Genomic DNA, 101,388 nt, shown 5'->3' with positions numbered 1-101,388 from the left:
GATTGCATCTGTGCAACCACACTCTCGCAGAGCGCCGGGCGCGGTTCACGCCTCATGGAATCTTAACATCGCATTCGCCAGGAGCAGACAATCCGCCTTCATGCACTCAGGCGAGTTCCATGCGTTCAGATACTGTCTACCGCCTTAGAAAGGCGATCTCGCACCTCTCCGGCCACCCGCTTTAGCTCGTCGTTTTCTATCGCCATCATAGATGAGACAGGATCGATCGCGCTAACCTCGACCGCATTGCCCACCTGGCGCAAGATCACGTTGCAGGGCAACATTGCCCCGACCCGGGGTTCCATCCCGATTGCTTGGTGGGCCATCTTGGGATTGCAGGCGCCCAAGATCAAATAGGGCTCCATCTCGATGTCCAGCTTCTTCTTCATGGTCGCTTTCGCATCGATCTCCGTCAGGACCCCGAAACCCTGGTCAGCAAGGGCTCGGCGAGTCCGCTCGACCGCGTCTTCGAAGCTCACTCCCTCGATTTTCCGATCTATCGTGTAGGTCATTCTGGGTGCTCCTATTGATTGCTGCACGACCACCTTCCGCAGCCAGGACATACTTCCTCATGCCAAAGATCCCGAAGGCGAACGGGCACGCACTCCTTGTCGACGCTGGTCCGGGCTCTGGTCGTCGGAACGAGTTCACTGGGTCCTCGTTCCAAAGTTCCCTCGGTGCTGGTCCATTGGCTCAGCTTCGTGCAGCAGCAATCGCGTCGCGGAGCGCCTGCTTGTCCATCGCAGCATGGTGGATCCGTGTGTTGACGAGGAAAGCGGGAGTGCCGCCGAACCCGAATGCGTTCGCCTGACCCATATTGCGGGCGAGAATGCCATCGATGCGGTCCTGATCTTTCTTGAAGGCGGCGAGAAGGCGCTGCGGATCCAGCCCCGCCTTCTTCAAGACGGCGTCCACATCTTCCTCGCCAAGGCGGCCCTTGGTCGCCGCCATCAGTGCATGAAGCGCCTTCTCGTAGTCGTGGCCCGCAGCGAGCACGAAGCTGGCGGCGTGAACGGACGCGACGCCGAAATCGGCCAGTCCTTCATCACCAGTCTGACGTTCCCGTCCCCACGCACGACGTCGATGAGGTCTTGATGGCCGCGCTTGCAGAACGGGCATTGATAGTAGAAATACTCGGCGATCGTCACGTCGCCGTCAGGTTTTCCCAATACCGGGATTTGCGGATCGAACAGGACCTCCTCGACGGTCAGTTCAACTTGGGCAAGGACAGGCGATGGCAGCGCCGCGGCGGCGGCGGTTGCCTTCAGCAGGTGTCTTCTGTTCGGCATTCAATTGTCTCCTTGTTCAGTGTTGTCGGATCGCAGCTCGCCAAGCCGCGACTGCAATGTCTCGCGCGAGATCTCACCGAGATGCGCGTGTTTGAGGACGCCGCGCTTGTCTATGAAGAGAGTCGCTGGCAGCCTGCCCGTACTGCAAGGTCCTTCACCCGCACCTGAAGCAGATCCTGGAGGAGGATGGCGGTATCCGGCTCGTGATGAAGGACTGGCCGATCAATGGCGACCTGGTCAGCTATGCATCGCGAATGGTGCTGGCAGCCGACCGACTTGGCCGTTACGCAGCAGCGCACACGGCCGTCATGGAGATCACCGTGCCCTTGTCACACGGACGCATTGACAACGCGATGCGCGACAGGGGCGTCGACGTGGCTGAGGTTCGAGATGCGCTGGACGTCCATTTGGAGGATGTTGATGCTCTACTGCTTCGCAACCAGCGCCAGGCGCGTGCGCTTTCCTTGCTTGGGACGCCGGCCTTCGTGATCGGTAAAAGGCTCCATAGGGGTGCCTTAAAGCCTGACCAGATCCGCAAGGCAATTGCCGACATTCGCAAGTGGAGCTAGAAGGTCGTCGCACTGATTGCAGATTATCTATTGCATTTTAATGCAACCGACCCACATGGGCGTCATCCGGTCTGAACTTCCTGCATCAGGCCACAAGGAGTCGACGCATGAAACAGATATCCGAGAGGCTCCACGTCGGGCCGCAGCTCACCGCAAAAGACATTAGCCGTGCGAAGTCTCAGGGTTTCGCGGCGATCATCAACAACCGCCCTGATGGCGAGGAGCCGGGTCAGCCCAGTGCCGCCGAAAACCGTTCGGTCGCGGAAGGCGAGGAGCTTGCCTACACCAATATTCCCGTGACTGCGGGAGAGATCAGTGAAAGCCAGGTTCGGGCGTTTCAGGTGGCTCTCACCCAAGCCGACGGCCCGGTGCTGGCGCACTGCAAGACTGGCACCCGCTCCGCAACTCTCTACGCCATTGGCGAGGTCCTGGATGGACGCTTGAGCAAGGACCGGGTGATTCCGTTTGGTCAGTCCGTCGGCCTCGACCTTTCCGGCGCCGTCAAATGGCTCGATGCGCACGGCCGCTAAACGACAGAATTCTTCCAGGAGTTATGCAATGAGCACGATCAAGCCACTCGTGAAGGGGTTCTTCGACGAGCGTACCTACTCCGTCCAGTATGTCGTCGCCGATCCGGAAACCCGCAAATGCGCGATCGTCGATCCGGTCCTAGACTTCGACGAGAAGTCAGGGGCGACCGCGACCAGGAATGCGAATGCCATCCTGTCCTACGTGAATGAGCAGGGATTCGAGGTCGAGTGGATCCTCGACACGCATCCGCATGCTGACCACCTCTCGGCGGCGCGGTACCTCAAGGAAAAGACAGGCGCTCCAACGGCGATCGGCGAGAAGGTCATCGAGGTGCAGAAGCTCTGGAAGGGCATCTACAACTGGCCTGACTTCCGGGCCGACGGCTCTCAATGGGACAAGCTCTTTGCCGAAGGCGAGACCTTCCAAGTGGGAAACATCCCGGCTCGGGTCCTGTTCTCGCCCGGACACACGCTGGCATCCATCACCTATGTGATTGGCGACGCCGCCTTCGTGCACGACACGCTCTTCATGCCGGATTCGGGAACCGCACGGGCCGACTTTCCCGGCGGCAGCGCGTCGCGCCTCTACAGGTCGATCATGGAAATCCTGTCGCTGCCGGACGAGACCCGCATCTTCACGGGACATGATTACCAGCCCGGCGACCGCGAGCCGCTGTGGGAGTCCACGGTCGGCGAGCAGAAGGCAAAGAACACGCACATGTCGACGTGCAGGACGGAAGCAGAGTTCGTGAAGGTGCGCGAGGCTCGCGACAAGACCTTGTCGATGCCGAAACTGATCCTTCATGCGCTGCAGGTGAACATGAACGGAGGACGGCTGCCCGAGGCGGAGGCGAACGGAAGGCGTTACCTGAAGTTCCCGCTCGACGCACTCGAGGGCGCTGCATGGGATGACCAATGAAGCTCGACTTAGCGCCGCAGACCGCAGATCTGGTGGCGAGCGCCGGTGAGGCGGCCGAGTTCCTCAAAAAGTTCGCACATCCATCGCGGCTGATGATCGTGTGTGCGCTCGTGGATGGCGAGCGGTCCGTCCGCGATCTCGAGGACACGCTCGGTATTCGGCAGCCTGGCCTCTCCCAGCAGATCGCCGAACTGCGAGAAGCAAGACTCATCGTCGGCCGCAAGGAATCGAAGAACATGTTCTACCGGCTCGCGGACGGACGGGTCACCGAGTTCATCGGCCTAATGTACCGGATGTTCTGCGAGCTTCCGGAGAAAGCTCAGCAAGGAAACGATCAATGACAGAGTTTACGCCAATCGCCTCCCTGATAGGAGGCACGATGATCGGCCTCTCCGCGGTCCTGCTCATGCTATTGGAAGGACGCATTGCAGGGATCTCCGGCATCGCCGGACGGCTCCTGCCGCCTTACCGGGACGGCGCGTTCCTTTCACGGTTCGGCTTCGTTATCGGCCTCATCGCCGCGCCGCTCGCCATTGCCGTGACGACGGGCGAAGCCGTCCAGCAGACCGTCTCCTCAAACGTTCCGCTGATGATTGCCGCAGGGCTCCTCGTCGGGTTCGGCTCGGTCTGGGGCAATGGCTGCACCTCCGGGCACGGCGTCTGCGGCCTGTCGCGGCTTTCTGCTCGCTCTATCGTCGCCACCGGTGTCTTCATGGCGACCGCTTTCGCGACCGTCTTCCTCGTCCGTCACGTGATCGGAGGCTGAACAGGTGTCTTTCCTCGTCAATCTCGCCCTCGGCCTGCTCTTCGGGGTCGGCCTCGTGATCTCGGGCATGGCGGACCCAGCCAAGGTGCTCAACTTCCTGGACCTCTTCGGTACCTGGGATCCTTCGCTGGCGTTCGTCATGGGAGGCGCGGTAATCGTCGCCTTCATCGGCTATCGACAGGTGCTGACACGCGACAAGCCGGTCATCGGCGGCAGCTTTCACCTCCCGACCAGGAACGACATCGACGTGCGGGTAATCGCCGGCCCGGCGATTTTCGGCATCGGCTGGGGCCTCGGAGGGTTCTGTCCCGGACCAGCGCTGACCGCGCTGGGGCTGGGCGCAACCGGAACCCTCGCCTTCGTCCCGGCCATGTTCGTCGGCATGTGGGTCGCGCGTCTGCTTGCTGACAATCGGATGCAGGTCCGCACAGCCTGAGATCTCAGAGGCTACACGATGACCAGGCTTTTACGCCATCTGCCGATCCTGGAATGGGGTCGGCAGTATGAGCGCTCGACCCTCACCAACGATGTCCTCGCGGCAGTAATCGTTACGATCATGCTGATCCCGCAGTCGCTGGCCTATGCGATGCTGGCTGGTCTGCCACCGGAGGTGGGACTATACGCGTCGATCCTGCCGCTCGTTGCCTACGCGATCTTCGGCACCAGCAGGACGCTTGCCGTTGGACCCGTGGCGGTCGTCTCCCTTATGACGGCGACCGCCGTCGGAGAGATCGCGGCGCAAGGGAGCGAATCCTACCTGGTCGCTGCGACGCTGCTCGCCCTGATCTCGGGAGCGATGCTCGTCGCGATGGGCCTCTTCAGGCTCGGATTCGTGGCCAATTTCCTGAGCCATCCTGTGATCTCCGGCTTCATCACCGCATCGGGGCTTCTGATTGCTGCCGGACAGGTGAGGCACCTGCTCGGCGTTCCCTCCGGGGGCCATACCCTGCCGGAGATCGTGACAAGCCTGCTCGCGAACCTTCGTGCCACCAACCTCGCGACACTGGTCATAGGGGCCGGCGTGCTCGCCTTCCTCTACTTCGTTCGCCTCAAGCTGAAGTCGGTGCTTGTGGGACTCGGGACAAACGCTCGCATCGCCGACATAGCCACGAAAGCAGGTCCGGTCCTTGCCGTCGCTGTCACGATCATGGCCGCGACTGCTCTGAACCTTGATGAGGCGGGCGTGCCTCTGGTCGGCGCAGTCCCGCAGGGGCTGCCAATGCCCGCCCTGCCGATCGTCGATCTGGAGATGATCAGGGCGCTCGCTGCCCCGGCGCTCCTGATCAGCCTGATAGGATTCGTCGAATCCGTCTCTGTCGCACAGACGCTTGCCGCGAAGCGCCGCCAGCGCATCATCCCCGACCAGGAGCTGATCGGGCTCGGCGCTGCAAACATCGCTTCGGGCATATCAGCAGGCTATCCGGTCACGGGCGGCTTCGCACGGTCCGTCGTCAATTTCGACGCGGGCGCAAAAACGCCCGCCGCAGGGATTTACACGGCCGTCGGCATCGCCCTGGCCACGCTGTTCCTGACGCCTTTGCTGGCACACCTGCCGCAGGCGACCTTGGCCGCGACCATCATCGTGGCGGTGCTTTCGCTGGTCGATTTCGCCGCCGTGCGTCGGGTGTGGGCTTATTCGAAGGCCGATTTCTCGGCGATGGCCGCTACAATACTCGGCACGCTATTCCTCGGTGTGGAGATCGGTGTCGTGATGGGTGTACTCCTGTCCCTGCTCTTACATCTTTACCGCACCTCCCGCCCTCACATGGCAGTCGTCGGGCAAGTGCCTGGGACCGAGCATTTCCGGAACGTCGATCGGCATCAGGTGATCACCTCGCCAGATATCCTTTCGCTGCGCGTCGACGAGAGCCTCTACTTCGCCAACACCCGCTACCTGGAGGATCGCATTGCGGAGCTGGTGGCCGATCGGCCGGCGCTGAAGCATGTCATCTTGATGTGCTCCGCCGTGAACGCCATCGATGCCTCGGCACTTGAAAGCCTTGAGGAGATAAACCACCGCCTGCATGATGCTGGCATCACCCTGCACCTTTCCGAAGTGAAGGGGCCTGTCATGGATCGCCTGAACCGCTCCCACTTCCTAAACGATCTCACCGGAAGAGTCTTCCTCAGCCAGTACGAGGCGATCGCCGAGCTGGATGCAGGTAGCTGAAGGCGCAGAGTCCATCAGCAAGAAGGCTGCCACATTGCTGCTCAGCTCGCTTCAGTAGCGTGCGGTCGGAACATTCCCTTGAAGGTGCACGTTAGGCACATGTCTCTATCCAGGTGATCGCCATGGTGCCATCCAGCGCAGAACGAGTCCCGACGCATACCGCAGAGGAGGTCAATCGCCGAATTCGGCAGGAGACGGAAAGCCGGATCGCCTACTACGCGGATCATCCCGAGCAGATCGACCGCCGTCTCGGGGAGTTGGACCGGGAATGGGATATTGAGAGAGCGATCGAGGCGAACGCTTCCACGCTGGCACTTGCAGGCGTCGCACTCGGCGTCACTTCCGACCGCAGATGGCTCGCCCTTCCGGCACTTGTCAGCGGCTTCCTCCTCCAGCACGCCATTCAGGGATGGTGCCCGCCAGTGCCGATCTTGCGGCGTCTCGGTTTCCGGACAGCAAGGGAGATCGAACAGGAACGCTATGCGCTAATGGCGCTTCGCGGTGATTTTGACGAACTCGAGAAGGGTGCAAGCAGGCTCGATCGAGTCGTGCAGGTTGTCGGACTACGGAAGTTGTTTCGGCCGTCGGGGTCGGCACAAGCAGGAGAAGGTTAAGCACGGACCAAGCGGCCAAACAGTGGTGCGACAGGTATCTCAGATGCAGGAACGCCAACGAATCTCCGCCGCCTACATCTGGGCAGGCTATCTGCTGGGCTTCGCGCTTGGAGGCTTCTTCGATGGGATCCTCCTCCATCAGATCCTTCAGTGGCATCATCTTTTGAGTCTGGTCGACGGCGTTGGGGACATCAGCAATCAGGTCCTGTTCGATGGCCTGTTCCATGCACTCATGTATGTCATTGCGGCAGTGGGATGTGATTTTTCGTGGAATGAGGACCCTGTTTTGGAGTGCGCCCCTGAGGGTGGACAATGATCAGGCTGCTGTTTTGCCAGTCTGCCGGATGTGTTGATCCTCGAACTGCTGCGGGCTCAGATAGCCGAGCGCCGAATGGAGCCTGCGGTTATTGTAGACATCCTCAATGAAGCGGGGAAGGTGTTCAATGACGTCGTCGAAGGTTTCGAAAGCCATCGGGTAAACAGCTTCGACCTTCAGCGTCTTCATGAAGCTCTCGGCCTGCGGGGTCTCCTTCGTCGCAGAGGATTTTTTCGTCGTGCACGGAAATCAGCCGTCTGGCCGATCCGGCGAACACAGCCATCAGCACCTCCGGCTGCGGACAGAACCGATTGAGAAAGCGCTCGATGCCGTCAGGTGTCTTCGTCTCAGTGTCTATCGTCGGAGCGTGCATTCCATCGATCTCGGTTTGTTCCTAGGATCACTTCCGGGCGCCGCGGCGCCCGGATGTTGTGTTGCTGACCTAATGTGTCTGGTGAGCAGGCTTCGTGTGTCGAACGAGCAATCTACCTTGACGTTGAGCGAGATTCAGTGACGCGTCAGGAGTCCAGACCTGTGGAGCTGCTCAGCTGCAGCCGCTGGTGGCTCCGCAGGTATCGCACTTTTCGCAGGTGCCGTTGCGGACCATGGTGAAGTTCTGGCACTCCGAACAGGAATTGCCCGTATAGCCCTGCAGCATCGACTTCATGCGGCGGTCGGCCGCGATTGCCTTGGCATCCGCTGCCTCTGCGGCGGCGGCCTCGGTGAAGATCGAGTGTGCGCCTGCCTCGTCAGGTTGTTCCTGAGCGACCTCTTCAAATTCGCGCTTGAAGGCGGTCGCGCCCTCGGCAAAAGCGGGCGCGACCTGAAGCGCGGCAGCACCAGCGGCCGAGACGATGGAGCGCACATTGGAGCCTGAGAATGCCGTCGGCGTCGTGACCTTCGGGCTTGCGCCGGGCGTGCCGGCAAAGCCCTTAGGATCGGTGGTTCCAACACCCGACACCACCTTGAGCGGCGAGGCACCGCGCGTCAGACCTTTGGAGAAGGGCAGGGCCTTGCCTTCATTGATGCCGCGGCCCAGTGCGGTGTTGGAGAAGTCCGTGTCGACATGGGCGAGATCTGTGCGGCCGAGATAGGAAACGGCGAGTTCGCGGAACACATAGTCGATGATCGACGTGGCGCTCTTGATCGCATCATTACCCTGGACGATGCCCGCCGGCTCGAATTTGACGAAGGTGAAGGCCTCGACATACTCGTCCAGCGGCACGCCATATTGGAGACCGAGCGAGATCGCGATGGCGAAATTGTTCATCATGGCGCGGAAGGCCGCGCCTTCCTTGTGCATGTCGATGAAAATCTCGCCGAGACGGCCATCATCGAATTCGCCGGTCCGCAGATAAACCTTGTGGCCGCCGACGATGGCCTTCTGCGTGTAGCCCTTGCGCCGGTTCGGCAGTTTCTCGCGGTCGCGGTAGAGCCGCTCGACCACGCGCTCGACGATCTTTTCCGTGACGGTCGCGGCCCGCGCCGCCGCCGGCTGCGCAATCAGTTCCTCGATCAGATCGTCTTCGTCCTCATCATCATCCGCAAGCAGCGAGGCGTTGAGCGGCTGTGAGAGTTTGGAGCCGTCGCGGTAGAGCGCATTGGCCTTCAGCGCCAGCTTCCAGGAAAGCATATAGGCTTCCTTGCAATCCTCGACCGTCGCCTCGTTAGGCATATTGATGGTCTTGGAGATCGCACCGGAAATGAAGGGCTGCGCGGCCGCCATCATGCGGATATGGGATTCAACCGACAGGTAACGCTTGCCGATCTTGCCGCACGGATTGGCGCAGTCGAATACGGGCAGGTGCTCGTCCTTGAGGAAGGGTGCGCCCTCGAGCGTCATCGCTCCGCAGGCGTGGATGTTTGCGGCTTCGATGTCCTTCTTGGAGAAGCCGAGCGCCGGCAGGATCTCGAAAGAGAAATCGTTAAGCTGCTCATCTGTGAAGCCGAAAGTTTCCTTGATCCAGTCGGCGCCGAGCGTCCACTGGTTGAAGACGAACTTGATGTCGAAGGCCTGCTTCAACGCCGCGTTGACGGCTGCAATCTTCTCATCGGTGAAGCCCTTTGCCTTGAGCGTTGAAGGGTTTACGCCCGGAGCCTGATTGAGATTGCCATGCCCGACGGCATAGGCCTCGATCTCGGCGATCTCGCTTTCTGAATAGCCGAGCGTGCGCAGCGCTTCGGGCACGGCGCGGTTGATGATCTTGAAATAACCGCCGCCGGCAAGCTTCTTGAACTTCACCAGCGCGAAATCGGGTTCGATGCCGGTGGTATCGCAATCCATGACAAGGCCGATCGTGCCGGTCGGCGCGATCACGGTCGCCTGCGCGTTGCGGAAGCCATGCTCCTCGCCAAGCTCGATGGCGCGGTCCCAGGCGGCCCGTGCATGGGTGACGAGGTCCTTCTGCCAGACGTGGTCAGCGTTGAGCGGCACGGGTGCTACAGACAGCTTCTCATAGCCATCACGGTCGCCATAGGCGGCGCGGCGATGATTGCGCATGACACGCAGCATGCTGTTGGCATTGCGGTCATAATCGGGGAAGGCGCCGAGCTCGGACGCCATTTCGGCCGAAGTGGCGTAAGCGATGCCGGTCATCAATGCGGTGAGCACGCCGCCCAGCGCGCGGCCCTCATCCGAATCATAGGGGATGCCGGCCGTCATCAACAGGCCGCCAATATTGGCGTAGCCGAGACCGAGCGTGCGGTATTCGTAGGAAAGCTTGGCGATCTCCTTCGAAGGGAATTGCGCCATCATCACCGAGATTTCGAGCACGATGGTCCAGAGACGAACCGTATGCTCATAGGCTGCGATGTCGATGGTGCCGTCGGCATTGCGGTAGGGCAAAAGGTTGATCGAGGCGAGATTGCAGGCCGTATCGTCGAGGAACATATATTCGGAGCACGGGTTCGAGGCGCGGATCGGACCTGCTGCCGGCGAAGTGTGCCAGTCGTTCATCGTCGTGTTGAAATGCAGGCCCGGATCGGCCGAGGCCCACGCCGCATGGCCGATCTTCTCCCACAGGTCGCGCGCCTTCAGCGTCTTCATGACCTTGCCGTCCTTGCGGGCGGTCAGGTTCCAGTCGCCATCAGCCTCGACAGCGCGCAGGAAGTCGTCCTTCAGCGACACGGAATTGTTGGAGTTCTGGCCGGAAACGGTGAGATAGGCTTCCGAATCCCAATCAGTATCGTAGGTCTTGAAGTCGATCGAGGTATAACCCTGCCTGGCGAACTGAATGACCCGCTTGATGTAGTTTTCCGGCACCGCGTTCTTCTTGGCCGCCTTGATCTCGCGCTTCAGCGCCGGGTTCTTCTGCGGATCGAAGCAATCGCCGCGCGTGTCTTCGGAGCCGGCCTCGCAATTCACGCAAGCCTTCATGATCGCCGTCAGATGGTTCCTGACGATCTTGGAACCGGTGACGAGCGAGGCGACCTTCTGCTCCTCCTTCACCTTCCAGTCGATATAGTCCTCGATGTCGGGGTGATCGATGTCCACCACCACCATCTTGGCGGCGCGGCGCGTGGTGCCGCCCGACTTGATGGCGCCGGCGGCGCGATCGCCGATCTTGAGGAAGCTCATCAGCCCAGACGAGCGGCCGCCGCCCGAAAGTTTCTCGCCTTCTCCGCGCAGATAGGAAAAATTGGAGCCGGTGCCCGAACCGTATTTGAACAGGCGCGCCTCGCGCACCCACAGATCCATGATGCCGCCCTCGTTGACGAGGTCGTCGGCAACCGACTGGATGAAGCAGGCGTGCGGCTGCGGATGCTCGTAGGCGGACTTCGACTTGGTCAGCTTGCCGGTGAACGGATCGACGTAGAAATGGCCCTGGCCCGGGCCGTCGATGCCATAGGCCCAATGCAGGCCAGTGTTGAACCATTGCGGGCTGTTCGGCGCGACGCGCTGCGTGGCGAGCATGTAGGCGAGTTCATCCCGGAAGGCGAGGGCGTCGGCCTCGGATTTGAAATAACCGCCCTTCCAGCCCCAATAGGTCCAGGTGCCGGCGAGCCGGTCGAAAACCTGGCGAGCATCGGTTTCCGAGCCATAGCGCTGGTCTTCCGGCAACTTGGCAAGCTCGACCTCATCGGGCACGGAACGCCACAGGAAGGAGGGAACCCCGTTCTCCTCGACCTTCTTGAGGCGGGCGGGCACGCCGGCCTTGCGGAAATATTTCTGGGCAAGGATATCGGCCGCAACCTGGCTGAACTGCGCCGGCACATCGATATCGTCAAGCCGGAACACCACCGAACCGTCCGGATTCTTGATCTCACTCAGCGCCTTGCGGAATTCGACCTCCGCATATGCCGACTGTCCGTCCCTGGTGAAACGACGTTCGATGCGCATTTGTCCGTCCTCGGTCCCTACATATAGCACCTATCCACAGGAAACCCTCGCAGTTTCCGCATGAAGGCGCGCGCCATTCAAATACCGGCTTTCCCCCGGAAAGCCGGCGCCCCGATCTTCGGTTCCGCCGCGTCGCCCGCCTTCGCCGCTTGCCGCGGCCGACGGCCCTCTCCGGTCGAACCGAAAACCCCTTCCAACACTCGGTCGTGATTCCCTCTGGCGAGGGAGGATCACATTACCTAGCGATGGAGCCTCCTCGCAAACACCAAATATAGTGTTAACAACAAATTTATTCCAGTGTCACACAGTCGTGCCACGCGACGAAATCACCCGCGAAAACCCGTGCGTTCGCCAGCCGCAAGAACGGCCGAGCTCGCCAAAACACTTGATAATCCGGGAGAAAGACCGATCCGGAAACCCGCCGGCCACGCCCTAAACAAGAGCACGTGATCCATATGAGGCGACTCGGTTTTCGCCGTCAAGGATTCGTTTCCGGAAGTTTTATGACCTCAATATCTTGTGTGCCACATGTGTGGATAACGGGGAGAACGAGCGCCGGGCTCGGTAGCTGTTGCCGTCAGGCGAGCGCACCGAAAACCGCAAACAGAAGCGCTGCCAAAATGGCCGCCGCCGGTACGGTCGTGGCCCAGGCGGTAACGATCGTGGTGAAATGGGCACGGCGAACCAGCCGCCGACGCCTGATTTCCTCACGGGACGGCAGCTTGCGCGGCCGATCGTTCTCCGCGTCTTCCTCCGTCTCGGGTTCAGATTGTGCCGCCGCTCGGAGCTTTCGCCTCCTTTGCATATAGGCACGTCGATGTGCGGAATGGGTATTGTACCATTCCCGGAAGAAGCCGACGCCGAAAACCGCGCCGACAGCGATGTGGGTCGAACTGACCGGCATGCCGAACCAGGATGCGACAATCACCACGATGGCGACCGCCAGCGCCACGCAGAAGGCGCGCATGGGATTGAGCTTGGTGATTTCGCTGCCGACAATGCGGATGAGCTTGGGGCCGTAGAGCAGAAGCCCGCAGGAGATGCCGAACGCCCCAATCACCATCACCCACAGCGGAATGTCGACGACATCCGCCACTTCGCTCCGCGAGGCGGCATGCACGATCGCCGCCAGCGGCCCAACCGCGTTGGCAACGTCGTTGGCGCCGTGGGCAAAGGAGAGGAGCGCGGCCGAGCCTATCAAGGGCAATCGAAACAGGCGCCGCAGCGAGCGGTTGCGGTTCTCCATGCCTCGCGACTGCCGGCCGACAGAGCTTTTCGAGGCGACCCAGGTGAGGGCGAAGCAGGCAAGCCCGATCGCTGTGGCCACCTGCCAACCGGAATCGGCGAAAAGCCTGGTTACGAGGTAGGCGGCGAAGGACCCGGCCATCAATGCAGTCAGCACAGGTATCCATCGTCGCGCCGCAGCAATCTTGTCGTCCTGGTAAATGATCGCCGTTTTGACGAAGGCCAGAAAGGCGATGGCCACAAGCGCGCCCAGCAGCGGCGCGAGAATCCAGACCGTCGCAATTATTATGACGGAGGGCCAATCGACGGCGCCGAGGCCGGCCGCTGCAGCTCCGGCGCCTACCACGCCGCCGACAATCGAATGCGTCGTCGAAACCGGCGCGCCAATCCACGTGGCGAAATTGATCCAGAGCGCGGAGGCGACGAGGCCCGCCAGCATCAACCTGATCAGCACCGCCGGATCGGAGATGGCAGAGGACCGAATAAGCCCGGTCGAAATCGTGGCCACCACGGCATCGCCGGCAATCAGCGCACCGGCGATTTCGAAGATTGCGGCAATGCCGAGCGCGCCGACCATGGTCATCGCCCCGGCTCCGACCGCAGGGCCGACATTGTTGGCGACGTCATTGGCGCCGATGTTCATCGCCAGATAGGCGGCGATCGCGGCTGCGATGATGACGATCACCGCGCGTGGTTCGCCAAACACATAGATCGAAGCGGCAGACGCCGCGAGCATCAGGAAAAGCAGCCCGAGGCCCGGCGCGATCAGCCCGCGCGCAACGACGCCGGTTGCCTCCTCGATTTCCGAAAGTCGGGCAAGGTCCTTGTCGAGCGTGTGCTTGGAGCGGACGCCGTCACTCATCCTGGAAACCATCGGCCATGACAGTCACCAGACAGCGAGACCGAGAGTTCAGGTCGTCAGGTAGCGGTCTTGTTTCGGCTCGCGCCGAATTGGGCGATAAGTTCGCCAAGATCCTGCTCCCTGACGCACCGGGATGCCTCAGCCGCCGGAAACCATTCGCGGTGGCGCTCGTCCTTTTCCGGCCAGTCGTCGGCGGCGTGGTCGACCTCCATTGGAAATACAAGCACCTCGCAGCGCCGCTCCATGCCCGAATCGAGGACTTTGCCATAGAAATAGCGTCCGGCTTCGATGTGGGCCATCTCACCGGAGATGCCGGCTTCTTCCGCCGCCTCGCGTGCAGCGGACTCGAAAAGCTGCTCGCCTGCTTCCGGCCAGCCCTTCGGGAGAACCCAACGTCCGGTATCGCGGCTGGTGATCAGCATGATCTCGATGCCGCCTTCCCGCTGGCGCCAGGGCAGGGCCGCAACCTGAACGCGAGGAGGCGTCCCGCCGAAAAGGCGTCGTATCTGCTCCGTAATGCAATTTCGTGTGGCGTGGCTGATAAGCATCGAGGCTCGTCTTTCTGTCTCCGATTCGTTTGCCGCCTCACGAATTTTACGGTTAATTATTGGCAATAATAGTAAAAATTCTATCAACTACGAACGATTCCGGCCGCGGCTGCTACGCAGTTGCGTCAATCAAGGCAGCACACGGCCGCCTGCCTGATATAGGAAGCGAACTGCCGATTGCCAGCGGAACGGAGGGGATCAGCCGCCCCGGTCGTCGGAAATCGGCTTCTGGTAGGTGAAGCCCATATCCCATGGAAAATAGATCCATGTGTCCTGGGAAACTTCGGTGACGAAAGTGTCGACCAGCGGGCGGCCTTTCGGCTTGGCGTAGATGGTCGCAAAATGGGCCTTGGGCATCATCGCCCGCACGATCGCCGCCGTCTTGCCGGTGTCGGTCAGGTCATCGACGATGAGAACATCCTGCCCGTCTCCTTCAAGCAATGAGGGCGTGATTTCCTTCAGCACCTGCAACTGCCCCTGCGACGCGTAGTCGTGATAAGAGGCGACACAGACCGTTTCGATCAGCCTTATCCCCAACTCGCGCGATATGACCGCCGCCGGCACCAATCCGCCGCGCGTGATGCAGACGATCGCCTTCCATTGGCCGTTGACCCCGGCGAGCCTCCAGGCGAGTGCCCGCGCATCGCGGTGAAATTGGTCCCAGGAAACGGGAAAAGCCTTATCGGGAAGGGACATGGCGCTCGGCACTCCAGTGGCGCATCAGGGTTGCGCGAAAATTGCGGAATGCGGGCGCAATTAGCCGGAAAGGCAGGCATATGGCAAGCCTTTCCGCAGAAATCGGGTTTAGCGCGACATGAAAGTCGCTATCGGCATCGATTGCAGGACGGAGCGCGTGAGGCCGCCGAACAGGAGCTGGCGTAGCCAGGAATGGCTGTAGGCGCCGAGAACGAGAAGGTCGCTGCCGGTGGCGGTAATGCGGGCCTGCAACACCTGGTCGGCCGAACGGCCGCTCGACGTTTCGGATGCAACCGTCACATCGGCACCGTGACGGGCAAGTGCGGCGGCGATTTCGGTGCCGGAGGCCTCGGGGTCGTGCTCGCTGTCTTCCGGAGGATCGATTACGAACACCTCCGTATGTTCGGCCTCCTGGATCAGCGGCAGCGCATCGAAGGCAGCGCGGGCGGATTGGCGGCTGCCGTTCCAGGCAACGACAATGCGGCGATAGCTGCTGTGCGAGGGACCGTCATGCGGCACGACTAGCACCGGCCGTCCCGATTCATAGAGCAGCGCATCGAGATCGGCGGTCTCGGTCGAGTCCGCGTGAGGGTTGCGCTGGGCGGCGATGACGAGATCGGCGCAGCGCGCGCTTGCGATTCCCGAATGGACGCTGTCGCTGGTGGCGTTTTCGAGATTGCGCCATTCGAAGGACTGCCCGGCATCCCTCATGCGCTTTCTGAAGGCGGCCTCGATCTTCTCGGCCCTCTCCTTGTTCATCTCGGCAGCGGCTTGCAGGAAGTCAGTGTCGGGAAAGCCGATGGCCGATGTGTACGCAACCGGCAGCACCTCCGCATGCACACCGACCAGATGGCTGCGAAAGCGCTTTCCAAATGAGAGGGCGCAATCGACGACGCGCTCGGCGTCTTCCATTCCCTGAATGATCGCAACGATGGTCTTGAACGGCATGTCAGCCTCCCTGATGCGAAATCAGTCGTCGCAGGAGGCATTTCTATCACGTTTTTCGTGGTTTCGCACGAAATGCTCCCGTGGGTCAGCTCACCTTGACGAAACCCGCAACCATAGTCTCCACGTCGCTGCGTGCCGCCTCCAGCGCCGCCACGGAGCGTGAGCGCACAACGAGCTCGGTGGAAAAGGTTCCGTCACGGTATTGCGGATAGGAGCCGATGATGGTGTCGGGATGGCGCTTCTGGATTTCGCCGAGCGGGCCGCCGATCGTGCCTTCGCCGAACGGACAATGCACGGTCACGGACAAGAGTTTCGCGCCGGTCTTCAGCGTCGGCACCACATTGTCGAGCATGGCCTGGAAGATCGACGGCACGCCAGCCATCACATGAACATTGCCGATGCGGAAACCGGGAGCCAGCGAAACCGGATTGGCGATATGGTCAGAGCCGCGGGGCATGCGGGCCATGCGCATGCGCGCCTCGGTGAACTCCAGGCCGCGCGCCGCGTAGCTCGCCCGCATCATGTCCAAGGCCTGAGGGTCATATTCGCACGGCACATTGAACGCCTTGGCGACTGAATCCGCGGTGATGTCGTCATGCGTCGGGCCAATGCCGCCGGTGGTGAAGACATAGGTATAGCGGCTACGCAGGGCGTTGATCGCCGCGACGATCTCGTCCTCCTCGTCGGGAACGACGCGCACTTCCTTCAGGTCGATGCCGATGGCGGTCATGATATCGGCGAGGTGGCCGATATTGCGGTCCTTCGTTCGGCCTGACAGAATCTCATCGCCGATCACGATCATTGCGGCGGTGACGATTTCGGTCATGGCATGCTCCGAACGAACAGGATTTCCGTGAAATAGCCTGACGCGAAGCCTCGGGCAATGGTCGTCAAACTGTGAACGATCTGTCGGCAATTTAGCCATATCCAATGAACGACACGCCTCTTACATAGCTTTGCGAGTTGCGAGGCTTGCTCCCCGCCTTCGAATTTCTTCTCAAGGAGACGTGTAAATGGCAAAAGTTCTGGTGCTTTATTATTCGAGTTGGGGTCACATGGAGCAGATGGCTAAGGCTGCCGCCGAAGGTGCGCGCGAAGCCGGTGCCGATGTGACAATCAAGCGGGTTCCCGAACTGGTTCCCGAGGCTGTCGCCAAGGCTGCCTTCTACAAACTCGACCAGGAAGCACCAATCGCCGATCCGCTCGAGCTGGAAAACTACGACGCCATCATCATCGGCACCGCCACGCGCTATGGCACGATGGCTGCGCAGATGAAGAACTTCCTCGATCAGACCGGTCCGCTCTGGGCCAAGGGCGCTCTGCTCAACAAGGTCGGCTCGGTGATGGTCTCCACCGCCACCCAGCACGGCGGAGCGGAATTGGCGCTGATCAACGCGCAGATTCATCTCCAGCACCACGGCATGGTCATCGTGCCGCTGTCCTATGCCTATCAGGGGCAGATGGGCAACGATGTGGTGCGCGGCGGTGCGCCCTACGGCATGACCACTACGTCCGATGGTGACGGCTCCCGCCAGCCTTCGGCCCAGGAGCTGGAAGGCGCCCACTTCCAGGGCAAGCGCGTGGCCGAGATCGCCATTCGCCTGCATGGCAAAGGGGCCAACGCTGCCAAGGAAGCTGCATAACGGACTGGAAAGACGTGGCCTTGTGAATGGGCGGTCGAAAGGCCGCCCATTTTTGCGACTAGCGCGTGGCTTGCGTCCAGCGCTGCATGAAAGGTGCCGCGCGCGCAAATTGCGGGGCAGGGTGGAACTCCTGGCCGAGCGTGGCCGCCGCACGCCAAGGCCAGCGCGGATCGGCAATCAGAGCGCGCGCCACCGCCACCATGTCCGCCTTGCCTTCGGCGATAATTGCTTCGGCCTGATACGGATCGTCGATCATGCCGACTGCCCGCGTCGGGATTTCCGCGCCTTCGCGGACAGCGGTCGCCAGATGCACCTGATAGCCGGGTCCGGACGGAATTTTCTGGAGTGGCGAGTTGCCGCCGCTCGAACAGCAGATGTAAGCCGCGCCTGCCGCCTTGTAAGCCTTGGCGATGGCGATTCCGTCTTCAACCGCAAAGCCTCCTTCGACCCAATCCGTGACCGAGATGCGAGCCGCCAGCATCAGATCAGGCGCGGCTTTGGCGACCGCTTTCGCAACCTCGATGGGCAGACGCATGCGGTTTTCCAGCGAACCGCCCCATTTGTCGGTGCGCTTGTTGGAAAGCGGCGACAGGAACTGGTGCAGCAAATAGCCATGCGCCGAATGTAGCTCGATAAAATCGAAGCCAGCGCGCGCCGCGCGTTCGGCTGCCGCGGCAAAATGGGCAATAACGCCCTGAATGCCGGCTTCGTCCAATTCCTGCGGCTCCTGCCAGCCCTCCTCGTCGAAGGCGACCGCCGAAGCCGAGACAATCGGCCAAGGGTCTTCGTCGGGGCCGAGCGCGCCGCCACCTTCCCAAGGACGATGCCTTGAAGCCTTGCGGCCGGCATGGGCGAGCTGGACACCGAATTTCGTGCCGGGCAGGGCGACGCGCCTTGCCGCATCGAGGGCTCGCCTGGCGGCGGCTTCGTTGTGATCGGAGTAGAGACCAAGACAGCCATGCGTGATGCGTCCGCGCCGCTCGACGTCGGTCATCTCCACCGTCACCATGCCTGCGCCCGACATGGCAAGATTCATCCAGTGCTGCAGATGCCAGTCGCTCGCCGAGCCGTCATCCGCCGAATATTGGCACATCGGGGCGACGGCGATCCGGTTGGGAAATTCGAGATTGCCGAGTTTGATCGGAGTGAAAAGCTGGGACGTCATGCAAACTCCATCAGGAAGATGCGTGATATGCGAGGACAATAAGCCTCGAATATGGTGCGGACGCCGGGAATCGAACCCGGACGGATTACTCCGAGGGATTTTAAGTCCCTTGCGTCTACCAGTTCCGCCACGTCCGCGTGAGCGCCACTGGTAATGCACGCGCGCCGGATTGCAAGTGCGAACGCGCCAAGCCGGCATATTGGGGATGCTAGATTTCTTCCTGGAAGACCTCTTCGCGCTTCTTGCTGATGCTGGGCAGGAAGACGATGACCAGCACCGCCAGCGAAATCAACAGCAGCGTTGCCGAGATCGGCCGCGTGAAGAAGGTGGTGGGATCGCCGCGTGAAAGAATCATGGCGCGGCGTAAATTCTCCTCCAGCAGCGGCCCGAGCACGAAGCCGAGCAGCAGCGGCGCCGGCTCGCAGCGCAGCTTGACCAGCACATAGCCGATGAAGCCGAAGAAGGCGACCGAGTACAGGTCGAACACATTGGTATTCACGCTGTAAACGCCGATCGAGCAGAACGCCATGATGATCGGAAACAGCACATAATAGGGAATGGTGAGCAGCTTCACCCACAGCCCGATAAGCGGCAGGTTGAGCACCACCAGCATCAGGTTGCCGATCCACATCGAAGCAATGATGCCCCAAAACAGCGCTGGCTGCTCGGTCGCCACGTTCGGGCCGGGAACGATGCCCTGGATGATCATCGCGCCGATCATCAGCGCCATCACCGGATTGGCGGGGATGCCAAGCGTCAGCAGCGGAATGAACGAAGTCTGGGCGCCGGCATTGTTGGCGGATTCCGGACCGGCAACGCCGGCGATCGCGCCATGGCCGAACTCCTCCGGCTTTTTCGAGGCGCGTTTTTCGACCGTGTAGGAGGCGAAGGCCGCGAGGATCGCACCGCCGCCGGGAAGAATGCCAAGCGCTGAGCCAAGGACGGTGCCGCGCAAAACGGGTGCCACCATCTGCTTGAAATCGTCACGAGTCGGGATCAGGCCGCTGACCTTGGCCATGAGAACCGAACGTTCCCTCTCATTCTCCAGATTACGCAATATTTCGGCGATGCCGAAAACGCCGACGGCGACTGCCACGAAATTCAGCCCGTCGGCATATTCCCGGATGCCGAGCGTGAAGCGCGGTGTTCCTGTGTAGATGTCTGTGCCGACAAGGCCTAGAAGCAGGCCGAGCACCACCATTGCCAGCGCCTTCAGCACCGAGCCATGCGCAAGCGCGATCGAGGAGACCAGGCCGACGACCATCAGCGAAAAATACTCTGCTGCGCCGAATTTGAGCGCAATCACCGTTAGCGGCGGCGCGAAGATCGCGACGAGAAAAGTCGACACCGTGCCGGCAAAGAACGAACCGAGCGCGGCAATCGCCAGTGCCACGCCGGCGCGGCCGTTTCGCGCCATCTGATAGCCATCGATCGCGGTGACGGCCGAGGAGGATTCGCCCGGCATGTTGATGAGGATCGCCGTGGTCGAGCCGCCATATTGCGCTCCGTAGTAGATGCCGGCCAGCATGATCAAGGCGGAGACAGGCTCGAGCTGGAAGGTGATCGGCAACAGCATGGCGATGGTTGCCGTGGCGCCGATGCCCGGCAGAACGCCGATCAAAGTGCCGAGCAGCACGCCGACCAGGCAGAACAACAGGTTCCATAGCGAGGTAGCGGTCGAAAATCCAAGCGCGAGATTGTCGAACAGATCCATGGCGGCGACCTAGAGCCATACCCAAGGGCCGAAGCGCTGGAAGGGAAGGCCGAGCGCATAGCTGAAAACGGCAACCGAAAACAGCGTGAGTGCTGCCGCGATGACCAGCGCCGTCAGCGGCTTCATGCGGCTCGATGCGAAGGAAGCGATCAGCGCCGTGCAAAAGAGGCTGGGTACGAAACCCAGGCCGCGTACGGTTAGTCCGAAGAAGATCGGTGCGGCCAGAATGAGCAGTATGCCGCGCCATGCGACCGGCCCGATCGGTTCGCTGCCGACGCGCATCGCCTGCACCAGAATGATCGCTCCAAGCACGGTCAGTATGCCGGCAAGCAGCAGCGGAAAATAGCCCGGCCCCATGCGAAACGCCGTGCCGAGTTCAAGCCCCAGTGACTGCACGGCAAAGAAGAGGCCAAGCGCGATGAACAGGCCACCGCAGAGGCCGTTGGTAGGATCGATGGAGAAAGGTTTCATCAGCGTCGCGTCTCCACAGCCGCTCGGGCCGTCTCATGACGTTCCCGAAAAGACCGGCAGGCCGGAACTCATGCCCGGCCTGCCCGCAGTCTCAGTCGGCGTAGACGCCCGCTGCTTCGATGACCGGCTTCCAGCGCGCGATCTCGCTTTCGAGCTTGCTCTTCAGGCCATCTGGCGTCGCTTCCGCCTCGGTGGAAGGCGCGGTTCCCAGTTCCGCGAAGCGGTCGACGACGTTCTGGTCCTTGAGCGCCAGTTGCAGCGACTTCGACAGGCGTTCGGTGATTTCGGCCGGCGTGCCTTTTGGCGCATAGACGCCATGCCAGATACCCACCTGGAAGCCAGGCAGGCCGGCTTCTTCCGCAGTCGGCACATCGGGCAGCACGTCGAGGCGCTTGGCCGAGGTGACCGCATAGGCCTTGATCGTGCCGGCCTGGATCTGCTTGGTGGTGTTGGTGGTCTGGTCGCACATGATGTCCACCTGGCCGCCGAGCAAGTCGGTCATGGCCGGGCCGGTGCCTTTGTAGGGCACGGTCACCAGCGACGTTTCGATGGCGCTCATGAACATCATGCCGCACAGGTGCGAGGCCGCACCAATCCCGGCATTGGCGACCGTAACCGTATCCTTGTTGGCCTTGGCGTATTCGATCAGGCCTTTGAGATCGGTGGGCTCCAGGTCCTTTCGCGCGACAATGGTCATCGGTACGTCGGTGACCAGCCCGACATATTCGAAGGCGTTCAGCGTGTCGTAGGGAAGTTTGCGGTAGAGGGTGGCGCTTGTTGCCATGCCGATGTGATGAAGAAGCAGCGTGTAACCATCCGGTTCGGCGTTGGCCACGCGGGCAGCACCTAGAGTGCCGCCGGCGCCGCCGACATTCTCGACGAGAACCTGCTGGCCAAGGTCCTTCGACATGGCCTCGGCAACCAGCCTTGTTACCGTGTCGGTGGGGCCGCCGGCGGAGAAGGGCACGACGAAGGTAATGGTGCGCTCCGGATAGTCCGCCGCGCCCGCGCCGGAGGACAGGGCAAATAGGGTAGCGGCGGCCAGTGCCGCCCAAAGCTTCTTCATAATGAATTCCTCCCTTTTGCGGGTGGGCTTATGACCCTCTTCCCAAGCGGCCGCGCCTGCAGTCGCGTTTTTTTGATCTATCCGGTCGGTGTTCGCAAAGACCTGACACAGACATGGAAGGCGACAAGACTTTGTCTGTCAAGCGCAATACATGGATGGGGATTTTGACCAAGAATCCAATGATCTTGCGAGCTAGTTCGCACCGCCGATTACGACGTTAAGCACCTCGAATGGCGTCGTAATGACGATTTCGGCGGCCGAAGTAATCGTCTGGGTTATACCGCCTGCCAGCGAACCGATCCGATTGCCAACCTCGTTCTCGTCTGTGTCGAGATCGTCGTCCTCGCGCAGCTTGTCGCCGAGCAACGTGATGAGCGCCGGATTGTCGGCAAATTTCGAATGATGCAGACGATCGCCCGCCGAAACCTTGGTCAGGTCGACGACGGTGACGCCAAGGCTGGCGATATCGGCGGCATCGTTGTAGCCGCCAAGCCGCGGCTTGTTGCCGGCAATAAAACGCGCCAGTTCCAGCGCGCGGTCATCGCCGGAAAGAAACAGGAAAAACGGCTTGTTCGGCTTCCCGTAGCGGCGCATCTGGCTCTTGAAAACATCGACGTCTATGTCCGGCGAAGCCAGGACGACATCGCCGAGCTTGCCGCCGAGATCGCGGTCGTCGGTGATTGCGAGCTGACGGAAGGCCTCCACCGTGACCCAGTTTCCCATGGAATGGGCGATCACGTCGACGCGTTTGGCGCCCGACTTGGCGACGAGGCGCAGTGTTTCCTCAAGGGCGTCGCGGGCGGCGGTGGCGCTGTTGGTGTCGTAGACATAGTCGGAGATCCTGCCGCCCGAGGCCCAGGAAAACAGCACCGGCGTTCCGGAATATCCGGCGTCGTGCGCGATCTGGGTCAGCCGGTAGACGGCACTGTCGAAGGCCGTGTTGTAGCCATGAACAAAAACCAGCGCCCGCCCGCCTTTGGCGGCGATGTCGGCGCGCAGCGCGTTCGAGAATGCCGGAGCGCTATTGAAAGTGGTAATGGAGTCGGCCGTGAAATACTTCGCTGGATCGACGCGCTGTCCTTTTTTGCGGCGCTCGATGGCGCCGGTTTTGTGGATCGCTGGCACGGTCATTCCCACCCGCGCGAACGTAACGCTTGGCGAACGTTCGCCTGCGTAGACTTCCTTGGGGTTCGAGGCTTTGGCGCGAGTGGTGGCGACGAAGATTTCGTGCCGACCGGCGATCGCGCTCGCGGGCGCTTGCGTTGCCGAATTGCCGAGGAGTTCGTGGGTCGCCTGCCCGGCGCAACCTCCGACAAGGAGGGCGAGTGCGACAATGCCGAACCTGACTGACAAAACTCGAAACATCATCTGCCCGCCGGCTGTCTTCGCTTTTCTACCTCTGATACGGCCTGGCGAACAGAGGGTCCAGCAGGTTGCAGTTCCGACTGACCGATTTGCGCCGGTGTGTTGCCTTAAGATCGCTCTAGCGACCCCAGAAGGTCGGTGTGAAGACTACCAGGACAGCCAGGATCTCCAGGCGTCCGAGCAGCATGGCGGCCGCGCATATCCATTTGGCGGCGTCCGGAACCGACGAGAAATTGCCGACCGGGCCGATGATCGGGCCAAGACCTGGGCCGACATTGGTAAGCGAGGTGAGAGCCCCTGTGACCGCCGTGATGAAATCCAGTCCTGTCGCCCCGAGCAGAACGGTTATCGCCGCCCAGAGAATGAAAAATGACGAGATGAACAGAACGATGGCGCGCTGCATGTCGTCTGGCACCGTGCGTTCGCCGTAGCGAACCGGAAGGACGGTATTGGGATAGATGAGGCGACGCAGGCCGTTCGCCAGAAGTTCGAACACGACCAGAAAGCGATAGGCCTTGATGCCACCGGTGGTCGAGCCTGAGCAACCGCCCAGAAACATCGCGACGAAGATGCAGACGACCGCCAGCGGCCCCCACGCGGTGTAGTCCTGACTGGCGAAACCGGCTGTGGTGATCACCGACGTGAAATTGAAGGCCGACTGCGTCAGCGCCTCGAAAAACGGCACACCAGCCTTGATCCGCAGATAGATCGCGATCGCCAGTGCGAAGGCGACGCAGTAGCCTGCGTAGACCTTGATCTGCGGATCGCGCAGCGCCTCGAAGCGGCCACGGATGGCAAACAGAATCATGATCGAAAACGGCAGGCCGCCGATGAACATGAAGATAGTGCCCGTCCACAGCACGGCCGGATTGTCCGCATAGCGCAGAAACGAGGTGTCATGAGTGGAAAAGCCGCCAGTCGCTACCGTCGCCATTGCGTGATTGATCGCGTGGAAACCCTCCATGCCCGCGGCCGTGTAGCAAATGGCGCAGGCAACGACGAGCGCCGTATAGATGCTGATCAGGCTTACCGTGAATGTCTGAAAGCGTTCGAACGGGCGATCCTCGATATCGGACGACTCGATCTTGAAGTAGGAAATGCCGCCGATATTGAGGAATGGCAGTAAGAATAGGCCGAGCGCGATGACGCCGAGGCCGCCCATGAAGCTCAGTAGCGAGCGCCACATCAGGATGCCAGGAGGGGCGGTGTCGAGCCCGTTGATGACAGTCGAGCCGGTGGTGGTGATACCCGAAACCGATTCGAATACTGCGTCGGCCAGGCTCATATCCAGCGACGACGCAAGGAACGGCACAGTGCCGGCAAGCCCCATGGTGAGCCACAAGAGGTTGACCAGCAGAAAGCCGAAGCGCGTCGTGGCGGGAGGCGGGTTGCCCTGTGTCGCAAGGGCGACCGACATTGCAAGCCCGCCCATGAACATCGCCGAGAACCCGAAAACCTTCCAGTCGTCATTGCCGTAATAAAGATCGACCGCCGCCGGAATCAGCATTGCCGCTGACAGATAGATTGCAAAAATCGAAGCGACGTGGATCGCAGCGCGAACGGCGGCTCTATTCACGGTGAAGTTGCAACCCCTGCTGACGCGGTCCGCCACCGATCATTGGAGACGGAGGCGGCGGACAGTGGCGTCATCCGCTTGAATATGCAATAGGCTGCGCTCGTCTGGCGCGCCCGAAAACGGGCGCCAGACGCCCCGCGCAAGGGCACGAAAGGATTGCAATGACGAGTTTTTCCGATGGCGTGGCACGCGCTGCACAGGCTATCCGCGAGTTGTTTCCGGAAACGCCGTTGCAGGAAAACAGCTATCTGTCGCGCAAGACCGGCGCCCATGTCTTTTTGAAGCGGGAAGATCTGTCGCCGGTCCGTTCCTACAAGATTCGCGGCGCCTTCAATTTCTTTCGCAAGACGCTTGCCGCCGGCAACGCCGCCGAACTGTTCGTCTGCGCCTCCGCCGGCAATCACGCGCAGGGCTTCGCCTTTGTGTGCCGGCACTTCGGCAAGAAGGGCGTGGTCTTCATGCCGGTCACCACGCCGCAGCAGAAGATCAACAAGACGCGTTTGTTTGGCGGCGAATTCGTGGAGATCAGGCTGGTCGGCGATTTCTTCGATGCCTGCTATCGCGCCGCGCAGGAGTTCACCGAATCGGCGGGCGCTCATATGGTGCCGCCCTTCGATCACAAGGACATCATCGAAGGGCAGGCGACCGTCGGCTATGAAATTGCCGGCCAGTTGCCGCAGGGGCGCAGTGCCGACATGATCCTGCTGCCGGTTGGTGGTGGCGGACTGGCCGCTGGCGTGACCCACTATTTCGCCGACCAGGAACGCGATACGCGGTTCATTTTCTGCGAACCTTCAGGCGCCCCGAGCCTCGCTGACAGCTTGCGCGCGGGAAAGCGGGTCAAGCTCGAAGCGGTCGATACCTTCGTCGACGGAGCGGCGGTTGCCGAAATCGGCAGGGAGCCTTTTCGCCATCTCAAGGACTTCACGCCTGACTCGGTTCGGCTCATCCCCGAGAACCGCCTCTGCGCGACGATGATTGAAATGCTGAACATCGAGGGCGTCGTGCTGGAGCCGGCCGGCGCGCTCGCCATCGATGCGCTCAAGGACTTCCCGCGTAAGGAGATCCGGGGCAAGACGATCATTGTCGTGGTCTCCGGCGGCAATTTCGACTTCGAACGGTTGCCGGACGTCAAGGAAAGGGCATTGCGGTTCGAGGGACTGAAGAAATATTTTGTCTTCCGCTTCCCGCAGCGTCCCGGAGCGTTGCGGGATTTCCTCGGGCTGCTTGGCCCTGATGACGATATTGCCCGTTTCGAATACTTGAAGAAGTCGGCCCGCAATTTCGGTTCGGTGCTGATTGGCATCGAAACAAAGGATGCAAAGAATTTCAACGTATTGGCCAAGCGTTTTCATGAAGCAGGTTGGGCCTATCAGGACATCACCGACAATGAGACCATCGCCGGGTTGGTGATCTGACGGGAGGCGCCATGACCGTCTATATCGTTCTGTTTCGCGGCGTGGGAGGCGCAACCCAACTCCCCACCAAGCCGCTTCGCGAGGCGCTGACCACGGCCGGGCTCGAGCATGTCGCCACCTACATCAACAGCGGCAATGCCGTTCTGGCTTCGAACAAGAGCAAGGCCGAGACGGCGGCCGACATAAGGGCGATCTCCAAGCGGGAGTTCGGCTTCGAGAAGGACATCATGCTGGTCAGCCGCGCGGCATGGTCCAAGGTGATCAAGGAGAATCCGTTTCCCGAAGCTGTCGACCGTCCCACCACGTTGCATGTCTTTGTTCTATCCAAGGCGCCGGCAAAGGAAGATATCGATGCGCTTGGCGGCCGGACGACCGGCGAGGAACGCATTTTCGTAAGCGGCCAAATCCTTTATTTCCACGCACCGGAGGGGTTTGGGCGCTCCAAGCTGCCGCCGGTGATTGATCGTACGCTCAAGGTTGTCTCGACGGCACGCAACTGGAACACCGTCCTCAAACTCCAGGAACTGGCGGCGGCCATTTGACTGGTTCGCCCCGATTTTGCGCCGCAACATAAATTTGTTTGCTTTCTCGTCCCAAATCGACCATATGCGCCCCATAGGCGCTTGGGCCGGGTTTCCGGCTCTCCCGAAAGTGGGACAGGTTGCGTCTGTTTCTCCTTCCCGACAAATCGGTCATTGGAGAAAAAGTCCTGCGAGCCTTTGGTTCGCGGCACGACAGCGCAGCCGCGCGGGCACGACACGCCCGCCGCCTTGTCGTTTCCATAATAGATTTCGCCGGTGGGTAAGCGCCCTGCCGCGAGCCTCCTTTGCGGCCGGGGCCGCATGAAAGAAGAATAAATTGACGAACGAAAACACTGCGGAACCGACAGGTTTCGCCAAGCTTGGAATTACCGGAAACCTCCTCAAAGCCACTCATGCCGCGGGTTTCGACACGCCAAAGCCGGTGCAGATGCAGGCTATTCCAGCCCATCTTGCTGGTCGCGACGTCCTGGCTGTTGCCCAGACCGGTTCGGGCAAGACAGCAGCCTTCAGCCTTCCGATCCTAACCAAAATCGTCGGTCTCGGCACCAAACGGTCGCCGAAATCGGCACGCGCGCTGATCCTTGCGCCGACGCGCGAACTGGCTGTGCAGATCGAGGAAACGATCCGGGCCCTTTCAAAGGGTCTTCACGTTTCCACCGCACTGGTGCTGGGCGGCGTCTCGCGCTTCAGCCAGGTCAAGAAAATGGCGCCTGGTGTGGACGTGCTGATCGCCACGCCGGGGCGTCTGACCGACCTTGTGCGCGAGGGCGAGATCAACCTGTCGGAGACGCGCTGGCTGGTGCTGGACGAAGCCGACCGCATGCTCGACATGGGCTTTATCCACGATGTCAGGCGCCTTGCCAAGGCAACACACAAGGACCGTCAGACCGCGCTTTTCTCGGCTACCATGCCGGCTGAAATCGAGACGCTGGCGCGCACCATCATGAAGGACCCGGTGCACATCGAAGTTGCACCGCAGGGCACGACGGCGGCTGAAATCAAGCAAAGCGTGGTGCTCGCCCGCGTCAAGCAGAAGCGCCACGTGCTGTCGGCGATGCTCGCCGACGAGGCAATGCGGCAGGTGATCGTGTTCGCCCGCACCAAGCATGGTGCGGATCGCGTCACCCGCGATCTGGAGCGCGATGGCTTCGACGCAGCGGTCATTCACGGCAACAAGTCGCAGAACGCTCGGCAGAAGGCGCTTAACGGCTTCCGCGACGGCTCGGTGCGTATCCTGGTCGCGACCGATATTGCGGCCCGCGGCATCGACGTTCCCGGTATCAGCCATGTCGTGAACTATGAACTGCCGGACGAAGCCGAAAGCTACGTTCATCGCATCGGCCGCACCGGTCGCAACGGTGCCGATGGCATTGCAATCACGCTTTGCGATCCGGGCGAGAACGCAAAGTTGCGGCAGGTCGAGCGCATCATCCGGATGAAACTGCCGATCGCGGCCGATCATCTCGGCCAGCCGGACCCGAAGCCCGAGCCGAGGACCGCTGAGCGTCGCACGCATGAGCGTGGCCCGAAGGAGCACTCCGAGGGCGCGCGCAACGGTCATCGAAATGGTGGCAACCGGCCGCGCGGTGAGGAAAAGCCACGCGAGCGCACCGCGAAGAAGCCATTCGCCGGCAAGCCGGCAGGTGACCGGCCGGGCAACGGAAAACCGTTCCGCGGCAAGCGCCGGAGCTTCGGTGGCCGCAAACCGGCGCAGGCCGCCTGATCCGGCATCTGGACCCGAGTTCCCGAGGAACATGGTCCAATTGCGAAATATCAAATCGTGCGATAGGGCGGTTGGGGCGATTGCTTCGGCCGCCCTGTTCGTTGGGAGGGCACGCTTTGGCCGGTATCGTGACGCTCGCCTTCGCCTATGTGCTGTCGCAGTTCTACCGTACCTTCCTTGCGGTGCTGACTCCTGTTCTCAGTGCCGAGCTCGACGCCACCAAAGGCGATCTCTCCGCCGCATCAGGCGCGTTTTTTCTCAGCTTTGCACTGGCGCAGTTCGCCATCGGCGTGTGGCTTGATCGATATGGGCCCAAGCGAACGACGGCTGCCATGCTGGCTGCCTGCGGTGGGGGCGGAGCGCTCCTGTTCGCGGCCGCCTCGACCCCATGGATGGTGACGGTTGCCATGGGGCTGATCGGGTTCGGCTGCGCGCCAGTGCTGATGGCAGCGGTGTTCATCTTCGCGCGCATCTATCCGCCGGCGCGGTTTGCGGTGCTGACCTCGTGGATGGTCGCCTTTGGAACCGCAGGCAACGTTATCGGCGCTTCACCACTCGCCAATGCTGCGGAAGCCTTCGGTTGGCGCCTCGTTATGGCGGGGCTGGGTCTGATAACGCTTTTGGCTGCCGTCGCCATTTTCGCCTTGGTGCGCGACCCGGAGAAGCCGGCGGAGATGCAGGCCGGAAGCACCGGCCTGTCCGGCTATGTCGAATTGCTGCGGCTGAAGGTGCTCTGGCCGATCATTCCGCTCGCGGCGATTGCCTATGCTCCTTCGGTCGGCATTCGCGGTCTATGGGCCGGACCATATCTGGCCGATCTCTATGGAGCCGACACCATCCTCATCGGCGAGGTGACGCTGTTCATGGCATTGTCGATGGTGGCGGGCGCGTTTGTCTATGGTCCGCTCGATCAGATCTTCAAAACCCGCAAATGGGTTGCCGTAGGTGGCGGTTTGGTCAGCCTGCTTTCGATTTCGTGGCTTGCGCTCAATCCGGTGACGAGTTTGACACTCGCCACGATAGTCCTGGTGCTGATCGGCATATCCGGCGGCAGCTACGGGCTGATCATGGCCCATGCGCGTGCTTTCCTGCCGGTGCACCTGATCGGCCGCGGCGTTACCCTGATGAACTTCTTCACCATCGGCGGCGTCGGCCTGATGCAGTTCGCCACCGGCGGCGTGGTAACGGCGAGCCACGTGCCGGGCGCGCCGGAAGCGGCTTACGTGATGCTGTTTGCCTTTTACGCGGCGATGTTAGCCTCGGCGCTGTTAATCTATTTGTTCGCCCGCGATGCCCGGCCGGATAAAGGCGTGATTGCCCTTTAAGCCTGTTACCGGCGTGGTTTGCGCGCTTTTGCCAAGGGACGCATTTCCCACCCGGTGAGTTTGCGCACCAGCCGGTAACGGAGTGAAAACGGCAGGATATTCAGGGCCTTCAGTATCAGGGTGAATCGTCTGGGGAAGCTGGACTCGAAACCGCCGGTCCGAAGGCTGCGGGCCATTCGCGCCGATGCGTCGTCCACCGACATCAGGCCCGGCATGTAGAAGCTGTATTTTTCGGTAAGTGGCGTGTCGATAAAGCCGGGATTGAGCACCTGCAGCCTGATATTCATCTTGTCGAAATCGTATTTGAGGGCTTCCGCCATCGTTGCCAGCGCCGCTTTCGATGCACTGTAGGCCGCAGCGGAAGGCCAGCCGAAATAGCTCGAAGCGGAGCCGATGAAGACGATATGACCACGGCCGCGCGCTCGCATGAAATCAACCACCGGCACCAGCCCATAGACCGTGCCGAACAGATTGATGTCGAAGGTGTTCAGAATGTTTAGCGCATCGAGGCGGTCGCCGCGCGTGGGGAAGTAGCAGCCGGCGTTGAAAACCGCCAGAACGATCTTGCCGGCGGCACGTTCGATCTCGGCGACTGTCTTCGCCATCTGCTCCTGATCGGTAACGTCGCAGGGAAAAGAGATTATATTTCTGTTTATTATAGAAGCTTCTTCAGACAGGGATGAAAGCCGTTCCGCGTCGCGCGCGGTTGCCGCGACGGTGTAGCCTTCCGCAGCCAGTCGCAGGGCAAGTGCGCGGCCTATCCCGGTGCTGGCGCCGGTTATCCAGGCGACGCCATCCTTGGGATTGGCCCGGTACAGTTCTGGCATGAAGCGTTCCGTTATCCGTGATTCGAACTGTGGCTCGGAAAGAGACGCCGGTGAATATCCATGCAACGACAGGATGGCAACGCGCCAGTGGCTGGACGGCGCAACAGTGTCTTTGTGCTGGACACGAGAAAATTCTTCTCATTCTGTACCAAGCGCTCGCCGAAATGTCCAAATTGCGTCTGGGCCAGGCCAAATCCAGCCTTGAAAGCGCCGAGCGTGGTTTTTAGTGTCGGAAATCTCACCAGGTAAGGAATTTTTTCATGTACCGCTCGGTTATCGACGCAATCGGCAACACTCCGTTGATCAGGCTCAATCGCGCCTCGGAGGAAACCGGTTGCGAGATTCTCGGCAAGGCCGAATTCATGAATCCCGGCCAGTCGGTCAAGGACCGCGCCGGTCTGTTCATCATTCGCGATGCCGAAGAGAAAGGGCTTTTGCGTCCGGGCGGCGTCATCGTCGAAGGCACCGCCGGCAACACGGGCATTGGGCTTTCGGTGGTTGCCAAGGCGCTGGGCTACCGCACGGTGATCGTCATTCCGGATACACAGAGCCAGGAAAAGAAGGATGCGTTGAGGCTGCTGGGCGCCGAACTGATCGAGGTGCCGGCGGTGCCTTACCGCAACCCCAACAACTATGTGAAAGTCTCCGGACGTCTGGCCGAGCAGCTTGCCAGGACCGAACCCAATGGCGCGATCTGGGCCAACCAGTTCGACAATGTCGCAAACCGCGACGGCCATATCCGCACCACGGCGCAGGAAATCTGGGAGCAGACCGACGGCAAGGTCGATGGTTTCGTCTCCGCCGTCGGGACCGGCGGCACGCTGGCCGGCGTGGCGGCGGGGCTGAAGGACAAGCGCAAGTCCGTCAAGATCGCACTCGCCGACCCGCTGGGTGCTGCGCTTTACAGCTACTACACCAGCGGCGAACTGAAGGCGGAAGGGAGCTCGATAACGGAAGGTATCGGACAGGGGCGTATTACCGATAATCTTCAAGGGTTTACACCGGATTTCTCCTACCAGATTCCAGATGCCGAAGCGCTGCCGATCATCTTCGATCTGGTGCAGGAGGAGGGGCTTTGCATGGGTGGGTCCACCGGCATCAATATCGCCGGCGCAATCCGTCTGGCGCGCGATCTTGGTCCCGGCAAGACCATCGTGACGATCCTGTGTGATTATGGAACACGCTATCAGTCGAAGCTGTTCAATCCGGAATTCCTGCGTGCCAAGGACCTGCCGATCCCTGAATGGATGGATCGCCAGCCCGAGATTTCGGTGCCGTTCGAGGCCGTGGCGTGAGGCCCGCATCAACCCAGGCGCTGTTTCGCGACGACGCATATGCGAAAGAGGCGGCGGCTGCCGTCGTATCGATCAACGAGCGCGGCGGAATCATCCTCGACCGGACGATATTTTACGCCACGTCGGGCGGTCAGCCGGGCGATACCGGCTTCCTGACGCGCTCTGATGGCAGCCGCATTGCGGTTGCCGCGACGATTACCGGCGAGACCAAGGACGAGATCATCCACGTCCCGGCGCCGGATCAAGCGCTGCCGGAAACGGGCGAACAACTGGCACTTGCCATCGACTGGCGGCGGCGTCACTTGTTGATGCGCATGCACACCGCCTGCCATCTGCTGACGGTCGTCTGTCCGTTTCCGATAACCGGTGCCGCGGTCAGCGAAGATGATTCGCGCGTCGATTTCGACCTGCCCGATGCCGGGTTCACCAAGGAGGAGGTCACAAACCGCCTCATGGAATTGGTCGCGGCCGATCATCCAGTGTTCACGCGACTTATCACAGAGGCGGACCTTGCAGCCAACCCGGGATTGGTGAAGTCCAAGAATGTCCGCCCGCCGACTGGAAACGGCAAGATTCGGCTGGTCTGCATTGGCGAGGATGCGGCGGTCGACAGCCAGCCTTGCGGTGGAACGCATGTGCGCAGCACAGGCGAGATCGGCGAGATCCACATCGGCAAGATCGAGAAGAAGGGTCGCGAGAATCGCCGCTTTCGCATCCGTTTCGGGCCGCTGCCGACGTAATGATCGCGGCAGGCGTTCAATTGCCGTCAAGAATGTGCATGATGCGTCACGATTGAATTTGGAGTTCGCAGATGCCTGAAAAGAGCCCGTTCGTGATCGATGCAGACTGGCTCCAGCAGCGCCTCGAGGAGCCGGGCGTATCCATCATCGACGCATCCTGGTATCTGCCGGCGCAGAAGCGCAACGCCCGTGCCGAATACGACGCGGCTCATATTCCGGGGGCGGTGTTTTTCGATCAGGATCTGGTTGTCGATCCGGATTCCGATCTGCCGCACACCTTGCCTTCGCCAGAGGTATTTTCGCAATATGTCGGCTCGATGGGCATTTCGGCCGACGATACGATCGTCGTTTATGACGGGCCGGGCATTTTCTCCGCGCCGCGCGTCTGGTGGATGTTCCGGGTCATGGGCGTCTACCAGGTCTATGTCCTCGATGGCGGCATCGACCGCTGGAAAGCCCAAGGGCGCCCGGTAACCTCGCAGCCCACCAAAATCGCGCCATGCATCTTCCATGCCGCTTTCGACGCGAGCAGGGTCGCTTCGCTCTCAGATATGCGGCGGATCGTCGACAGTGGCGAAAGTCAGATCGCCGACGCTCGGTCGGCCGGCCGTTTCGCCGGCACCGACCCGGAGCCGCGAGCAGGGCTGCGCTCGGGCCATATGCCTGGGGCAAGAAACGTGCCGTCATCCGCACTGTCGAAAGATGGCGAGCTTTTCGGTTTGAAGGAACTTGAAGCAACGCTGCGCGCCGCCGGGCTGGATTTGTCAAAGCCGGTCGTTACCTCCTGCGGCTCCGGCGTTACCGCCGCCATCATCACGCTTGCCTTGGAAAGCCTCGGTCACAAGGACAACAAGCTCTATGACGGTTCCTGGACAGAGTGGGGCGGGCAGGCCGACACTCCGGTCGCCACAGGCAAGAATTGAGCATGGGCGGGGACGACAAATCGCGGACTATTCAGGTCACGGTGACGTTTCTGGAGATGGGCGCGCCACCGGCTCACTATCCGCCGATGCCCATGAACCGGCAGATCGCTTTGTTGAAAGCGCGCGCAATGCCGCTGCACTACTACCGTTATCTGATGGATCGCGTCGGTCGGAAATGGGAGTGGGTCAACGCATTGCGACTTGATGACGAGGAGCTTGCGGCCGGCCTGCATAGGGAAGACCGCGACGTTCGCGTGCTTTATCTCGACGGCGCGCCCGCCGGCTTTTTCGACATCAAGCCGCATCTGCCGCAGGTAGCGGAACTGGCCTATTTCGGCATGATGGAACATGCGGTGGGGCAGGGGCTCGGCCGCTGGTTTCTCGGTGCCGCGATCGAGGCTGCCTGGTCGCACCATCCTAAGCGCGTTGCGGTGCAGACCTGCACGATGGACCACCCCGCAGCACTGCCGCTTTATCAGAAGCTCGGTTTCTCGCCTGTCGGCCAAAAGCAGGAAACCATCCGCACCATGACGTTCGAAGAACGCTCCGCCAGCGTCATGCGCTGACTAAGCCGTCGCTGAACCAGCCTTCGCTCGGTCGGCGGACTTTCGATGCCTTAAGCGGCGAGCGCCGCTTTCGGCTCGATCATCTCATAGCCCAGAGCGTCAGCCACGGCACGGTTGGTGATCTTGCCGTGATGCACGTTGAGGCCGTTGCGAAGATGAGGCTCATCGACCAGCGCCTTCAACCCCTTGTCCGCCAGTTGCAGGCCGTAGTGCAGGGTTGCATTGTTCAGCGCGTGCGCCGAAGTCACCGGCACCGCGCCCGGCATGTTGGCGACGCAGTAGTGGATCACACCGTCGACTTCATAGGTCGGCTCGGCATGGGTCGTGGCGTGCGAGGTTTCGAAGCAGCCGCCCTGATCGATGGCGACATCGACCAGAACCGCGCCGGCCTTCATGCCGGAAAGCATTTCGCGCGTCACCAGCTTTGGCGCGGCTGCCCCGGGGATCAACACTGCGCCGATGATGACATCGGCTGAGAAGCATTCCTCTTCGAGTGCTTCGACAGTCGAAAAGCGGGTATGGACGCGGCCGCCGAAAAGTTCATCGAGGAGGCGCAGGCGCGGAATCGACCGATCGAGGATGGTCACGTCCGCCCCGAGACCCGCCGCCATTCGCGCGGCATGGAGACCCACCACGCCGCCGCCGATGACGGCAACCTTGCCCGGCGGTACTCCGGGCACGCCGCCCAGCAACACTCCACGACCGCCATTGGGCTTCTGCAGGGCGGTTGCGCCGGCCTGGATCGCGAGCCGCCCCGCCACTTCCGACATCGGCGCCAGCAATGGCAGGCCGCCGCGATCGTCGGTGACCGTCTCATAGGCAACGGCCGTCACGCCGGAGTCAAGGAGGCCGCGTGCCTGTTCGGGGTCCGGCGCCAAATGCAGGTAAGTATAGAGAATCTGGTCGCTTCTCAGTTGCACCCATTCTTCGCGTTGTGGTTCCTTGACCTTCACGATCATATCGGATCTGGCAAAGACATCGGCGGCACTGTCGGCAATTGCGGCACCGGCCGCGCGGTAGGCATTGTCGTCGGCACCGATGCCTGCGCCCGCGCCGGTTTGGACCAGGACTTCATGGCCATGAGCCACATATTCGCGCACCGCCGCCGGCGTCAGCCCGACGCGATATTCATGATTCTTGATTTCCTTGGGACATCCGACGCGCATTGCCATTCCTCCATGCGTTCGCGCATTTGGCGTGCGGCTGAATCGTCTGAACGAGCGGAAAGTGCGGGTTCAGACTGCCGGCGCGACCCGAACGCTTCATGCGCCTGATGCGCCAGCGGATTTTCACCAACGCTCGATGAAAACACAGAAGCCGCTCGACGTCCTTGCAAATTTACGGCAGAGCTTGTGCTCGAACGCCGTTCGTTGCACAGAATCGCAAAAATTTCGAAGGAATCACCAAGAATGCCGCTTGATCGGATCGACATCGCCATTCTCGAGGCGCTGCAGAAGGATGGTCGCATGCCCAATGCGGCGCTTGCGGAAAAGGCCGGCCTTTCACAATCGGCCTGTTCGCGCCGCCTCGATAATCTCGAGAAGAGCGGCATCATCCAGGGCTATCATGCGCGCCTGTCGAACGCCGCTCTCGGTCACCAGATGACAGCGGTCGTGCATATTTCACTGTCCGGCCAGTTTGAAAAGACGCTTTCGGACTTCGAAGTGGCCGTCAAACGCTGTCCCAATGTCCTTTCATGCCATCTATTGTCCGGCGAGTATGACTACATATTGCGGGTCACCGCGAAAGACCTTGCGGACTATGAGCGGATTCACAAGGAATGGCTGTCGGCATTGCCCCATGTCACCAAGATCAATTCATCCTTCGCACTGCGTGAGATCGTGGATCGCACGGCGATCGGGATGAAGCCGGAATTGGCGCAATAGGACCAAGCCGCCTATGCGGGCAGCTCGGTGACAATCCGGTCCATCGGAATGTCATGGGTTTGCGGGTGAATGGTCGCGATCCGCGCCATGCTGTACCCGATACCGATGACCATCGGCTTTTTCGGCATCGCAGCCAAAGTACGGTCGAAAAAGCCACCGCCATAGCCGAGGCGATAATTCCTGTCATCGAAGCCGACGATGGGCGAAATCACCACGTCGGGCAACACACGTTCGCCAGCGGCCGGGATTGGGATGTTCCAGACGCCTTTTTCCAGTTGGTCGCCGGGTTTATAGGCGCGAAATTCCAGCGGATGCGCCTTTTCGATGACAACGGGCAGGGCGACGCTGCCACCGCGCTCGATGATCGATCCCATCCATGCGCGCAGGTCGGGTTCGCCGCGAAAGGGCCAGTAAAGGCTGACCCGAATGTTTGCGACGGGGCCGATGGCGGCATCAAGACCCTGCGCAATGCGCTGCGACATGGCGGCGCGTTCTTCGGCCGGTATGGCCAGGCGTTCCTCGATCAGCCGGGCGCGTTCGGCTTTGCGCCAAGCCGCTACCTCGGGCCAGGTTTGCGGATTCCTTCCGGCTTGATCGTCCATGCTTCTCCCTCCATGATCTTCTTGCAAGATAGGACCGACCGAAGAAATTCCGGGCCGACCGGCGACATTCCCTGTTCGCGCTGCCACAGCGCCGAATTTTCACAGCATGAGAAAAAATTTCGTAACATTCAAGGACGGTAAGCCATGCGCTATGTGATCGCCGTTTGTCTCGTCACCGGTTTCCTGATCTGGGATGCCTTTTCCAATGACGGACGTTATCTGGACCAGAGCGTGCGCATGCTGCGTTACGCAGCTAACTATATCGGTCTTGGTTAAGGGTGCGGCGGAAAGACCATAACGAACGCATTGACGTCGAAGCGATGGCAACTCAAAAGACCCCGGCAAAGTTCAGGAGGCTGGGTTGATCCGGCATATCGTTTTTTTCAGCGCAAAACAGCGGCAAGACGTCGAAGCCATTCGCGCCCGATTGCTTGCGCTCGGCACGATTCCTTATTCAAGTCATTTTGAAGTAACCATCAACACCAAGGTCGATCCGCTTTGCGACAGGATCGACATTGTCGTCTATGCCGAGTTCGCCGACGCTGCGGCGCTGGCCGCCTACAAGGCGCATCCGACCTATGACGCGACGACACAGGCGGTCCGTCCCATGCGGGAAATGCGCTTCTCGGCGGATGTCGTTGCAGAACTGGACTGATTGCCGGCGCGCTCGCGATGGTGCGACAGACCTGCTCCTGTCTGATTATCGGACACCACCTGTGCATCTTTGGGCTGCTTCTGCCCAGAATGGATCAGTTCCGGCGTGCCACTTTTCCACGGAAAGGTGAAGAACTTGTACTAACCACTTGAATAGTCTTGCACAGCATCCCTCGCTACCGGCCGCTTTCAGTCCGGCACGTCCATTGCGTCATGTGGAATGTAGGGCGGGACCTCCCGCGCAAGGCAGCTTAGAACTGCCCTCAAGCGGGAGGGCGCTCGGCCGGAGTGTGATGCCAATCACGCCCGGCCGAGCAGCTTTTGGCGCGCCATCTTCACACGTGGACATGTCGCCGCAAAGCGTCGATCATGAGATGTCATGTTGAGGCTGCACAAAATTCCGATCGACCAGATCTATGTTCCGATGGCGCGCCGCAAGACGCTGCACCCCGACACCGTGCGAGTAATCGCGGAGAGCATCGTCGAAAACGGCTTGCAGACGCCAATCCAAGTGCGTCCTGACGGCAAGCGCTATGTACTTGTCGAGGGCTTGCACCGGTTAGAGGCCGCGAAATGGCTGGGCGAAACGACAATCGACGCGTACCTGGTGCACGCAAGACGCCACTAGATCGACGCGCGGCGGTCCCGACGGACGCATATTGTCGATCTATCTCTTTGTTGAAGCATCGGATTTTCAGAAAACCGGATTCACTCCAGCGCCTACTCTCCCGCGTGGCCGCCCCTTGCTGCTTCCTGCGTCAGCGTGGCGATAAAGCGCTTGGTGCGTTCGCGTTGCGGGTTGGTGAAGACGTTGCGCGCAGGACCGGATTCCACGACCACCCCGGCATCCAGAAAGACGACTTCTTTGGCAATGTTGGAGGCCAGTCGCAGATCGTGAGTCGCCATCACCATCGTCGTGCCTTCACGGGCGAGTTGGCTCAGCACCTCGACCACCTCCTCGGCGAGTTCGGGATCGAGCGCCGAGGTCGGCTCATCGCATAGCAGAACCTTGGGCGAGGGCGCCAATGCGCGGGCAATAGCCACGCGCTGCTGCTGGCCGCCGGAAAGTGTCGCGGGCCATGCATCGGCCTTGTGAGCCATGCCGACTTTTTCGAGCAGCGCCAGCGCCCGCTCGCGCGCCTGCTGCTGCGGCCACTTCAACACGGTTGTCAGCCCCTCCATGATGTTTTCTATCGCGGTGCGATGTGGAAACAACTGGAAATTCTGAAACACCATGCCTGTTTGACGGCGCAGTCGCTGGATGGCGCTCGTAGCGACTTTGGCGCCCGGGTGGAAGGTCAGCCTATCGCTACCGATCCTGACAGTGCCGGACGTCGGGATTTCCAGAAGGTTGATGCATCTGAGCAGCGTGCTCTTGCCGCCACCCGAGGGACCGACCAGCGCCGTCACGCTGCCTTCCTCGATGTCGACCGTAACGCCTTTCAGGACGGTGTGATCGCCGAACCGCTTTTCGATGTTCTCCAAGCCGATCATGCGTGCGCCTCGATGTAGCCGCCGTAGCGCCCCAGGCGCTGCTCAAGCCGGCCCTGCAGATGTGAGAGAACCGAACTCATCGCCAGATAGATCAGCGCAGCTTCTATATAGAGGATCAGCGGCTCGTAGGTGGTAGCGACGATGCGTTGCGAGGCCTGAAACAGCTCGGGCACGGTGATTGCCGCCGCAAGCGACGTATCCTTGACCAGCGAAATGAAAGTGTTGGAAAGCGGCGGCACGGCGACGCGCGCCGCCTGCGGCAGAATCGTCCGGCGCATCGCCTGTGGCCAGGTCATGCCGATCGAATAGGCGGCCTCCCACTGGCCTTTCGGTATCGAGCCGATCACCGCGCGGATGATTTCGGACGTATAGGCGCCGACATTCAGCGTGAAGCCGATCAGCGCGGCAGGAAATGCGTCGAGGACAATGCCAATGCTTGGCAGGCCGTAAAAGATAAGGAAAAGCTGAACCAGAAGCGGCGTGCCGCGGATGATCCAGACATAGAAGCGCACCACAGGCACCAGCGGCGCCGGACCGAACAGGCGGATGAGCGCGACGACCAGGCCGACGACTATGCCGAAGGCGAAGGAAAGCAGGGTCAGCGGCGCAGTGAATATCAGCGCTGCCCACAATAAGGGCCCGAGCGAACTCACCATCAATTCAAGCCAATGGGGCAATGCGTGTCCTCCGGTCAGATGGCCGGGCAAGGTTACAAGTGTTCCGGTGCAATTGCAGGCTTGAATCGATTTTTGGAAGGATCATGCGTTGATTCAAAGTGCTACCGGTCACGAAATCCAGGACCGAGTTGCCCGGAGAAATAGAGAGAAGTGTCCTTCAATATAAACGGCGAATCGATCCGAGGACCGATCCGCCACGCTGGAAGAAACAGTTATTTCGAGACGTCCTGGCCGAAATATTTTTCCGAAATCTTCTGATAGGTTCCATCGGCGTGAATTTGCTTCAGCGCATCGTTGATCGCTGCGAGAAGCTCCGGTTCTCCCTTGCGGATGATGACCCCGGAGTAGTCTGCCTTGTCCTCGGTGGCGGCGATCTTCACGTCTGCGTTGGGCTTCTGCTTCTTGAAGTCGAGGAATGACAGGCTGTCATTGATGGTCGCATCGGCCCGACCGTTGAGCACGAGCTGAATCGACTGATCGAAGCCGTCGGTCCCGACCAGCTCCGCACCCGAGGCTTCGGCAAGCTTGGCGAAATTGCTGGTCAACGATTGAGCCGACTTCTTGCCCTTGAGGTCTGCGAACGTCTTGATCTCCTCATTGTCGGCGCGCACGATCAGCGCCGCCTTGGAGGCAATGTAAGGGTCGGAGAAATCGTATTTCTGCTTCCGCTCCTCGGTGATGCCGACCTGATTGATCACCGCGTCATAGCGATTGGCATCGAGGCCGGCGATCAACCCATCCCAACGGCCTTCCAGAAACTCCGCCTTCACGCCGAGGCGCTTGGCGATTTCCTGGCCGATCTCGACGTCGAAGCCGACAAGGGCGCCCGAAGCGTCGTGAAAGGTAAAGGGAGCGTAGGTGCCCTCGGTGCCGATCTTTAAGACGCCGGCCGATTTGACGTTTTCGAGATTGGCGCCGGCGTAGCCCGGCGCCAGCGCCAACAACTGTATGGCGGCGGCAACGAGCAGTGAATTCAGCCATTTCATGGTGTTTGGTCCTGAGGTTTGTCCGGCTTGTGCCGGAGGATGATATGGAGCTGAACGTGTCAGAACCGCCAAGCTTACCGAAGGAACGAAATTTCAAATATTGGCGATTTCAGGAATTTCATACCATATTGCCTCCGGCTGATTTCCCAGCGGCATGCGCGTTCTATTCGTTGATCAGGTTCAGGATATTGCCGTCCGGATCCTTGAACCAGGCAACCTTCATATCTCCGGCGATGTGAAGGTGACCCTGTCGCGTCAGCCCCTCCATGTCATAGTGTTCGAAAGTCACTCCTTTGGCTTCCAACGCCGCCACAATCTTTTCCAGTTCGTCGCCAACGGCCCATGTGACGGCCGTTGCCTTGTTGGTTCCGGCAAACTGCGACCGGTAGACATTGATGGTCGTGTTTCCGCTGCGATAGACGACGAGTTCCTCGCCTTGAGCGCCGACCTTTGTCAGACCGAGGACATCTTCGTAGAATTTGCTGGCGGTTTCGAGATTCTTGACCGCGATATTCGCAGCCGCATTTTTCTGTCCAAGCATGTTTGTCTCCTTTGGTCAGGAGCGTTCGGGTCTTTCCTGGGGGAACAGTCCGAAATAGGGCTGTGCCTCTTCCACAACTCGGGCGAAGGAGGGGCGTTGCATCAGGCGCCCTAAATATCTTGCGACATTCGCATGCGTCTGTTCGAACGGCAGCACCTTGTTGGCATAAAAGAGCGCCGGCGCGGCAGCACAATCGGCAAGCGTGAAGGCTTCGCCCATTGCCCAGCGGTTTGCGCTCATCGTTTCGTCGATCATGCGATAGGCGGTGGCAAGCATCGACTTTGCCTGCTCCACGCCATGCGCGTCGTTGCTCCCGGCCGGACGAATCCTGTCGGTGACGATCTTCTGCATCGGCTGATGGACGTAGTGGTCGTAGAAGCGATCACGCAGGCGGGTCTGCAAGGCAAGATCCGTATCCTGCGGAATGAAGCGCGTTCGGCCGGAATAATGCCGATCGAGATATTCGATGATTATGGTCGTCTCGGGCACCGTTTGATCGCGCGCATCGTCACGCAACACCGGCATCTTGCCGATCGGCCAGAGCTTCAGGAACTGGGCGCGGGACGCTTCATTGCCGAGATCGACGATCACCGGCTGAAACGGCGTGTCGTTTTCGTAAAGCGCGATCAGCGCCTTCCAGCAGAACGAAGCGAGCGGATGATAGTGGAAAGTGAGCGACATGGCGGATCTTACCTTCGTGCCCGTTGAGAGTTTCCTTGATGATATTGTTTAAGTGATGCGGACACCCGGGCTCAAGCGGCCAACATTGACGAGAACTGTGCCGGCCGTGTTACGATTCACGGTGGCCCTGGTGAGTCGGGCCGATCATCCGCGTCAGTCCCGTCGATGGATCGAAGGTTCAGCCCGGCCACAAGGCCCGCGCAAGTAACTGATCCCATATTGATACGCATATTTTCGTTGGTGTTGGTGTTCACGCGATCGGACAAGGGAGGCCGATGAAACACACAATCGACGATTGTTCGAAACCACGTCTCACCGAGCCGGTGGATATTCTGACTGCGGTGAATATCCTGCGGTCGTGGGGCTTGGACCATGAAGAAATGATCTGCGAGATTACCAGATGGTTCTATGTCGACCTCGACGCTTTCAATGAGGTGGTTCGCTCGTCGCATTGACCGCGACGACACTATCGGATGACAGCTCCCTTCAGCGTTACAGCGGGATGTTGTCGTGTTTCTTCCATGGGTTTTCGAGGTTCTTGTTGCGTAGCAGACGCAGCGCCCGCGCCACTCGCCGGCGGGTCGAGTGGGGCATGATGACTTCGTCTATATAGCCGCGCTCGGCCGCAACGAAGGGCGACAAAAAACGATCCTCATACGCCGCGGTGTGCGCGGCGATCTTGTCGGCGTCGCCGATATCCTTTCGATAGATGATCTCGACTGCGCCCTTGGCACCCATCACCGCGATCTGTGCCGTCGGCCAGGCGTAATTCATGTCGCCGCGCAGATGCTTCGAAGCCATCACGTCGTAGGCGCCGCCATAGGCTTTACGGGTGATGACGGTGATCTTGGGAACCGTTGCCTCGGCGTAGGCGAACAAGAGCTTCGCGCCGTGCTTGATCAAACCGCCATATTCCTGCGCCGTGCCTGGCAGGAAGCCGGGAACGTCGACGAAAGTTACGATCGGAATATTGAAGCAATCGCAGAAGCGCACGAAACGCGCCGCCTTGCGCGAAGCGTCCGAATCCAGCACGCCGGCCAGAACCATAGGCTGGTTGGCGACGAAGCCGACGGTGCGACCCTCGATGCGGCCGAAGCCGGTGACGATATTTTTGGCGAAGCTCGGCTGAAGCTCGAAGAAGTCGCCTTCGTCGACCGTCTTCAGGATCAATTCCTTGATGTCATAGGGCTTGTTAGCGTTGTCGGGGACCAGGCGATCGAGCGAAAGATCGTGGTCGGTGACCGACTGGTAGCATTCGATCTCGGGAATTTCGGCGGTGTTGGAGGCCGGCAGGAAGTCGATCAGCCGCCGCATCTGAAGCAGCGTTTCGACATCATTGTCATAGGCGCCATCTGCGATGGAGGATTTGGTCGTGTGGATCGAAGCGCCGCCGAGACTCTCGGCCGTCACCGTCTCGTTGGTGACCGTCTTGACCACATCCGGACCAGTCACGAACATGTAGGAGGTGTCGCGCACCATGAAGATGAAGTCGGTCATGGCCGGCGAATAGACGTCGCCGCCGGCGCATGGACCCATGATGACAGAGATTTGCGGGATGACGCCGGAGGCGAGCACATTTCGCTGGAAGATCTCGGCATAGCCGCCGAGGGCTGCAACGCCTTCCTGGATGCGAGCGCCACCGGCATCGTAGAGCCCGATGATCGGCGCGCGGTTGCGCAACGCCATTTCCTGGACCTTCACCACCTTCTCGGCATGGGCTTCCGACAGCGAGCCCCCGAAAACGGTGAAATCCTTGGCGAAGATGAAAACCGTGCGGCCATTGACCGTGCCCCAGCCGGTTACGACCCCGTCGCCGGCGATTTTCGTCTTTTCCATGCCGAAATCGGTCGAGCGGTGTTCGACATACATGTCGAACTCCTCGAACGAGCCTTCATCAAGGAATATCTCTATGCGCTCGCGGGCGGTGAGTTTCCCCTTGGCGTGTTGCGCTTCTATGCGCGCCGTGCCGCCGCCGGCCCGGGCTGTTTTGCGGCGACGCTCGAGTTCCTTCAGCACGTCCTTCATGGCAAACACATCCCGGCAATTTGGCTTGTCGAGGTGTTAGCACGCCGAAGGACAAGCGCAAACATTGCTGCGCTTCCGGCGACTTTGAAAGTTAAGGAACCCGCTACCAGACGCCGGTGTTGCTCATCGAAGCCCAAGGCTCCGCCTTCTCCTTGGCCGGCCCCTTTTGCAGCAGTTCTATGGAAATCCCGTCCGGCGACCTTATGAATGCCATGTGGCCATCGCGCGGCGGGCGATTGATGGTCACGCCATTGTCCATCAGCCGCTGGCAAGTCACATAGATATCGTCCACTTCGTAGGCGAGATGGCCGAAATTGCGCCCGCCGGTGTAGTCTTCAGGGTCCCAGTTGTACGTCAGCTCGATCAGCGGAGCCCTCTCGGTTATGCCGGCATGTTCATCTTCGGGAGCCGCCAGAAAAATCAGGGTATAACGGCCTTCCTTGCTCTCGAAGCGCCGCACTTCGACCAGCCCGAGCTTGGCGCAGTAGAAGTCGAGCGAAGCGTCTATGTCGGAGACGCGGACCATGGTGTGCAGATAGCGCATCGTGCCGTTCCTTGCGTTTCGATTCCCGGAAACATAGGGCATCGGCGCTGAAAGTGGGAACCTGTTTCGGCATGCCCAAGGCGGTAGGAGAAAGCGTGGCGAGCCAAGAGGAAACAGCCGGTCTGCCGCTTGCCGTCCGCGAAAAGCCCGGTTAGGCATACCACCGGTTGAATCGGGGAAAAAGGCAAAGGGGGTCTTGCACTGTGGCGAACGCGGAGTGTTATTCTAAATCCGAGAATCAAACGCGGGAAAAAGGTACAGTCGCATGGGGGACAGGGCCTCTTTCAAGGGGCGGGGCGTGACTGGAGGCCAAGCCTCGAACCGCGGCGAGGTCGGCGAGACTGCCGATCTGGTCGAGGTTTCGGGAGCCATAAAGTGGTTCGACGTGGCCAAAGGCTATGGCTTCATCCTCCCGGACGATGGCTCTGGGGATGTGCTTCTCCATGTGACCTGCCTGCGACGCGACGGTTTCCAGACTGCGTTGGAGGGTTCGCGCGTCGTTTGCCTTGCCAAGCAGGGCGAGCGCGGCCTGCAGGCTTTCCATATCCTGTCGATGGACAATTCGACCGCGGTAAACCCCGCCGATTCCGCCGAACAGCGGACGCATGTGTCGGTTGTAGCCGAAAGCGGCCTCGAGCGTGCGCTGGTGAAATGGTTCAACCGCACCAAGGGCTTTGGTTTTCTGACGCGCGGCGAGGGGACAGAAGACATTTTCGTGCACATGGAGACGCTTCGCCGCTATGGGCTGACCGAACTGCGGCCGGGCCAGGTGGTGCTTGTGCGCTTCGGGCGCGGTGACAAGGGCCTTATGGCCGCCGAAATTCACCCTGATATCGGAACCTTGCCAGTCTCGCACTGAGACGCCAGGTTCGAACGGGTATTCTCGATGTCACAACAAACATTCGCTGCAATCGGCGCCGCCATCGCAGCGGGTTTTTTCCTTCTCACCGCATCAGCGCCTTCTTGGGCGGATGGCCGGGCGATGGTGCTGGCTGTCGATCCGGCACCCTTGGTGGTCGAGACCGCCACCGGACCCAAATCCTTCACCATCGAGATCGCTGACGATCCGGACGAGCGCTCGGCGGGCCTTATGTTTCGCAAGCAGATGGATGCCGACCACGGCATGCTGTTCGTGTTCGAGGGGACACAGGCCGTCGGCTTCTGGATGAAGAACACGCCGCTGCCGCTGGACCTGCTGTTCATCGGCGAAGATGGCAGGGTCAAGGCGGTCAAGCGCGGCGAGCCGCTGTCGGAAGCACTGATTGCGCCGCAAGAGCCGGTGCGCTACGTGCTCGAGCTCAACGCGGGGACGGCTGAAAAAGCCGGAATAGCGCCCGGTGATCTCAGCCGCCATCCAGTGATGGATGGCACGCGCCCGCAATAGCCACCGAGGGGACACGCCGGTTGACCCAGTTTTTTACGCATGAAGGTTTCGATCTTGCGTTCGAGGACCGCCTGCCGCAGGCGGGCACAGGCGAACCGGTGCTTCTCATCCACGGATTTGCTTCCAGTCATATCGTCAACTGGGTTTCGCCGGGTTGGGTGAAAACCCTGACCGAAGCGGGATACCGCACGATCGCGCTAGACAATCGCGGTCATGGCCTGTCGTCCAAGAGCTACGATCCGGCTGCCTACACGCCAGAGAACATGGCCGGCGACGCAGCCGCCTTGCTCGACCATCTCGGAATCGAGCGAGCCCATGTGATGGGCTATTCGATGGGTGCGAGAATTGCGGCGTTTCTCGCGCTCGAAGCACCTGAAAGGGTGGCCACGCTGGTGTTTGGCGGGCTTGGCTACGGCATGGTTGACGGCGTCGGCGACTGGGATCCGATCGCCGAGGCGCTGCTTGCACCTGATCCGGCCGGCATCACCCATCCTCGCGGCAAGTCGTTTCGTGCCTTCGCCGACCAGACCAGAAGCGACCGGCGGGCACTTGCCGCCTGCATTTCGACCTCTCGCGCGCTTTTGAGCGAGGCCGAAATCAGCCGCATCAACCAGCCGACGCTGGTGGCGGTCGGAACCACGGACGACATTGCCGGGTCAGCTTTCGCGCTTGCCGCCCTCATGCCGAACGCCGAAAGCTTCGACATCGAGGGCAGGGACCATATGCTTTCCGTCGGCGACCGCACGTTCAAGCAAAGGGTTCTCGATTTTTTTGCTGCAAACCCGCTCTAGCGGGGCACGACGGCTTCCGCGGCCTGTCGCAATTGTCGCGATTCTTCTCCGCTCCGGCTTGAAAAGAAGCAGATACACGCCAATTGACGATGCACTAAGGAAAATTGGGTTCAATCATGTTATGGTGTGGCTTATAAAGCCGCAACATCGGAGCATCGGTCATCCGCGTGTAATGAACTCACGTTCCGGGCTTTCGTTTACGGTCTTGCTCGGGATCATGCTCCAGCGGCGGGGTCGGTAATTTGGCAGGATACGGAGACGAGACCATGACTAGCACGAGTACGGTGCGCGCGGGAACGCTTCAGCCAGTAGACCCTATCTGGAGTTCGGTTCGCGACGAGGCGAAGGAAGCGGCATCCGGCGATCCGCTGCTGTCGGCTTTTCTCTATTCCACCATCCTGAACCAGGAGAGCCTTGAGGATGCCGTCATCCACCGGCTCGCGGAACGGCTTGACCATCCTGATCTTGGCGCGGACCTCATCCGCCAGAGCTTCAAGACGATGGTTCGCGAAAATCCTGAATGGACGGCAACGGTGCGCGTCGACATCCAGGCCTATTATGACCGCGATCCCGCCTGCGACCGCTTTCTGATGCCGGTGCTTTATTTCAAGGGCTTTCACGCCATCCAGACGCATCGGCTCGCGCACTGGCTCTGGAACCAGGACCGGCGTGATTTTGCACTCTATCTGCAAAGCCGCTCCTCCTCCGTGTTCCAGACCGATATCCACCCGGCCTCCAGGATGGGTAGGGGCATCTTCATCGATCATGCGACCGGTCTCGTGGTCGGCGAGACGGCAGTCATCGAGGATGACGTCTCCATTCTCCATGGCGTGACGCTTGGCGGTACCGGCAAGGCCGGGGGCGACCGGCATCCCAAGATTCGCCACGGCGTTCTGATCGGTGCTGGCGCTAAAATTCTCGGGAATATCGAAGTCGGACATTGCTCGAAGATCGCGGCCGGGTCGGTCGTGCTGGCCTCGGTGCCGCACAACAAAACGGTTGCCGGAGTGCCAGCCCGCGTGGTCGGGGAAACCGGCTGCGACCAGCCCTCGCGCCAGATGGACCAATTCCTGCCGCAACACGCGCTCGACCAAATCGTCAGCTTCGATATCTGACGATCTGGCGGCTGTCGATCCGACCTCGATGCCGGAGCGGGCGACCGGGGTTCGCATGCCCGACTTTGTACCCGCCTCGCCTTTACATTGTCGCCTCTGCCATGCCAGAAGCGCGTCTCAATCAACGTGGCCTTTGTGGGAGAAGAAGCTTGAAACCCGAAGAAATCAGAAAACTCGACGCCTATTTCAAGCGGACCTTCCAGAACCCGCAGATGCAGGTGAAGGCCCGGCCGCGCAAGGAAGATTCGGCTGAAGTCTATGTCGGCGAGGAATTCCTCGGCATCGTCTTCAAGGACGAAGAGGATGGTGACTACAATTTCTCGATGGCCATTCTGGACATCGACCTCAACTAATTCCGGCCAGCTTCAGCCGCCGGTTTTCAAGAACTGGGCGGCCTTGGCAATCATGGCCGACTCCAAGGCCGGCCATTCGGCCAGCAGCTCTTCAGGAAAACGATAGGTGAGGCTGAGATTGCCGCCGACATCGATGTCGCGTGCGCAGGGCGCCAGTGACTCCCTGGCGTTTTGTCCGGTCAAGCACCGTGCGACGAAAGGCTCTTGTCCGGGGCGGGCGGCAACTGCCAGTATTTCGTTGAGATAACCCGATCCGGCTGTAAAGTCATAAACGGTAACCCCGTTCGGACCCGGCTGGCCGGGCTGCACGATCAGCGAACTGTAGATCGGCTCGAAACGCCCGCTCATGTCTCGCGACATCATCCGTTCCTCGAAGGACAGGAAAAGGATTCGACGCGTGCCGTCCACATTGTCGAAAGCGTCGCGAGCAGCGCGCGTATAGCCGTCCATATCCGGCCAACGCAGATAAAGGTCGAGGCGCGGGGCAACACCGTCGCGCCGCGCATGGGCAAAGCGAATCGTATTGGCGGGCGCTACCATCACATCGTTGCCGATGACGATCTCGTGCAAGGTGGTGTCGTCGCTGTGCCCAGCCATAGCCATTGAGCGACCAAGCCACTTCCCACCGAGATTGAGAGCCACCGACAGCAACGCCAGTACAAGGAAGGCGTAGAAAATCTTCAGCATCGAGGACGTGCCGATCGGGCGAACCAAATCTGCTCCCTCCGGCGTCTCCGTATGCTGCATGATGAGTGTCTCGGATAGTTTCGCACCTTTGTGCCTTGAGGGCACAGAAGGACTGTGCTGCGTTATGGTAAATGGACGGTAAAAATCGACGATTGCAGATTCGAGGTGAGACATGACGCTTTACGCGCTGGACGGAATACGGCCGCAATTCGAGGAGGAGGCGAGCAACTGGATCGCGCCGGACGCTACCGTTATCGGCAACGTGCGGCTCGGCCGTAATGTCGGCATCTGGTTCGGCGCGGTATTGCGAGGCGACAATGAGCCGATAATCATCGGTGCCGACACAAATTTGCAGGAGCACACGGTCGTTCATACCGATCCGGGCTTTCTGGTGACGATAGGCGTCGGCTGCACAATCGGCCACAGAGCGATGCTGCATGGCTGCGCCATTGGCGACAACAGCCTTGTCGGGATGGGTGCGATCGTGCTGAACGGCGCCCGCATCGGCAAGAACAGCCTGATCGGCGCCGGTGCGTTGGTGACCGAACGCAAGGAGTTTCCCGACAATTCGCTGATTGTCGGAGCGCCAGCCAAGCTGGTGCGGGTGCTTGACGAGAGCGCCATCGAAAGGCTTCGCAGGTCAGCCCGCCACTACGTAGACAATGCCCGTCGGTTCAAGGCCGGACTGCAGGCGATCTGACGCCTGCGCCAGAACGGCGGAGCCGGCCCGGGGACTGGGCCGGCTCCTGAACCCGGTCGTTGGGGACGGGGAGGTGGGGGACTCGACCGGGTTTTTCGCTGGAGCGGTTCCGATGACAGGTGAACCGCTCCGATAGTGTTTGGACGCGACGCCAGGAAAAGGGTTCCTGGAACGCTTACTTCACGCTGGCAACGGCGTCGGCACGGCCGTCATTGATCTGGACCCAGACGCCCGAGTGCCGTTCGGACTGCCGCTTCAGATAGGTGTATTCGGTGTCGGCCCAGGCAAGAACGCGTGGCTCAAGATTGTCGAGAATGAACTCGCCGGCCGAAGTGCGGATGGTAAGCACCGCGTGACCGCTGCCATCCGGCTGGCGCACCACGGTGATCAAGAGGCTGCCGGCAGGCACGCCAAGCGCCATCAATTGACGGCGCTTTTCCAGCACATAATCCTCGCAATCGCCAAAGCCTTCCGGATAGGACCAATGCTCCTCCTGACCCCACATCTCCATGTCGGTGCGCGGCTCAACCGAGACATTGACGTTGTTGTTGATGTCGACGATCGCTGCCCAGAGCTTGCGTGTCAGTTGGACCGGCGTCTTGCTGGTGGTCTTCTGACTGCACTCTTCAGGGACGGTCTGGCAGAATTCGTAATGCCCAACCGGCTGCGTGGTGCGGCCGGCAACATGCATGAACGCTTCCGAAGCGTTGGCTGCTCCCGAAAAGCCGCTCAGTCCACATACCGCCGCCAGTAGCAGCGACACCGCGCCCGCTTTGATCATTGTGACGTCTCCCCGTTTGAGGCCACAATGACAGAGGCGAATTTATGTCACGCAAAATCCCGAAGTAGACATTGACTAAATACTAGAAGAAACTGTCGACAAGTTTGAATAGAGTAAGTATAAAATACGAATTAAACTTTTCGAAAAATCGATTAAAATTTGAATGAATGGCCGAGACCCGCAACGCACCGGGACGACGGCTAAAAATAGTCGATTGTATGGGTCAACGCAGACGAATGACGGCGCAGGGATCGCCGGCTGCGGCCTCGGGCGCAAACGGCTCGCGAACGATCAATGCATCGGCATCCGCGAAAGTCTTGACCATCGAAGAATCCTGCACGCCGAATGGCGTGGCGACGAGCCCGTTGGCGCTACTGCTGAGGGTCGCGCGCACATAATCCTGTCGCAGGTCGTTCGCAGGCATATGCGAGCCCAGCGACGCAGCGAGAATGTCGGGCGCGTAGTCTCGTCCGCCAAGCCGCGCCAGCAGCGGCTTCAGGAAAAGATGCGAGCAGACCAGACCGGCGACGGGATTGCCGGGCGTGCCCAGGAAACGCGTGCGGCCGAGCCGGCCGAACATCAGCGGCTTGCCGGGCCGCATCGCGATTTTCCAGAAATCGAGGCGCATTCCCTCGTCCGACAGCACGTCGCGGATGAGGTCGTGATCGCCGACGGAAGCTCCGCCGAGCGTGACGATGACGTCGGCGCCCGCAGCCATCGCCTGCCTGATAGCCGCCGAAATGGCGTCCTCTCGGTCAGGTGCGATGCCCAGATCGAGGACTTGCGCTCCAACCGAGCGGGCAATAGCGGCCACGCCGTAAGCACTGGAGGCGATGATCTGGTCAGGACCGGGTTCGCTGCCGAGCGGAACAAGTTCGTCGCCGGTTGCGATGACGGCCAGCAGCGGCTGCCTGACCACCACAAGGCTGGGCTGGTTCGCCGCGGCGGCAAGCGACAGCGCCGCAGGGTCGAGCAGGCGCCCAGCCTTAAGCAGAACATCGCCTTCGGAAAAATCGAGTCCCTTTCGCCTGATATGACGGCCGGCCGCGGCTGCCGCCAGTATCTCGACCTCGTCGTCTTCAAGCTTGCGGGTGTCCTCCTGAATGACGAGGGCGTCGGCGCCCTCGGGAAGCGGCGCGCCGGTAAAGATGCGCACGGCCTGACCGGGACCGACAGCGCCGGCGAAACGCTTGCCAGCGGGAGCCGTCCCGATCACCTGGAGCCTCACCGGAGCCCGTTCGACGTCCTGGCTGCGCACTGCGTAGCCATCCATGGCCGCTGCGTCGAAAGGCGGTTGTGTTCGTCGCGCCATCACCGGTTCGGCCAGCACCCGCTCGGCGGCATCACGAAGCGCGACGGTCTCGCGGCCATCCGGCCCGGCGCCGTCAAGCAGCCTGTCAAGCGCTTCGCTGACCGGTAAAAGGGCCATCTTATGCGTCCGCGCGGTAGCGGCCCGACTTACCGCCGATCTTTTCGACCAGCCTTATGCCGGAAATGACCATGCCGCGATCGATTGCCTTGGCCATGTCGTAGATGGTGAGGCAGGCCACCGATGCGGCCGTCAGCGCCTCCATCTCGACGCCCGTCTTGCCGCTGACGCGCGCCAGTGCGGTTACCCGTAAGCCGGGCAGATCATCGTCGGCGACGATATCGACGGAAACCTTGCTGAGCAGCAGCGGATGGCAGAGCGGGATCAATTCATGCGTGCGCTTGGCGGCCATGATGCCGGCAATGCGCGCGGTGCCCAGCACGTCGCCTTTCTTGGCATCGCCTTCAAGGATCGTCTTCAACGTCGCCGGCAGCATCGTCACGTGCCCTTCGGCGATCGCGGTCCGTTGCGTTTCGGCTTTATCGCCGACATCGACCATATGGGCCTGGCCTTGCGCGCCGAGATGGGTGAGGGCGGGCTTGCCCATCTAGTTCTTCGCCTCTGCAAGTTCAGCCGACCCCGTGAGCAGGCCGCGTGTCGCATTGGCAACGTCGTCCTGGCGCATCAGGCTTTCACCGACCAGGAAGGTGCCGATGCCGCTGCGTTCGAGCCGCAGGCAGTCATCGTGGGTGAATATGCCGCTTTCGCCGACCAGCAACCGATCGTCCGGCACTAACGCCGACAGCCGCTCCGAAGTCGCAAGGTCTACCTCGAAGGTCCGCAGGTTGCGGTTGTTGATGCCGATGAGCCGCGAGGAAAGCCGCAGCGCCCGTTCGGCTTCAGCCTCGTCATGAACCTCCACCAGCACGTCCAGATCAAGTTCCTGTGCCGTCTCTTCGAGCGCATGCGCCTCCGCGTCGCTCAGGCTTGCCATGATGACCAGGATTGCGTCCGCCCCCCAGGCGCGTGCCTCATAGACCTGATAAGGCTCGAACATGAAGTCCTTGCGCAGCACCGGCAGCTCACAGGCGGCGCGGGCGCCGGTCAGAAATTCCGGCGCACCCTGGAACGACGGCGTATCCGTCAGCACCGACAGGCAAGCCGCGCCGCCGCGCTGATAGGCCTGGGCCAGTTCCGGCGGATCGAAGTCCGGACGGATCAATCCACGCGAAGGGCTGGCTTTCTTGATTTCCGCGATCAACGCGAACTTGCCGGCTGCCCGCTTTGCCTCGAGTGCTGCCAGAAAGCCGCGCGGCGCGTCCGCATCTCGGGCACGCGCCTTGATTTCCGCGAGCGGAATACGAGCCTTGGCGGCGGCAATCTCGTCGCGCTTGTAAGCTTCGATCTTCGCCAGAATGTCGGCCATCACTCTACCCGTTCGATACTTTGACCAGCGCGTCGAGGGCGGTGATCGCCTTTCCGCTATCGATTGCCTCGCCGGCAATCGCAACGCCTTCGGCAAGGTTTGCAGCCTTGCCTGCGACCACAAGCCCCGCGCCGGCATTCATCAGCACCGTATCGCGATAGGCGCCTTGCTTACCTGCCAGCATGTCGCGAAGCGCCGCGGCATTGAATTCGGCGTCGCCGCCGCGCAGGTCCTCCTTGGAGTGGCGTCTGAGGCCGAACTGTTCAGGCGTGAGCACGAAGCTTCTGAGATTGCCGTCTACCAGTTCGGTGACGTGGGTTTCGCCTGTTGTGGTGATCTCGTCGAAGCCGTCACCATGGACGACCCAGGCGTGCTCTGCGCCCAGCGTTTTCAATGTCTCGGCGACCGGCTCGATCCACTCCGGCGAAAATACGCCGACCATCTGGCGGGTGACGCCAGCCGGGTTGGAAAGTGGGCCAAGCAGATTGAAGATGGTGCGCGTGCCGAGTTCCACGCGGGTAGGCCCGACATGGCGCATTGCCGGATGATGCGCTGGCGCGAACATGAAGCCGACACCGGCATCGCGTGTGCAAAGGCCGATCGCCTCCGGTGTAAGGTCGATCTGCACGCCAAGCGCCATCAGAACATCGGCAGCTCCCGTTCGCGACGACAGGCCGCGATTGCCGTGTTTGGCGACAGGAACGCCGCAGCCGGCGATGACGAAGGCCGAGGCGGTGGAGATATTGACGCTGTGCGATCCATCGCCGCCGGTGCCGACGATGTCGATCGCGCCAGCCGGCGCCTCGACGCGCAGCATCTTGTCACGCATGGTGGCGACCGCGCCGGAAATTTCGCTCACGGTTTCGCCGCGCACCCTGAGTGCCATCAAGAATGCGCCGATCTGGCCGGGCGTCGCATCGCCCGACATAATGATGTCGAAAGCCTCTCGCGCTTCCTCGAAGCTGAGCGAGGCGCCGGTGGCGATCTTGGCCAAATGCGGTTTCAGCAGCGCGCTCATCGTCAGAAAGCCAGCGCCTGGGCAATCGCGTCGCGGTTGACGGTAACCTGATACTGGGTCTGCAACTGCGCGACCAACTGATCGAGCAGATCGTTGGCCAACTCCGCCGAGAACTGTTGCCTTGCGTCTTCCGGCACCGCATCCGGGCCGACGCCCGCCGGTTCGAAAACCTCGGCGACCTTGAACAGGATCTGCGCATCGCCGGTTGGAGCAGGGGTCAATCCCACACCACCTTCGCCGACCGCGAACGCGGCCGCCACGCCCTCCTGGCCGAAGTCGGCATCGTCGGTGCCGCGCTTCAGTCCGCGCTTGGTCTGCTTTTCCAACGACAATTCGGTAGCGACGGCGTCCAGGCTGGTCCCGTCCTTGAGGCGCTTCTGCAATTCCTCGCCCTTGGCGGCGAGCCGCTTGGCTGTTTCGGCCTTGGTCCAGTCCGCGATCACCTTGTCGCGTACTTCATCCAGGCTTCGATCCCGGGCGGGGGTGACGCCTTCGACCTCGTAGAAAACATAGCCGTTTGAGCCGATATTGACCGGCGGATTTTCTATTCCCGTCTCGGCCTCGAACGCTGCCTGCAACAGTTCGCGCGATTGCGGAAGTGTGTTCACGACAGTGCCGTCAGGACGCTGGCCAGCGCGGTCGATCGCATCGACGGTCACCATCTTGAGCTTCAGCTTGTCGGCGGCCTCTTTCATCGTTTCGCCGCCTGCCCGAGCGTCCTCGTAGCTGTCATGCGTTTCAAGCAGAATGCGGTTAGCTTCCCGCAGCGCCAAATCCTTGCGAATATCCGCCGACGCATCCGCGAGCGACTTCACCACTTCAGGTTTGATCTCGGTGACACGCAACAGCACCGGTCCGAACGTGCCCTGCACGACGGGGCTTACCTCGTTTGCTGCGAGCGAAAAGGCTGCATCGGCGACTGCCTTGTCTGCGATCTTGTCTTTGCTCAGCGTACCAAGAAGCGTGTCGGCCTGTGTCTTGCCCTCGGCCTTGACGATGTTCTCGAACGTCGCGCCGCCTTTGATGGCGTCGAGTGCCGCCTGTGCTGCGTCCGGGGTTGCAAACACCAATTGCTCGATCGTGCGCATTTCGGGCGTGGTGAAGCTGTCCTTGTTCTTCTCGTAGTCTTCGCGGATCTGCTCGTCGGTAACCGACGTCTCGTCGGCAATATCTTCCGGTTCCAGCTTCACATAGGAAATCTTGCGATACTCGGGCGCGGCATAGTTGGCCTTGTTCTCTTCGAACCAGGCGGAAAGCACGTCGTCGGCGGGCTTTTCGATCGGCTCGACCATCGACTTCGGCAGCACGAGATAGTCGATCGTGCGGTCCTCTCCACGATGCAGCGCGACCGCCCGCAAGAAGGTATCCGGCGCCTTCATGCCGTCGGAGGCCGCCTCGACGATCTGCTGACGAATCGCGACCTGTGCGCGATTGTTGAAATAGTCCTCAGGCCTCATGCCGACCTGATGCAGCACATAGTCGAACTGCTGGCGGTTGAAACGCCCGTCCGGGCCTTGGAACGCCGGGTCTTCCGCCGTCAGCGACGCCAGACGATCCTTGGATAGTCCAAGACCCATGGTGCGCGCCTGCTCGTCGAGCACGGCGCCTGCCACAAGCTGGCCGAGGATCTGATTGTCGATGCCGAACGCCGTTATCTGGTCGCGGGTTAGCCGTTGGCCGAACTGCTGCGACAACATGTTGACCTGGCGGTCGTAGGCGAGCCGGTATTCGTTGACGGACACTTCGGTGCCGCCTGCCGTCACGACGGAATTGCCGCCAGTTCCGCCGACGATCTGATCGGAAATGCCCCACACCGCAAAGCTTAGAACAAGCAGCAGAAGAAGGAGCTTGGCCACCCAGGTTCCCGCGGCATTTCGTAAGCTAGAGAGCATATTCGGTTCCGGCTTTGTCGTACTTCGTGTATCGCAGCATAAACCAACGGCAATAGACTCCCCGCCGCCAAAACTCAATGACGATATGGCCATCCGTCAGTTTGCTTCACGTCGATTGCTTTGCGTTCGTATTTTGGTAGGGAGAGGGCACACCATGATCAGCAGGAACGGGAAAAGCACATGACGCCTGGAATTCGCCCCCTTGTCGCCGGCAACTGGAAGATGAACGGGACGAGCGCCTCGCTCGGCGAACTGCGCGCCATTGGGCACGGCTTCATGCATGGACTGGATGCCGACACCGAGGCGCTGGTCTGCGTGCCTGCGACCCTGATCGCCCGCGCCGCCGAACTCCTGGCAAGCACGCCCGTACGTGTCGGCGGGGAAGATTGCCACGCCAACGAAAGCGGCGCTCACACCGGTGATATTTCGGCCGAGATGATCAAGGACGCCGGCGCAACCTATGTGATCGTCGGGCATTCCGAGCGCCGGACCGACCATGGCGAAGACGATGCGGCCGTCCAGGCCAAGGCGCAGGCCGTGTGGAGAGCCGGGCTCGTCGCGATCATCTGCATCGGCGAAACGAAAGCCCAGCGCGAGTCGGGTGCGACGCTCGATGTCCTGTCGCGACAGATCGCAGGCTCGATCCCGCCGGGCGCCACGGCGACCAATACGATCATCGCCTATGAACCGGTCTGGGCAATCGGCACCGGGCTCACGCCGACCGTGGCGGATGTCGAGGAGGCGCACGCCCATATTCGCGCGCAACTCCTGCAAAAACTCGGCGCAGGCGCTGACGGGATGCGCATCCTGTATGGCGGCTCCGTCAAGCCTTCCAATGCGGTCGAACTGCTGGCTGTAGCCAATGTCGATGGGGCGCTGGTTGGCGGGGCAAGTCTCAAGGCAGCGGACTTCCTGGGTATCGCCGAGGCATATCAGTCGATTTGACGCGATCGATCAGGGGGCATCAATCCGTTGCAATGCGGCTCAAGCTTCCCATATTGCCGGGACGGGCTTGGAAATGCCGGAAAAGCGTTGTATTGAGCCGCCTCCAAAGCAAAGGGCTCATCCGCGCCCGCCTTTCCGCCAGATTTGGGTGAAGTCATGGAAACCGTTGTCATCGTCATCCATCTGATGGTCGTCCTCGCGCTTGTCGGCGTCGTGCTGCTGCAGCGTTCGGAAGGCGGCGGTCTTGGCATTGGCGGCGGTTCCGGCTTCATGACGGCGCGAGGGGCGGCCAATGCGCTGACGCGCGCCACGGCCATTTTGGCTGCGGCATTTTTTGCAACATCGCTGACGCTTTCGATCATGGCTCGATACGGCGAGCGGCCGACCGATATTCTCGACCGTGTTCCGACCACCCAAGGCAGCGGCCAGAATGGCGAAGGTACCGGCGGCAGCGGCGGCGTTCTCGACCAGCTTGGCGGCACGCCTACGCAGACCCCTGCGCCAGCCGCTCCATCGGGCAGCGATGCGGCCCCTTCAGCGCCTGCGCCCGCGCAGCCTGCAGCGCCGCAAGTTCCTGACCAATAAGAGCTTTGATGCCGCGACTGTTGTCGTTTGAACACAGTCGCGGCAAATGACGATTCCGTGCTGCCGGCCGCGCGCGGCGGCAAGCGATCTCACTTGAGATTTCAAGCGTTAATTGCTTATAGATTGCGCGATGGCAGTCTAGGCAATCTCGCCGTGTTTCTACACTGCCGCAGCATCGAATTTCGGAAGTTCCGCCATGCATATTCGCAGCCTTTTTCTCCTGGGTTTCTGCGCCGCCATCGGCATGTCCATGCCTGCCCATGCCGAGGCGCCGGCCAAGACATATCTCTTTCCCTCGAAGGCTAAATCCGAAGAGGGCGACAGCAAGGAGGTGAAAAAGCCAACGGCGAAGGAAAAGGTCCGGCAGAAGTCGCTGGCAAAATCCACGGCCGACACAAAGGCGAAGAAGGCGGCGCAGGCCAAGGAAAAGAAGGAAGCTGAGGCCGCCGCAAAACGCAAGCTCGCAGACCCGGCCTCGATCGTGCTGACCGGCAACAACGGCGAACTTCGCAGCGAAACGCAGAACGGGCCGCAGGGCGGGTTCCTTTCCGTACTGTTCGGCGGAGATCCGTCTTCGCCGCGCCTGCTCCCCGAGACACGCGCGCTCGACGCGGTGCTCGAGCAGAAGCAGTCCAGGAAGCAGTTCAAGGTGAAGTCCGATTTCGAGCCGCAATCGGTTGCGTTCTCAGGTTATCCGCGCGGCACCATCGTCATCGATACGGGCGCCCGCTACCTCTATTTGGTTGAATCGTCATCGAGCGCGCGCCGCTACGCCATTGCGGTCGGTCGCGAAGGGCTTGAGTTCAGGGGCACGGCCACGGTCGGCGACAAACAGGAATGGCCGCGCTGGATTCCGACGCTCGACATGCAGAAGCGCGAACCGAAGAAATATGGCCAGTACAAGGACGGGATGCCGGGCGGCCCAGACAACCCGCTCGGCGCGCGGGCGATCTACCTTTATCAAGGCAAGAAAGACACGCACATCCGCATCCATGGCACCAACCAGCCGCAGACTATCGGCACCAATTCCTCCAATGGCTGCTTTCGGATGGTCAACGACCACGTCATGGATCTCTATCGTCGCGTGAAGATGGGCACCGACGTGGTTGTCCTCTAGCTGAAACTCACCGGCGGCCTTGATCGGCCGTTTCACCACGCAGCCTGAAGCGGCGAAGTCACGGTCCTGCTTGAGGCAGCGGCTCGAGTTTCGGCTTTTGCAGGAATTAGACAGAGCGGCTCGTCCGATCCTCACGAAGTTCCGTTGCTTTCCACCTACTTCTTGTGGGTGGAAAGTTCGTCCAGCAATTTCGTCATCTCGTCGTCAAGGGAGGCGGCGCGGCGCTCCGATCCAGCCGGCTTGTCGTCGAGCGAAATCTCCAACTCCCTTACCAGTTCGTCGTCAATATTCTCCCGCGGTGCTGCGGGAGGGCTCAAGGGAATTGCCGGCGTTTCCCGAGGCGGTGCAGGTGTTGGCTGCGCCGGCGAGGGAGACTGGGGCGCGATTCTTTGCTGAGGCGGGGTTGGTGCAACAGCAGCAGGAGGTGGTGCCGGCGGAGGAGCGGGACGCCGTACCGGCACCGGCGGCGCCTCGCGCGTTTGCCGCTGCGGTGGGGCGGGCGGCTGATCTGCCGGTCGTGGCCTTGCCTGCTGCGATTCGAGCCGGCTTTCGCCGGCAAGCGACGGGCGTTTCTGCTGGCTCAGGCGGATATCGCGTTCGACGACAATGTCGGTCTGCCCGCCGATCAGAATCAGATGCTCGACATCGTCACGGCGAACGAGCACGAGCCGTCGGTTGCTGTCGATCGCGGTTGCGTCCATCACGGCAAGCCGCGTCTTGCGGTTGCGTCCGCCAGCCACGAAAGTGCCGAAGGTCATGCTGCGGATGAGCTTGATGATGATCAGGACAACAACAAGGAAGATCAGCGCCGCAAATGTCCAGAGTAAGGCCGATGTGTATCCCGGACCGGCAATGCTATCCAGCCATTCCATCCTCGAACATCCCCATGCCTCGTTGCCCGGACGCAACACTAGACTGTCGGCGACAATATCTGCAAGCCGGCTTTCGTGGGCGGTGGAGAGAGGAAAAGCACAGCGTGTTGCACTGCCCGGTTTTTCGCCGCGCTTTTTCAAGCTATGCCTATCCGCGCCTGGAAGAATGTGATTCAACCGGGCCGGCGCGCACTGGGCCGGGGCAAAGACAAGAGACGGACGTATGGCTAAGGATACACGGGGGGATTTCTATCCCGTACCGATCGTCGATCAGCACACGCGCCCCGGCGCGGTAACGCGCCTGATTATCTTCATCGTGGTGCTCACCGGAGCCGCGATCGTTTTCGGCATATTCCAGGAACGCCTGGGCGACCCGTTCCTGCTTGGCATGCTCGGCGTTCTGGCAATGATCGGCGTAGGCTATCTGTTCGCCACAGCCATCGGGTTCGTGCAGATCGCCTCGCGCTCGACGACCGATCAACTGTCCAAGGCATTCGTCGATTCGATGTCGCAAGGGCTGATGGTCACCGACACCAAGGGCAGGGTGATCTACGCCAATCGCGCCTATGCCGATATGACGGGGGCCACCACGCCCGTCGATCTGAAAACGGTCGAGAGCCTCCTGTCCGATATCCCCGAAGCGTCCTCGACGATCTATCGCCTGGCCTCCGGCCTGCGCGACGGCCAACCTGGGGATGGCGAGTTTCGCCTGTCGCAAGCGGTGCGCCCCGGTTCCGAGCCGGGTGCGCGCTGGTATCGCGTCAGGGCGCGCGCCTTCAGCGTGCCGGGCCAGCGGCCCCCGTTTTTTTCCTGGCAACTTGCGGATATTTCCAAGGAGCGCGCTGAGCAGGAGCGGTTCTTCCTCGACCTGCAGGAGGCAATCGACCATCTCGATCATGCTCCGGCCGGATTCTTCTCGGCCGATCAGGAAGGGCGGATCACCTACATAAATGCCACCCTGGCGGAGTGGCTGGGCATCGATCTGGCAAGCTTCACACCGGGCGGCATTACCCTGCAGGAGATCGTCGCCGGCGACGGCATGGCGCTGGTGCGCTCTGTCAAGGCCGATCCGGGCGCCACGCGCAACGCGATAATCGATCTCGATCTGGCGACGGTGAACGGCGAGGCGCTGCCGGTGCGGTTCATGCATCGCGTATCGGCAAGCCGCGAAGGCCTGAGCGGCCCCACGCGCACCATCGTCCTTAACCGAACGCAAGGCGAAGATTCGTCAGCCGATCTGCGCGCTTCGGAGGTGCGCTTCACGCGCTTCTTCAACTCCACGCCGATGGCCATCGCGGGCGTCGATCAGGCCGGCCACATCCTGCGCACCAATGCACCCTTCCTGTCGCTGTTTTCGACCGTGGTCGATCGCGATGCGGTCGACCGTCGCGTGCGGCTTGATACTGTCATCCATGAGCGCGACCGCTCGGCACTTGCCGCCGCGCTCGACAAGGCACGGCAGCGGCAAGCCGACATTCCGCCGATCGAGACGGTTCTGCCCGACAACGAAGAGCGCCACATGCGCTTTTATGTCAACGCGATTGCCGATGGCGCTGATGGGGAAGATGCCGAGGAGGCGGCAATCGTCTATGCGGTTGAGACCACGGAGCAGAAGGCGCTCGAAAGCCAGATGGCCCAAAGCCAGAAGATGCAGGCTGTCGGCCAGCTTGCCGGCGGCATCGCACATGATTTCAACAATGTGCTGACGGCCATCATCATGGCCTCCGACCTTCTCTTGACCAATCACCGGCCGTCCGATCCCTCGTTCCCCGACATCATGAACATCAAGCAGAACGCCAACCGCGCCGCCTCGCTGGTGCGGCAATTGCTGGCGTTTTCTCGCAAGCAGACGCTGCGGCCTGAAGTTCTGAACCTGACGGACGTTCTGGCTGATCTGCGCATGCTGCTTGCCCGCCTCGTCGGCACCTCCGTCAAGCTCAGGGTCGACCATGGGCGCGACCTCTGGCCGGTGAAGGTCGATCTCGGCCAGTTCGAGCAGGTCATCGTGAACCTTGCAGTCAATGCACGCGACGCGATGCCTGATGGCGGCGATCTTGTGGTTCGGACCAAGAACGTGGCCGAAGACGAGTGCCGCGCCTACGGATATCGCGAACTGACGCCCGCCGACTATGTCGTGGTTGAGGTCGAGGACACGGGCACCGGCATTCCGCCGGATGTTCTGAAGAAGGTGTTCGAACCGTTCTTCACCACCAAGGAGGTGGGCAAGGGCACCGGCCTCGGCCTGTCGATGGTCTATGGCATCATCAAGCAGACCGGAGGCTTCATCTTCTGCGATTCCGAACCCGGCAAGGGAACCGTATTTCGCATCTTCCTGCCACGCCATGTGGGTGAGGCGAAGCCGGTGGCTGAAGCCGGGCGGCAATCTCCTGCCGTCCAATCCGCCGATGCAGAGGCGGCGGCGCCTAAGGTGGCGGAAGCCGCGCGCGACCTTTCGGGGTCGGCGGTCGTGCTGCTTGTGGAGGACGAGGACGCAGTTCGCATGGGCGGCATGCGTGCGCTGACGTCGCGCGGCTATACGGTGCATGAGGCCTCGTCCGGCGTCGAGGCACTGGAAGTCTATCACGAGCTCGAGGGCAAGGTGGATGTCGTGGTCTCCGACGTCGTGATGCCGGAAATGGACGGTCCGACGCTGCTTGGCGAATTGCGCAAGCTGCAGCCCGACATCAGGTTCATCTTCGTGTCCGGTTATGCCGAGGACGCATTTGCCCGCAATCTGCCGGCCGACGCGCAATTCGGCTTCCTGCCCAAGCCGTTCTCGCTCAAACAGCTTGCGACCGTCGTCAAGGAAGTGCTGGAGCGATAGCCGCCCTGACCTTTGGACAGTCGCGCGGGGCTACAGTCGGCCTTGCGCAACAGGGAGGGCGCATCCTATTTATCGGATACAGTCACTCGATGATTCTGCCGTCCAGCGCCGGAATCCAAATCCTGACAAAGGGACGATCTATGAAGCACCCCGTGGATACCGTAATGAACCTCGTGCCGATGGTCGTCGAACAGACCAACCGCGGCGAGCGCGCCTACGACATTTTCTCGCGCCTCCTCAAGGAGCGCATCATCTTCATCACCGGCCCGGTTGAGGACGGAATGGCGACGCTGGTTTGCGCCCAGCTCCTGTTCCTTGAGGCAGAGAACCCGAAGAAGGAAATTTCGCTCTACATCAATTCGCCTGGCGGCGTAGTCACGAGCGGCCTGGCGATCTATGACACGATGCAATTCATCAAGCCGGCGGTTTCCACGCTCTGCATCGGGCAGGCCGCTTCGATGGGTTCGCTTCTGCTCTGCGCCGGCCATAAGGACATGCGGTTCGCAACGCCGAACGCCCGCATCATGGTCCATCAGCCCTCGGGCGGCTTCCAGGGCCAGGCATCGGACATTGAACGGCATGCGCAGGATATCATCAAGCTGAAGCGCCGCCTCAACGAGGTCTACGTCAAGCACACCGGCAAGGACTATGACACCATCGAGAAAACGCTCGATCGCGACCATTTCCTGACCGCCGATGAGGCGAGGGACTTTGGGTTGATCGACAAGGTGATTTCATCCCGCGAATTGATGGAAACGCAGGAATCCTTGACGGCAAAGTGACGGAGTTTCAGGACAAGCCCGGCGAATGACGCACTTTTGTGCGGGCTTGCGGCAATTCGGTCACAATTTGCTGTTTCCTCGACGGCCGCTAAGACCTACGTTAAGCCTATATTGAGTTAGGCAGCTTAGCTTTTCAGTGGGGTTGCTGCGAATCATCGCTGCGTTTTCCGGGTTGTGTTTGGTACGGAACGCGTTGAGGAGCCAAACCGCTGCGGCGAACAGCGCCAGCGGCGGAACATGTCGAGTTCAGCCTGGTTGAGGACCAGGCAGTTCTGAAAGGACTTGGATAAAATGAGCAAGGTCAGCAACGGCGGGGGTGATTCCAAGAACACGCTTTATTGCTCGTTCTGCGGAAAAAGCCAGCATGAGGTACGCAAGCTGATCGCCGGCCCGACGGTCTTCATCTGCGACGAATGCGTCGAGCTTTGCATGGACATCATCCGTGAGGAAAACAAGACTTCCATGGTGAAGTCTCGCGAGGGTGTTCCGACTCCGCAGGAAATCCTGGCGGTGTTGGACGACTATGTGATCGGTCAACCCTATGCCAAGCGCGTTCTATCGGTCGCGGTTCACAACCACTACAAGCGGCTGGCCCACGCGTCGAAGAACAACGACGTGGAGCTCGCGAAATCCAACATCCTGCTGATCGGCCCCACCGGCTGCGGCAAGACGCTTTTGGCGCAGACGCTCGCCCGCATCATTGACGTGCCGTTCACCATGGCCGATGCCACGACGCTGACGGAAGCCGGCTATGTCGGTGAGGATGTCGAGAACATCATTCTGAAGCTGCTTCAGTCGGCCGACTACAATGTCGAGCGCGCCCAGCGCGGCATCGTCTATATCGACGAGATCGACAAGATCAGCCGCAAGTCTGACAATCCGTCGATAACCCGCGACGTGTCGGGTGAAGGCGTGCAGCAGGCACTGCTCAAGATCATGGAAGGCACGGTCGCCTCCGTGCCGCCGCAGGGTGGCAGGAAGCATCCGCAGCAGGAATTCCTGCAGGTCGACACGGCCAACATCCTGTTCATCTGCGGCGGGGCCTTTGCCGGACTCGACCGGATCATTTCTGATCGCGGCCGCAAGACCTCGATCGGCTTCGGCGCGACGGTTGCCTCGCCTGAGGACCGCCGTGCGGGCGACCTGTTCCGTCAGGTAGAGCCCGAGGATCTGCTGAAATTCGGCCTCATTCCGGAATTCGTCGGCCGCCTGCCGGTTCTGGCGACGCTGGAGGACCTCGACGAGCCGGCGCTCATCCAGATTCTCACCGAACCGAAGAACGCGCTGGTGAAGCAGTATCAACGCTTGTTCGAGATGGAGAATGTCGAGCTGTCGTTCCATGAGAATGCGCTTTCGGCTATCGCCAAGCGGGCGATCGAACGCAAGACCGGCGCGCGCGGCCTGCGCTCGATCATGGAAGCCATTCTGCTTGACACGATGTTTGAATTGCCGGCGCTCGAGGGCGTTCAGGAAGTCGTGATCTCCGAGGAAGTGGTGACCGGCAGTGCCCGGCCGCTCTATATCTACTCGGAGCAGAAGGAAAAGAAGGGCAATGTCAGCGCGTGATTGCCCTTCAGGCACAATCATTTGAACGCGGCGCCGAAAGGCGCCGTGTTCTTATGATGCGCGTTCGAGAGGCTGCAACTTCCGTTGCATCCGCTTCATTTGGCCGACCGCGCGGCGCGGCGATGGCTTGCCGGCTCTTGATCTTTGTCGGACGCGCATCCAATTAACAGCGAAAGGCCGTGGCTGCATTCCGTGCTTAAAACTCCGTAACCAACGGTGATAGGCGGAACGGTTCGCGGCCGTTAATATGAGAATCGCGGTTGGCCAATGCGCGGCCGCGAGAGGAAAGGTTGGACAATGGCCAAGATACCCAGGTCTTCCGGCGACGCCGTGTTTGCAGTGCTCCCGCTGCGCGACATCGTGGTGTTTCCGCACATGATCGTTCCGCTGTTCGTGGGACGCGAAAAGTCGATCAAGGCGCTGGAAGAGGTAATGGGCGCGGAGACGCAGATCCTGCTAGCGACCCAGATGAACGCCGCCGATGACGACCCCGAGCCCGATGCCATCTACGACGTCGGCACGCTCGCCAACGTTCTCCAGCTTTTGAAGCTGCCGGACGGCACGGTAAAAGTGCTGGTCGAAGGCACGGCGCGCGCCCGCATCGCCGAGTTTACCGATCGTGACGATTTCCATGAGGCCAGAGCAATCGAGCTCATCGAGCCGGAAGAAGAGGAAATCGAGATCGAAGCGCTTGCCCGCTCGGTCGTGGTCGACTTCGAAAACTATGTGAAGCTGAACAAGAAGATTTCGCCCGAGGTCGTTGGCGCGACCAGCCAGATCGACGACTATTCCAAGCTGGCCGACACGGTGGCTTCGCATCTCGCTATCAAGATTCCCGAAAAGCAGGAGATGCTTGCCACCCTTTCGGTGCGTGAGCGGCTTGAGAAGACCATGGGCTTCATGGAAGCGGAAATCTCCGTCCTTCAGGTGGAGAAGCGCATCCGCTCGCGCGTCAAGCGCCAGATGGAGAAGACCCAGCGCGAATATTATCTCAACGAGCAGATGAAGGCGATCCAGAAGGAGCTCGGCGAGGGCGAGGACGGCCGCGACGAGGTGGCCGAACTGGAGGCGCGCATCAAGAAGACGAAGCTTTCCAAGGAAGCGCGCGAGAAGGCCGAGGGCGAGCTGAAGAAGCTGCGTTCCATGTCGCCAATGTCGGCGGAATCGACCGTCGTGCGCAATTATCTGGACTGGCTGCTGTCGATCCCGTGGGGCCGGAACTCCAAGGTCAAGCAGGATCTGCATTTTGCCCAGGAAGTGCTCGACGCCGATCACTACGGTCTCGACAAGGTCAAGGATCGCATCGTCGAATATCTGGCCGTGCAAAGCCGCCAGAAGAAGATCAAAGGACCGATCCTTTGCCTCGTCGGCCCTCCCGGCGTGGGCAAGACTTCGCTTGGCAAGTCGATCGCCAAGGCGACCGGCCGTGAGTTCGTTCGCATGGCACTCGGCGGCGTTCGCGATGAGGCTGAAATCCGCGGCCACCGGCGCACCTATATCGGCTCGATGCCCGGTAAGGTTATCCAGTCGATGAAGAAGGCCAAGAAGTCCAATCCGCTCTTCCTGCTCGACGAGATCGACAAGATGGGCCAGGACTTCCGTGGCGATCCGTCTTCGGCGCTGCTCGAGGTGCTTGATCCGGAGCAGAACGCAACGTTCATGGACCACTATCTGGAGGTCGAGTACGACCTTTCGAGCGTGATGTTCGTGACGACGGCCAATACGCTGAACATTCCAGCGCCCTTGATGGACCGCATGGAAATCATCCGTATTGCCGGCTACACCGAAGACGAGAAGGTCGAAATCGCCAAGCGGCACCTGATGCCGAAGGTGGTGCGCGATCACGCGTTGCAGCCGAAGGAGTTCTCCGTTTCGGAAGAAGCGATCCGGGCGATCATCCAGACCTACACGCGTGAGGCCGGCGTGCGCAGCCTCGAGCGCGAGCTGATGAAGCTTGGGCGCAAGGCCGTCACGGAGATCATCAAGACCAAGAAGAAGTCGGTGAAGGTCACGCCGGACAATCTGTCCGACTATCTTGGCGTGCCGCATTTCCGCTTCGGCCAGGTCGAGGCTGACGATCAGGTCGGCGTGGTGACCGGGCTTGCCTGGACGGAGGTCGGCGGCGAACTGCTGACGATCGAAGGCGTGATGATGCCGGGCAAGGGCAAGATGACGGTTACCGGCAACCTCCGGGACGTCATGAAGGAATCGATCTCCGCGGCGGCATCCTATGTCCACTCCCGCGCAATCGATTTCGGTATCGAGCCGCCGCTGTTCGACAAGCGCGACATCCACGTGCACGTGCCGGAAGGCGCGACGCCCAAGGATGGTCCGTCGGCGGGCGTTGCCATGGCGACCGCGATCGTTTCGGTGCTGACCGGAATCCCGGTCCGGGCTGATGTCGCCATGACCGGCGAGATCACGCTACGTGGCAGGGTTCTGCCGATCGGCGGCCTCAAGGAGAAGCTGCTCGCAGCGCTTCGCGGCGGCATCAAGAAGGTGCTGATCCCGGAAGAAAACGCCAAGGATTTGGCCGAGATTCCGGACAATGTGAAGAGCGGCATGGAGATTATTCCGGTATCCAGGGTCGGCGAAGTGCTGCGCCACGCGCTGGTCCGCATGCCCGAGCCGATCGAGTGGGTCGAGCCAGTCGAGACGGCGGCGTCCTCGGCAGAAACGTCGGGCGAGGCGGGAAAAACCCTGGCTCATTGACCGATCAATGCGCCAAAATCACCATTCAAGTCGAAAGCCGGGCCTCGCGCCCGGCTTTTTCGTTGAAAAACCGCGGAAAACCAAGGAATCTCGACGTTTCCCGCTTGGTTGCGCGAACGCTTCTTTCTAAGGTTCGTCTCCTGCCGGTTGAGTCGTTTGTCCCGGTTTTTTCATGGAAGGAAGTCCTTATGAACAAGAACGAATTGGTGTCTGCCGTTGCCGAAACCGCCAACCTTTCCAAAGGCGACGCGCAGTCAGCCGTTGAGGCGGTGTTTTCCGTCATCACCGGAGAGCTGAAAAAAGGCGGCGATGTCCGTCTCGTCGGCTTTGGAAATTTCTCAGTATCGAAGCGTGCCGCATCGACCGGGCGCAACCCGCAGACTGGTGCCGAGGTACAAATTCCGGCCCGCACCGTGCCCAAGTTTTCTGCAGGCAAGGGCCTCAAGGACGCCGTCAACTGATCCGTTCTCGATCCATCGGATCACAGAAAAGCCCGGCAGTAGCTGGGCTTTTCCTTTTGAATGAACAGGAAACGCCGGTCAGGAAGCTCTCCGGTGCACTTAGAGCGCCGTGCGTCCAATCGGACGTACAATGGACGCTCTAACACTTTGGTTGAGCATCGGATTGTTCCGAAAACCGGATTCCACTTTTCGGTCCGATGCTCAGTAACCGGCAGGGCAACGGGCGATGTAGCGACGCCCACTACGGTCGCGATAGTAGCATTGGCCGGGCTCATTCGCGCGACCAATAAGCGCGCCTGCCACAGCGCCAACGGCGCCGCCTACCAATGCCCCTTCGACATCTCCTGATACGGCGCCACCGATGACCGCACCTGTGGCGCCGCCAATGACCGCGCCCTTTTCCGTCTGAGTGCAGCCGGCGAGGGCAACTACAGCGGTTAACGCCAAGAGGATCTTACGCACGAGGTTTCCTCCCTTCGATTTGAAGATGAGCATCAAACCTTCCGGAGCGCCATAAGTTCCAGAAGTTGCAACAAACGGTGACGTTCGCGCCAGAGCTTCTGAAAAGCCGATAATCCAAAGGGGAATGGTGGGCGATGCAGGGATTGAACCTGCGACCCCACCCGTGTGAAGGGTGTGCTCTCCCGCTGAGCTAATCGCCCGCTCGTTGCCCGAAGGCCAAGCGAGCCGGGATATAAGGGGGCAGCGGGCGCGAAGTCAAGGCGTTCTCAGCGTTCGGCAACGGCAATCAACTGCTCAGCCAACTCGACGGTCAGTTCGTCATAGTGCGAAATCACTTTCGATGGGTCGTATTCGCGCACGTGCAGGTCGGTGTAGCCGAAATCTACGGCAACGACGGGGATGCCGGCCGCCTTGGCGGTGTCGATATCGGTCTGCGAATCGCCCACCATGACAGCGCCTCGCGGGTCGCCGCCGGCCTTCAGGATGGTCTCTGTCAGATGTCGGGGATCGGGCTTGCGGAAGGCGAAGGTGTCCTGGCCGCAGATCGCCGAGAAATAGTGATTCAAACCCAGAGAGAGTATGAGCTTGCGTGAGAACGCTTCTGCCTTGTTGGTGCAGATCGCCAACAGGAATCCGGCTTCGGTGAAGCGGTCGAGCGCCACGACGACACCAGGATAAGGCTGCGATTTGCCGGGAATGTTGAGACCGTAGTGGTCGAGATAAAGAGCCAACAGTCGGTCGTGTTCGGCAGCGGGCAGGGGCGTGTTGTGTGCCGCATAGGCGCGCTCGATCAAGGCCCTGCCGCCATGGCCGACATAGCCGCGCAGTCCGCTGACATCGGCATCAGCCACGCCGCCTATGCCCAATATGTGCTTGAGGCTGTCCAGAAGATCCGGCGCCGTGTCGACCAGTGTCCCATCCAGGTCGAATACGATGATCGGGCGGCTCATGGCAGCTCCTGCTGTGATTGAACGAACCCTTCGCGCATAGCCCGCAAGTGTTTTGCGTGCAAGCAAGGCTGGCGGCATCGAAGACCTTTGCCATGAAGCGCAAAGATGATAGGAGCGCCAGGAAACATCAGGCTGAGGCGGACATTCCGATGGATGCGCGACAATTGAAGATCGAGGCCGCCCAGGTGGCGCTCGGCCACGTGAAAGACGGTATGCGCCTTGGCATCGGCACTGGTTCGACGGCCGAGGAATTCGTCCGGCTGTTGGCCGTGGAAGTCGCGGCGGGCATGAAGATCATCGGCGTGCCGACCTCGGAACGCACCGCGGCGCTGTGTGTGGAACTCGGCGTTCCCCTCTTGACACTCGACGAGACGCCGGTTCTTGACCTCACCATAGACGGCGCCGACGAGATCGACGGCAATCTGACGTTGATCAAGGGCGGCGGCGGCGCGTTGCTGCGCGAGAAGATCGTCGCGGCGGCATCCGCGAGCATGATTGTCATTGCCGACCAGTCGAAGCTCGTCGAAACGCTAGGCAAATTTCCATTGCCTATCGAGGTGAACCGCTTCGGGCTGAGGGCGACAGAACTGGCGATCGCAGCGGTTGCCGAAAAACACGGCCTGCCATCAAGCCTGGCCCTGCGGATGAGCAATGGGACACCTTTCGTTACAGACGGCGGGCATTTTATTGTCGACGCATCTTTTGGCCGCATTCCCGATCCAAGAGCGCTATCAAACGATCTTCATGCCGTTCCGGGGGTTGTCGAACACGGTCTGTTCCTTGACTTGGCCGAGGCGGCCGTCATCGCAGGAGCTGACGGCGTACGCACGGTCCACGCGACCCGATAAACAGGGAGTTCCATCCACCATGACATTGGTCAATCGTGTTCGTCGCTTTTCAGTAGGTCTGGCGGCATCCGCAATCGTCGCAATTGCCTCGCCGGTCTCTGCGCAGGAAATCTCCGACGCGCATCTGAAGGCTGCGCGCGACGCCGTTGCCGCGATCAATGCGACAGACATGTACGACACCATTCTGCCGCAAGCGGCTGCCGCGCTAAAGGCTGAGCTCATTCAGAAGAATCCGGATCTTCAGGCGGTTATTACCTCGACGGTCGACCAGACGGCGCTGAAGCTTGCCGGACGTCGCACCGATCTGGAGAAGGAAGCAGCCCTTGCCTATGCTCGGGTGTTTTCGGCCGAAGATCTTAATAATATCGCGACTTTCTATACCTCGCCCACCGGCCAGAAGCTGTTGCAGGATGGTCCGATCGTCTCACGCGAGGTGGCGAAGGCTGCGGAAATCTGGCAGCGTGGCATAGCGCGCGATCTGGCCGAGGCATCCGGCAAGGAACTTGCCGCCCAGGTCAAGGACGTGCAGGCGCCGGCAACGGATGGCTCGCAGGCACCAGCACCGGCAACCGACGGTTCAGGGACACCCGCGCCCGAGACGCCGGCTCCGGCCCCGGCCAACTGACCGCCCGTCGCCTGAGCGGCGTCCGACAGGCCGGCAGCGCTTGCGCAGGGGGATTTCATGGCGAAATACGACTACGACCTTTTCGTTATCGGCGGCGGCTCCGGCGGCGTGCGCGCAGCACGGGTCGCGGCATCGCTCGGCAAGAGGGTCGGCATAGCCGAGGAGTACCGGTTCGGCGGCACTTGCGTGATCCGCGGCTGCGTGCCGAAAAAGCTCTACGTTTACGCTTCGCAGTTTCCCGAGCATTTCGAGGATGCCGCCGGCTACGGCTGGTCGGTACCTCCGGCACGCTTCGATTGGCGCCGACTCGTGGCCAACAAGGACCGGGAAATCGCGCGTCTCGAGGGTCTTTACCGGAAGGGCGTCGAAGGAGCGGGGGGCGAGGCCTTTGCCACGCGTGCGGTCCTCATCGATGCCCATACGATCAGGCTGGAAGGCGAAAACCGCACCATCACCGCCGATCAGATATTGATTGCCACGGGTGGCAGGCCGAACCCGCATGCGGCACTGCCCGGCCATGAGCACTGCATTTTCTCCAATGAAGCGTTCGATCTTCCCGAACTGCCGAAAGCGATCGTGATTGCCGGCGGCGGCTACATTGCCGTTGAATTCGCCAATATTTTTCACGGGCTCGGCGTTCAGACGACGCTGACCTACCGCGGCAAGGAGATATTGGGCCGTTTCGACATGGATGTGCGCCGCGCGCTGCACAAGACCATGGAAGAGAAGGGCATCAGGATACTGTGCCATGAGATATTCACGGCCATCGACAAGCGGTCGGATGGCCGACTGGATGCTCACCTTCAGGGCGGCGAGGTGCTGACGGTGGATCAGGTGATGCTGGCGCTTGGCCGCATCCCGAATACCGAAGACCTTGGACTTGAGGCGGCGGGCGTCGAGCGCGGCAGGACCGGCGAGATCATCGTGGATGATTTCTCGCGGACGAATGTCGCCAATATCTGGGCTATCGGCGACGTGACCAACCGTGTCCAGCTCACACCGGTGGCGATCCACGAAGCCATGTGCTTCGTGGAGACCGCCTTCAAGAACAATCCGACGCGGCCAGATCATGACTGCGTGCCGACAGCGGTGTTCTCGCAGCCGGAAATCGGAACGGTCGGCCTGTCCGAGGATGACGCCGCCAAGCGCTTTGCGAAGCTCGAGATTTACCGCGCCTCGTTCCGCCCGATGCGCTACACGCTGTCAGGACGCCAGGAGAAGATGCTGATGAAGCTCGTGGTCGACGCCGAAACGCGTCGGGTTGTCGGCGCGCATGTACTTGGACCGGATGCAGGCGAAATGGCGCAGCTTCTCGGAATTTCGCTGAAAGCACGGCTTACCAAGGATGATTTCGACCGCACGATGGCCGTCCATCCGACCGCGGCCGAAGAACTGGTAACCATGTACAAACCATCCTATCTTGTCGTGAATGGAGAACGGGTGGAGTAGCGTGCCGAGCGCCTCGTCTTGCTGGACATTTTCGCGGGGCTGGAATAGCGCCGCGGCTTCCTGTAATAGAGCCGGATTCCTGCAAAGAAGGAAAGCTCTGGGGCAAATCCGCCCCCTTATAACGACGTTAGGTACGACGATGACGAAATGGTCCCCGAATTCCTGGAGAAGCAAGCCGATCAGCCAGGTTCCCGCCTATCCGGACCAGGCTGCTTTGCAGGAGACCGAGGCTCGTCTGGCGACCTTTCCGCCGCTGGTTTTTGCAGGTGAGGCCCGCAAACTGAAGAAGCAACTCGCGCAAGTCGCCGCCGGCGAGGCATTCCTTCTGCAGGGCGGCGATTGTGCGGAAAGCTTTGCCGAGCATGGCGCCGACAATATTCGCGATTTCTTCCGCGTCTTCCTGCAGATGTCGGTTGTGTTGACCTTCGCCGGGCAGCAGCCGGTGGTGAAGGTCGGCCGCATTGCCGGCCAGTTCGCCAAGCCGCGCTCCTCCGACAACGAGACGCGCGACGGGATGACGCTGCCGAGCTATCGCGGCGACATCATCAATGGCATTGAGTTCGACGAGGCATCGCGCATCCCCGATCCGGCGCGCCAGACCATGGCCTACCGGCAGTCGGCGGCAACGTTGAACCTGTTGCGCGCCTTCGCGCAAGGCGGCTATGCCAGCCTTGAGAACGTACATAGCTGGATGCTCGGCTTCGTCTCCGACAGCCCTCAGGGAGAGCGTTACGCCGCTCTTGCAAACCGCATAACCGAAACCATGAATTTCATGCGGGCGATCGGCATCACCTCGGAGAGCAACTACGCGCTGCGGGAGACCGATTTCTACACCAGCCACGAGGCATTGCTTCTGGGTTACGAAGAGGCGTTGACCCGGGTCGATTCCACGTCGGGCGACTGGTACGCCACATCCGGCCACATGATCTGGATCGGCGACCGCACGCGCCAGGCCGACCATGCGCATATCGAGTATTGCCGCGGAATCAAGAATCCGCTTGGGCTGAAATGCGGTCCGTCGCTGACGCCTGACGGCCTGCTCGAACTGATCGATCTTCTCAACCCTGAAAACGAGCCTGGTCGGCTGACACTGATCGCGCGTTTCGGTGCCGACAAGGCGGGCGATCACCTGCCCAAGCTCGCACGCGCGGTGAAGAAGGAAGGGCGCAGTGTCGTCTGGTCATGCGACCCGATGCACGGCAACACGATTACGGCGGCCGGCTACAAGACGCGCCCGTTCGACCGCATCCTGCGCGAGGTGCAGACCTTCTTCGAGGTCCACCGGGCCGAAGGCACGCACCCGGGCGGCATCCATGTCGAGATGACCGGCAAGAACGTGACGGAGTGCACGGGCGGCGCGCGCGCCGTTCGCGACGAGGACCTGCAGAATCGCTATCACACCCATTGCGATCCGCGTCTCAACGCCGATCAAGCCATCGAGCTTTCTTTCCTTATCTCCGATCTGCTCAAGAAGCAGTCGGGAGCGCATGAGAAGAAGGTCGTAAACGGCTGAACCCCATTGCGGGAGAGGTCGCCGGCCTTTCCCGCAATCCTCAATCCTTCTTGTAGAGCAGCCAGTTCTTACCCATTCGATCGCGGATTTCGGAAAATCGCGTGGTCTGGTTGCGGCCGTTAAGCTTGGAGCGGTAAAGTGCGCGGTCGGTCTTGGCGTAGAGATCGTCGGCGCTGGTCGCGTCCGAGGCCATGCAGATTCCCATGGACACTGTGACCGGTCCGTAGTTGACGCCGGGCTGAGCGCCCGGAAAAAGTGTCTTTTCGATCAGCGCGCGGATGTTGTCGGCAAGTTCGAAGGTGGCGTGTTCAGTCGTCCCTTCAACGATCAGGGCGAATTCTTCGCCGCCGGTTCTGGCGACGAACATGTCGTCCCGAATGTTCGTCCGAAAAATGCCGGCGATAAGCTGGAGAATTCTGTCGCCGACGGGATGGCCATGACGGTCGTTGATCGTCTTGAACCTGTCGATGTCGGCGAGAATCAGCGCGTTGAACAGAACACTCCTGCTGTTGTTGTAGATATTGGCGATCCGCCTGTCGAAGGCGCGGCGATTCCATATCTGCGTCAGCGGGTCGGTATCTGCGAGATGCTTATATTCCTCGAGCTTGGACTTGACCGTCTCCAGTTCCGCCGACTTCTCCTTGAGAGCGTCGGTCGCCCGCTTGCCCTGGTCGATCGTGGAGGCCGTGGCGCTGGACATCGCGCAGGCAATCTTGTGCAGCAGGTCCTTGGTGATCGTGGCGCGATTGTTCAATCCGTCCGACGTCTGGTCGAGAATCTGGCCGTACTTCTCAAGATGCGAGCGCTCGCTTCGCAACAGTTGCGCGATGTCCTCAAGCTCGTGCGCAATGACTTCGCGTGCCTGTTCGACGATGCCTTGGCCATGATTTTGCGCAAAGTACTTCCGGCCGATCCGGTCGAGTTCTGTCTGGGTGGGGTGGTTGCCCAGTGCGATAACCTCCAGGCCGAGCCGAGGATTTGATCCCGAAAGCGCTTCGTAGAAAATCTCATAGTTACGCGGGAGGCCAACCACGCCCATCTGGCGCATGGTTGCGACCACCTGTGCGGCAACATCATTGCCGGGCTCGGCTTGGACAACGGCGGGCTGCATGCGTTCTCCACTTACTTGCGGGAAACGAACTTTACGCCGCTTCCGCAGTCAGGCCATCCTGACGATCAAGCAGTGAAGGGACACAATCCCAAAGCGTAGACGTCCCCCATACGACCGTCGCTTGCAGGCATGTTAAATGCAGCCCAGCTAAAGTTTCCTTAATCCAGCTTTGCCTGATATGGCCGATAGGATGAATGTTGGACGACGTAGTTCTTGCTATTGGTCCAGGCGACGGGAGTATTGACGGCTTAACATCGCAATCCCTGTTGGGCAGGCTGCTACAATTCTTTCGGAGGGTGGAATGAACGAGCGGAATACCGGGGCTTGCGGCTGCGGCGCTGTGCGCTTCACCACATCCGGACCATTGCGTGGCGTGGTTTACTGCCATTGCACGCAGTGCCGCCGGCAGAGCGGGCATTTTTACGCCGCGACGAACGTCGATGACGATTGCATCGACGTCGAAGGCGAGGAGAACATCACCTGGTACAGAGCTTCTCAAACTGCTCGCCGCGGCTTCTGCCGTTTTTGCGGATCGGCGCTGTTCTGGAAGCATGACGAGCTCGACTCGGTCTCGGTGGTGGCCGGCGCATTCGACTCTCCCTCCGGCCTTCACGGCGACTGCCACATCTTCGTTGCCGATAAGGGCAACTATTACGAAATCACCGACGATCTTCCGCAATTTTCGAAGTCCAGCCCCGATGTGAAGGTGGCGGATGAATGACCCGGCGCGCCACATGCGGGACGTGAGGCGACACCCTGACGGATGCACCTGAACCGGCGTATAACCGGTCTCCTCCTCCGGCGATTCGACAGGGAAACGTGAATGCAGCGCCTGATCAATGCCTTGCGCAATTCTTTGCGCGCCCTTGGCCGACTTCTCGGCAGCGAGACCGCGTTTCAGCAGGAGATCGTGCTGCTCGTGCTTGCCATACCCGTTGGCTGGTTCGTGGCAACCAGTTGGCGTGGCTATGCCTTGCTGCTTGGGGTGATCCTGTTTCTCATCGTGGTCGAAGTGTTGAACACGGCTGTCGAGGCGGCCTGCAATGCGCTGTCGCGCGAATTCCATAAGGACATTCAATTGGCGAAGGATTGTGGTTCGCTGGCCGTGCTGATTTCCGTCGCCATTGCTTTCGGGGTGTGGGCGCTTGCAATCGCCGAACGCATTATCGGTCATTCGCTATGATCCTGCCAATGACGCTCGGCATTGCCGGTTCAGAAACGGCGCGCTAAACCGCTTGTTATGACAACAAAACCTTCTTCGCCCGACGTCCTGCGCATCGCTATCGCCCAACTCAACCCGACTGTCGGCGATATCGACGGCAACCTGGCCAAGGCGCGCGAGGCGAGAGCCGATGCCGCTCGCAAGGGCGCCGACATCGTTCTGTTCACGGAACTGTTCATCGCCGGCTATCCGCCGGAGGACCTCGTGCTCAAGCCGGCTTTTCTAGCCGCCTGCGAACGGGCAGTGACGGCATTGGCCGAGGAAACAGGTGACGGCGGACCTGGTGTGATCGTCGGCACGCCCTTGAAGCGCAAGAGCGGCACGCATAATTCGATCATCGTTGCCGATGCAGGCAAGATCATCGCCGAACGCCACAAGGTCGATTTGCCAAATTACGGAGAATTCGACGAAAAACGCGTTTTCCAGGCGGGGCCGGATATGCCGGGACCTGTCAATTTTCGCGGTTTGCGGCTCGGGATTCCGATCTGCGAGGACATATGGGGCGAACACGGCGTCTGCGAGACGCTGGCAGAAAGCGGCGCGGAAATCCTGCTGGTGCCCAACGGATCGCCCTATTATCGCGGCAAGGTCGATGTGCGCCATCAGATCGTGATCAGGCAGGTGATCGAAACCGGTCTGCCAATTCTCTACGCCAACCAGCTTGGCGGTCAGGACGAATTGGTTTTTGACGGCGCGTCGTTTGCGATTTCGGCAGAGAAGTCGCTGGCGTTCCAGATGAGTCAATTCGAGGAGGCAGTTGTCGTCACCACCTGGAAGCGCGACCGCGCGGCTGATGGCTGGGTCTGCGTCGACGGGCCGATGTCGCGAATTCCCGAAACCGAGGAGGCCGACTACCGCGCCTGCATGATGGGCCTTCGTGACTACGTCAACAAGAACGGTTTCAAGGACGTGGTGCTTGGTCTTTCGGGCGGCATCGACTCGGCCATTTGCGCGACACTTGCGGTCGATGCGCTTGGAGAGGAGCGGGTGCATGCGGTGATGATGCCATATCGCTATACGTCGGAGGATTCGCTGAAGGACGCCGAAGATTGCGCCCGCGCGCTCGGCTGCCGCTATGACATCGTGCCGATTTTCGAACCGGTCGACGGCTTTTCGCGCGCACTTTCCGAACTCTTCGAAGGTACGAACGAGGGCACGACCGAGGAGAACCTGCAATCGCGTGCCCGTGGCGCGATCCTGATGGCGATTTCTAACAAATTCGGCTCGATGGTGGTCACCACCGGCAATAAATCGGAGATGTCGGTGGGCTACGCCACGCTCTATGGCGACATGAACGGCGGCTTCAACCCGATTAAGGACCTCTACAAGATGCAGGTCTACGCGCTGTCGCGCTGGCGAAACGGCACGGTGCCGCCGGGCGCGCTCGGCCCTTCCGGCGAGGTCATCCCCAGGAACATCATCGATAAGGCGCCCTCGGCGGAGTTGCGCCCGGACCAGACCGATCAGGACTCGCTGCCTCCTTACCCGGTGCTCGACGACATTCTTGAGTGCCTTGTCGAAAACGAAATGGGCGTTGAGGATATCGTCGCGCGCGGGCACGACCGCGCCACCGTCACGCGTATGGAGCACCTGCTCTACATCGCCGAGTACAAGCGTCGGCAGGCTGCGCCCGGCGTGAAAATCACCAAAAAGAACTTCGGCCGCGACCGCCGCTATCCGATCACCAATCGGTTTCGCGATCGCGGGTAGATCGCGATCTCGGTTGTAGATGGTTCCAACGAACCGGCATCGTGCCGCGGCACTCCTTCGCAGGCGAGGCGGCACCGCACGGATTGCGCAAGAGTCAGCCGGCCTTGCCAAGGCCATATCCTTCCGTTAACCGGGGAAAATGACCGTAACCGTTCGTTTCGCCCCGTCGCCGACGGGTCATATCCACATCGGCAACGCGCGCACCGCACTGTTCAATTGGCTATTCGCCATGAAGAATGGCGGCCGCTTCATCCAACGTTTTGACGACACCGATTTCCTGCGCTCAAAGCAGGAATATGCCGATGCAATCCTCTACGACCTGCATTGGCTTGGCATCTTTCCCGATGCTACCGAATATCAATCGAAGCGCATCGAAAGCTATGATGCGGCCGTTGAGCGGTTGAAGGCGGCCGGGGTGCTCTATCCCTGCTACGAGACGCAGGAAGAACTCGAACTGCGCCGCAAGATCCGACTGTCGCGGAAGCTGCCGCCCGTCTATGGCCGCGAGGCGCTCAAACTGACCGGCGAGGAACGCGAGACGCTCGAAGCGGAGGGGCGGCGGCCGCATTGGCGCTTCCTGCTGCCCAACTTCCGCGACAATCCCTTCGAGACGGACCGCACCGAAATACAGTGGCAGGATGTTGTCCGCGGGGAAGAAACGGTCGATCTCGCCTCATTGTCGGATCCTGTGCTGGTGCGCGAGGATGGCACCTATCTCTACACGCTGCCTTCGGTTGTCGACGATATCGACATGGGTGTAACGCACGTGATCCGCGGCGACGACCACGTCACCAACACCGGCGTGCAGATCGCGCTGTTTCAGGCGCTCGGCGCTGAACCGCCAGCCTTCGGTCACCACAATTTGCTGACGACAGGCACGGGTGAGGGGCTTTCGAAGCGCACCGGCGCCCTATCGATCGCGGGGCTCAGGGAATCGGGTCTTGAACCGATGGCCGTGGTCTCGCTCGCCGTGCTCATCGGCACCTCCGAAAATGTCGAGGCGGTGGCAAAGATGGCGGATCTGGCGGAACGCTTCGACCCGGCCGCGACCTCGAAATCCGCTTCCAAATTCGATCCGGCCGAACTGCTCGTGCTCAATCGGACGCTTCTCCACACAATGCCGTTCGAAGAGGCGCAAGGCAGGCTTTCGGCGATCGGCGTTTCGGGCGCATCCGCAGAAGCATTCTGGCTAGCCGTACGGGGAAATCTGGAGAAACTGTCCGACGCCGCCGGCTGGTGGCGTATCGTCGATCAGGGGCCGCAAGATCCGGTCGAACTCTCCGAGGCGGACGCAGGCTTCGTACGAGAAGCCTTCGAGTTCCTGCCTGAAGAACCTTGGGACCGCGATACCTGGAAAGTGTGGACAGGTTCCATCAAGGAAGCGACTGGGCGCAAGGGCAAGTCGCTTTTCATGCCCTTGCGGCTGGCGCTTACCGGGCTTTCGTCTGGCCCGGAGCTCGCAGATTTATTGCCTCTGCTGGGTCGGGAAGGAACCTTGGCCCGACGACCCTGACCTTCCGGTCCGTGTCGAGCGCCCGTATCGGCTGGGCGGCGTTCGGTGTCGCCACTGTCGGCGACGCGGGCTGCGGCGTGACGAAAGAACCTGACCCTGCTTCCTTGGGGCTTGCTGTCGGCTTTTGAAGCGCCTGATTGCCGGCGACGATCTGAAAATTCGCCGTTGTAGCGCAGCCGGCGATGACTGAACTCGCCGACGCCTCAAGCTGGCTGCACGGACGAGGATCGGCAAGCGCGGGGAGACTTCCCATCGCGACGAGACACAACGCTGCGGTGCTTGCCAGCTTCCTTGATCGACTAGGCATCTGCTCTCCTGCCTTTCAGATGGATCGGGTGAAAGGCAGGAGTGTTCTACGATGATCGGGTTAAGCGTTTCCTTGCGCCCGAAATTTCATGCCGGATTTGCCAGTGTCGCCTGAGCCTTTTGAGCTGCCTCGGCGACAGCGAGCGCGGTCATGTTGACCACGCCGCGCGATGTCACGGACGGCGTGAGTATATGCGCCGGTTGTTCCACTCCGAGCAAAATCGGCCCGACATGCAGTGCGTCGGTCATCTGCTTGACAGTGGTCAAGGTGATGTTGGCCGAGTCGAGATTGGGGAAGACGAGAAGGTTCGCTTCGCCCTTCAACCCGGAATGCGGATAGACCCGCTGCCGCAATTGCTCGGACAGGGCGGAATCGCCATGCATTTCACCGTCGCTTTGCAGATCGGGGGCAATTCGCTTCAATATGGCGGCTGCCTCCCGCATTTTCGTGGCGCTGGGCGAATCATGCGAGCCGAAATTCGAGTGCGACAGAAGTGCGGCCTTCGGCTCCATGCCGAAGCGCCGGATTTCTTCGGCAGCCAGTACCGTCATCTCCGCTATTTCTTCCGCTGTCGGATCGACGGTCACATAGGTATCGGTGAAAAAGCTTATACCGCGCGAGGAAATCAGCATCGACAATGTCGACAGGTCGCGGTCCTTGATGCCGGCGCGCGGTCCGATGATCAACTTGACGTTGCGCAGATGCCGGGCAAACCGCCCCTCCAGGCCGCAAAGCATGCAATCGGCATCGCCGCGGCGCAGGGCCAGCGCGGCGATCACCGTGGTATCGGTGCGCACCATGGTACGGGCCGCCTCCTGGGTGATGCCGCGCCGCCCGCCAAGCTCGATAAGCAGGTCGACATAGTCGCGGTAACGCGGGTCGTCTTCCGGATTGATCAGCCCGAAATCGGTGCCTGGCCGAATGCGCAGGCCGTAGCGCCGCAGCCGCACGTCGATGACATTGGGCCGTCCGATCAGGATCGGTTCGGCAATACCCTCGTCGAGAACCACCTGGGCGGCGCGCAGAACGCGCTCGTCCTCGCCATCGGCAAAGATGACGCGCTTGGCAGTCGAAGTCCTTGCAACCGAGAAGACTGGCTTCATCACCAGGCCGGAGCGGAAGACGAAGCGATTGAGCTTGTCGATATAGGCCGGGAAATCGCTGATCGGCCGAGTTGCAACACCGGTATCGCATGCGGCCTTGGCAACGGCCGGCGCGATCCTGAGGATCAGGCGCGGGTCGAAAGGCGAGGGGATCAGGAATTCCGGGCCGAAAGTCGGCGTGTCCTCCGAGTAGGCGCGGGCGGCGACATCTGACGGCTCTTCGCGCGCCAGAGCAGCAATGGCACGCACGGCCGCCACCTTCATCTCCTCGTTGATGGCACTGGCGCCGCAATCCAGCGCCCCGCGAAATATGTAAGGAAAGCAGATTACGTTGTTGACCTGATTGGGAAAATCCGATCTGCCAGTGCAGATCATTGCGTCCGGCCGCGCCGCGCGCGCCACCTCCGGCATGATCTCGGGCGTCGGATTGGCCAATGCCAGGATCAGCGGTTTTTCCGCCATGTGCTGAAGAAGCTCCGGCTTAAGCACGCCGGCCGCCGAAAGCCCCAGGAACACATCGGTTCCGCCGATCACATCTGCCAGAGTGCGCGCGTTGGTATCCTTGACGTAAGGGTCTTTCCAGCGATCCATCTCGTCCTGTCGGCCTTTGTAGGCGACGCCGAAACGGTCTGTGACCCAGATGTTCTCTACCTTGGCGCCGAGCGACACGAGCAGATTGAGGCAGGCGAGCGCAGCAGCCCCGGCACCGGAAGTGACGATCTTGACCTCTTCGATCTTCTTGCCGGCAACCTCGAGGCTATTGAGCACCGCCGCGGCGACGATAATTGCCGTGCCATGCTGATCGTCGTGGAAAACCGGGATCGCCATTCGCGCCTTCAGCCGCTCCTCCACCTCGAAACATTCAGGCGCTTTGATATCCTCGAGGTTGATGCCGCCGAAGGTCGGTTCCAGCGCTGCGATGGTGTCCACCATCAGGTCGATGCCTTCTGCCTCGATCTCGATGTCGAAGACATCAATGCCGGCGAACTTCTTGAACAGAACGGCCTTGCCTTCCATCACCGGCTTGGAGGCGAGCGGACCGATATTTCCGAGGCCGAGGACGGCAGTGCCGTTGGAGACCACGCCGACGAGGTTGGAACGGGCAGTATAATCGGCTGCGGTCGCCGGATCGTCGCGGATTGCCAGGCAGGGCGCCGCTACACCGGGCGAATAGGCAAGCGCCAGGTCGCGCTGGTTGCCCAGCGGCTTCGTCGCCTGGATTTCCAGCTTCCCCGGCGCCGGATATTTGTGAAAAAACAGCGCCGCCTCATTGAGGTCCGAGCGCGCCGCACCTTGTTTTTCTGTATCCATTTTTGGCTGCCTATCCCGCATCGAATGTTTCGTTCACGTTCTAGCATGACGTGTCGAGAATTCGAGGTTTAAGGTGGCAGATTGTACGTGCCCGAACGCGGCCGGTCAGAATGCGCTGACGTAGAGCCCGCCATCGACCGGAATGTTCTGCCCGGTCAGATATCCGGCATGAACAGAGCACAGAAAAGCGCAAATCTGGCCGAATTCCTCCGGCGTGCCGAGCCGCTTGGCGGGAATATCGGCACTGATTCGGGCCTTACGCTCGCGCGCGGCCTGCTCCGGTTCGATCTCGCCGGGCTTCAATCCGCCCCGCAGCCGATCGGTGTCGAGCTTGCCGGGCAGCAGATTGTTGATGGTGACGTTTCGGTGAGCGACCGTGCGCGCCACTCCCGCCAGGAATGATGTCAGCCCGGCACGTGCGCCTGACGACAGATCAAGACCCGAGATCGGCACGTAGACGGAAAGGGAGGTGATGTTGACGATGCGCCCGAAGCCGCGCTCCGCCATGCCGTCAATAACCGCCTGGATAAGCTCGATCGGTGTAATCATGTTGTTGGTGACGCCGTCTAGCATTTTCTGGCGATCAAGCTGACGGAACTCACGAAACGGCGGGCCGCCATTATTGTTGACCAGGATATCGGGCGCTGGCGCAGCCGCCAGCAGATCCTTCTGCACTATCGGGTCGGAGACGTCGCCGGCGATCTCGGTAACCTCGACGCCGAACCGGTCGCGAATCTCGGCGGCCGTTCTAGCCAACACCGCCGCGTCCCGACCGTTGACGACGAGGTTGCATCCAGCCTCCGCCAGCGCCAGTGCGCAACCGCGGCCGAGTCCCCGGCTCGACGCGCAGACGATTGCGTTCTTTCCACGAATGCCGAGATCCATTTTATCCTCCAACTTGTCTAATCAACCTACTGCCGGGCGGGCGCGGACTGCAACCGCCGACGAGGCATGATCAGCCCCAAAGCGGTGGTTGGCGGCCCGCCTCTATCGCCACGCACGCTTTCGATGGTTCGCCATGACGCCGAAAAGGAACGCACTCGCCACCGCCGGAGTTGGAACCTTCGCGTATCTCGATCGTGAATACTTCCGCCTCGGTCTTCGATCCGGGTGAGATGAGAAGGTCCCGGCGATCGGGTAGCGCTCGGCATTGACCGAAAGGACACGCGACATGATTTTCTTCTCCAATCCGCGCTTCGCGCCGGCGTGCAAAAGTGACAGGCGCAACCTGAGCGGATAAGACAGGTCGCCATGTTGATCAATGCCGACAGGGATGAAGACGGTGCCGGCGAAGCGTCTCCACTTATCACGGAGGCGAAGCGTGACGGCGTGCCATGCTACGCTCTGTCCGGTGCCTGGACCACCCAGACCGTCGCGCTGATCGATGACGAGATGCGGGGCATCGATCTCGGGCAGGGTGCGGATGCAGTCGTGCTCGACCTGTCCGGCATCAGCAGGATCGACACGGCCGGCGCCTGGCTTGTCGAGCGGCTGATTGCGAGTGGCCAGGCGCAAGGCATCGAGGTGCGGCTCGAGGGACCAAGCGAAGCCGCCTCCATTTTGCTGGACGCAGTGCAGGAGGCATCCCGCCGCAGCGAAGAAAGCGAGGCTTCGCCCAAGCCAGGTCTACTTATCGTCATTCTCGAGAAAATCGGGCGCGGCGTCTATGCAATGCGCGACGATTTCCTGGCAGCCATGAACATACTGGGCTCAACAATCCGCGGCGCTCAGATGAAGCTCGGTCGCGGCCATGGCGTGAACATGGCAGCGATCTTCCACCAGATCGACCGAATGGGGGTGGGCGCCATTCCGGTGGTGGTGCTGATGTCGGCCATCGTCGGCGCCATCGTCGCCCAGCAAGGCGCTTTCCAGCTCCGCTATTTCGGAGCGGAGATTTTCGTCGTCGATCTCGTCGGCATTCTGGTGCTGCGCGAGCTCGGCGTGCTGATGACGGCGATCATGGTCGCGGGCCGTTCGGGCAGCGCGATCACCGCCGAAATCGGATCGATGAAAATGCGCGAGGAGGTCGACGCTCTCAAGGTGATCGGCCTCAATCCCGTCGGCGTGCTGGTTTTCCCGCGTCTGGTGGCACTGGTGATTGCCTTGCCCTGCTTGACGATCGCCGCCAATTTCGCCGCACTTGGCGGTGCCATCGTCGTCTCGTATCTCTACTCCGACATCGCCTATACCACTTTCATCGACCGTCTACGGGTCAGCATCGATCTCGGCACGATCTTTGCCGGCCTGATCAAGGCGCCGTTCATGGCGATGATCATAGGCATTCTGGCCTCGGTCGAAGGGCTCAAGGTCGGCGGCAGCGCAGAATCGCTTGGCCGCAGGGTGACGGCATCGGTGGTGAAATCGATCTTCGTCGTGGTCATCCTCGATGGTCTGTTTGCCATATTCTTCGCTGCGATAGGCTTTTAGGCATGGCTGCCGTCGGCGAAATCGAACCGAACGGAGCTGCTCGGCGAGAGCATCACGATGTCGTTTTGTCTGTGCGCAACATCACCGTGGGCTTTGGCGACAACATCGTTCTCAAAGACCTTTCGCTGGACATCAGGCGCGGCGAGATACTGGGCTTCGTAGGAGCTTCCGGCTCCGGCAAATCCGTGCTGCTCAGGACCGTGCTCGGCCTCAACCAGAAGCGCTCCGGCACCATCGAATTGTTCGGTGTCGATGTCGACCAGGCAAGTGACCTCGAGCGCATGCGGCTCGATATGCGGCTCGGCGTGCTTTTCCAGCATGGCGCGCTGTTTTCGGCGCTGACCGTTCTTGAAAACGTGCAGGTGCCGATGCGCGAATATCTCGATCTGCCGCAGCGCCTGATGGACGAACTCGCGCTGCTCAAGATCGAGCTTGTCGGCTTGCCACGCGATGCCGCGAGCAAATTTCCATCCGAGCTGTCGGGCGGAATGATCAAGCGCGCCGCCCTGGCACGGGCTTTGGCGCTTGACCCGGACATCGTGTTTCTGGACGAGCCGACATCCGGTCTCGATCCCATAGGCGCGGCCGACTTCGACGAGCTGGTGGCCAAGCTGCGCGACACCATGGGCCTGACCGTCTACATGGTTACTCACGATCTCGACAGTCTCTTTGCAGTGTGTGACCGAATTGCCGTACTTGGCAAGAAAAGGGTGCTCGTCGAAGGCACGATTGAAAACATGCTTGCCAGTGAAGAACCATGGGTAAAATCATACTTTCGCGGTAAGCGCGCGCGGCAGATCGATTTGTCTGCAAGAGAACAGAATTAAGCCCGGAATGGAAACCAGAGCCAACTACGTAATCGTCGGAATATTCACGCTCGTTGCGATCCTCGCGGCTTTTGCCTTTGTCTATTGGACGGCGGCCATCGGCGACAGGGGAGAGACGGTGACGCTGCGCGTGCGCATTCCCGGATCGGCATCAGGTCTCGGGCGCGGCAGCGCGGTGCTTTTCAACGGCGTGAAAGTCGGCGATGTGCGCCGCGTGTTCATCGACGTCGACAACCCTAGGGTTGCGATTGCCGATACCGAAGTAGACCGGCTGACGCCCATCACCAAGTCGACGCAGGCCGACATCGGTTTGGCCGGCCTGACCGGGCAGGCCAATATCGAGCTGAAGGGGGCTGACCCAAAGGAAGCGAACCTGCTCGAAGAAGCCGAAGCAGCCGGTCGCATTGCCGAGATCACGGCAAACCCCTCGGCCGTCACCAACCTTCTTCAGACCGCGCAGGACATTTTTCAACGCGCCGACAATGTACTGACCCAACTGGAGGGCTTTACCCAGGATGTGCGCGGGCCGCTGACGCAAACCGTCACCAACGCGCAGAAGTTTTCCGATGCGCTTGGCCGGAATGCGGATGGCATCGACAAGTTCCTGGACAGTGTCTCGAGCCTGGCCGAGGAACTCTCCGGCGTGTCCGGCAAGCTCGATGGCACGTTGCGAGCAGCCGAGGATATCCTGAAGGCGGTGGACAAGGACAAGGTAACGACCATTGTCGCCAACATCGACAAGTTTACCAAGGACCTTGCCGAGACGAGCAAACAGTTCGAGGGGACCATCGCCGGTGTCGACAAGGCGGTAAGTTCCATCAACGATTTTGCTCAACGAACCAGCGGCACGCTGAGCAAGGTCGACAAAGTTCTCGACGGCGTCGATCCAGCCAGGGTTCGCGATACGCTGGCCAATATCGACATCGCCTCGCGAGATGCGAGAGCGGCGGCCGCGGATGTCGCCAAGGTGACCGAGAAATTTGGCGAACGCTCGGACGACATCGACCAGATGATAAGCGATGCGGCGCAGCTTGCCGAACGTCTCAACGCCGCGTCGGTGCGCGTGGACGGTGTTCTGGCCAAGGTCGACAAGCTTCTCGGGTCGGGCGAGGCGGAAGGCTTGATGGCGGACGCCAGCGAGACTCTTGAAGCCTTTCGCAAAGTCGCCGATACGCTGAATTCACGCCTTGCCACCATTACCGACGGTCTGGCGCGATTTTCCAGTCAGGGCCTGCGCGACGTCGAATCGCTGGTGCGCGACAGCCGGCGTTCGATTAACCGGATCGAACAGGCAATCACCGATCTGGAACGCAACCCACAACGCATCATCACCGGCGGGGAGGGCACCGTGCGCCAATATGATGGGCGGGTGAGGCGTTGACGCTGGCAAGAATCTCCGAAAAATCCCGGCTTTCGGCGCGGTCAGATCGATTCGCAGCGGTCCGCTTCACCTTGCAGGCAGGTTCAACGATGAAGGCACTGAGACTGATGGCCGGTTCGGCGATTCTCGCGCTGGGGCTTTCAGGCTGTGCGCTCTTCCCCGGTGGCGGCCCGGCCCCGCTCGATACCTATGAATTGTCCGCTCCTTCCGCAGATCAAAGAGCGGCACGCAACCCCAGGCAGATCCTGATTGCCGAACCGTCCGCGCTGAAGGCACTCGACGGCGAGAATATCGTCATCGCACCGGCCCCCGGTGTCATCCAATATTTGAAAGGCGCTCAATGGGCCGACCGCCTGCCGCGCATCGTCCAGGCTCGCCTTGCCGAGACGTTCCAGCGTTCGGGCAGCTTTGCCGGCGTCGGCAAGCCGGGTGAGGGGCTGGCGATCGACTATCAGGTGATCGCCGAAATCCGCGCATTCGAAATCCGCGTCGACGGCGGCCGGCGTGCGAATATCGAGCTGTTCGTTCGCCTGCTCAATGATCGCAACGGCGTGGTTCGCGCCTCGCGCAGCTTTGCGGCAAGCGCGCCGGTATCCGGCAGCGGGAACGACGCCTATATCCGAGCCTTGGACGATGCTTTCGGCAAGGCGGCAATCGAGATCGTCGCGTGGACGGATTCGCTTATCTGAAGCAGGCAGGCCCGAAGGATCGAACCCGCCGAGTTCCCCTACTACACAGTTCCCACCAGGTAGGGAGCAATCTCCAGATATCCTCGATAGATCATGTCGAGCGCGACGTAGAGAATGATCGCAAGGCCGAGATAGGCGATCCACGGATAGCGGTGGAGCAATCTGGCGATGAAACTGGCGGCGAGGCCCATCAGTGCGATCGACAGGACCAGTCCTATGACCAGGACCGTCATATGGTCGCGCGCGGCGCCCGCGACAGCCAGCACATTGTCCAGCGACATCGAAACGTCGGCTACGACGATCTGAATCGCGGCCTGGCGCAAGGTCTTTCGTGGTGCGCCGGCTTTGCCATTCCCGTTGAGGCCAGCATCATCCAGCGCCGCTTGGGCGGCATCTTCTTCGGCTTTCGAGACGCGCAGTTCGCGCCACATCTTCCAGCAGACCCAGAGCAACAGAATGCCGCCCATGAGCAGAAGCCCGAGGATCTGCAGCAGCTGAACCGTAAGAAGGGCGAAAACGATGCGAAGCGCCGTCGCGGCTAGAACACCGATAAGGATCGCTTTCTTCCGCTGTTCGGCGGGCAGGCCCGCGGCCGCGAGACCGATGACTATGGCATTGTCACCCGCAAGAACCAGATCGATTGCAATGACCTGCAAAAGCGCCGCAAAGCCCGCAGCGGTAAAAATTTCCATTTGTCGGCACCCTCGCGCTTCGGTCGCCCGCCAACGCCGTAGCGCGCCGCATCGGGCCACGTCAAGTGATCAGGCTCCGGCTTTTGGGTTTGGCATTGGCGATGGCGACGGGAAGAACTCAGCTCCCGATAACCGCGTAATCCGCTAAATTCAAAGAAGTACTAGCGTTTAAGCAACGGCGGACGAATGGTACATCTGAACTGGTCAAGCAATTGCCTAAGATTAGTTATCGATGAGCCAAACCATGGCCCGCGTCGCATGAGGCGCGGGCCTCCTCAGGTCGGCGCTAGCCTCATTTGATCCCCATTGCGTCTTTCAGTTCGCCCACCTTGCTCATGCATCCTTGCTCATCGCCGGCATCGGCCAACCTGCGGGCGTCTGCCATCATCTGGCCGATGTCGCCGCTCTTGTCGGCGGCTTCACCAGTCACCTGCTTCTGGTGCGGTGAAACCGCTTCCACTTCGCCGGAGATTGCGCCCGTTGTTTCCTTGCTCTCGGTCTGTTGTTTGCCGGACAGCACCTCCTCCTGGTGTTTGGTTGCGGGCATTTCGGTGCTCGCTCCTGTTTCTGCGGTCACGGCCGCTTGCTCGAGCTTCGAAAGCTCCTCGCCACAGTCCGCCAGCACCGGGGATGCCAGCGACAGGACTATCGCAGTTGTCATTGCAATGCGCATGAAACCCTCCCTACGGTAAGGTTGATCGACCAGGTTTGGTGATTTGGTAAAAACGATGCTGCCTGTGGAACGGTTCCGTTGGCCTTGCGCGGCCGTTATTTCGCGCGGCCATTCCTTCGATGACCAAAAAGGCGGCAGTCCCCCGGCCGTCTTTTTACACTCAAGACCCGTAGGCGACGCTTCGTCGGAATCGTTCGCACGCTTCGTTAGGCAAGTCTTCCGCTGCTAGCCCTGATATCACCGCGATCGGCCTGAATTTCGACCGGCTATTGCGCTTAAAGAGACCGGTCTGGAACCCTTCTTGACGCCGGGCCGTACAAGCTACAACTTGTCCTTGCGCCGTGTCACCTCTCCTCCTGAAGCGGGGTAATCATCATGGGTCACCAATCCTTCAGATTGCAGAAGCTGGCGGAAGGCAAGGTTGTGGCGCACGTCGTGTCCTGCGCCGCGGCGGCGATCTTTCTTGCGCGCCCGGTTTTCACGTTGCGCGCTGGCAGAGAAATGCTTGCGGCAGCTCTTGTGCTCGGATTCTGCGCCACAGCGAAAGCCGACGACGTGCTTTTCGAAAACGTCCGCATCTTCGATGGAAAAGGAGCTGCTCTCTCGGCTCCCTCGAACGTCCTGGTCAAGGGCAATGTGATCGAGCGCATCTCCACGGTTCCCGTCGAGGCCGAAGGCGCAGAGCGCATAGCCGGTAACGGGCGGACGCTGATGCCTGGGCTGATCGATGCGCACTGGCATGCGATGCTGATCGCGTCCACCCCGGCGGAGGCGATGGGCGACATCGGCTTCGCCAATCTCGCCGCCGGCGACGAGGCCGAGGATACGCTGATGCGCGGCTTCACCACCGTTCGCGACGTCGGCGGGCCGGCTTTCGGTCTCAAGCGTGCAATCGATCAGGGCCTCGTCAATGGGCCGCGCATCTATCCCGCCGGCGCCATGATTACCGTGACCAGCGGGCACGGCGATTTCCGCCAGCTTAGCGACCTGCCGCGGACGGTCGGCGGCCCGTTGACCCCCATGGAGACAAGCGGCGGCAGCATAGTCGTCGACAGCCCCGACGAGGTACGCTTGCGTGCCCGCGAGCAGTTCATGCAAGGGGCCGTGCTGCTGAAGGTGACGGCGGGCGGCGGCGTGTCGTCGCCCCACAGCCCGCTCGACGTCACCACCTTCACCGCGCCCGAATTGCGGGCAGCCGTCGAAATTGCCGAGAATTGGGGCACCTACGTCGCCGCGCACGCCTTCACGCCGGAAGCGGTCGAAATGGCCATTGACGCCGGCGTGAAGAGCATCGAGCACGGCTTCCTCATGAACGAGGCCGACGCCAAGCTGATCGCGGAAAAGGGCGTTTGGCTGAGCCTGCAGCCGCTTCACGAAATGATGAGGACAGGCCTGCCGGAGGGCTCGGTCGAGCGGGCCAAGGCCGACGAGGTTTGGCCCGGCATCGATAGGACCTACGAACTGGCGAAGAAGCACAAGATCAAGACGGCGTGGGGAACGGATGTCCTGTTCTCGCGCGCGATGGCGCGACAACAAGGGGCGATCCTGGCCTCGCTGGTACGCTGGTACACCCCCGCCGAAGCGCTCGCCATGGCGACCGGGACCAATGCCGAATTGCTGGCGCTCTCCGGCAAGCGCAATCCCTATCCGGGAAAGCTCGGCGTAGTTGAGGAAGGCGCGCTTGCCGATCTCTTGCTCGTTGAAGGCAATCCGCTAGAGAACATCGACCTGGTGGCCGACCCGGGCAACAACTTTAAGATCATTATGAAGGACGGTGTCATCTACAAGAACACGCTGGCCAAGTAGGATCAGCTGAGCCGCCTGTCTTTCTGGACGCCGCCGGCGGCCCTGCTGGCGTAGAGCGCTGGCATTCCACAGGCGAGCGCAACGAATGGCCGTTTACCACCACCCGATGGAGCCTACAGCCGTTCCAGTTTGAGGTCGAATGCGACTGGCAATTTCAGGCTGCGGTTCTTCAAGAGCGGACGTTCGGATCGGCACGGGCATCGATGTGATTTGACTCAAATCGGCCTTGCATCCTCAACTTGGCGCCCTCATAGCGGACGTTCACCGGGTCAGCAACTTTGACCCATAATGGCCGCCACCCTCAAAAGCCGAATTCTCGACCCTAGTTTTCGTCTAGTCGCGCCCGGCGTTGATGTCGACTTGTTTGTCGAAGTCGGTACAGAGACTGAAACCTGATTAATTCTTCGGCATCTAGAAATAGCGCAGCGATTACATAATTGATGTAAATGATGGCGGAGGGAGTGGGATTCGAACCCACGGTGACATCGCTGCCACGCCGGTTTTCAAGACCGGTGCCTTAAACCGCTCGGCCATCCCTCCAATGAGCTGTTTCCGCGCGAGTTCCGCCGCCAAAAATGCCCGAAACAGGCGTGGCACTCACTTTGCAACTACGAGGCTCCGAGCCGATTTATAGCCGCGTTGGTGCGACGTCAACTTATTCGCGGCACAACCGCTTCGACTATTCCGCCGCCTCGCGGCTCTCCATCTCATCCGGCGCATTCGGATCGCCAGGCGCGGTTTCGGCGCCGATTTCCGGAAAGACAACGATGCGCATTCCGTGAAAATCCGTGCGCGTAACCAGCAGGCCGCGCTCTTCGAAATAGGCAAGCAGCCGGCGCGCCCGCCCCAGCGAATGCGTTCCGTATGCGCGGGCAAGGGTCAGATCGGAAGGGCAGGGCGCCCCGGAGACCGCCGCCTGCGCGACAACCAGAAATACGCCCTGGATGTCGTCCGTGAGGCTCTCCGACATTGCCAACGCCTGCTGCCAAGCGTCGCCGCCGGCAATTTCCTCGTCCACGTCTGCACGCGCGATCGCCAGGCGCCGCTTGAACGCGGCAAGGTCGAGAGCTGTGCCCGGCACCCGGTGGATGCGGCAACGAACGAGAAAATCCTGGTATAGCACCGCAACCGAGCGGAATGCGGCATCCGGATCGTCCAGAATTTCACGCAGCACCGCATCGAGCGCCGCATCCCGCTCCGCCTGGTCGATTTCGGGAAAGAGCGAAAGCGGCTCGGCAGGGCTCTGTTCCGACCGCGCTTTAGCGAGTTGTGTGAGGATGTCGGCGGTCGGCGGCGGCGGGGGCGCACGACGGACCGGTTGACGCAACTCGACAGGGTCCACCTTGAATATCAGTTCGGCGGCATCCTCCTGTACCGTTTCGGGCAGGGGCATCAGCTTGGGACTGACTGAGCGCGCCGACGTCTCGACCGGGCCGATCGAAACAGGAAGCGGCCTGCGCGAAATAGCCGGACCCAGCGCCACGAATTTTCCGCGTTCCAGATCGCGGAATTGCTCCGCTTGCCGGCGATCCATCCCTAGCAAATCGGCGGCGCGCGCCATATCGATGTCGAGGAAGGTGCGCCCCATAAGGAAGTTCGAGGCTTCGGCGGCGACATTCTTGGCGAGCTTGGCAAGGCGCTGCGTGGCGATCACCCCCGCAAGCCCGCGCTTGCGGCCACGGCACATCAGATTGGTCATGGCGCCAAGCGACAGCTTTCGGGCCTCGTCCGAAACATCGCCAGCCGCAGCCGGCGCAAAAAGCTGGGCCTCGTCCACCACGACCAGCACTGGATACCAGTGATCACGGTCGGCATCGAACATGCCCCCGAGCAGGGCAGCCGCGGCACGCATCTGCTGCTCGACATCAAGTCCTTCCAGGTTCAGCACAACCGAAACGCGGTGCTGGCGGATACGGGCCGCGATCCGGGTCAATTCGGTTTCGGTTCTGGCGGCATCGACAACCACATGGCCGAACTTGTCAGCCAATGTGACGAAATCGCCCTCCGGGTCGATAACGCATTGCTGCACCCATGGGGCAGACTGTTCCATGAGCCTGCGCAACAGATGCGATTTTCCGGAACCGGAATTTCCCTGGACCAGCAAACGGGTGGCGAGCAGCTCCTCCAGATCGACGACGGCCGACTTGCCGCCGGCGCTTGTTCCCAGATCGATGCCGATGGTCATGCAAATCGCTCCGCCTGTTGCGCTTCAGCAGGCATAGCACCGACGGCCATCGGATGCGCGGGCCGGCAGATAAAATTCACAGAAGAGGTCCGTTCCCTAGGTTTTTCGGAGTGACGCCGTCGCTGATCGCCATCGCGATTTTGCGCCTTTGCCGCTCAAGAAGCCGCGACGTGAATTTCCAATTTGCCGCGACCGATGCCATAAGCTCCATGACTTTCCCGCAACCGCTTCGGTTCGGGCCAATAATTCAAACTGCAGTGCCGATCATGCTCGACTATCTCGTTCTCATCCCTGCCGCCTTTCTTGCGGGTATTCTCAACACGATTGCCGGCGGCGGCACATTTCTCACGTTTCCAGCGCTCGTCTTTGCTGGCATACCGCCGGTGGCGGCGAATGCTACGAGCACGGTGTCCGTTTTTCCGGGCTATATTGGCGGGGCACTCGGTTTCCGCCGCGAACTCGAGGCGTTCGAACGTCCGGCCCTCGTAAAGATCGTCGTTCTGACCTTGATTGGAGGGCTGATCGGCTCTCTGCTGCTGCTCGTGTCATCGAACGAGGCATTTTCCATCATCGTGCCGTTTCTGCTCCTGGCGGCGACAATGGCATTTGCCTTCGGCGAGCGGATTCAGCTATGGGCGCGTCAAAGCCGATTTGGCATTCGCCCGCAGGGTACGGTCGGTCAGGTCTTGGTTTCCATCTATGGCGGCTATTTCAACGGCGGCCTGGGCATCGTTCTCCTCGCCCTGTTTTCGCTTTGGGGAATGCGTGATCTCAATGTGATGAACGGCCTGAAAAACGGGCTGTCTCTCGTGCTTTCGGCGATTTCGGTCGTGACATTCGCCGCTGCCGGCATTGTCGCGTGGCCACAGGCGCTGGTCATGATGGCGGCTGCGATCGTCGGCGGCTATGCCGGCGCACCCCTGGCAAGAGCCCTGCCAAAACAGGTCGTTCGCGGCATCGTTATCGCGGTCGGCGCCGTCATGAGCCTGATTTTTTTCGTGCGCCTTTTCGCTTGATACTTGCCGTCGCTATCGGCAGAAGGCGTTCAAAGGAAGCCTAGCGTCACAATATCGCCCGTTTCCGAACACAATCGGTTAATAGCGTGCTAATCAATTCCTGCCTAGAAAGGATTCGTTTGGCGGGTGGTAATGCAGTTTTTCTGCATTCGGCTACGTATTTTGTGTGATTTTGCGGGTCGTCAGGGGACAATCGAGAATGTTGATCTTGGCACGCTGGCGCTTGCGCCGCGTTTCCACCATTACCGTTTTTGCGCTGTCTGCCGCGGTCCTTGGTGCCTGTTCATCCACGACGCCGACGTCCTCCGTAGCCAAGAAGCGCTCGAAGGAATATTTCGCTGAATCGGAATATGGCGTGAAAGCCAGTCCGCGCGTGACCACCGCTCGAACGAATCTTAAGCGAGGCGGCGGCCGCGACCAGCTTGGTCGACCCTATAAGGTCGCGGGGAAAATGTACTATCCCAAGGAAGACCCGAACTACAAAAAGGTTGGCGCCGCCTCCTGGTATGGAGACGCGTTTCATGGCCGTCTTACAGCCAACGGTGAAATCTACGACATGACGCATCTGACGGCCGCGCATCCGACGATGCCGCTGCCAAGTTACGCCCGGGTCACCAATCTGGAGAACGGAAGCTCGGTAATCGTGCGCGTCAACGACCGTGGACCGTACTCGCATGGACGCCTGATCGATCTGTCGAAGCGGGCAGCCGAAATGCTTGATTATACGCACAGCGGAACGGCGAAGGTTCAGGTCGAATATGTGGGCCGCGCGCCGCTTGACGGCCATGACGACCAGTATCTCATGGCTTCTTACCGGTCCGGCAATCGCGCACCCGATCCCTCCGACGGATTGCCGACCGGCGTGATGATTGCCATGAACGGACCAACGCCCAGCATCAATGTCGTGCCTGCGGCAATTCCGTTCCCATCGGCTACGCCGGATGCCGCCCCAATACCCAGCGCCGGCATGGTCGCGTTTGGGGACTTCGCCCTGCCTGATTTCGGTCCGCTCGTACCCGAGCGGCCGGCAAACGAAGCGATGCCAACGCAACTGGCTCTTGCCACGATGTCCTACGCTGACGAGCGTGTCAGCGGAGCGACCGCGGCGTTTTCCGCGCTGGACGGCGAGCGCATGTCGGCCACGCAGGTCGCGCAGTCCTGGAAGCGTTTCAATCCCGACCTCGCAACGAGCGGACAGCCGGCATCCTATATTGCCGTCGGCACATTCGACGGCGAGGCGGATGCGCGGCGCGTGGCGGATCGGCTGTCGGCGCTTGGCCGGCTGACGGTTGAGAAAACAGAAATCGACGGCGCGATGCTTTATACCGTCAATCTTTATGATGACGGACGCACCGGGCTGGACGACATGCTGCAGGCCGCCTGGTCGAACGGCGCGCCGGATGCGATGACTATTCGCAACTGATCTCAGGAATCGCACCTGCATGGGCGCGTTCAGGCGGCTGATAATATTGATCGAGCGCACGACATCCTGATAACCTCCATTCGTCGTGCGGACGGCGAAGTGAGCGGGCAGGGGTACTGATGTTTTCTCGGACATTCTCGTGCGTGGCGTTTCTGGGAATGGCGCTCACGTTGGCGCAAGCGCTTCCGGCACAGGCGCAACTGTTCGAAACCAAGGCCAAGGAAGCCTTCATGGTCGATGCCGAAACCGGCTCGATCCTGTTTTCCAAGGAGCCGGACAAACCCATTCCACCGGCGTCTCTGGCCAAGCTGATGACGATGGAAGTCGTGTTCAATGCCATCAAGGCCGGACGCTACACGCTGGATGACACGTTTGCCGTGAGCGAAAACGCCTGGCGCACCGGCGGCGCAAGTTCCGGCGGATCGACGATGTTTGCCGAATTGAAATCCACGATACGACTTGAGGACCTGATCCAGGGCGTGGTCGTTCAATCCGCGAATGACGGCTGCATCATAATTGCCGAAGGAATGGCCGGCAGCGAGGAGAATTTCGCCGCGCTCATGACCGAACGCGCCCGCGAACTCGGTCTGCCGGAATCGGTGTTCAAGAATTCGACGGGCTTGCCGGCGGAGGGGCAAGTCGTCACCGCACGCGAACTCGTCCAGCTTGCCATTCACATCTGGCGAAACTATCCGGAGTTCTACAAATATTATTCGCAGCGGGATTTTACCTGGAACAAGATCACCCAGCGCAACCGCAACCCGCTGCTGGCAATGGACATCGGCGCCGATGGCCTGAAAACCGGTTTCACCGAGGAATCCGGCTATGCGATCGTCGGTTCGATCAGCCGCGACGGCAGGCGGGTTTTTGCGGCGCTGAGCGGCATGACGAGCGAGCGCGAGCGCGCCGAGGAAACCAGAAAATTACTGGAATGGGGCATGCGCGCCTTCAGGAAGACCGAGCTTTTCGCTGAAAACGAGGTCGTTGCCGAAGCAGGCGTCTACGGGGGTGCCAAGTCGGGTGTGGCACTGAAAGCCAAGGGGCCGATCTCAATCCTGCTGCCCATCACCAACCGCGATCGGCTGACCGCGCGCGTCGTTTATGATGGCCCGATCATCGCGCCGGTGGAGGAGGGGACGCAGATAGGCACGCTGCGGGTGATGATCGGCGATACGTTGAGCCAGGAAACGCCGCTCTACGCGTCTGAAAGCGTCGGTCTCGGGCCGCTCCATCAACGGGCGCTCGATGCAGTGGGCGAATTGCTGGTCGGCTGGCTCCGTTAACGGCATAGTTCGAATGGATTTTTTTCCTGCCGGGGCGTAGAACGGCCACGGGAAGCGATCCCGTTTTTGATTGATCGCAAAGGAAGCGACGGGTTGGCGCGTGGACTTTTCATAACGTTCGAAGGCGGGGAAGGAGCTGGAAAGTCAACTCAGATCAAAAGGTTGGCGGAAAAGCTTCGCGCGAAACGCTATCGACTGACGGTGACGCGCGAGCCGGGCGGCTCTGCCGGGGCGGAGGCGATACGCCACGTCATATTATCAGGGGCGGCCGAGATTTTCGGCCCGAGGATGGAAACGCTCCTCTTTGCCGCAGCGCGCTCGGATCATGTCGAGCAGGTGATCCGCCCGGCGATAGAGCGTGGCGAGATCGTGCTTTGTGATCGTTTCGTCGATTCCTGGCGCGTCTATCAGGGTGGCGGTGAGGTGGATCAAGCCTTCATGACCACGCTCGAACGCATATCCCTGAACGGCATGATGCCGGATCTGACGCTGATATTCGACATCGACCCCGCCGAGGGCCTGAAGCGGGCGACGGAGCGGCGAGGCGAGGGCACCGCCGACCGCTTCGAAAAGGAAACGCTGGCGATCCATCAGGCAAGGCGCGACTCCTATCTCGAAATCGCCCGGAACGAGCCGCAGCGCTGCGTCGTGATCGACGCCGCTGGCGATGCCGACATGGTTGAGCACGCGGTAACCGAGGCGGTGTTCCTGGCGATCGAGGCGCATGCCAACGAACGAGGGGGTGCGCGAGCATGATGTTCGAACGCATGGCGCCCGAGCAGCATGACACGCTCGACGGGGTTCCCGAGCCGTCTGAAAATCCGCACCTTTTTGGCCATCGCGAAGCCGTGGACATGCTGGCTGCAGCCTATAGGGCAGGAAAACTACCGCACGCGCTGCTGTTTGCCGGCCCGCAAGGCATCGGTAAGGCAACACTTGCCTTTCACCTAGCGCATCATCTCTTGAAGTTTCCATCGCACGCCGCGGCGCCGGGGGAACTAGCCGTGCCAGACCCGACTTCGTCGCTGTTTCGCCAGATCGCGACCGGCGCGCATCCGGCGATCCTGCATTTGACGCGGCCGCTGAACGACAAGACCAAAGCGTTCAAGACCATGTTGACCGTCGATGAGATCCGGAAAGTCAACCGGTTCCTCTCGATGACGTCGCATGACGGTGGTTACCGGGTCGTGATTGTCGACCCGGCCGACGATATGAACACCAACGCAGCGAACGCTCTGCTGAAAAATCTCGAGGAGCCGCCGGCGCGAACGGTGTTCATGCTCATCACGCATTCGCCCGGGCGTTTGCTGCCGACGATACGCTCGCGCTGCCAGATGGTGCGTCTTTCACCGCTCGACCCGGACAGCCTGATAGCGGCCCTTGCCGATGTCGACGCACCGCCGCCGCAGGACGCCCAAGCCTGCGCCAATCTCGCCGAGCGGGCAGGGGGCAGCGCCCGCACAGCCATGCTTTTGACGCAGTACGGCGGACTGGAGATCGCTGAGGCCCTCGACAAGCTGGTTGCTGCGCCAAAGCTCGATATCGCCGCAGCCCACAAGCTTGCCGATGTGGTGAGCGGGCGCGATCGCGAGGTGCAGTTTGATATCTTCAACCGCCATGCGCTCGACATGCTGTCCACGGAGGCAAGCCGAGCCGCACAAGCGAATGAACTGGCGCGAGCTGACCGGCTATCGCGGACATGGCAGGATGCAACAAGTTCGATAAGCGACACGGCGACGTACAATCTGGACAAGAAGCAGCATGCACTGGCGCTGATTGCGCGCATTCACGACGCAATGCGAATGTGACGCGCAGCGTCACGCCGGGATGGCAATCGGCTCCCCGATGCGTTATCTCACCGCAACACTTCCGCTTTCGAACTCCACGGCATCCGCATGGCACGCGAAAAATTCTATCTGACGACGGCTATTTCCTACCCGAACGGCAAGCCGCATATCGGACATGCCTACGAGCTGATCGCGACCGATGCGCTTGCCCGCTTTCAGCGCTGCGACGGCAAGGACGTGTTCTTCCTGACCGGAACCGACGAGCACGGCATCAAGATGCTGCAGACCGCGCGTAAGGAAGGCATCACGCCGCGCGAACTGGCGGACCGAAATGCCGCAGAATTTCAGCGCATGGCCAAGGTGCTGAACGCTTCCAACGACGATTTCATCCGCACCACCGAGCAGCGCCACTATGATTCTTCGCAGGCGATCTGGAAGGCAATGGCCGCGAGCGGCGACATTTACAAGGGCGGCTACGCCGGCTGGTATTCTGTCCGAGACGAAGCCTATTATGGCGAGGAGGAAACCGAACTTCGCCCCGACGGCATTCGTTATGGGCCGCAGGGATCGCCTGTCGAATGGGTCGAAGAAGCAAGCTATTTCTTCCGGCTCTCAGCCTATCAGGACCGCTTGCTCGCGCTCTACGATGAACGGCCGGATTTCGTCGGCCCGCCCGAGCGACGCAACGAGATCGTCAGCTTCGTCAAATCCGGTCTGAAGGACCTTTCGATTTCGAGAACCACTTTCGACTGGGGCATTCCGGTTCCGGGCGATGAAGCCCATGTCATGTATGTCTGGGTCGACGCGCTGACCAACTACATCACCGCTGCGGGCTATCCCGACACAAATGCCGAACGGTGGCGCTATTGGCCGGCCGATGTCCATGTCATCGGCAAGGATATAACGCGTTTCCACGCAATCTATTGGCCGGCCTTCCTGATGTCGGCCGGCATCGAACTGCCAAAGCGTGTTTTCGGCCACGGCTTCGTGTTCAATCGCGGAGAGAAGATGTCGAAATCGGTGGGCAACGTCATCGATCCGCTGGCGCTGGTCGACCATTACGGGCTCGATCAGTTGCGCTACTTCCTATTGCGCGAAGTGCCGTTCGGCCAGGATGGCAACTACAGCCATGAGGCGATCGTCAACCGCACCAACGCCGATCTTGCTAACGATCTTGGCAATCTGGCGCAGCGCTCGCTCTCGATGATCGCCAAGAACTGTGGTGGCGTGGTGCCCAGGCGAGGTCCGTTGGCGGATGCCGACAAGGCGATGCTCGACCAGGCGCAGGCCGCCCTTGCGGCGGCCCGCGAGGCCATGTCCCAACAGGCGATCCATTCTGCACTTGCCGCGATCTTTTCCGTGGTTGCCGAGGCCAATCGCTATTTCGCCGGCCAGGAACCGTGGGCACTCAAGAAAACCGATCCGGCGCGCATGGAAACGGTCCTGCACACGACGGCCGAGACGGTTCGCCGGGTAGCCCTGCTTTGCCAGCCCTTTATTCCCGGCTCGGCGGAAAAGCTGCTCGACCTGCTGGCCGTGCCGGCGGACGCTCGCGAATTCGATCGCGTGGCGGATGAACATGCCCTAGCACCGGGCACCGCCTTGCCCGCGCCTCAACCGGTATTTCCGCGCTACGTCGAGCAGCCTGCGGCGGAGGATTGAGGCTGATCGAACATGCTGGTTGACAGTCACTGCCACCTCGATTTTCCGGATTTTGCCGAGGAGCGCGCCGCCATCGTCGCGCGTGCGCGAGCTGCCGGAGTCGAGCGAATGGTGACGATCTCGACCCGCGTGAGAAAATTCGACCAGGTCCTTGCTATCGCAAAGGAATTCGACGAGGTTTATTGCTCCGTCGGCACACATCCGCACAATGCCGGCGAAGAGCAGGACATCACAGAAGATGATCTGGTCAGGCTTTCCGACCATCCGAAGGTGGTGGCGATCGGCGAGGCTGGTCTCGACTATTTTTACGACAAGGCGCCGCGTGACGCTCAGGTCCGTAGTTTCCGCACCCACATCGCCGCCGCACGCCGGACTGGCTTGCCACTTGTCATTCACGCGCGCGATGCCGACGCCGACATTGCGGAAATCCTGGAAGACGAGGTGGGGAAGGGCGCCTTCCCCTTCATTCTTCATTGCTTCTCCTCGGGCCGCGGGCTGGCCGAAACTGGCGTGAAACTTGGCGGCTATATTTCGTTTTCCGGTATCCTGACCTTTAAGAAGTCGGACGAACTGCGGGCGATCGCAGCGGCTGTGCCGCGAGAACGGTTGCTCGTGGAGACAGATGCGCCTTTCCTGGCGCCGATGCCTTTTCGCGGCAAGCGCAATGAGCCGGCCTATGTCGCGCAAACCGCCAAGTTTCTCGGCGAGGCCATCGGTATCGAGGCTGAGGAAATTGCAGCAATCACCACCGACAATTTCTTTCGATTGTTCAAGAAGATGCCGCGGCCGGCTGGCAGATCGCCTGAATGACAGACCGCCTCCGCCTGACGATTCTCGGCTGCGGCTCTTCGCCGGGCACGCCGCGTATCACCGGCGATTGGGGAAATTGTGATCCGACCAATCCCAAGAACCGGCGGACGCGGGCGGCCGCCCTTGTTGAGCGGATCGCGGCGAACGGTGCGACAACGCGCGTTGTAATCGACACAGGACCGGATTTTCGCGAACAGATGCTGATGGTCGGGGTGAAGCGGCTCGACGGCGTGATTTACACCCATCCGCATGCCGACCATATCCACGGCATTGACGATTTGCGCGGCTATGTGCTGGAGCAACGGCAGTTGATCGACATCTATGCCGATCAGCCGACGCTGGATCGGCTTCATGAAGCATTCGGCTATTGTTTTGAGACGCCGGCGGGCAGCTCCTATCCGCCGATACTACGGGCTCACGAAATCGAACATTCCGATCCCGTGGTGATTGAAGGAGAGGGGGGCGCCCTCACCTTCGAACCATTGCCGCAAATCCATGGCGATATGATATCGCTCGGCTTCCGAATCGGCTCGCTCGCCTATTGCTCCGACGTCAGTCACTTCCCTCCGGCTACAGCCGAGCGGCTTCACGATCTCGATGTGCTTGTGATCGATGCGCTGCAGTACAGACCGCACCCGACTCATCTGTCGCTCTCGGAGGCGCTGGAGTGGATCGAGAGGCTGAAGCCGACACGCGCAATACTGACGCATATGCATGTACCAATGGATTACGCTGTCGTTGCCGCTGAAACGCCGCAGAATGTCGATCCAGCCTATGACGGCATGACGATAGAAATCGATCTGTAATCAGCATCTAAGCCAGGAAAGCTCAAGCACGATCAAGCGTAATAGGCGGAGGCGCAAGCTGCCAGCCAGCCTTCGAAAACATCGAATGTCTGGCAGTCTGCGGGTGGTGTTAAGTTCCATAATATCTCTTATGCGACTTTGATATGTAACAGGGGTGGGTTCTACCTTGAAGTGCGACTTTGCAGCGATATCAGTGGCTTATCGCATGCAAGGAAAT

Annotated in this window: 98 protein-coding genes, 3 tRNA genes and 2 pseudogenes; 59 read left to right on the top strand and 44 right to left on the bottom strand. The window is 60.8% G+C overall.

The window, feature by feature from the left end; all coding sequences use genetic code 11:
• Positions 1–125: 125 nt before the first annotated feature.
• Positions 126–512 carry a DUF302 domain-containing protein gene (locus ACLKMW_RS18725; protein ID WP_415726015.1) on the bottom strand — a complete coding sequence of 129 codons (387 nt, stop codon included), beginning with the start codon at positions 510–512 and terminating at the stop codon, positions 126–128.
• Between the two features lie 181 nt (positions 513–693).
• Positions 694–1,289: pseudogene (locus tag ACLKMW_RS18720) on the bottom strand (DsbA family protein).
• A 125-nt stretch (positions 1,290–1,414) separates the two neighbouring features.
• Between ACLKMW_RS18720 and ACLKMW_RS18715 the strand changes: the two are divergent.
• The 9 genes from ACLKMW_RS18715 (at position 1,415) to ACLKMW_RS18675 (ending at position 7,173) form a co-directional block, all read left to right on the top strand.
• Positions 1,415–1,858 (top strand): DsbA family protein, encoded by a 444-nt coding sequence (locus tag ACLKMW_RS18715; RefSeq protein ID WP_415726019.1) that lies wholly within the window; start codon positions 1,415–1,417, stop codon positions 1,856–1,858.
• Positions 1,859–1,965: 107 nt separating this feature from the next.
• Positions 1,966–2,388: a protein tyrosine phosphatase family protein gene (locus ACLKMW_RS18710; protein ID WP_415726014.1), complete on the top strand. Its 423-nt coding sequence runs from the start codon at positions 1,966–1,968 to the stop codon at positions 2,386–2,388.
• Between the two features lie 28 nt (positions 2,389–2,416).
• Positions 2,417–3,307 (top strand): MBL fold metallo-hydrolase, encoded by an 891-nt coding sequence (locus tag ACLKMW_RS18705; RefSeq protein WP_415726013.1) that lies wholly within the window; start codon positions 2,417–2,419, stop codon positions 3,305–3,307.
• Positions 3,304–3,648 (top strand): metalloregulator ArsR/SmtB family transcription factor, encoded by a 345-nt coding sequence (locus ACLKMW_RS18700; protein ID WP_415726012.1) that lies wholly within the window; start codon positions 3,304–3,306, stop codon positions 3,646–3,648. The genes ACLKMW_RS18705 and ACLKMW_RS18700 overlap by 4 nt, the downstream gene beginning before the upstream one ends.
• A complete protein-coding gene (locus ACLKMW_RS18695) occupies positions 3,645–4,073 on the top strand; it encodes a YeeE/YedE family protein (protein ID WP_415726011.1) in 429 nt (142 codons plus the stop codon). Before ACLKMW_RS18700 ends, ACLKMW_RS18695 begins: the two co-directional genes overlap by 4 nt.
• Positions 4,074–4,077: 4 nt before the next feature.
• Entirely contained in the window at positions 4,078–4,509 is a 432-nt protein-coding gene (locus ACLKMW_RS18690) for a DUF6691 family protein (RefSeq protein WP_415726010.1), read from the top strand.
• An 18-nt stretch (positions 4,510–4,527) separates the two neighbouring features.
• Positions 4,528–6,243, top strand: a complete 1,716-nt coding sequence (locus ACLKMW_RS18685) for a SulP family inorganic anion transporter (RefSeq protein ID WP_415726008.1) — start codon at positions 4,528–4,530, stop codon at positions 6,241–6,243.
• A gap of 122 nt (positions 6,244–6,365) precedes the next feature.
• Positions 6,366–6,857, top strand: coding sequence for a YgaP family membrane protein (locus ACLKMW_RS18680; RefSeq protein ID WP_415726007.1), 492 nt, complete (start codon positions 6,366–6,368; stop codon positions 6,855–6,857).
• 43 nt (positions 6,858–6,900) lie between these two features.
• The gene (locus ACLKMW_RS18675; protein WP_415726006.1) at positions 6,901–7,173 is read left to right on the top strand and encodes a DUF2243 domain-containing protein; all 273 of its coding nucleotides are present in this window, start codon (positions 6,901–6,903) and stop codon (positions 7,171–7,173) included.
• Here ACLKMW_RS18675 and ACLKMW_RS18670 read toward each other — a convergent pair.
• The 7 genes and pseudogenes from ACLKMW_RS18670 to ACLKMW_RS18640 form a co-directional block, all read right to left on the bottom strand.
• Positions 7,174–7,374 (bottom strand): annotated as a pseudogene (locus tag ACLKMW_RS18670) (IS3 family transposase); the annotation flags it as partial.
• Between the two features lie 343 nt (positions 7,375–7,717).
• Positions 7,718–11,512 carry a vitamin B12-dependent ribonucleotide reductase gene (locus ACLKMW_RS18665; protein ID WP_415726005.1) on the bottom strand — a complete coding sequence of 1,265 codons (3,795 nt, stop codon included), beginning with the start codon at positions 11,510–11,512 and terminating at the stop codon, positions 7,718–7,720.
• Positions 11,513–12,089: 577 nt separating this feature from the next.
• Complete coding sequence (locus ACLKMW_RS18660; RefSeq protein ID WP_415726004.1) at positions 12,090–13,619, bottom strand: inorganic phosphate transporter; 1,530 nt, start codon at positions 13,617–13,619, stop codon at positions 12,090–12,092.
• 56 nt (positions 13,620–13,675) lie between these two features.
• The gene (locus tag ACLKMW_RS18655; RefSeq protein WP_415726003.1) at positions 13,676–14,167 is read right to left on the bottom strand and encodes an NUDIX hydrolase; all 492 of its coding nucleotides are present in this window, start codon (positions 14,165–14,167) and stop codon (positions 13,676–13,678) included.
• A gap of 198 nt (positions 14,168–14,365) precedes the next feature.
• On the bottom strand, positions 14,366–14,863 hold the full coding sequence (gene gpt / locus ACLKMW_RS18650) for a xanthine phosphoribosyltransferase (protein WP_415726002.1): 498 nt from the start codon (positions 14,861–14,863) through the stop codon (positions 14,366–14,368).
• A gap of 108 nt (positions 14,864–14,971) precedes the next feature.
• Positions 14,972–15,811 (bottom strand): universal stress protein, encoded by an 840-nt coding sequence (locus ACLKMW_RS18645; RefSeq protein ID WP_415726001.1) that lies wholly within the window; start codon positions 15,809–15,811, stop codon positions 14,972–14,974.
• An 85-nt stretch (positions 15,812–15,896) separates the two neighbouring features.
• Positions 15,897–16,637, bottom strand: a complete 741-nt coding sequence (locus tag ACLKMW_RS18640) for a competence/damage-inducible protein A (RefSeq protein WP_415726000.1) — start codon at positions 16,635–16,637, stop codon at positions 15,897–15,899.
• A 187-nt stretch (positions 16,638–16,824) separates the two neighbouring features.
• On the opposite strand from ACLKMW_RS18640, the gene wrbA reads away from it, so the two are divergent.
• On the top strand, positions 16,825–17,454 hold the full coding sequence (gene wrbA, locus ACLKMW_RS18635) for an NAD(P)H:quinone oxidoreductase type IV (RefSeq protein WP_415725999.1): 630 nt from the start codon (positions 16,825–16,827) through the stop codon (positions 17,452–17,454).
• A gap of 58 nt (positions 17,455–17,512) precedes the next feature.
• Here the strand turns inward: wrbA and ACLKMW_RS18630 are convergent, their stop codons facing one another.
• The 7 genes from ACLKMW_RS18630 to ACLKMW_RS18600 form a co-directional block, all read right to left on the bottom strand.
• Positions 17,513–18,619, bottom strand: coding sequence for an NADH:flavin oxidoreductase/NADH oxidase (locus ACLKMW_RS18630; RefSeq protein WP_415725998.1), 1,107 nt, complete (start codon positions 18,617–18,619; stop codon positions 17,513–17,515).
• Between the two features lie 52 nt (positions 18,620–18,671).
• Positions 18,672–18,756 (bottom strand) — tRNA-Leu (locus ACLKMW_RS18625).
• A gap of 71 nt (positions 18,757–18,827) precedes the next feature.
• Positions 18,828–20,333 carry a tripartite tricarboxylate transporter permease gene (locus ACLKMW_RS18620; protein WP_415725997.1) on the bottom strand — a complete coding sequence of 502 codons (1,506 nt, stop codon included), beginning with the start codon at positions 20,331–20,333 and terminating at the stop codon, positions 18,828–18,830.
• Positions 20,334–20,342: 9 nt separating this feature from the next.
• Positions 20,343–20,804: a tripartite tricarboxylate transporter TctB family protein gene (locus tag ACLKMW_RS18615; RefSeq protein WP_415725995.1), complete on the bottom strand. Its 462-nt coding sequence runs from the start codon at positions 20,802–20,804 to the stop codon at positions 20,343–20,345.
• 91 nt (positions 20,805–20,895) lie between these two features.
• On the bottom strand, positions 20,896–21,870 hold the full coding sequence (locus ACLKMW_RS18610; protein ID WP_415725994.1) for a tripartite tricarboxylate transporter substrate-binding protein: 975 nt from the start codon (positions 21,868–21,870) through the stop codon (positions 20,896–20,898).
• 192 nt (positions 21,871–22,062) lie between these two features.
• The gene (locus ACLKMW_RS18605) at positions 22,063–23,238 is read right to left on the bottom strand and encodes an alpha/beta hydrolase (protein WP_415725993.1); all 1,176 of its coding nucleotides are present in this window, start codon (positions 23,236–23,238) and stop codon (positions 22,063–22,065) included.
• A 115-nt stretch (positions 23,239–23,353) separates the two neighbouring features.
• Positions 23,354–24,811, bottom strand: a complete 1,458-nt coding sequence (locus tag ACLKMW_RS18600) for a TrkH family potassium uptake protein (RefSeq protein ID WP_415725992.1) — start codon at positions 24,809–24,811, stop codon at positions 23,354–23,356.
• A 161-nt stretch (positions 24,812–24,972) separates the two neighbouring features.
• Here ACLKMW_RS18600 and ilvA point away from each other — a divergent pair, with 161 nt between their 5' ends.
• The 4 genes from ilvA to ACLKMW_RS18580 all read left to right on the top strand — a co-directional run bounded on the left by ilvA (position 24,973) and on the right by ACLKMW_RS18580 (position 29,819).
• Positions 24,973–26,229, top strand: coding sequence for a threonine ammonia-lyase IlvA (gene ilvA, locus ACLKMW_RS18595; protein ID WP_415725991.1), 1,257 nt, complete (start codon positions 24,973–24,975; stop codon positions 26,227–26,229).
• A gap of 11 nt (positions 26,230–26,240) precedes the next feature.
• Positions 26,241–26,771, top strand: a complete 531-nt coding sequence (locus tag ACLKMW_RS18590) for a DUF1697 domain-containing protein (protein ID WP_415725990.1) — start codon at positions 26,241–26,243, stop codon at positions 26,769–26,771.
• A gap of 316 nt (positions 26,772–27,087) precedes the next feature.
• A complete protein-coding gene (locus ACLKMW_RS18585) occupies positions 27,088–28,494 on the top strand; it encodes a DEAD/DEAH box helicase (RefSeq protein WP_415725989.1) in 1,407 nt (468 codons plus the stop codon).
• Between the two features lie 116 nt (positions 28,495–28,610).
• A complete protein-coding gene (locus ACLKMW_RS18580; RefSeq protein WP_415725988.1) occupies positions 28,611–29,819 on the top strand; it encodes an MFS transporter in 1,209 nt (402 codons plus the stop codon).
• Between the two features lie 5 nt (positions 29,820–29,824).
• Here the strand turns inward: ACLKMW_RS18580 and ACLKMW_RS18575 are convergent, their stop codons facing one another.
• Positions 29,825–30,646, bottom strand: coding sequence for an SDR family NAD(P)-dependent oxidoreductase (locus tag ACLKMW_RS18575; protein ID WP_415725987.1), 822 nt, complete (start codon positions 30,644–30,646; stop codon positions 29,825–29,827).
• 50 nt (positions 30,647–30,696) lie between these two features.
• Here ACLKMW_RS18575 and ACLKMW_RS18570 point away from each other — a divergent pair, with 50 nt between their 5' ends.
• From ACLKMW_RS18570 to ACLKMW_RS18550, 5 genes are all read left to right on the top strand, one after another.
• The gene (locus ACLKMW_RS18570; RefSeq protein WP_415725986.1) at positions 30,697–30,873 is read left to right on the top strand and encodes a hypothetical protein; all 177 of its coding nucleotides are present in this window, start codon (positions 30,697–30,699) and stop codon (positions 30,871–30,873) included.
• A 33-nt stretch (positions 30,874–30,906) separates the two neighbouring features.
• Positions 30,907–31,941 (top strand): cysteine synthase A, encoded by a 1,035-nt coding sequence (locus ACLKMW_RS18565; RefSeq protein ID WP_415725985.1) that lies wholly within the window; start codon positions 30,907–30,909, stop codon positions 31,939–31,941.
• The gene (locus tag ACLKMW_RS18560) at positions 31,938–32,681 is read left to right on the top strand and encodes an alanyl-tRNA editing protein (protein WP_415725984.1); all 744 of its coding nucleotides are present in this window, start codon (positions 31,938–31,940) and stop codon (positions 32,679–32,681) included. The genes ACLKMW_RS18565 and ACLKMW_RS18560 overlap by 4 nt, the downstream gene beginning before the upstream one ends.
• 71 nt (positions 32,682–32,752) lie before the next feature.
• The gene (gene sseA, locus ACLKMW_RS18555; RefSeq protein ID WP_415725983.1) at positions 32,753–33,604 is read left to right on the top strand and encodes a 3-mercaptopyruvate sulfurtransferase; all 852 of its coding nucleotides are present in this window, start codon (positions 32,753–32,755) and stop codon (positions 33,602–33,604) included.
• A 2-nt stretch (positions 33,605–33,606) separates the two neighbouring features.
• Entirely contained in the window at positions 33,607–34,170 is a 564-nt protein-coding gene (locus tag ACLKMW_RS18550; RefSeq protein WP_415725982.1) for a GNAT family N-acetyltransferase, read from the top strand.
• A gap of 50 nt (positions 34,171–34,220) precedes the next feature.
• Here the strand turns inward: ACLKMW_RS18550 and ald are convergent, their stop codons facing one another.
• Positions 34,221–35,336, bottom strand: coding sequence for an alanine dehydrogenase (gene ald, locus ACLKMW_RS18545; RefSeq protein ID WP_415725981.1), 1,116 nt, complete (start codon positions 35,334–35,336; stop codon positions 34,221–34,223).
• A gap of 243 nt (positions 35,337–35,579) precedes the next feature.
• Between ald and ACLKMW_RS18540 the strand changes: the two genes are divergently transcribed.
• Positions 35,580–36,056 (top strand): Lrp/AsnC family transcriptional regulator, encoded by a 477-nt coding sequence (locus ACLKMW_RS18540; protein WP_415725980.1) that lies wholly within the window; start codon positions 35,580–35,582, stop codon positions 36,054–36,056.
• Positions 36,057–36,067: 11 nt separating this feature from the next.
• Here ACLKMW_RS18540 and ACLKMW_RS18535 read toward each other — a convergent pair whose 3' ends face one another.
• Positions 36,068–36,658, bottom strand: coding sequence for a 5-formyltetrahydrofolate cyclo-ligase (locus ACLKMW_RS18535; RefSeq protein ID WP_415725979.1), 591 nt, complete (start codon positions 36,656–36,658; stop codon positions 36,068–36,070).
• A 144-nt stretch (positions 36,659–36,802) separates the two neighbouring features.
• On the opposite strand from ACLKMW_RS18535, the gene ACLKMW_RS18530 reads away from it, so the two are divergent.
• The 3 genes from ACLKMW_RS18530 to ACLKMW_RS18520 all read left to right on the top strand — a co-directional run bounded on the left by ACLKMW_RS18530 (position 36,803) and on the right by ACLKMW_RS18520 (position 37,940).
• Positions 36,803–36,934, top strand: coding sequence for a hypothetical protein (locus ACLKMW_RS18530; protein ID WP_415725978.1), 132 nt, complete (start codon positions 36,803–36,805; stop codon positions 36,932–36,934).
• An 85-nt stretch (positions 36,935–37,019) separates the two neighbouring features.
• The gene (locus ACLKMW_RS18525) at positions 37,020–37,313 is read left to right on the top strand and encodes a Dabb family protein (RefSeq protein ID WP_415725977.1); all 294 of its coding nucleotides are present in this window, start codon (positions 37,020–37,022) and stop codon (positions 37,311–37,313) included.
• Between the two features lie 378 nt (positions 37,314–37,691).
• Positions 37,692–37,940: a ParB N-terminal domain-containing protein gene (locus ACLKMW_RS18520; protein ID WP_415725976.1), complete on the top strand. Its 249-nt coding sequence runs from the start codon at positions 37,692–37,694 to the stop codon at positions 37,938–37,940.
• A gap of 92 nt (positions 37,941–38,032) precedes the next feature.
• Here ACLKMW_RS18520 and ACLKMW_RS18515 read toward each other — a convergent pair whose 3' ends face one another.
• From ACLKMW_RS18515 to ACLKMW_RS18495, 5 genes are all read right to left on the bottom strand, one after another.
• On the bottom strand, positions 38,033–38,806 hold the full coding sequence (locus ACLKMW_RS18515) for an amino acid ABC transporter ATP-binding protein (protein WP_415725975.1): 774 nt from the start codon (positions 38,804–38,806) through the stop codon (positions 38,033–38,035).
• Positions 38,803–39,483, bottom strand: coding sequence for an amino acid ABC transporter permease (locus ACLKMW_RS18510; RefSeq protein WP_415725974.1), 681 nt, complete (start codon positions 39,481–39,483; stop codon positions 38,803–38,805). Before ACLKMW_RS18510 ends, ACLKMW_RS18515 begins: the two co-directional genes overlap by 4 nt.
• A 212-nt stretch (positions 39,484–39,695) precedes the next feature.
• The gene (locus ACLKMW_RS18505; protein ID WP_415725973.1) at positions 39,696–40,469 is read right to left on the bottom strand and encodes an amino acid ABC transporter substrate-binding protein; all 774 of its coding nucleotides are present in this window, start codon (positions 40,467–40,469) and stop codon (positions 39,696–39,698) included.
• Positions 40,470–40,632: 163 nt separating this feature from the next.
• Complete coding sequence (locus ACLKMW_RS18500; RefSeq protein WP_415725972.1) at positions 40,633–41,010, bottom strand: VOC family protein; 378 nt, start codon at positions 41,008–41,010, stop codon at positions 40,633–40,635.
• A 15-nt stretch (positions 41,011–41,025) separates the two neighbouring features.
• Positions 41,026–41,691 carry a glutathione S-transferase family protein gene (locus ACLKMW_RS18495; RefSeq protein ID WP_415725971.1) on the bottom strand — a complete coding sequence of 222 codons (666 nt, stop codon included), beginning with the start codon at positions 41,689–41,691 and terminating at the stop codon, positions 41,026–41,028.
• Between the two features lie 275 nt (positions 41,692–41,966).
• Between ACLKMW_RS18495 and ACLKMW_RS18490 the strand changes: the two genes are divergently transcribed.
• The gene (locus tag ACLKMW_RS18490; protein ID WP_415725970.1) at positions 41,967–42,146 is read left to right on the top strand and encodes a hypothetical protein; all 180 of its coding nucleotides are present in this window, start codon (positions 41,967–41,969) and stop codon (positions 42,144–42,146) included.
• A gap of 37 nt (positions 42,147–42,183) precedes the next feature.
• Here ACLKMW_RS18490 and ACLKMW_RS18485 read toward each other — a convergent pair whose 3' ends face one another.
• Together ACLKMW_RS18485 and ACLKMW_RS18480 are read right to left on the bottom strand one after the other, a co-directional pair.
• Entirely contained in the window at positions 42,184–43,716 is a 1,533-nt protein-coding gene (locus ACLKMW_RS18485) for an acyl-CoA carboxylase subunit beta (RefSeq protein ID WP_415725969.1), read from the bottom strand.
• A 103-nt stretch (positions 43,717–43,819) separates the two neighbouring features.
• Positions 43,820–44,260: a VOC family protein gene (locus ACLKMW_RS18480; RefSeq protein WP_415725968.1), complete on the bottom strand. Its 441-nt coding sequence runs from the start codon at positions 44,258–44,260 to the stop codon at positions 43,820–43,822.
• Positions 44,261–44,525: 265 nt separating this feature from the next.
• Here ACLKMW_RS18480 and ACLKMW_RS18475 point away from each other — a divergent pair, with 265 nt between their 5' ends.
• From ACLKMW_RS18475 to ACLKMW_RS18455, 5 genes are all read left to right on the top strand, one after another.
• Positions 44,526–45,119 (top strand): cold-shock protein, encoded by a 594-nt coding sequence (locus tag ACLKMW_RS18475; protein WP_415725967.1) that lies wholly within the window; start codon positions 44,526–44,528, stop codon positions 45,117–45,119.
• 27 nt (positions 45,120–45,146) lie between these two features.
• Positions 45,147–45,644 (top strand): DUF192 domain-containing protein, encoded by a 498-nt coding sequence (locus ACLKMW_RS18470; protein ID WP_415725966.1) that lies wholly within the window; start codon positions 45,147–45,149, stop codon positions 45,642–45,644.
• A gap of 20 nt (positions 45,645–45,664) precedes the next feature.
• Complete coding sequence (locus ACLKMW_RS18465; protein WP_415725965.1) at positions 45,665–46,435, top strand: alpha/beta fold hydrolase; 771 nt, start codon at positions 45,665–45,667, stop codon at positions 46,433–46,435.
• Between the two features lie 266 nt (positions 46,436–46,701).
• Entirely contained in the window at positions 46,702–47,550 is an 849-nt protein-coding gene (cysE, locus tag ACLKMW_RS18460) for a serine O-acetyltransferase (RefSeq protein WP_415725964.1), read from the top strand.
• A gap of 149 nt (positions 47,551–47,699) precedes the next feature.
• The gene (locus ACLKMW_RS18455; RefSeq protein ID WP_415725963.1) at positions 47,700–47,903 is read left to right on the top strand and encodes a DUF3126 family protein; all 204 of its coding nucleotides are present in this window, start codon (positions 47,700–47,702) and stop codon (positions 47,901–47,903) included.
• 12 nt (positions 47,904–47,915) lie between these two features.
• On the opposite strand, the gene ACLKMW_RS18450 is transcribed toward ACLKMW_RS18455, so the two are convergent.
• Positions 47,916–48,590, bottom strand: a complete 675-nt coding sequence (locus ACLKMW_RS18450) for a hypothetical protein (RefSeq protein WP_415726018.1) — start codon at positions 48,588–48,590, stop codon at positions 47,916–47,918.
• Between the two features lie 172 nt (positions 48,591–48,762).
• On the opposite strand from ACLKMW_RS18450, the gene ACLKMW_RS18445 reads away from it, so the two are divergent.
• Positions 48,763–49,290 (top strand): gamma carbonic anhydrase family protein, encoded by a 528-nt coding sequence (locus tag ACLKMW_RS18445; protein ID WP_415725962.1) that lies wholly within the window; start codon positions 48,763–48,765, stop codon positions 49,288–49,290.
• A gap of 175 nt (positions 49,291–49,465) precedes the next feature.
• Here the strand turns inward: ACLKMW_RS18445 and ACLKMW_RS18440 are convergent, their stop codons facing one another.
• From ACLKMW_RS18440 to ACLKMW_RS18415, 6 genes are all read right to left on the bottom strand, one after another.
• The gene (locus ACLKMW_RS18440; RefSeq protein ID WP_415725961.1) at positions 49,466–50,071 is read right to left on the bottom strand and encodes a transglutaminase-like cysteine peptidase; all 606 of its coding nucleotides are present in this window, start codon (positions 50,069–50,071) and stop codon (positions 49,466–49,468) included.
• A gap of 223 nt (positions 50,072–50,294) precedes the next feature.
• Positions 50,295–51,500, bottom strand: coding sequence for a molybdopterin molybdotransferase MoeA (locus ACLKMW_RS18435; protein WP_415725960.1), 1,206 nt, complete (start codon positions 51,498–51,500; stop codon positions 50,295–50,297).
• A 1-nt stretch (position 51,501) separates the two neighbouring features.
• On the bottom strand, positions 51,502–51,987 hold the full coding sequence (gene moaC / locus ACLKMW_RS18430; RefSeq protein ID WP_415725959.1) for a cyclic pyranopterin monophosphate synthase MoaC: 486 nt from the start codon (positions 51,985–51,987) through the stop codon (positions 51,502–51,504).
• Entirely contained in the window at positions 51,988–52,806 is an 819-nt protein-coding gene (gene trpC / locus ACLKMW_RS18425) for an indole-3-glycerol phosphate synthase TrpC (RefSeq protein ID WP_415725958.1), read from the bottom strand.
• Positions 52,807–52,810: 4 nt separating this feature from the next.
• Positions 52,811–53,824 (bottom strand): anthranilate phosphoribosyltransferase, encoded by a 1,014-nt coding sequence (gene trpD / locus ACLKMW_RS18420; protein WP_415725957.1) that lies wholly within the window; start codon positions 53,822–53,824, stop codon positions 52,811–52,813.
• Positions 53,825–53,826: 2 nt separating this feature from the next.
• A complete protein-coding gene (locus ACLKMW_RS18415; RefSeq protein WP_415725956.1) occupies positions 53,827–55,716 on the bottom strand; it encodes a SurA N-terminal domain-containing protein in 1,890 nt (629 codons plus the stop codon).
• A 180-nt stretch (positions 55,717–55,896) separates the two neighbouring features.
• On the opposite strand from ACLKMW_RS18415, the gene tpiA reads away from it, so the two are divergent.
• From tpiA to ACLKMW_RS18400, 3 genes are all read left to right on the top strand, one after another.
• Entirely contained in the window at positions 55,897–56,661 is a 765-nt protein-coding gene (gene tpiA, locus ACLKMW_RS18410; RefSeq protein WP_415725955.1) for a triose-phosphate isomerase, read from the top strand.
• Positions 56,662–56,817: 156 nt separating this feature from the next.
• On the top strand, positions 56,818–57,246 hold the full coding sequence (secG, locus tag ACLKMW_RS18405; RefSeq protein ID WP_415725954.1) for a preprotein translocase subunit SecG: 429 nt from the start codon (positions 56,818–56,820) through the stop codon (positions 57,244–57,246).
• A gap of 196 nt (positions 57,247–57,442) precedes the next feature.
• Entirely contained in the window at positions 57,443–58,363 is a 921-nt protein-coding gene (locus tag ACLKMW_RS18400; protein WP_415725953.1) for a L,D-transpeptidase, read from the top strand.
• A gap of 155 nt (positions 58,364–58,518) precedes the next feature.
• Here ACLKMW_RS18400 and ACLKMW_RS18395 read toward each other — a convergent pair whose 3' ends face one another.
• Positions 58,519–59,235 carry a hypothetical protein gene (locus ACLKMW_RS18395; protein ID WP_415725952.1) on the bottom strand — a complete coding sequence of 239 codons (717 nt, stop codon included), beginning with the start codon at positions 59,233–59,235 and terminating at the stop codon, positions 58,519–58,521.
• Positions 59,236–59,458: 223 nt separating this feature from the next.
• On the opposite strand from ACLKMW_RS18395, the gene cckA reads away from it, so the two are divergent.
• From cckA to ACLKMW_RS18370, 5 genes are all read left to right on the top strand, one after another.
• Positions 59,459–62,059: a cell cycle histidine kinase CckA gene (gene cckA, locus ACLKMW_RS18390; RefSeq protein ID WP_415725951.1), complete on the top strand. Its 2,601-nt coding sequence runs from the start codon at positions 59,459–59,461 to the stop codon at positions 62,057–62,059.
• Positions 62,060–62,199: 140 nt separating this feature from the next.
• Positions 62,200–62,841: an ATP-dependent Clp protease proteolytic subunit gene (locus tag ACLKMW_RS18385; RefSeq protein WP_415725950.1), complete on the top strand. Its 642-nt coding sequence runs from the start codon at positions 62,200–62,202 to the stop codon at positions 62,839–62,841.
• 291 nt (positions 62,842–63,132) lie between these two features.
• Positions 63,133–64,407 carry an ATP-dependent Clp protease ATP-binding subunit ClpX gene (gene clpX / locus ACLKMW_RS18380; protein ID WP_415725949.1) on the top strand — a complete coding sequence of 425 codons (1,275 nt, stop codon included), beginning with the start codon at positions 63,133–63,135 and terminating at the stop codon, positions 64,405–64,407.
• Between the two features lie 297 nt (positions 64,408–64,704).
• A complete protein-coding gene (gene lon / locus ACLKMW_RS18375; RefSeq protein WP_415725948.1) occupies positions 64,705–67,119 on the top strand; it encodes an endopeptidase La in 2,415 nt (804 codons plus the stop codon).
• Between the two features lie 188 nt (positions 67,120–67,307).
• Entirely contained in the window at positions 67,308–67,580 is a 273-nt protein-coding gene (locus tag ACLKMW_RS18370; RefSeq protein WP_415725947.1) for an HU family DNA-binding protein, read from the top strand.
• Positions 67,581–67,781: 201 nt separating this feature from the next.
• Here the strand turns inward: ACLKMW_RS18370 and ACLKMW_RS18365 are convergent, their stop codons facing one another.
• The 3 genes from ACLKMW_RS18365 to ACLKMW_RS18355 form a co-directional block, all read right to left on the bottom strand.
• Positions 67,782–68,075 (bottom strand): glycine zipper domain-containing protein, encoded by a 294-nt coding sequence (locus tag ACLKMW_RS18365; RefSeq protein WP_415725946.1) that lies wholly within the window; start codon positions 68,073–68,075, stop codon positions 67,782–67,784.
• A 92-nt stretch (positions 68,076–68,167) separates the two neighbouring features.
• Positions 68,168–68,242, bottom strand: a tRNA-Val gene (locus ACLKMW_RS18360).
• Positions 68,243–68,308: 66 nt separating this feature from the next.
• Entirely contained in the window at positions 68,309–68,992 is a 684-nt protein-coding gene (locus ACLKMW_RS18355) for a phosphoglycolate phosphatase (protein WP_415725945.1), read from the bottom strand.
• Positions 68,993–69,141: 149 nt separating this feature from the next.
• Here ACLKMW_RS18355 and rpiA point away from each other — a divergent pair, with 149 nt between their 5' ends.
• The 4 genes from rpiA to ACLKMW_RS18335 all read left to right on the top strand — a co-directional run bounded on the left by rpiA (position 69,142) and on the right by ACLKMW_RS18335 (position 73,427).
• Complete coding sequence (rpiA, locus tag ACLKMW_RS18350; protein ID WP_415726017.1) at positions 69,142–69,840, top strand: ribose-5-phosphate isomerase RpiA; 699 nt, start codon at positions 69,142–69,144, stop codon at positions 69,838–69,840.
• A 19-nt stretch (positions 69,841–69,859) separates the two neighbouring features.
• A complete protein-coding gene (locus tag ACLKMW_RS18345; RefSeq protein ID WP_415725944.1) occupies positions 69,860–70,465 on the top strand; it encodes a DUF2059 domain-containing protein in 606 nt (201 codons plus the stop codon).
• Between the two features lie 57 nt (positions 70,466–70,522).
• Positions 70,523–71,914, top strand: coding sequence for a glutathione-disulfide reductase (gene gor, locus ACLKMW_RS18340; RefSeq protein WP_415725943.1), 1,392 nt, complete (start codon positions 70,523–70,525; stop codon positions 71,912–71,914).
• Positions 71,915–72,053: 139 nt separating this feature from the next.
• Positions 72,054–73,427, top strand: a complete 1,374-nt coding sequence (locus ACLKMW_RS18335; protein WP_415725942.1) for a class II 3-deoxy-7-phosphoheptulonate synthase — start codon at positions 72,054–72,056, stop codon at positions 73,425–73,427.
• A gap of 40 nt (positions 73,428–73,467) precedes the next feature.
• On the opposite strand, the gene ACLKMW_RS18330 is transcribed toward ACLKMW_RS18335, so the two are convergent.
• On the bottom strand, positions 73,468–74,538 hold the full coding sequence (locus tag ACLKMW_RS18330; protein ID WP_415725941.1) for a GGDEF domain-containing protein: 1,071 nt from the start codon (positions 74,536–74,538) through the stop codon (positions 73,468–73,470).
• 301 nt (positions 74,539–74,839) lie between these two features.
• Between ACLKMW_RS18330 and ACLKMW_RS18325 the strand changes: the two genes are divergently transcribed.
• From ACLKMW_RS18325 to gltX, 4 genes are all read left to right on the top strand, one after another.
• Positions 74,840–75,259: a GFA family protein gene (locus ACLKMW_RS18325; RefSeq protein WP_415725940.1), complete on the top strand. Its 420-nt coding sequence runs from the start codon at positions 74,840–74,842 to the stop codon at positions 75,257–75,259.
• Between the two features lie 102 nt (positions 75,260–75,361).
• Positions 75,362–75,721 (top strand): diacylglycerol kinase, encoded by a 360-nt coding sequence (locus ACLKMW_RS18320; RefSeq protein ID WP_415725939.1) that lies wholly within the window; start codon positions 75,362–75,364, stop codon positions 75,719–75,721.
• 57 nt (positions 75,722–75,778) lie between these two features.
• Entirely contained in the window at positions 75,779–77,470 is a 1,692-nt protein-coding gene (locus ACLKMW_RS18315) for an NAD+ synthase (RefSeq protein ID WP_415725938.1), read from the top strand.
• Positions 77,471–77,609: 139 nt separating this feature from the next.
• Positions 77,610–78,983: a glutamate--tRNA ligase gene (gltX, locus tag ACLKMW_RS18310; RefSeq protein ID WP_415725937.1), complete on the top strand. Its 1,374-nt coding sequence runs from the start codon at positions 77,610–77,612 to the stop codon at positions 78,981–78,983.
• Between the two features lie 393 nt (positions 78,984–79,376).
• Here the strand turns inward: gltX and ACLKMW_RS18305 are convergent, their stop codons facing one another.
• The gene (locus tag ACLKMW_RS18305; protein ID WP_415725936.1) at positions 79,377–81,704 is read right to left on the bottom strand and encodes an NADP-dependent malic enzyme; all 2,328 of its coding nucleotides are present in this window, start codon (positions 81,702–81,704) and stop codon (positions 79,377–79,379) included.
• Positions 81,705–81,809: 105 nt separating this feature from the next.
• On the bottom strand, positions 81,810–82,589 hold the full coding sequence (locus ACLKMW_RS18300) for an SDR family oxidoreductase (protein WP_415725935.1): 780 nt from the start codon (positions 82,587–82,589) through the stop codon (positions 81,810–81,812).
• A gap of 366 nt (positions 82,590–82,955) precedes the next feature.
• Here ACLKMW_RS18300 and ACLKMW_RS18295 point away from each other — a divergent pair, with 366 nt between their 5' ends.
• The 4 genes from ACLKMW_RS18295 (at position 82,956) to ACLKMW_RS18280 (ending at position 87,028) form a co-directional block, all read left to right on the top strand.
• Positions 82,956–84,131, top strand: a complete 1,176-nt coding sequence (locus ACLKMW_RS18295) for an ABC transporter permease (RefSeq protein WP_415725934.1) — start codon at positions 82,956–82,958, stop codon at positions 84,129–84,131.
• 2 nt (positions 84,132–84,133) lie between these two features.
• On the top strand, positions 84,134–84,958 hold the full coding sequence (locus tag ACLKMW_RS18290) for an ABC transporter ATP-binding protein (RefSeq protein WP_415725933.1): 825 nt from the start codon (positions 84,134–84,136) through the stop codon (positions 84,956–84,958).
• 7 nt (positions 84,959–84,965) lie between these two features.
• On the top strand, positions 84,966–86,339 hold the full coding sequence (locus ACLKMW_RS18285) for an MlaD family protein (RefSeq protein ID WP_415725932.1): 1,374 nt from the start codon (positions 84,966–84,968) through the stop codon (positions 86,337–86,339).
• A gap of 89 nt (positions 86,340–86,428) precedes the next feature.
• Positions 86,429–87,028 carry an ABC-type transport auxiliary lipoprotein family protein gene (locus ACLKMW_RS18280; protein WP_415725931.1) on the top strand — a complete coding sequence of 200 codons (600 nt, stop codon included), beginning with the start codon at positions 86,429–86,431 and terminating at the stop codon, positions 87,026–87,028.
• 41 nt (positions 87,029–87,069) lie between these two features.
• On the opposite strand, the gene ACLKMW_RS18275 is transcribed toward ACLKMW_RS18280, so the two are convergent.
• Together ACLKMW_RS18275 and ACLKMW_RS18270 are read right to left on the bottom strand one after the other, a co-directional pair.
• Positions 87,070–87,720 (bottom strand): TerC family protein, encoded by a 651-nt coding sequence (locus ACLKMW_RS18275; RefSeq protein ID WP_415725930.1) that lies wholly within the window; start codon positions 87,718–87,720, stop codon positions 87,070–87,072.
• Between the two features lie 292 nt (positions 87,721–88,012).
• A complete protein-coding gene (locus ACLKMW_RS18270; RefSeq protein WP_415725929.1) occupies positions 88,013–88,393 on the bottom strand; it encodes a hypothetical protein in 381 nt (126 codons plus the stop codon).
• 501 nt (positions 88,394–88,894) lie between these two features.
• On the opposite strand from ACLKMW_RS18270, the gene ACLKMW_RS18265 reads away from it, so the two are divergent.
• The gene (locus ACLKMW_RS18265) at positions 88,895–90,199 is read left to right on the top strand and encodes a metal-dependent hydrolase family protein (RefSeq protein ID WP_415726016.1); all 1,305 of its coding nucleotides are present in this window, start codon (positions 88,895–88,897) and stop codon (positions 90,197–90,199) included.
• A 450-nt stretch (positions 90,200–90,649) separates the two neighbouring features.
• Here the strand turns inward: ACLKMW_RS18265 and ACLKMW_RS18260 are convergent.
• Positions 90,650–90,739: transfer RNA gene (locus tag ACLKMW_RS18260), tRNA-Ser, on the bottom strand.
• A 139-nt stretch (positions 90,740–90,878) separates the two neighbouring features.
• Positions 90,879–92,384: a helicase HerA domain-containing protein gene (locus ACLKMW_RS18255; protein ID WP_415725928.1), complete on the bottom strand. Its 1,506-nt coding sequence runs from the start codon at positions 92,382–92,384 to the stop codon at positions 90,879–90,881.
• A 266-nt stretch (positions 92,385–92,650) separates the two neighbouring features.
• On the opposite strand from ACLKMW_RS18255, the gene ACLKMW_RS18250 reads away from it, so the two are divergent.
• The 8 genes from ACLKMW_RS18250 to ACLKMW_RS18215 all read left to right on the top strand — a co-directional run bounded on the left by ACLKMW_RS18250 (position 92,651) and on the right by ACLKMW_RS18215 (position 101,171).
• A complete protein-coding gene (locus ACLKMW_RS18250; protein ID WP_415725927.1) occupies positions 92,651–93,400 on the top strand; it encodes a sulfite exporter TauE/SafE family protein in 750 nt (249 codons plus the stop codon).
• A 199-nt stretch (positions 93,401–93,599) separates the two neighbouring features.
• Positions 93,600–94,823, top strand: a complete 1,224-nt coding sequence (locus tag ACLKMW_RS18245; RefSeq protein ID WP_415725926.1) for a septal ring lytic transglycosylase RlpA family protein — start codon at positions 93,600–93,602, stop codon at positions 94,821–94,823.
• Between the two features lie 158 nt (positions 94,824–94,981).
• Complete coding sequence (locus ACLKMW_RS18240; RefSeq protein WP_415725925.1) at positions 94,982–96,106, top strand: D-alanyl-D-alanine carboxypeptidase family protein; 1,125 nt, start codon at positions 94,982–94,984, stop codon at positions 96,104–96,106.
• 93 nt (positions 96,107–96,199) lie between these two features.
• Positions 96,200–96,862, top strand: a complete 663-nt coding sequence (gene tmk / locus ACLKMW_RS18235) for a dTMP kinase (protein WP_415725924.1) — start codon at positions 96,200–96,202, stop codon at positions 96,860–96,862.
• A complete protein-coding gene (locus ACLKMW_RS18230; RefSeq protein ID WP_415725923.1) occupies positions 96,859–97,914 on the top strand; it encodes a DNA polymerase III subunit delta' in 1,056 nt (351 codons plus the stop codon). The genes tmk and ACLKMW_RS18230 overlap by 4 nt, the downstream gene beginning before the upstream one ends.
• 87 nt (positions 97,915–98,001) lie before the next feature.
• A complete protein-coding gene (gene metG / locus ACLKMW_RS18225) occupies positions 98,002–99,555 on the top strand; it encodes a methionine--tRNA ligase (protein WP_415725922.1) in 1,554 nt (517 codons plus the stop codon).
• Between the two features lie 12 nt (positions 99,556–99,567).
• Positions 99,568–100,365: a TatD family hydrolase gene (locus ACLKMW_RS18220; protein ID WP_415725921.1), complete on the top strand. Its 798-nt coding sequence runs from the start codon at positions 99,568–99,570 to the stop codon at positions 100,363–100,365.
• Positions 100,362–101,171 (top strand): MBL fold metallo-hydrolase, encoded by an 810-nt coding sequence (locus ACLKMW_RS18215; RefSeq protein WP_415725920.1) that lies wholly within the window; start codon positions 100,362–100,364, stop codon positions 101,169–101,171. Before ACLKMW_RS18220 ends, ACLKMW_RS18215 begins: the two co-directional genes overlap by 4 nt.
• The last annotated feature ends 217 nt before the right edge of the window (positions 101,172–101,388 follow it).

It is taken from the genome of Borborobacter xinjiangensis (assembly GCF_047739745.1).
Taxonomy (GTDB): Bacteria; Pseudomonadota; Alphaproteobacteria; order Rhizobiales; family Rhizobiaceae; genus Pseudaminobacter.
Note: the sequence above shows the minus strand (reverse complement) of the source record. Positions and strands in the feature narration are given on the sequence as shown.

Bases quoted from the DNA above. Each gene is read 5' to 3' on its own strand.
- ACLKMW_RS18330 (WP_415725941.1), bottom strand. From the start codon at position 74,538: ATGCAGCCCGCCGTTGTCCAAGCCGAGCCCGGCAATGATGTTGCCGCA.
- ACLKMW_RS18290 (WP_415725933.1), top strand. From the start codon at position 84,134: ATGGCTGCCGTCGGCGAAATCGAACCGAACGGAGCTGCTCGGCGAGAG.
- ACLKMW_RS18320 (WP_415725939.1), top strand. From the start codon at position 75,362: ATGCAGCGCCTGATCAATGCCTTGCGCAATTCTTTGCGCGCCCTTGGC.
- ACLKMW_RS18575 (WP_415725987.1), bottom strand. From the start codon at position 30,646: ATGCCAGAACTGTACCGGGCCAATCCCAAGGATGGCGTCGCCTGGATA.
- ACLKMW_RS18655 (WP_415726003.1), bottom strand. From the start codon at position 14,167: ATGCTTATCAGCCACGCCACACGAAATTGCATTACGGAGCAGATACGA.
- ACLKMW_RS18605 (WP_415725993.1), bottom strand. From the start codon at position 23,238: ATGATGTTTCGAGTTTTGTCAGTCAGGTTCGGCATTGTCGCACTCGCC.
- ACLKMW_RS18490 (WP_415725970.1), top strand. From the start codon at position 41,967: ATGAAACACACAATCGACGATTGTTCGAAACCACGTCTCACCGAGCCG.
- ACLKMW_RS18535 (WP_415725979.1), bottom strand. From the start codon at position 36,658: ATGGACGATCAAGCCGGAAGGAATCCGCAAACCTGGCCCGAGGTAGCG.
- ACLKMW_RS18500 (WP_415725972.1), bottom strand. From the start codon at position 41,010: ATGCTTGGACAGAAAAATGCGGCTGCGAATATCGCGGTCAAGAATCTC.
- ACLKMW_RS18240 (WP_415725925.1), top strand. From the start codon at position 94,982: ATGGCGCTCACGTTGGCGCAAGCGCTTCCGGCACAGGCGCAACTGTTC.
- wrbA (WP_415725999.1), top strand. From the start codon at position 16,825: ATGGCAAAAGTTCTGGTGCTTTATTATTCGAGTTGGGGTCACATGGAG.
- ACLKMW_RS18295 (WP_415725934.1), top strand. From the start codon at position 82,956: ATGTTGATCAATGCCGACAGGGATGAAGACGGTGCCGGCGAAGCGTCT.
- ACLKMW_RS18435 (WP_415725960.1), bottom strand. From the start codon at position 51,500: ATGGCCCTTTTACCGGTCAGCGAAGCGCTTGACAGGCTGCTTGACGGC.
- ACLKMW_RS18245 (WP_415725926.1), top strand. From the start codon at position 93,600: ATGTTGATCTTGGCACGCTGGCGCTTGCGCCGCGTTTCCACCATTACC.
- rpiA (WP_415726017.1), top strand. From the start codon at position 69,142: ATGGATGCGCGACAATTGAAGATCGAGGCCGCCCAGGTGGCGCTCGGC.
- ilvA (WP_415725991.1), top strand. From the start codon at position 24,973: ATGACGAGTTTTTCCGATGGCGTGGCACGCGCTGCACAGGCTATCCGC.
- ACLKMW_RS18505 (WP_415725973.1), bottom strand. From the start codon at position 40,469: ATGAAATGGCTGAATTCACTGCTCGTTGCCGCCGCCATACAGTTGTTG.
- ACLKMW_RS18630 (WP_415725998.1), bottom strand. From the start codon at position 18,619: ATGACGTCCCAGCTTTTCACTCCGATCAAACTCGGCAATCTCGAATTT.
- cysE (WP_415725964.1), top strand. From the start codon at position 46,702: ATGACTAGCACGAGTACGGTGCGCGCGGGAACGCTTCAGCCAGTAGAC.
- ACLKMW_RS18450 (WP_415726018.1), bottom strand. From the start codon at position 48,590: ATGCTGAAGATTTTCTACGCCTTCCTTGTACTGGCGTTGCTGTCGGTG.
- ACLKMW_RS18370 (WP_415725947.1), top strand. From the start codon at position 67,308: ATGAACAAGAACGAATTGGTGTCTGCCGTTGCCGAAACCGCCAACCTT.
- ACLKMW_RS18705 (WP_415726013.1), top strand. From the start codon at position 2,417: ATGAGCACGATCAAGCCACTCGTGAAGGGGTTCTTCGACGAGCGTACC.
- ACLKMW_RS18440 (WP_415725961.1), bottom strand. From the start codon at position 50,071: ATGATCAAAGCGGGCGCGGTGTCGCTGCTACTGGCGGCGGTATGTGGA.
- ACLKMW_RS18385 (WP_415725950.1), top strand. From the start codon at position 62,200: ATGAAGCACCCCGTGGATACCGTAATGAACCTCGTGCCGATGGTCGTC.
- ACLKMW_RS18325 (WP_415725940.1), top strand. From the start codon at position 74,840: ATGAACGAGCGGAATACCGGGGCTTGCGGCTGCGGCGCTGTGCGCTTC.
- trpD (WP_415725957.1), bottom strand. From the start codon at position 53,824: ATGAGCGCGCTGCTGAAACCGCATTTGGCCAAGATCGCCACCGGCGCC.
- ACLKMW_RS18615 (WP_415725995.1), bottom strand. From the start codon at position 20,804: ATGAAACCTTTCTCCATCGATCCTACCAACGGCCTCTGCGGTGGCCTG.
- ACLKMW_RS18220 (WP_415725921.1), top strand. From the start codon at position 99,568: ATGCTGGTTGACAGTCACTGCCACCTCGATTTTCCGGATTTTGCCGAG.
- ACLKMW_RS18530 (WP_415725978.1), top strand. From the start codon at position 36,803: ATGCGCTATGTGATCGCCGTTTGTCTCGTCACCGGTTTCCTGATCTGG.
- ACLKMW_RS18675 (WP_415726006.1), top strand. From the start codon at position 6,901: ATGCAGGAACGCCAACGAATCTCCGCCGCCTACATCTGGGCAGGCTAT.
- ACLKMW_RS18695 (WP_415726011.1), top strand. From the start codon at position 3,645: ATGACAGAGTTTACGCCAATCGCCTCCCTGATAGGAGGCACGATGATC.
- ACLKMW_RS18565 (WP_415725985.1), top strand. From the start codon at position 30,907: ATGTACCGCTCGGTTATCGACGCAATCGGCAACACTCCGTTGATCAGG.
- ACLKMW_RS18265 (WP_415726016.1), top strand. From the start codon at position 88,895: ATGCTTGCGGCAGCTCTTGTGCTCGGATTCTGCGCCACAGCGAAAGCC.
- cckA (WP_415725951.1), top strand. From the start codon at position 59,459: ATGGCTAAGGATACACGGGGGGATTTCTATCCCGTACCGATCGTCGAT.
- ACLKMW_RS18270 (WP_415725929.1), bottom strand. From the start codon at position 88,393: ATGCGCATTGCAATGACAACTGCGATAGTCCTGTCGCTGGCATCCCCG.
- ACLKMW_RS18300 (WP_415725935.1), bottom strand. From the start codon at position 82,589: ATGGATCTCGGCATTCGTGGAAAGAACGCAATCGTCTGCGCGTCGAGC.
- ACLKMW_RS18550 (WP_415725982.1), top strand. From the start codon at position 33,607: ATGGGCGGGGACGACAAATCGCGGACTATTCAGGTCACGGTGACGTTT.
- trpC (WP_415725958.1), bottom strand. From the start codon at position 52,806: ATGGCCGACATTCTGGCGAAGATCGAAGCTTACAAGCGCGACGAGATT.
- ACLKMW_RS18725 (WP_415726015.1), bottom strand. From the start codon at position 512: ATGACCTACACGATAGATCGGAAAATCGAGGGAGTGAGCTTCGAAGAC.
- ACLKMW_RS18540 (WP_415725980.1), top strand. From the start codon at position 35,580: ATGCCGCTTGATCGGATCGACATCGCCATTCTCGAGGCGCTGCAGAAG.
- moaC (WP_415725959.1), bottom strand. From the start codon at position 51,987: ATGGGCAAGCCCGCCCTCACCCATCTCGGCGCGCAAGGCCAGGCCCAT.
- gpt (WP_415726002.1), bottom strand. From the start codon at position 14,863: ATGTCCCTTCCCGATAAGGCTTTTCCCGTTTCCTGGGACCAATTTCAC.
- ACLKMW_RS18395 (WP_415725952.1), bottom strand. From the start codon at position 59,235: ATGGAATGGCTGGATAGCATTGCCGGTCCGGGATACACATCGGCCTTA.
- ACLKMW_RS18645 (WP_415726001.1), bottom strand. From the start codon at position 15,811: ATGCCGTTCAAGACCATCGTTGCGATCATTCAGGGAATGGAAGACGCC.
- ald (WP_415725981.1), bottom strand. From the start codon at position 35,336: ATGCGCGTCGGATGTCCCAAGGAAATCAAGAATCATGAATATCGCGTC.
- ACLKMW_RS18355 (WP_415725945.1), bottom strand. From the start codon at position 68,992: ATGAGCCGCCCGATCATCGTATTCGACCTGGATGGGACACTGGTCGAC.
- ACLKMW_RS18685 (WP_415726008.1), top strand. From the start codon at position 4,528: ATGACCAGGCTTTTACGCCATCTGCCGATCCTGGAATGGGGTCGGCAG.
- ACLKMW_RS18620 (WP_415725997.1), bottom strand. From the start codon at position 20,333: ATGGATCTGTTCGACAATCTCGCGCTTGGATTTTCGACCGCTACCTCG.
- ACLKMW_RS18315 (WP_415725938.1), top strand. From the start codon at position 75,779: ATGACAACAAAACCTTCTTCGCCCGACGTCCTGCGCATCGCTATCGCC.
- ACLKMW_RS18230 (WP_415725923.1), top strand. From the start codon at position 96,859: ATGATGTTCGAACGCATGGCGCCCGAGCAGCATGACACGCTCGACGGG.
- ACLKMW_RS18285 (WP_415725932.1), top strand. From the start codon at position 84,966: ATGGAAACCAGAGCCAACTACGTAATCGTCGGAATATTCACGCTCGTT.
- ACLKMW_RS18680 (WP_415726007.1), top strand. From the start codon at position 6,366: ATGGTGCCATCCAGCGCAGAACGAGTCCCGACGCATACCGCAGAGGAG.
- ACLKMW_RS18215 (WP_415725920.1), top strand. From the start codon at position 100,362: ATGACAGACCGCCTCCGCCTGACGATTCTCGGCTGCGGCTCTTCGCCG.
- ACLKMW_RS18590 (WP_415725990.1), top strand. From the start codon at position 26,241: ATGACCGTCTATATCGTTCTGTTTCGCGGCGTGGGAGGCGCAACCCAA.
- ACLKMW_RS18485 (WP_415725969.1), bottom strand. From the start codon at position 43,716: ATGAAGGACGTGCTGAAGGAACTCGAGCGTCGCCGCAAAACAGCCCGG.
- secG (WP_415725954.1), top strand. From the start codon at position 56,818: ATGGAAACCGTTGTCATCGTCATCCATCTGATGGTCGTCCTCGCGCTT.
- ACLKMW_RS18710 (WP_415726014.1), top strand. From the start codon at position 1,966: ATGAAACAGATATCCGAGAGGCTCCACGTCGGGCCGCAGCTCACCGCA.
- ACLKMW_RS18700 (WP_415726012.1), top strand. From the start codon at position 3,304: ATGAAGCTCGACTTAGCGCCGCAGACCGCAGATCTGGTGGCGAGCGCC.
- lon (WP_415725948.1), top strand. From the start codon at position 64,705: ATGGCCAAGATACCCAGGTCTTCCGGCGACGCCGTGTTTGCAGTGCTC.
- ACLKMW_RS18400 (WP_415725953.1), top strand. From the start codon at position 57,443: ATGCATATTCGCAGCCTTTTTCTCCTGGGTTTCTGCGCCGCCATCGGC.
- ACLKMW_RS18250 (WP_415725927.1), top strand. From the start codon at position 92,651: ATGCTCGACTATCTCGTTCTCATCCCTGCCGCCTTTCTTGCGGGTATT.
- ACLKMW_RS18345 (WP_415725944.1), top strand. From the start codon at position 69,860: ATGACATTGGTCAATCGTGTTCGTCGCTTTTCAGTAGGTCTGGCGGCA.
- ACLKMW_RS18445 (WP_415725962.1), top strand. From the start codon at position 48,763: ATGACGCTTTACGCGCTGGACGGAATACGGCCGCAATTCGAGGAGGAG.
- ACLKMW_RS18305 (WP_415725936.1), bottom strand. From the start codon at position 81,704: ATGGATACAGAAAAACAAGGTGCGGCGCGCTCGGACCTCAATGAGGCG.
- gor (WP_415725943.1), top strand. From the start codon at position 70,523: ATGGCGAAATACGACTACGACCTTTTCGTTATCGGCGGCGGCTCCGGC.
- ACLKMW_RS18280 (WP_415725931.1), top strand. From the start codon at position 86,429: ATGAAGGCACTGAGACTGATGGCCGGTTCGGCGATTCTCGCGCTGGGG.
- ACLKMW_RS18495 (WP_415725971.1), bottom strand. From the start codon at position 41,691: ATGTCGCTCACTTTCCACTATCATCCGCTCGCTTCGTTCTGCTGGAAG.
- ACLKMW_RS18365 (WP_415725946.1), bottom strand. From the start codon at position 68,075: ATGCTCATCTTCAAATCGAAGGGAGGAAACCTCGTGCGTAAGATCCTC.
- ACLKMW_RS18665 (WP_415726005.1), bottom strand. From the start codon at position 11,512: ATGCGCATCGAACGTCGTTTCACCAGGGACGGACAGTCGGCATATGCG.
- gltX (WP_415725937.1), top strand. From the start codon at position 77,610: ATGACCGTAACCGTTCGTTTCGCCCCGTCGCCGACGGGTCATATCCAC.
- ACLKMW_RS18470 (WP_415725966.1), top strand. From the start codon at position 45,147: ATGTCACAACAAACATTCGCTGCAATCGGCGCCGCCATCGCAGCGGGT.
- metG (WP_415725922.1), top strand. From the start codon at position 98,002: ATGGCACGCGAAAAATTCTATCTGACGACGGCTATTTCCTACCCGAAC.
- ACLKMW_RS18415 (WP_415725956.1), bottom strand. From the start codon at position 55,716: ATGCTCTCTAGCTTACGAAATGCCGCGGGAACCTGGGTGGCCAAGCTC.
- sseA (WP_415725983.1), top strand. From the start codon at position 32,753: ATGCCTGAAAAGAGCCCGTTCGTGATCGATGCAGACTGGCTCCAGCAG.
- ACLKMW_RS18480 (WP_415725968.1), bottom strand. From the start codon at position 44,260: ATGCGCTATCTGCACACCATGGTCCGCGTCTCCGACATAGACGCTTCG.
- tpiA (WP_415725955.1), top strand. From the start codon at position 55,897: ATGACGCCTGGAATTCGCCCCCTTGTCGCCGGCAACTGGAAGATGAAC.
- ACLKMW_RS18520 (WP_415725976.1), top strand. From the start codon at position 37,692: ATGTTGAGGCTGCACAAAATTCCGATCGACCAGATCTATGTTCCGATG.
- ACLKMW_RS18515 (WP_415725975.1), bottom strand. From the start codon at position 38,806: ATGATCGGCTTGGAGAACATCGAAAAGCGGTTCGGCGATCACACCGTC.
- clpX (WP_415725949.1), top strand. From the start codon at position 63,133: ATGAGCAAGGTCAGCAACGGCGGGGGTGATTCCAAGAACACGCTTTAT.
- ACLKMW_RS18275 (WP_415725930.1), bottom strand. From the start codon at position 87,720: ATGGAAATTTTTACCGCTGCGGGCTTTGCGGCGCTTTTGCAGGTCATT.
- ACLKMW_RS18660 (WP_415726004.1), bottom strand. From the start codon at position 13,619: ATGAGTGACGGCGTCCGCTCCAAGCACACGCTCGACAAGGACCTTGCC.
- ACLKMW_RS18475 (WP_415725967.1), top strand. From the start codon at position 44,526: ATGGGGGACAGGGCCTCTTTCAAGGGGCGGGGCGTGACTGGAGGCCAA.
- ACLKMW_RS18610 (WP_415725994.1), bottom strand. From the start codon at position 21,870: ATGAAGAAGCTTTGGGCGGCACTGGCCGCCGCTACCCTATTTGCCCTG.
- ACLKMW_RS18335 (WP_415725942.1), top strand. From the start codon at position 72,054: ATGACGAAATGGTCCCCGAATTCCTGGAGAAGCAAGCCGATCAGCCAG.
- ACLKMW_RS18255 (WP_415725928.1), bottom strand. From the start codon at position 92,384: ATGACCATCGGCATCGATCTGGGAACAAGCGCCGGCGGCAAGTCGGCC.
- ACLKMW_RS18640 (WP_415726000.1), bottom strand. From the start codon at position 16,637: ATGACCGAAATCGTCACCGCCGCAATGATCGTGATCGGCGATGAGATT.